Genomic DNA, 115,343 nt, shown 5'->3' with positions numbered 1-115,343 from the left:
TGTTTGTGCCTTACTATTAACCAAAGACGTGACTTTTAAACCGGATTGACCAGCAACTTGGATAAAATCATTATTTTCCAACGTAGTGATAGGCTGCTTCGTTCTTTGATAAATGCGGTTTTTTTGATTATGCTTGAAGAGAGTGGTTAGGTTGAGAAAATAAAGGAGCTGGCATGGGACTCATGATAGAAAAATGGACAGAAGAATATACCATTCAATCCGTTGACGCAGACTTTAAGGGAGACTGCCGATGGTCTTCGCTGCTCAGTATTTTGCAGAGAGCGGCTGACCGGCATATTGAGGCGCTGGGAATCAGCCGCGAGGAAATGATCGAGCGGGGCATGGGCTGGATGCTGATTACGCTGGAGCTTGAGATGCGGCGGATGCCAAGGGATATGGAAACCGTATATGTGGACACCTGGAGCCGCGGGTCCAAAGGGGCGCTGTGGCATCGGGATTATCGGATCAAGAACGGCGATGGGGAATTGCTGGGCGAGGGCCGCTCGGTATGGGCGCTGGTGGACATTCATAAACGGAAAATTCTGCGTCCGTCCATGTTTCCGTACGAGGTGCCGATCGGTCAGGAAACGGTTGGAGAGCTGCCAAGCAAAGCCGTATTGCCTGAAGGGGTACTGCTGGATGATGCGTATACGTATACGGTCCGGTATAGTGGAATCGATACGAACGGCCATTTGAATAACGCCCGGTATGCGGATTTGTGCTTTGACGTGCTGGATGAGCAGGAACTTCGGGAAGGGCGAGTGACCGGCTTCAAAATTACATACCATAACGAGGCCAGACTGAAGGATACGATGGTGATCAAGCGTTCGGCCGAGGAGAATAATCGGGTGTACGTGCAGGGCACAGCGCCGGACGGAACCAACTTTTTTGAAGCGGCTATCGTTAGGGGATCATAAACCATCAGGTTGTTCTTTCGGAGGGGAGAGAGCGGCCTGACGCTTCATGGAGGGTGAACGGATGTACAAAATCATGATCGTTGAGGATGACCCCAAGCTGGCGGGGCTGCTGCAATCGCATATCGAACGGTACGGAAATGAAGGAAACATCGTCGAGGATTTCGATCATGTGCTGGAGCAGTTCCATGAGATGAAGCCGCATCTCGTTCTTCTCGACGTGAACCTGCCAAGCTTTGACGGATATTATTGGTGCCGCCAGATCCGGTCGGTATCGACCTGCCCGATTATATTCATCTCGGCCCGTAACGGGACGCCGGATCAGCTCCGGGCCTTGGAGAACGGCGCGGATGATTATATCACCAAGCCGTTTGCTTACGATATCGTCATCGCCAAAATCCACAGCCAGCTGCGCCGCGTATACGGCGACTATGCGGCAGCATCCGCCGAGCGTACGGTGGAGAAGGACGGGCTTGTCCTCTATCCCGAACGGATGGAGCTGACTCTTCACGATCAGACATCCGTGCTCACGAAAAAAGAAACGGTCCTTCTGGAAACGCTGCTGAGCCGGAGCCCCCGGCTAGTGACGCGCGAGACGATTCTGGAGAAGCTGTGGGACGATACGTTCGTGGACGATAATACGCTCAGCGTGAATATTAACCGGGTGAGGAAACGGCTAGGGGAGTTAGGGATTGAGAATGCGCTGGAAACGATTCGCGGTTCGGGGTACAGGCTGCATACCGTATGGAAGAGGTAGGCAATGAAGAAGCTGTTTTGGCGTGAGCATTTGCCCCTCATTCTGTTTGTAACCGCGGCCTTGTTCGTGGTGCTGCTCGTATTCTGGTATGACGGCTATGATCATCCGGTGACAGCGGCTTATGCCGTTTTCCTCGGTCTGACCATTCTTGGCGGGTACTTGGCATTCCGGTATTTCACGCACCGGGATTTCTATGAGCGGCTGTCGCAGCCCATCAGGTCGTTGGAGGAATCGATCAAGCATAACGAGTCGGCCCCGCTGCCTACGGCCCTTAGCGAGCTTATGGAAGAGCAGTACCGTCAATACCGCACGGTCATGGAAGAGTGGGAGCGCCGGCGGAAAGAGCATATGATCTTCATGAATCAGTGGGTGCATCAGATGAAAACGCCGCTGTCCGTCATTGAGATGATCACGCAGGAGGATGATAACGACGCCTTCAAGAGTTTATCCGAGGAATCCGACCGGATTCGGCGCGGGCTGGAGATGGTGCTCTACATGTCCAGGCTCGAAACCTTCGAGCAGGATTTCAGCGTGGAGCCCGTGAAGCTTCATCAGGCGGCAGTCGAGGCGGTGCACGAGAACAAGCGTTATTTTATTCACAGTCATGTGTATCCGGAGGTCCGGATCGATTCGGATCTCACCGTTCAGACGGATGCCAAATGGCTTCGGTTCATCATGCTGCAGCTGCTGTCCAACGCCATTAAATATTCTGCCGGAACCGGGCTTAAGGTGACGATCCAGGCCCGCCGGACGGAGGACCACCGCCATGTGGTGCTGGAGATCACGGACCGGGGAATGGGCATACCGCCATCCGACTTGAAGCGGGTGTTCGACCCGTTCTATACCGGGGAAAACGGCCGCAAGCTGAAGGAATCCACCGGCATGGGCTTGTATCTCGTCAAAGAAGTGGTCCATAAAATGAACCACCAAATCGAGCTGGAATCCGAGCCGGGAAGAGGAACGACGGTGAGGTTGATTTTCTGAGGGTGAGGCGCGGGCACGGTGTGTTTTTAAGCTGGCGGATGCTCATGATTTCAAGTGGTTGCTGGCCGTTTAAGTTCAAGACACCGGATGGATTTAAGCCGAGTGTGGGCAGTCAGACTATATCTAAGTTATCCCTTACTTATAGAGTGGTAACAGGAAGTCACCTAAATACGTTACCAAAAGCACCTTATCTCGGGTAAATGATGAATGTTGACCCATCATGAAGCCCTGAGGTAAGGTTCTTTCTTTTGTTATAAATCATGAGTAGGTATCGGCATGCACCAGCGAAAGAGGACGAAACGATTCCGAAGAAGCGAAGCGGTCGCCTTTGCACCCGAATTTTCACCTCGGTGTAATCGTTCAGAAAATTTGGGGGCAACAGCGATCGTAGGAACGTTACGTACTTGTAGCGGCCTCTAAGATCGCAACAGTGACATACTCGTAGCGGCCTCTAGAATTGCAACAGTGACGTACACGGAGCACCTCTGGAATCGCAACCGTTACGCACTCGAAGCGCCCTTTAGATTGCGACCGTGACGTACCCTGAGCCGGTCTGCGCATGAATCTTACACCGATGTAAGGTTGGCGAAAGAGTGATCGATAGGAGATGGCCCGCCCGATGCTATACACTAACCTTACAGGAACGAAATAACGAAAGTGAGGTTTACAACAAGATGGAAATACTAAACGTGCGCAATCTGGGCAAAGTCTATAAGGCCGCAGTGTCCCACGAGGCGCTTTCCAATATCAATCTGAGCATCAACCAAGGGGAATTCGTCGGCATCATGGGCCCCTCCGGCAGCGGAAAAACGACGCTGCTCAACATGATCTCCACCATCGACCGACCTACGTCCGGGGAGATCACCATCGGCGGGGAGGATCCGTTCCGATTATCCCAGGATAAACTCGCCATGTTCCGCCGGCGTGAGCTGGGATTTGTCTTTCAGTCCTTCAACCTGCTGAATACGCTGACGGTGAAGGAGAATATCCTGCTCCCCCTGGCGCTGGACGGCGTGGATCTGGATGAGATGAACCGCCGGGTCGGCATTTTGGCCGATAAACTGGGCATCACATCGATACTGGACAAGCGGACTTATGAAATATCGGGGGGACAGGCGCAGCGGACGGCGATAGCGCGGGCCATGATCCACGTACCGAAGCTGGTTCTGGCCGATGAGCCGACAGGCAACTTGGACTCCAAGTCGGCCCGCGACGTCATGGAAATGATGGACCGGAGAAACAAGGAAGACCAAGTGACCATGCTGCTGGTCACCCATGACCCGGTGGCAGCAAGCTACTGCAATCGGGTGGTGTTTATCAAGGACGGGCAGTTGTACAACGAAATCACGTACGGCGACAGCCAATCGGCCTTTTATCAAAAAATCATCAACGTGTTATCGCTGCTGGGAGGTTCGGGACATGAATTTTCGCCAGTTCGCCATTAACAATGTCCTGCGCAGCAAGCGCACATATATTGCCCATTTCCTGAGCAGTGCTTTTTCCGTCATGATTTTCTTTACCTACGGGCTGCTGTCGTTTCACCCACAGCTGAAGGACGGCTTGGTCTCCTCCAGCGGTACCATGTCCATGCTGGGTACGATGGGCATGACGGTATCCCAGTACATCGTGTTCGTTTTTTCATTTTTCTTTCTGCTGTATTCGGTGGGGGCTTTCATCAAGGTTCGGAAAAAGGAGTTCGGCATTCTGCTGATCCTCGGCATGTCCCGCAAGCAATTGAACCGGATGCTGTTCATCGAGAATATCCTGATTGGCGCTGCAGCGATCGTAGTCGGCATCGGAACGGGATTGCTGTTCTCCAAGCTGATCCTGCTAATCAGCGCCAAGCTGCTGGCCGTGGATAAGGGACTTCCGTTTTATTTTCCGCTCGAATCGCTGATCGTTACGGCTGCGGCTTATGCCGTATTGTTCCTGCTGATTGCGTTGTTCTCCTCGTTCATGCTGCGGAAGGGCACGCTGCTCGCCCTGGTGAAAGCAGAGGAAAGCCCCAAGCCGCAGCCGAAAGCATCGCCTTGGCTGGCCGTGCTGGCTGTCCTGCTGATCGGAACCGGTTACGGCATGGTCATGGTTTTTGCCATTCTCCAAATCTTCAATCTGTTCCTGCTGCTTGGCGGCGTTATATTCGTCATTATCGGCACGTATTTTCTCTTCACTCAGTTCAGCGTGTTTTTTATGCGGTATCTGCAGAAGAAAGAGCGGTTCTTCTTTCGCCGAACCAACCTGCTGACGATCTCGGAGCTGCTGTACAGAATCAAAGACAATGCGGTGATGTTCTTCCTCGTATCGGTCATCTCGGCATCCGCCTTTACCGGGATCGGCACCACGCTTGCAATCGGGGATCCCGGCCTGTCGGCCATGGAGAATCCTTATGCCTATACGTACACTATGAATGATGAGAACGCTGATAAAGGGAATCGTCATCTTGATATGATCAGGGAGGAGCTCAAGAAGGGCGGATTTCAGTACAAGGAGGCGGAGGTTACTCCGATATTCTCGGATAACGGGATCAATCTGATTAAGCTCAGCGAATATAACAGTCTTATTCAGTCGATGGGTTACCCGTCAGAAACATTGGGCGACCTGGAAGGCATCCTGACCCCGGGGACCGTCACGGAGAAGAACAGCTACCGAATCGATGGTCCTGGGAATGATCAATTCGAGGTGATTAACGGGAAAACATCGGAAATCGTCAAGGTGCTCAAAGCCGAAACGTTCATTGCGGTGCCCGCGACCTACGGCGATACGCTGGTCGTATCCGACCGCCTGTACAAGGATGTGCTCCAGGCACAAGAGGATCAGGAATTCGGTTATGCGGCATTCCATACGTTTTACGTGCAGGATTGGAAGAATACGGGGGATGTGTCCAGATCGATTCAGGAACGTCTTAAAGAGCCGGAAGACTACAGCTATTATCTCAAGTCATTGTACTTGGATTGGAAAAGCGCCCAGCAGCAGAACGGCATTCTGCTTATGGTTAGCGGCCTGGTCGGCATCGTGTTCTTTACCTTCGCGGCAAGCTTTGTATATTTCCGGCTATACGCGGATCTTGCCCGGGACGAACAGCAGTATCGCATGATTGCCAAGGTGGGACTCAGCAAAAAAGAGCTTGGCACCATCATTACCAAGCAGCTTGTCATTATGTTCTTTTTGCCGATGCTTATTGCACTCATCCATAGCGGCGTTGCCTTTGTTGCGCTTCAGCAGCTGGTAGACTTCTCGATCGTAGGGCATAGTTTGAAGATCTTCATCTTCTTCCTGAGCATCCAGATCATGTATTTCTTTATTACTCGCTGGCGTTATCTGGAGCGTCTCAACAAAATCATTCAGTAAAAACCGCCATTTCTTCGTTGAAAAGGGCCAAAACGGGTATGTTATTACAAGAAGCACTCAACAACGAGAAATGGGGGCGATTCCATAATGAATGATCACAGCATGTTAAAGACGGGTGCCGTAGAGACCGAAGAGGTTACGACCGATATTCTTTCCTTGCGTACCGTCATGGTGAACGTCCAAATGATCGGTACGCCGGGAACCGGTGACTGGGTGCTGATTGACACGGGACTCGGAAATTTCGAGGGCTCCATTGCGGAAGGAGCGGAGAACCGATTCGGCAAGCCCCCGATGGCCATCGTGCTGACGCATGGCCATTTCGACCATGTGGGCAATGTGAAGGAATTGGCCGATCGCTGGAACGTTCCCGTCTACGCACACCCGAGCGAACTGCCGTTTCTTACGGGACAAGAAGACTATCCTCCAGGGGATCCGAGCGTAGGCGGGGGATTGATGGCCCGCGTTGCTCCCATGTATCCGAACAAAGCCATCGATCTGGGATCGAGGATACGACCGCTGCCGGAGGACGGAAGCGTACCCGGTCTTCCCGAATTCAAATGGCTACCGACGCCGGGGCATAGCCCCGGACATGTTTCCCTGTTCCGCGAACGGGATCGGGTCCTCGTAGCGGGAGACGCGGTCATTACGGTGAAGCAGGAGTCGGCGCTTGCCGTCATCGGGCAGGAGAAGGAGCTTCACGGTCCGCCGATGTATTTTACTCCGGATTGGGATCTGGCGCGTGAATCGGTTCGCCGCCTGGCAAGCCTGAATCCCGAAATTCTGGTCACGGGGCACGGCGTCTCCATGCGCGGTGAAGAGCTAACGACTTCGCTTGCGCGGTTGGCCCGGGACTTTGACCGTTTGGCCGTTCCCGAGCAAGGTCGGTATGTGGATAAGGATGCGGATGGAAAGTGAATCGAGGGCAGCATTTAATTTTCATGGCATGAACGATTTATAGGCTAAACGAGACACCGTGAGGTTAACGACCTTGCGGTGTCTTTTCATATGTTGAAGATTCAATATGGAAAGAATGAACGGAACTGTGCGAAAATGTAGGTGATCGCGGCACCCGCTTTTTTCAAAAAAAATAATAAAGTGCGTGAACCTGGGTGCGCTCTCAGGCATCTAACTTATGTAAGGCCCGAGGAAGCGCCACAAAGGAGGTCTCATAACGTGAACAAAAACAAGAAATCCGATATAGAGCGCGATGTTCGGCTTGCCCAGCAGGGGGACCCGGAAGCTTTCAGCAGGCTGATCCTTGCTAACGAGCGTAATTTGTACGGTTTGGCCTTTCTGTATCTGAAGCGGGAAGAGGACTGCGCGGATGCCGTACAGGAAACGATCGTAAAATCCTTCGCAGCTATGCCTTCCTTGAAAGAGCCTGCTTTTTTCAAAACATGGCTGAGCCGCATTCTCATTCATGAATGCCTGCAATTGCTGCGCTCCCAGCAGCGGCAGCGTACCGTTGCGCCTGTCGATGAGGTTGCCGATGCAATGCCGTATGAAGCGATCGAGCTTAAGGAGGCCGTAGCACATCTGGAAGACGATTTACGCAGGGTCATTCAGCTTCATTATTACAGGGACATGCCGATCAGAGCGATCGCCGAAATCGCAGGGATACCGGAAGGAACGGTGAAATCCCGTCTGCACCGGGCGCGCGCCATATTGGCGGAAAGACTGGAATCCTCCACGGAAAGGAACGTGAGCCATCACCCGATAGTTTGTAAGGAGTCGAGTCTGAATGACTTTGCTCCTATATATAATGCGATTCCGGCTGGAAGGCTTGCCGACTTGAACAAGATGCAAGGATCATGGGGGGCAGCCGCTTAATGGGAAAGAATCCGAATGTCAGATGGATGGACAAATCCGATCTTGAGCCATGCTCCGAGCTGATGCTCAAGGTCTTTAACGGCGAACCCTGGTTCGACCAGTGGGACTCTGTGCTGCATGTACAGCAATACCTCAAGGAATTTATGGACAATCCGGTGTTCCTGGGATTCGTTATCGAACAGGAGGGCAGCATCCTGGGAGCCTCCTTCGGCCATACAAAGAGCTGGTACAGCGGCAAGGAGTACCATATCCAGGAATATTTCATCGATACCGGTTTGCAGCGCAGCGGTCTAGGCTCGGCGCTCATGAATGGAATGAAGGCCTACTTACATTCGATGAACATTCGTTGCATGGTACTGCTAACGGGAAAGGGGCTTCCGGCCGAAGATTTTTATCGGAAGCATGGTTTTGAAGTGAAGCAGGACATTATTTTTATGTCCAACAAGTTTTAAGCGGTTTGATATTTCGATTGAAATAGGGGAGTTGTCTTGATGTCGGTGCGTGTTCTTAACTAACCAAATTTTATAGGACTCTGGCAAGCGCTTTGCGAAAAAACCTTACTGATGCGAGGTTTATTTGCGATGGCTCGAAGGCTGGAGTCCACCTGGTTAAGAACACAACAGCCATCCATAATCATATTGACTGTACATAGCCGTACCCTGGGTACGGCTTCCCGCTCAAGGGGCAGAAGGTGGACGATGGTTCATGGACTTCTGTCCCTTTTTCATGTCGGTTTATCAGCACGCAGGGGGTCGTGTGTGTTCTTTTCCAGGGGAAGTGCAACCCATACTCAGGAAGAGAGCGTGATTTCACATGATCCATTATATAGAAGAGGTAAAAAAGAAGGTTTCCCTGCAGGAAGGTACCCAGGTGATCGAACAGCTGCTGACAGCAAGTTATATGCGCCCGGGCATATCCACCAAAGAGCTGGCACGCCATACCTGTCTGCCGCTTCCGGTCGCTGCCGCGATCAAGAAGGAGCTCATCAAAGCCGGAGCACTCGTTCAAGAGCGGGGAGTGCGCTGCACCTCTGCCGGAAAGCTTTATGTCGAACAACAGCTGGGATACGGCGGCATCGATATCGATCTGTATCATACGCTGCTGGCCGGCGAAGCGGATTGGCGGACGGAGCTTTCCGATGTGCTGGCGAGGCTCACGGAGATTCTGGACCAGCGCCCGCAGGTCGATGTTCAAATCGACCAATCCCAATGCACAGTCGAGACGAGTCTCCGGAGGGCGATTCTGTGCCTGAGGGAGCACAGCCTGATCGGGAAAAACATCCTGTGCGTGGGCGACGACGATCTCGTGAGCATTTCGCTCGGCCTGCTGCTGAAACGGCTCTTCCCGAACGCCAAGGGGCAGAGAGCGGGCCTCACCGTGATGGATATCGATGAACGCTTCCTGCGGTTTATCGGTGACGTGGCTGCAAGGGAAGATGTATCGGTTACATGCAGGCATGCCGATCTCAGACGGCCTCTGCCCCAGGAATGGAAAGGGCAATACGATTGCTTTTTCACGGATCCGCCGTATACGCTCCAAGGCTTGACCTTGTTCTTGTCCCGTGGCCTTAGCGCGCTGAAGCCCGAGAAGGGCTGCCCCATCTTTCTCTCGTTTGCGCATAAATCACCCGACTTCACATGGTCCATGCAGCGCGAATTCGTCCGCATGGGGTTGTCGGTCAGACAGGTGCAGCTTCATTTCAATCAATATATCGGAGCGCAGATGATCGGCAATAGCGGCCAAATGATCGTGCTGACAACGACGGAATATACGGAGCCGCCGATTAAGGGCTCTTTTGAGGATGAGCTTTATACCGGCGAGGTTCGGCGAACGGTCCGAACCTACCGATGCACCCAATGCCAGAGCGAGCTGCAGGTGGGCGTGCAGGGCGATTTTACCACGATCGAGGATTTGAAGAAGCAGGGCTGTCCGGCATGTGCCCATCATGCGTTCACCCTGCTGGCGAAGAAAATGATCTGATTCGTTTTTGTGGAATCAATCGCTGGGAGGTTATAATAGGGGAACAGAGGAAGGGGAGGGCTATGAAAGTATTAGTATTGGCTGAGAAGCCGTCCGTTGCGAAGGAAATTGCGAGAGTGATGGGCAGCCGCGAGAAGCAGAAGAATTATTTTGAAGGACCGAAATATATTGTGACCTGGGCGCTTGGACATTTGGTGGGGCTTGCCGAACCCGAGGATTATGATAAGAAGTACCAGACCTGGGCGCTGGAGGATCTGCCGATCCTGCCGGACAACACGAGGCTTAAGGTGTTGAAGGAAACAAGCCACCAGTTCAAGACGGTGCAGCATCTGATGAAGCGTTCGGACGTCGGGGAGATGATTATTGCCACCGATGCCGCCCGCGAAGGGGAACTGCTTGCGCGCTGGATCCTGAAAATGGCGAAGTGGAACAAGCCGTTCAAACGGTTATGGATTTCTTCCCAGACGGATAAGGCAATCAAGGAAGGTTTCGCATCCCTCAAGCCGGGGCAGGAGTTCGACCGGTTGTACGAGTCCGCACGCTGCAGGGCTGAAGCGGATTGGATGGTTGGACTGAACGTGACGCGCGCGCTGACGACCAAATTCAATGCGCAGCTGTCCGCAGGCCGGGTTCAGACGCCGACGCTCGGGATGATCATGGACCGCGAGAAGGAGATCGTGAATTTCCGCTCCCAGGAATACGAGACGCTGCAGGCGGATCTCGGAAGCTTTGAGGTTTCGTGGCGTCCGGCCGGCGGAGACGGCCGTTTATTCGAGAAGGACAAGGCCGCCAAGCTGAAGCAGAAGCTGGAAGGCAGCACGGGAAAAATCGTGAGCGTGAAAAAGAGCGAGAAAACCGAACCGCATCCGCTGGCATACGATTTGACCGAGCTGCAGCGGGATGCCAACCGCCGATTCGGGTTCTCGGCCAAGCAGACCTCGAATGTGCTGCAGCGCCTGTACGAGCAGCATAAGCTGGTCACCTATCCGCGCACGGACAGCCGTTACCTGACATCCGATATGGTCGGGACGTTGAAGGAAAGGCTGTCGAGCATTGCGATCGGACCGTATGCGTCCATTGCGCGCCCGCTGCTTCGCAAGAATTTGTCGCCAGGCAAACGGGTCGTGGACGACAGCAAGGTTACGGATCACCATGCCATCATTCCTACCGAACAGACCGTGCTGCTGAATCAGCTGTCGGTCGATGAACGCAAGCTGTACGATCTCATCGTGCGCCGGTTCATCAGCTTGTTCTATCCTCCTGCCCGTTACGATAACGTATCGGTGACCGTGCAGATTGAAGGCGAACAGCTCTATGCGAAAGGGACAACGATCAAGGACAGCGGATGGCGCGAGGTGTATGGCGGCGACTATGAGGATGACACGGACGACGAGAGTGACGATGGTCAGGGCCCATCTTCTTCGGGCAAGCTCCTGCCGGAGCTGAAAGAAGGAGAATCGGTGAAGGTGGTCCGCTGCGTGCTGAAGCCGGGACGGACCCAGCCGCCGAAGCGGTATAACGAGGCGGCGCTGCTCTCCCAGATGGAGAAGCACGGCCTTGGAACCCCGGCAACCCGGGCCGACATCATCGAGAAGCTGGTCAGCTCCGACACGATCGAACGGCAGGGGCAAACCCTCCATCCGACAGGCAAAGGCAAGCAGCTGATCGAGCTGGTTGCTCCGGAGCTCCGGACGCCGGAGCTTACGGCGCGGTGGGAAGCCGAGCTCGAGCGGATCGCGAAGGGGCAGGGCAAGCCGGAACCGTTCCTGCGCGGCATACGGGATATGACCAAGAAGCTGGTCACGGACGTGAAGGGAAGCGAAGCGGAATACAAGCCGCATAATGTTTCGAACAGCCACTGTCCGGATTGCGGCACACGGCTGCTCGAGAAGAAGACCAAGCGCGGCAAGCTGCTTGTCTGCCCGAGTGACGATTGCGGGTACAAGCGCTCAGGCGAGAAACGCCTGTCCAACCGCCGTTGTCCGCAGTGCCATAAGAAGATGGAGATGAAGGAAGGCAAGGCGGGGCTGTTCGTGCAGTGCCTTGGCTGCGGCATTACGGAAACGCTGAAGAAGGACGCCAAGCACGTGAACAAACGCGAGGAGCGGAAGCTCGTGCAGCAGTACAGCAAGCAGGAGTCGATCGGTTCCAACCTGGGCGATCTGTTGAAGGCAGCGCTCGAGCAGAAAGGGAAGGAATAGTCTCTCGAGCGTTAATCTCATAGGGCTAAGATGGATTGCGTTTTTCTTGCCGTTGTTAGCATAACCTCGGGTGCAATGGCCCATTCTACGGACAGGGGGTGATTTGCATGCCGAACCATAAAGCGAGAAAGACCGAAAACCAGCAGAACAAATCAAGCATTCTGGAGGAGAGCAAAACCCTCAAGCCGAAAAAGGCTGCAGACTATGTTCCGAGCCTGAACGAAATATCCAAGAACGAATCTTGATGGCTCGTGGCGGTTAAGAAATGTTTGGGTTGTCATTATGCCGGGCACGGGCCGGTCGGACCTTACGACCGCCGGCCGGTGTCCTCGTAATGGCATCAGGGACAGCGCTTGGCGTCATGCCCCTAGGGCATGGCCGGGCATTGTCTTCATCGGCCTGCGGTTTTATAATAGCGGTAGAACGTATAGCTAATGGCTGATTGGCAAGATCGATCAGTTGAAATGGGGGTGCGTGAACCAACGTGAGACCTGCACTGATCGTTTGGTTTATTTTTATCAATGCGGTAGCCTATCTGGTCATGTCCGAGGATAAACGGCGTGCCCGGCTGGGACGGGATCGCGTTCCGGAGAGGACGCTTTTTCTGTTGGCCGCCATAGGCGGGGCTTTGGGCGTATGGATCGCGATGTACCGCAAGCGTCATAAGACGAGGCATTTATCATTTAAAGTCGGAGTACCGCTGCTGCTAGTCGTAAACGTTGCATTGTATACGTATTTCTGGGGTTAGCTTGTTTGTTGCCATGATTTACATAGGGGTGTCGCCGACAGTTAGTCGGCAAGCTCGTTTCATACCGGTATGAAGCTGTTTAATAATAAGTAGTAGGTCTTTTAACAACAGAAAGAGGTGGCCTGTATGCTTTTTACTAAAATTCTTCTAGCTTACGACGGCTCCAAAGCAGCGAATAAAGCGCTCGGACGTGCAGTGGAACTTGCCAAGGTAACGCCGGGAGCGACGCTGGATGTCATTCATGCTTACGATTTTCCTCGCTTCTTCGTTGGGGAAGGGCTTGCCCCGATTCCAGCTTCACTCAATAAAGATGTTTACGATCTGGCCGTGCAGACGACGGAGGAAATCCGCGAGCGGATCGAGAATTCGGGCGTTAACGGTCAAGTGGAGATGATCCAGGGTCCTCCGGCCGAGGTCATCCTGGAGTATGCGGATCAGAACGGCAGTGACCTGATTGTCATCGGCAGCCGCGGTCTTGGCGGCATCCGCGAGTTCGTGCTGGGCAGTGTCAGCCATAACGTGGTGCAGCATGCAACGATTCCGGTACTTGTCATAAAATAATGTGGAAGGGACGCGAAGGCGTCCCTTTTTGATAGGAACGTATACACTTCAGTCGACTCACCCTCCTGATCTCGCAAGAAAAAATTCGTCCAATGCGGTCTATCTTCTTATGAGATACGTCGATCGATTTTTTTCTTATAGCGCAGTTCAATGTTGGGTGTTCGTGATTATTTGGTCAAAGGAGGTCCTATGGAAATTATACTTCTTATCATCTTGGTCGTTCTGGTCGGACTTACGGCTTCAAGCCGAATGACGGCCATAGAGAAGCGAATGAAACGGCAGCAGGCCGCGTTGAACCAAATCGCAAGCCATTTAGGAATACCCGAGCCGCCGGTGCCTGCGGAAGTCAAACGGCTGCTGCAGGAAGGGCAGGATATTAAAGCGATTAAAACCGTAAGGGAAGAATTGGGATTGTCTCTGGTTGAAGCCAAACAATATGTAGATGCCATCAAGCATGGGGAGCGGTAGAACAGGCAGGACGTGAATGTACGATGCTCGATTATAAGTGAGGGGTGGCATTCTCGATGGTAAGCTCCCAACGCCCGTCGCGATACTCGATTCGGTGCAGCCCGGTGTTCGCCGCCGGGAAGAACGGATTCTTATTGGTCCAAGCCGTATCTTTAATTAGATGATAAATGATGTTGATCACTCCCCCGTGTGTGACAACCAGTACGTTCTCATGATGATCCGCCGATTCCTGATCCTGGCATAGTTTGGTGAAGGTATCCTTGATCCGCTGGAAATTTTCTAGCGGGCTCTCACCTCCAGGGTATTTCTCGTCCATCCGTAAGCTGGAAAAATACAGCCCGGGGAATTTCTCTTCCGCTAATGCGTGGGGCATTCCAGCGAGCAGACCGTTGTTGGTCTCCCGCCATTCCTCGGAGCCGATCAGCGGCAGGCTAAGTTTATCAGCAATGATTGCGGCTGTCTGACAAGCCCTTTGCAGATCGCTGCAAATGATCCGCCAGATATTAAATTCATGCTTGTGTTCATTCAAGTACTGCCCCAGCTTCTCCGCTTGCCTGATCCCTTCATCGGTGAGCCCGCGCTGGCTCCATCCTCCGCGATATCCTTCTTCGTCCTGACCATGCCTTACGAAATAGATAGCCATGGGTTCCTCCTTAGAAATAGATTCTGCTTAGTGACATCCAAATATAAATGTCTGATTAGATATTTTGTCGTATTTCATATTCACGTCGGATGATAAGATTTCGACACTCACCCCCATCTTCCTTGTAAATAATTACAATTAAAGAGCAGAACACGGTCTTATTTTATTCTGCGATAACACTTTTCCCTTACCCTCTATGCAGCAGCAAAAAAGGTTCTCGCTCCAGCGGAGCGGACGAATCGTGGATGTAGAAGCGCCAGCGTTCGCCTTTAAACACGGGAAACCTCCATTATAGTTCAATCCAGTTTCCCGTGTTTAACAGCGATCGGAATCACGATGCGTCAGCGCAGCGCTGCCATCACTGCCCATACCATTTTTATGTACGGCCGTTGCCCGTGCCTTCAATAAAGCCCGCAATCTCCAAGAAGTTTTTGCTGCAGCATTGCTTACTCCCTAGATACGAACATTATTTTTTCTGTAAATCCGATTGTTCGTGTTTAGGTTGACATTAGGTGTCAGAAATTGATAAACTGAGGATGTTGAGGTTCAAAATAACTTATGAAGCATGATTGATGAAATTGAATATGTCTCGTATAAAGCCGGGGATATGGCCCGGAAGTCTCTACCCGAAAACCGTAAATTTTCGGACTACGAGGGAATACAAACGGTGCGGCAACGACGGGGCTTGGCTTCATGTTTGCTTCTTAGGCGGCGGATGCGCAAGACTCTTCCGCTTGACGCAGGCGGCAGCGTTCGTAATCCTTGTATGTCCGAGACCTGCACAGAACTTTGTGTTTACGGGATCGGACTTTTTTTTCAGCAGTCATATGAATGTCGAATTTCGCAGAAAGCGGGGGTAACTCATGACAGCACAAGTAGGAGTCATTATGGGAAGCCAATCAGATTGGGATACGATGTCCCATGCATGCCAGGTGCTAGACGAGCTTGAAATTCCTTATGAGAAAAAAGTCGTATCCGCTCACCGGACGCCGGACCTGATGTTCCGTTATGCCGAGGAAGCGGAGGGCCGGGGGCTTCGCGTCATTATCGCCGGAGCCGGCGGAGCTGCGCACCTGCCCGGGATGGTCGCTTCGAAAACGGTGCTGCCGGTCATCGGCGTTCCGGTTAAATCGAAAGCGTTGAAGGGTCTGGATTCATTGCTGTCGATCGTACAGATGCCAGGGGGCATTCCGGTGGCAACCGTAGCGATCGGCAAAGCCGGAGCCACGAACGCCGGGTTGCTCGCAGCCCAAATTCTGGGCACCTCGGATGCAGGGATTCGCGAAAGAGTGCAAGCGCGCCGGGACCGGATCCGGGACGAAGTGCTGGAAAGCAGCGATAACCTATGATGGAGAACGGAGCACAGCAGATGCGAGCATCCGGCAGAAAGCTTTTGCCGGGTTCCGTCATTGGCGTACTCGGCGGCGGGCAGCTCGGACGAATGATCGCGCTGGACGGAATCCGGATGGGATATTCGTTCGTCACCCTTGATCCGACGCCGAACTCTCCGCTCGGCCAGATGGCCGAGCAGGTTACGGCCCGTTACGACGACGTCGAGGCTGCCCGGCAGCTCGCGGCGAAGGCCGATGTTATTACCTACGAATTCGAAAATGTCGATGCGGGCGTGGCCCAGCTTCTGGAGGAGCAGTCTTATGTTCCTCAGGGAAGCAAGCTGCTGTACACTACGCAGCACCGCTTGCGCGAGAAGGCCGCGATCGAAGCGGCCGGCGTGCCGGTTGCACCGTATCGTGAAATAACAAGCTTGGAAGATTTGTTGTCCGCCGCCTCCGAACTTGGACTTCCATGCGTGCTAAAGACCGCCACGGGAGGTTATGATGGTAAAGGGCAAGCGGTTCTCCGCAGCGAAGATGAACTCGAATCGGCTTACAAGGAGCTGGCTGCCAGCGGGACTGAGCTGGTATTGGAGAAGTTCGTCAAATTCGCATGCGAGATTTCCGTCATTGCGGCGCGTACGCCCAGCGGCATCGTGAAGAGCTTCCCGCCGGCAGAGAACGTGCACGTCAACAATATTTTGCACTTGTCGATTGTGCCTGCGCGCGTGCCGAGCGAAGTAAAGCGCAAAGCATGTCAGCTCGCGGAACGCGTGGCTGAAGGTTTGGGAGCTGTTGGCCTGCTGGCCGTCGAGATGTTTGTGACCGAGGAGGGGGAGTTGTTCGTGAATGAGCTTGCGCCTCGTCCGCATAACTCGGGGCACTACACGATGGAGGCATGCTCAACCTCTCAATTCGAGCAGCATGTGAGAGCGATTTGCGATCTGCCGCTCGGGGATACGACGCTGCTGAGCCCGGTCGTCATGGTGAACCTCCTGGGGCAGCATCTGGAGGAAGCGGTACGGCGTTTTGGAGAGCACGACGCGCTTGCAGAGTCTCTCGGCGTTGTGCCCAAGCTTCATCTTTACGGCAAAAGCGAGGCGAAGGCTAACCGCAAGATGGGACATATCAACCTCTTGTGCGGGGACGTCGATGACGCGCTCGAATGGGTAGAGAAAACTAATATTTGGAGGCAGGATTAAACGATGATTGAACGTTACAGCAGACCGGAAATGCGGGCGATTTGGACCGAGGAGAACAAGTTCAGAGCATGGCTGGAAGTGGAATTGTGCGCATGCGAGGCATGGGCCGACCTTGGCGTCATTCCGAAGGAGGACACCGTTAAGCTTCGCCAGAATGCGACCTTCAATATAGATCGGATTTATGAAATCGAGCAGGAAACCCGCCATGATGTCATCGCTTTTACCCGTGCGGTGTCGGAAAGCCTTGGCGAGGAGCGCAAATGGGTCCACTACGGCTTGACTTCGACGGATGTGGTGGATACCGCGATGGGATATCTGCTCAAGCAAGCCAACGATATTCTGGAGCAGGACATCCTGCGCTTTATCGGTATTTTGAAAGAGAAAGCACTGGCTTACAAGCATACCCCGATGATGGGCAGAACGCATGGCGTGCATGCAGAGCCGACGACCTTCGGCTTGAAAATGGCGCTGTGGCATGAAGAAATGATCCGCAATCTGGAGCGTTTCCGCCATGCGGCTGACGGCGTGCAGTACGGCAAAATTTCGGGTGCTGTCGGCACGTATGCCAATATCGATCCTTCGGTCGAAGAATTCGTTTGCCGCAAGCTCGGCACGAAGGCGGCGCCGATCTCGACCCAGACGCTGCAGCGTGACCGTCACGCGGAATACATGGCGACGCTTGCCCTTATCGCTACTTCGCTCGAGAAATTCGCTACCGAAGTACGCGCGCTCCAGAAGAGTGAGGTTCGCGAAGTAGAAGAGGCATTCGCCAAAGGACAAAAGGGTTCCTCCGCAATGCCGCATAAACGGAATCCGATCGGTTCGGAGAACATCTCGGGCCTTGCCCGCGTCATTCGCGGCCACATGGTTTCCGCTTACGAGAACGTGTCGCTCTGGCATGAGCGGGATATTTCCCACTCCTCGGTAGAACGTATCATCCTGCCGGACGCTACGATGCTGCTGAACTACATGCTGAACCGCTTCGGCAACATCGTGAAGAACCTGACGGTCTTCCCGGAGAACATGAAGCGCAACATGGCCCGCACATATGGCGTTCCTTTCTCCGGCCGGATCCTGACGAAGCTGATCGACAAGGGCTTCAGCCGCGAGCAAGCGTACGACACCGTTCAGCCACGCGCCATGCAGGCGTGGGAAGAGCAGCGTCAATTCCGCGAGATCGTGGAATCCACGCCTGAGATCACCGAGGTGCTCAGCGCCGAAGAGATCGAAGATGCCTTCAATCCAAGCTGGCATCTGAAGCATGTGGATACGATTTTTGCCAAGCTGGGACTGGAGTAATTAAGATACCAAATTAATCCGCATTCATAAAAGATCTAGAGAAATTCAATTTCTACAACGGAGAAGGCGGAATTGTTTTGGAGAAGCGATAGCGGTCTCCTGAAAGCTTTCCATCGGAAAGCTAGCATCGAAAGCATATGCTGCCCCCGGATTTCAACCATTAAATCTTATGTAATAGAAATCTGGGGGCAACAGAGATCGGAAAAATAATCCGCATTCGTAGTGATGACAGGCAGACAATCTCTAGTCTAAGGGGAGGAACACATGACATTACCGGCATTATCGACCGCCACTCATCTGGTCAATGTACCGCTGCTGTACAAGGGCAAGGTTCGTGAATTGTACGACCTGGGCGAGCACGTACTCATCGTAGTAACCGACCGTATTTCCGCTTTTGACTATGTGCTGGAGCCGCCCGTGCCGGCTAAAGGAACCGTGCTGAACAAGCTGAGCGCCTTCTGGTTCGAACAAACGGAGCAGCTAATCCGCAATCATGTCGTGCATACCGACGTGAACCTGCTGGGCGATGCCGTCAAGGACAAGGACCTGCTGGACGGACGCATCATGGTGTGCCGAAGGGCCGAGCGCATCGATATCGAATGCGTCGTGCGCGGGTACATCACCGGCGGAGGCTGGAGGCAGTATCAGTCGTCGGGTGAGGTCAACGGCATTCAGCTGCCGGAGGGCCTGCGCAAGAACGAGGCCTTTCCGGAGCCGATCTTCACGCCGGCGGCCAAGAACGATGTCGGTCATGACGAGGACATCCCGCTTTCCCGCATGAAGGAGCTTGTCGGCGAGGAACTGGCATTGCAGCTGCAGGACAAAAGCCTGATGCTGTACAAGTTTGCCCGCGATTACTGCCGCAAGCAAGGCATTATTTTGGCCGATTGCAAGTTTGAGTTCGGATTGATCGACGGAGAGATCGTTCTGATCGACGAGATTTTCACGCCGGATTCCTCCCGTTTCTGGGATGAGAAGAATTATGCGCTCGACATTGAGATCGACAGTATGGATAAGGAGCCGGTACGCACGTATCTTGCTTCGTCCGATTGGGATAAGAACAGTGAGCCGGATCCGCTGCCGCAAGCCGTGGTGGAGGAGACGACCCGCCGCTACAGCGATATTTACAGCCGAATCACGGGTGTTAGCCTGTAAGCTTTGATAAACCATTTCATTCATATATACCGAGGAGGAACAGGATACAATGTTGAAAGCAAAGGTCTACGTCACGATTAAGCAGAGCGTATTGGACCCTCAAGGGGTAGCGGTGCAGGGGGCGCTTCATTCGATTGGGTACAAGGAAGTGGAGAGCCTGCGGATCGGTAAATATATGGAGCTTGAGCTGGGTACGGACAACCGTGAGGAAGCCGAGCTGCGAGTGAAAGAAATGTGCGAGAAGCTTCTGGCCAATACGGTGGTAGAGAACTACCGTTATGAATTGGAGGGCTAAACCAATGAGATTTGCAGTGCTGGTCTTTCCTGGCTCCAACTGTGACATTGACTGCTATAAGGCGGTAGAAGAGACGATCGGTCAGCCGGTGGATTATGTATGGCATACGGCAACGGACCTTTCCCCATACGATTGTATTTTGGTGCCCGGCGGATTCTCCTATGGAGATTATCTGCGGTGTGGTGCGATTTCCCGGTTCGCCCCGGTCATGAACGAAGTGGCAAAAGCGGCGGAAGAGGGCAAGTATATTCTGGGCATTTGCAACGGATTTCAGATCTTGACGGAAGCCGGACTCCTTCCGGGAGCCCTGCGGCGCAACGATTCGATGAAATTCCGCTGCCATGACACGGTGCTTAAAGTGAACAATAATACAACGCCGTTTACCCGCGATTACGCGGAGGGACAAGAGATTGTCATTCCGATCGCGCATGGCGAGGGCAACTATTACTGTGATGAAGAAACGCTTCAAAAGCTCCGGGACAACCGGCAAATCGTATTTACGTATCAAGACAATCCGAACGGCTCGATCGAGGATATCGCGGGCATCTGCAACGAGCGCGGCAACGTGATCGGCATGATGCCGCATCCGGAGCGCGCGGTGAGCAGCCTGCTCGGCTCGGATGACGGTAAAGCAATGTTTACATCCATATTACAGGCATGGAGGGATACTCATGGCGCAGCAAACGTCCGTTAAGGAACCGACGGCAGAACAGATCGCAGAGCATCAGATTTACAAGCAGATGGGAGTTTCGGACAGCGAGTATGAGCTGATCTGTTCCTTCATGGGACGCAAGCCGAATTACACGGAAATCGGCGTATTCAGCGTCATGTGGTCCGAACACTGCGCCTACAAAAACTCCAAGCCCTTGCTTCGCCGCTTCCCGACAAGCGGCCCGCGCGTCCTGATGGGCCCGGGCGAAGGCGCAGGGATCGTCGATATCGGCGACAACCAAGCGGTCGTATTCAAAATCGAAAGCCATAACCACCCTTCCGCTGTAGAGCCTTACCAAGGCGCAGCTACGGGCGTAGGCGGCATAATCCGCGATATTTTCTCCATGGGGGCAAGACCGGTAGCGATACTGAACTCGCTTCGTTTCGGCAAGCTGGAGAGCGATCGCGTTAAATATTTGTTCGAACACGTGGTATCCGGCATAGCCGGCTACGGAAACTGCATCGGAATCCCGACGGTAGGCGGCGAGGTGGTATTCGACGAGAGCTACGAAGGCAATCCGCTGGTCAATGCGATGTGCGTAGGCGTTATCGACCATGACAAGATTCAGCGCGGCGTTGCAAAAGGGGTAGGCAATCCGGTCTTCTATGTCGGGCCACCAACTGGCCGCGACGGCATCCATGGCGCGACCTTCGCTTCCGTAGAACTGACGGAGGAATCCGAAGCGAACCGTACGGCCGTTCAGGTCGGCGATCCGTTCATGGAGAAACTCGTGATGGAATCCTGCCTTGAGCTGATCGATTCCGGCATCGTGCTGGGCATTCAGGATATGGGCGCGGCCGGATTGACTTGCTCCAGTGCAGAAATGGCAAGTAAAGCAGGCAACGGTCTTGAGCTGTACCTGGATCAGGTGCCTCAGCGCGAAGAGGGCATGACGCCTTATGAAATGATGCTGTCGGAATCCCAGGAGCGCATGCTGTTCGTCGTTGAGCCGAAACATGAAGCGCAAGCGCGCGAAATCTTCGAGCGCTGGGGCGTAATCTGCGCCAAAGTCGGCAAGGTAACGGACGATGGCCGCCTGAAGCTGATCCACCACGGCGAGGTGGTTGGCGACATGCCGGTTAAAGCGCTCGTCGACGAGTGCCCGATCTATAACAAACCATCCCAAGAACCGGCTTATTATCAAGAGCAGGCTGCGGTGGATACGCTCCGTTATGAAGAAGTGAAGGACTTGGGCGGCGCCCTCAAGAAGGTGCTCGGTTCGCCAAGCCTTGCAAGCAAAGCATGGGTCTACAACCAATACGATTATATGGTTCGCACCAGCACGGCCGTTCGTCCGGGCTCGGATGCTGCCGTCGTAACGGTACATGGAACGCGTAAAGCCCTGGCGATGACAACGGACTGCAACGGTCGTTACGTCTACCTCGACCCTGAGCTCGGCGGCAGAATCGCGGTCAGCGAAGCGGCGCGCAATATCGTGTGCTCCGGTGCCGAACCGCTGGCAATTACGGATAACCTGAACTTCGGAAGCCCGGAGAAGCCGGAAATTTTCTGGCAGATGGAAAAAGCCGTGGACGGCATGGCGGAAGCTTGTCGTGAGCTTGAAACGCCGGTCATCGGCGGAAACGTCAGCCTCTACAACGAGAATGCCAAAGGCGCGATTTATCCGACGCCGGTTGTCGGCATGGTCGGCCTGATCCATGATACGGATCATATTACGACGCAAGCCTTCAAGGCGGAGGGCGATGCCATCTACGTTCTGGGCGATACCCGTGCCGAACTGGGGGGCAGCGAGTTCCAAGCGATCCTGCACGGGGTGTCGGAAGGAAGACCGCCGGAGCTGAACCTGGATACCGAGAAGAAATTGCTCGGCGGCGTACTGAAGGCCATTCAATCGGGTCTGGTCCAATCGGCGCATGACGTGTCGGAGGGCGGACTTGCAGCAGCGCTTGCGGAAAGCTGCATCAGCGGCGGCATCGGCGCGAGCGTGAAATGGGCAACCGATCTGCGCAACGACGTGGCGCTGTTCAGCGAGAGCCAATCCCGGATCGTGCTGTCCGCGTCTCCTGATCACAAGAATGCGCTGGAGAAGCTCCTGCAAGAAGCGGGCGTTCCATTTACCGCGCTTGGCGTAGTCGGCGGAAACAAGCTTAGCATTAACATTAACGGTGCTTCTGCGCTGGAAGAATCCGTGGAGGCTTTGAAATCCGTCTGGGAGGATGCCATTCCATGTCTCATGAACTGATACCCGAAGGACTGTGGACAGGGGATTACTACAATGAGGGAACAGGTCAGAGCGATATTTTCGATACTTTAAAAGAAGAGTGCGGCGTATTCGGGGTGTTTGGGCATCCCGATGCCGCCTCCCTTTCCTATTACGGGCTTCACGCCCTCCAGCACCGCGGCGAGGAGAGCGCGGGAATCTGCGTGGCCGACGGCGAGAATTTCAATTATCACCGCGGTATGGGGCTGGTAAAAGAAGTGTTTGATAAAGACAAGCTGGAATCGCTGCAGGGCAGCATGTCGATCGGGCATGTCCGGTATTCGACCAGCGGGGACAGCAGGCTGACGAATGCGCAGCCGCTCGTCTTTAAATATCGTGAGGGCAATCTGGCGATTGCCACGAACGGCAACATCGTGAACGAGCCGAAGCTTCGGCGCGAACTGGAGATGGAAGGCTCCATTTTCCAAACGACCAGCGATACGGAGGTCATTGCGCATCTGATCGCGCGTTCGCCGAAGGATTTTGTCGAGGCTGCCAAGGATGCCTTGCAGCGCCTGGTGGGCGGCTTTGCGTTTCTGCTCATGACCAATGACAAGCTGCTCGTCGCCTCGGACCCGAACGGACTCCGTCCGCTCACGATGGGTCGTCTGGGCGATGCGTACATCTTCACCTCCGAGACCTGTGCGCTTGAAGTTATCGGAGCTGAGGCGATTCGCGACGTCGCTCCCGGGGAGCTGCTGATCCTCGATCGGAACGGGCTTCGGGAAGAGCGGTACACGGAAGCGGGACGCAAAGCGTTGTGCGCGATGGAATATATTTATTTTTCCCGTCCGGACAGCGATCTGAACGGCTCCAACCTGCATTCGGCCCGCAAACGGATGGGCAGCAAAATGGCCCTGGAATCGTTCGTGGATGCGGATGTGGTCACGGGCGTACCGGATTCCAGCATCTCGGCCGCCATCGGTTATGCCGAACAGACGGGCATTCCTTACGAGCTGGGATTGATCAAGAACAAATACACGGGCCGGACGTTCATTCAGCCGAGCCAGGAGCTGCGCGAGCAAGGCGTGAAGATGAAGCTGAGCGCGGTACGGCGCGTGGTCGAAGGCAAACGGGTGGTCATGATCGATGATTCCATCGTACGGGGAACCACGTCCCGCCGGATCGTCAATCTGCTTCGCGAAGCAGGCGCGACTGAAGTGCATGTGCGAATTACATCGCCGCCGTTCAAGAACCCATGCTTCTACGGCATCGATACGCCGGACCGCAGGGAGCTGATCGCCTCCGAGAAAAGCGTCGAGGAAATCTGCCGTGAGATCAATGCGGATTCCCTGTCGTTCCTGAGTCCGGAGGGACTGATATCCGCCATTGGCGGTTATGATGAGCACAGCCCTAAAGGCGGCTTGTGCATGGCATGCTTTGATAATGAGTACCCGACGCAGATTGATTTCAACGGGGAAGAGAAGATGGGCTGCAGCTGCTGATTCTGCGCAGCGGACAGCCATTTTTTCTCGGATACACCCTTTAAGTGAATATTCAAAAAGGTCGGTTTTCAGCACCGGGAAGGTTGGTTAGAACAACCTCTTTAAGCTGATTACTGATTAAGCCCATAAATGATGTGTGAACTGATACTTTCGTCATAACGAAAAAGGAGTGTTGAGCGCGTGTCTGATACTTACAAACAAGCAGGCGTGGATATCGCTGCAGGCAACGAAGCGGTAGAGCGGATGAAAAAGCATGTCAAAACGACTTTCAGGCCGGAAGTCATGACGGACCTCGGTGGTTTTGGCGCACTGTTCAAGCTGAATAAAGACCAATATGAAGAGCCGGTACTCGTCTCAGGCACGGATGGCGTCGGCACAAAGCTGAAGCTTGCATTCGCGATGGACCAACATGATACCATCGGCATCGATGCGGTAGCGATGTGCGTGAACGATATTGTGGTGCAGGGCGCAGAACCGCTCTTTTTTCTCGACTATTTAGCGTGCGACAAGGTCATTCCGTCCAAAATCGAATCCATTGTCAAAGGGATCGCCGACGGATGCAATCAAGCGGGCTGTTCCCTGATCGGCGGGGAAACGGCGGAGATGCCGGGCATGTACAGCGAAGGCGAGTATGATATCGCGGGCTTTACCGTGGGCATTGTCGACAAGAGCAAAATGATCAACGGGTCGAATATCGCGGCAGGCGACACGGTGATTGGTTTGGCATCCAGCGGCGTGCACAGCAACGGCTTCTCGCTCGTCCGCAAGCTGCTTCTGGAGGATGCCGGCTACTCGCTGCAGCAGGAACTCCCGGAACTGGGCGGACGTCTTGGCGACGTGCTGCTCGCACCAACCAAGATTTACGTGAAGCCGCTGCTCGGACTGCTGAAAGAGATCGAAATAAAGGGCATGGCGCATATCACGGGCGGCGGATTCATCGAGAATATTCCGCGCATGCTGCCGGATGGCGTCAACGTGGACATCGAATACGGCTCTTGGCCGATTCTGCCGATTTTTAAGCTGATGCAGGAAAAAGGCGACATTTCGAACAAGGACATGTTTACGACATTTAATATGGGAATCGGCATGGTGCTTGTCGTCAAGGAGCAGGATGCTGACGGGGCGCTGCAATTCCTCCGCTCCGCAGGCGAAGAGGCTTATGTCATCGGCCGCGTGACCGAAGGCGAGCGCATCGTAACCTTCACGGGAGCTGAGGTGTAATGAGAGCGTTTCGGATGGCGGTGTTCGCTTCCGGGAGAGGCAGCAACTTTCAGGCTTTGGTCGATGCGCAGCAAAGCGGAGCCCTGGGCGGCGAGATCAGCATTCTGGTATGCGACAAGCCTCAGGCTCCCGTAGTGGAGCTGGCTAAAGCAGCGAATGTGGATGTATTCGCCTTTCAGCCGAAGGAATATGCCTCAAAGGAAGATTACGAACGGGAAATTGCGGCAGAGCTTCAGCAGCGCGGTGTCGAATTGATTGTCCTTGCAGGATATATGCGGCTATTGAGTCCTTCCTTTGTCGAGTTCTATAACGGACGGATTATCAATATTCATCCTTCGCTCCTGCCTGCTTTTCCAGGTAAAGACGCGATCGGCCAAGCGCTTGCGTATGGCGTGAAGATGACCGGCGTCACGGTGCATTTCGTGGATGGCGGCATGGATACCGGGCCGGTTATCGCTCAGAAAGCCGTTGAAATCAAGGACGGCGATACGGCGGAAACGCTGGCAGAACGCATTCACGCCGTGGAGCAGAAGTTATACTCTGAAGTCGTTTCCTGGTTTGCCCAGGGGCGGATTTCGCTGAACGGGCGGAATGTGACGATTGCCTAATAGGCATTTGTAATAAAAGCGGACAAGGTCTTACAGTGAATCGACATGTTCGATATTTCTCGGGAAATAATTTGCAATTATGGATCTTCGACAGCATCTACGGTATCAAGACAGGCCTAACTTAGTAGATTTTCATTCAAAATAGGGGGTATGAACGTGGGTATCAAAAGAGCTTTGGTCAGCGTGTCGGACAAAACCGGCGTCGTGGAATTTTGCCGCGAGTTGTCTTCATTGGGTGTAGAGATCATTTCGACAGGAGGGACGAAGAACCTTCTAGCAAAAGAAGGCGTTCCTGTCATCGGCATTTCCGATGTGACCGGATTCCCGGAAATTCTGGACGGACGCGTCAAAACCCTTCATCCAGCGGTGCACAGCGGCTTGCTTGCCATTCGCGACAGCGAGGAGCATCAGCGTCAAATGCAGGAGCTGGGCCTCGATTACATCGATCTGGTCGTGGTGAACCTGTACCCGTTCCAGGAAACGATCGCGAAGCCGGATGTCGAGTATGAAGATGCGATCGAAAATATCGACATCGGCGGGCCGACGATGCTGCGTTCGGCTGCGAAAAACCATGCTTTTGTGAGCGTGGTTGTCGATGCGGCGGATTACGGCAGCGTGATCGAGGAAATCCGCGGCGGCGGCGATACGACGCTGGAAACCCGGAAGCGCCTTGCAGCCAAGGTATTCCGTCATACGGCTGCCTACGATACGCTCATTTCCGATTATTTGTCGAATGTGACAGGGGATCCGCTTCCTGAGCGCTTTAGCGTCACCTACGAGAAGATCCAGGATCTTCGCTATGGCGAAAATCCGCATCAAAAGGCGGCATTTTACCGGAAGCCGCTGGCTCCTGCGGGAACGTTGACGACCGCCGAGCAGCTGCACGGCAAAGAGCTCTCCTACAACAATATCAATGACGCAAACGCGGCCCTCCAGATCGTGAAGGAATTCGACGAGCCGACCGTGGTGGCCGTGAAGCATATGAATCCTTGCGGCGTCGGCATCGGGACGAATGTATTGGAAGCTTATCAAAAAGCTTACAATGCGGATCCGACGTCCATCTTCGGCGGCATCGTGGCCGCAAACCGGACGATTGACGCTCCGACGGCCGATCTGCTGAAGGATATTTTCCTTGAAATTATCCTGGCACCGGACTTCACGCCGGAGGCACTGGAGATTCTGACGAAAAAGAAAAACATCCGTCTGCTGAAGATGGGCGAGTTCGGCTCGGCCAAGGAGCGCCAAAGCACGCTTGCCGTAACAACCATTGAAGGCGGCATGATCGTGCAGGAAAGCGATGTGCATTCCCTCGATGCGGCTGACCTGAAGGTCGTGACGGACCGCGAGCCGACCGAAGCCGAGCTGAAGCAGCTGCTCTTCGGCTGGAAGGTGGTCAAGCACGTCAAGTCGAACGCAATCGTATTGGCGGCTAACGACATGACCGTCGGCGTAGGCGCAGGTCAAATGAACCGTGTCGGTTCCGCGCGCATTGCGGTGGAGCAGGCGGGAGAGAAAGCCAAAGGCGCGGTTCTCGCTTCCGATGCCTTCTTCCCGATGGGCGATACGGTGGAGCTTGCGGCGAAAGCCGGCATTACCGCCATCATTCAGCCGGGCGGCTCCATTAAGGATGAGGAATCCATTAAGGCTGCCAACGAATACGGGATCGCCATGGTCTTTACCGGCGTGAGACATTTCAAGCACTAATTCATGAGCATATAAAGGGAGCTTTGCTACAGCCGTCAGGCTGCTGCTGAAGGATCACCTTTGATTCAGCAACATATAGAGGCGACGCCGCGCTTAGCGCGCGCCGCCTTTACGTTTAAGGGGCGAAAGGTCGACTTATCGCTTTGCCCCGTAAATGATTCATGCAATGAAACGATATCGCGGGCAATAATGAAATGATTCGGGAGGGGTAAACCATGGATATTTTGGTTATCGGAGGCGGCGGAAGAGAGCATGCCATCGTTTGGGCACTGGCAAAGAGCCCGAAAGCAGGCACCATTTACTGTGCGCCGGGCAATGCCGGAATCGGGCAGCTGGCCGAGTGCGTGCCGATTGCGGTATCGGAATTTGATAAGCTGGCGGCTTTCGCCGTAGAGAAGCAGGTGGGTCTCATTGTTGTCGGTCCGGATGATCCGCTGGCGGAAGGCATCGTGGATGCGTTTGACGCTACGGGCATCCCGGTATTCGGTCCGCGTAAAAACGCGGCCGAAATCGAGGGCAGCAAAACCTTCATGAAGGATCTGCTTCATAAATACAACATACCGACTGCGGCTTACGCGAAGTTCGACAATTACGAGGAGGCGCTTGCTTACTTGCGCCAGCAAGGCGCGCCGATCGTCGTCAAAGCGGACGGGCTCGCAGCAGGCAAGGGCGTTACCGTTGCGCGGACCATCGAGGAAGCCGAGCAAGCACTCAGCGACATCATGCAATCGAAGGTGTTTGGCGATGCCGGAAGCCGCGTAGTTATCGAGGAGTTCCTGGAAGGCCAGGAAATGTCGATCCTCGCCTTTGTGGACGGAGAAACCGTGAAGCCGATGTCAGCCGCGCAGGATCACAAGCCGGCCTATGACGGGGACCAGGGGCCAAATACCGGAGGAATGGGAACGTATTCGCCATTGCCTCATATTCAGCCGTCCATCATCGAAGAGGCCATTGAGACGATCATCAAGCCTACGGCAAAAGCGATGGTTGCCGAAGGACGTCCGTTCCGTGGCGTTCTGTTTGCCGGATTGATGATCACGCCGGACGGCAGACCGAAGACCATTGAATTCAATGCCAGATTCGGCGATCCGGAAGCGCAGGTTGTATTGCCGCGCCTGAAGACCGATCTGCTTGACGTTTTCCTTGCTGCCGTGAACGGAACCCTGGCTGATCTTGAGCTGGAGTGGGGCGATGAAGCAGCCGTATGCGTCATACTGGCTTCCGGCGGTTACCCTGCATCGTATCCGAAAGGAATCGCGATCACCGGCCTGGACAACGAGCAGGACGGGACGATCGTATTTCATGCGGGCACTTCTCGCGATGCCGATGGAACCTGGAGAACGAACGGGGGGCGTGTCCTGGGCGTTGTCGGTTTAGGCGCAGATATCGCTGCGGCACGCGCGAAAGCCTATGAACGGGCAGAAGCGATTGCGTTCGAAGGCAAGTTTAACCGGACGGATATTGCGCTGAAAGCACTGCAATAAGCAAGCTCATTCACTAACAACCATGCGTAAAAATAAAGGACTGCCGCAGATCGGTTTCTAAAGATCACAAGCGGTAGTCCTTTCTTGCTGTTATCGGAAATGCATGGGGAAGCCAAGCTTAGAGGCAAGATCCGCTCATGTCAGACCCGGGCAGATCTGTTTCTATTTCCCACTATTGTGCAAACGTTTGTTCAACAAGCAGGCATTTATGATGGCTTCTTGTCTCAAATAACGTGCAGAATGACAGGATTGCACAGGATCTGCACAACTATTTTTATGATAACTTACGAAATACAGTGAATACCGAAGGTAATAGAAGATTATATGACTAAAACGGGGAAAAATGATCTGTGCAAACGTTTTTACATTCGATATTAAATGTTGTATGATGTTTTCAGTGAATGAAGCGCTTTCTCAACGGGATTTTTCCTGAGTATCTCGCCAGATGCTACATAGAAAAAGAGACGCTGAAAATTTTCTGAAATCGTTTGCGCAGATTTCCAACATTTTCTGATCATTTATTGAGAGGGGTAATCATGGAATGAAGATGAAGAAGTTACTTACGCTAGCTGCAACCTTCACGTTGGCGTTCTCCATTACAGCGTGCGGAGGAAATACGGCCGCTCCAGCTACGGAGGCACCTGCTGAGACTCCGCCAGCACAGGAAACGCCGGCCGAAAATACAGAGACACAGGAACTTAAGCCAGAAGAGGGCGCGAAATTGGTCGTATGGGAAAGCCGGGACGAAAGAGCTTACACCGATGCGGTCGCCAAAGAATTTACCGAGAAATACGGCGTTGAAGTGACCATTGAAGAATTGTCCCCAACTGATCAAGTAACCAAGCTTGCGCAAGACGGACCATCCGGCTTGGCTGCCGACGTCGTACTGTTCCCTCACGATAACCTGGGTAAAGCCGTAGCGACAAACCTGGTTCTGCCTAACGATTTTTATGAAGAAAAAACGAAAAGCAACAACACGGAAGCCGCCATCCAAGGCGTAAGCTATGACGGCGTTCTGTACGGATACCCTCGCGCTGCGGAAACTTACCTGATGTACTACAACAAGGACTTGGTAAAAGAAGTTCCGACAACGATGGAAGAGGTTATCGAATTCAGCAAAACCTTCACCGACAAATCCAAGAACAAGTATGGATTCATGTTCGAGACAGGCAACCTGTACTTCGCTTATCCGTTCCTTGCTTCCAACGGTGGATACATCTTCGGTAACGGCGGTGCCGACGTCAACGATATCGGCCTTAACAACGAAGGCGCAGTGAAGAGCATGGAAGTATATGCAAGCCTTAAGGAAATCCTTCCGGTAAAATCCGGCGATATTACGCCTGATATCAAACGCGGATTGTTCACGGCCGGCGATCTGGCGATGGACATTAACGGACCTTGGGAGCTTGGCGGATACAAAGAAGCGCTTGGCGACAAGCTCGGCGTTGCTCCAATCCCGACGATCGGCGGTCAGCCTGCCGTATCGTTCTCCGGTATCAAAGCTTGGTACGTAAGCTCGTTCACGAAGTATCCGCAAGCAGCTCGTCTGTTCGCCGACTTCGCAACGTCCAAAGAAGCACAATTGCAATTGAGCGCATTGGTTGGTTCGGTTCCGACCAACAACGAAGCTCAAGAAGACGATCAAATCAAGAACGACGAGTATGTATCGGCATTCACGGAGCAGTTCAAATCTTCCCAGCCGATGCCTTCCGTACCGGAAATGGCTAACGTATGGTCTCCAGTAGGCGCTGCGCTGGCTGAGATCTGGGACAACAACAAAGACGTGAAAGAAACGTTGGATAAAGCTGTAACTCAAGTGAAAGACCTCAACAGTGGTGGAGCTGGCGAGTAATAGCGTTCTTATATAATACGAGACAGATGAAGAAGTTCACCCGCCGAACAACCGGCGGGTGATTCCTCGATTATACGGAGAGGAGAATGGAGGGAGCATGCGTCAACATCGTATCACAGCGGCCGTATTATCAGCCATCTGCATGGGTCTGGGTCAGCTTTACAATCGGCAATGGATCAAAGGCGTTATTTTACTTATCGTAGGCGTATTCAGTCTGTATTACTTCATTAACAACCTGGGTGATGCCATCTGGGGAATGGTAACATTGGGAGAACAGGGGAGCCATTTAGAAAAAGTCAACGGCTTGACCCAAATGGTAGCGGGTGACCATTCCATCAATCTCCTGATTGAAGGACTTATCACCTTAATTATGTTTGCGCTCTTTCTTATTGGCTACTATGCCAATATCAAAAACGCATATAACGCTGGAAAACTAAGGGAAAAGGGTGTAACGCCCAACAATTTCAGACAGACCCTTTACTATATTTTCGAATGGAAATTTGCGCAATCTTTCCTGACACTGCCGGCGATCGGTATTTTGTTTTTTACGGTCATGCCGATCATCTTCATGGTCCTGCTGGCGTTTACGAACTATTCCGCTCCAAACAATCTGCCGCCTGCAAACCTGGTGGATTGGGTTGGCTTCAAAACCTTTACCAACCTCGTTGCACTAAAATCGTGGAGCCACACCTTTTTCGGGGTTCTGACCTGGACGATCATCTGGGCGGTGCTCGCAACGGTTACCACGTATTTCGGCGGCGTGCTCGTGGCGCTGCTTATCCAACAAAAAGGAATTCGCTTCAAAGGCGTATGGCGCGTCATCCTGATCATTCCATATGCGATCCCGCAGCTGATCTCGCTGCTTGTCATGCGTAATATGTTTAATGGACAGTTTGGCCCGATCAACCAGTATTTAAGGTACTTCGGTTTGGAAGGACTGCCTTGGCTGACCGATCCGGTCTGGGCTAAAGTGACCGTTATCGTTGTTAATATGTGGGTCGGTATCCCTGTATCCATGCTCCTCGTGATGAGCGTTCTGACCACGATTCCGAAGGATCTCTATGAAGCGGCGGACGTGGATGGAGCGACCGGCTTCCAGAAGTTCAAGATCATTACCCTGCCGATGATTTTGTTCTCGACGGCACCGGTGCTGATTACGCAATTTGCCGGTAACATCAACAACTTTAACTTGATTTTCCTCCTGACGAACGGTAACCCGGTGGTGGGCGACTATCAATACGCGGGAGCGACGGACCTGCTCGTCACCTGGCTCTATAAACTGACGCTGGATCAGCAGCGTTACAGCATGGCATCGGCCATCGGTATTATCATCTTCATGATTATTGCGACCTTCTCGATTTACAATTATCGTCGTACCAGATCATTCAAAGAGGAGGATATGATCCAATAATGGGAATTAAAATGAGAAACGCGATCCGCCTGACGGCAAGCTACATCACGCTTGTCATCATCGCGATCGGCTGTATTTACCCGGCGCTCTGGATTGTTCTGGCCTCTTTCCGTCCCGGAAAGTCGTTGTACAGCAAATCCTTGATACCAGAATCCTTCACGCTCAGTCATTATAAAGAGCTGTTCACGTCCCAAAGCTTCCTGTTTGGCACATGGTACATGAACACGCTGAAAATTGCGGTGTTCTCCATGATTATCGGGACCATTCTTGTCCTGCTTACTAGTTATGCGGTATCCCGCTTCCGGTTCAAAGGCCGTCAGAATGCGCTATCGGTCATTCTCGTGCTGGGGATGTTCCCGGGCTTCATGAGCATGATCGCCCTGTATATCCTGTTGAACTCCCTGGACCTGCTGAATACGCATGCCGCGATGATCATCGTGTATGCGGCCGGGGCGCCGCTTGGCGGAACGCTCATCATGAAGGGCTTCCTGGATACGATACCGCGAAGCTTGGATGAAGCGGCGAAGATAGACGGAGCCACCAACTTCCAGATCTTCCGCAAAATCATTCTGCCGTTGTCGAAGCCGATGATCACGTATATGGGCTTGACGCTGTTCGTAGGCCCGTGGGTAGACTTTATCTTTGCCCGGCTCGTGCTCCGGACCAAGGAAAACTGGACGCTCGCCGTCGGTCTGTGGGATCTCGTCAACTCCACCCAGGACAGCAACTTTACGTTATTCGCGGCGGCATCGGTGCTGATCGCACTGCCGATCACCCTGCTGTTCGTGTTCCTGCAGCGTTTGCTGGTCGACGGCATGACGGCCGGCGCAAGCAAAGGGTAAGCCCAAAAACGGATAGACCAACGCACGATATCATCATAAGACATATAGATAGAGAGAACAGCGAAGAGACACAGCCGGTAATTGCCTTGCTGTGTCTTTTTGCATGTATGTTTGCAATCAGGGGGTACATAACATGAACATGACAAAGCGTTTTCAATTCAAGGCGGTCGGCATGAAGCTGTTTGTTATCTTTTTTACAACGATCGTGCTGTTATCTTCGGCGCTGGGGTTATTGTCGTATTCCATCTCCAAGGACACGGTAATGGATCAGGTATCCGAAGCGACCTCGGGGCAGATGATGCAGGCTGCGGACAAGCTGGATTTTCTGCTGGCCCAGTATGAAGCTGCCTCCCGCCAGTGGGCGCTGGACACGGTGCTTCGCGAAGATCTGGTGACGGTCAGCACGGCGGATATCGGCATTCGAGACAAAACCCAGGCCGAGAACCGGATCCGTGAGAAGCTGAACGGGATGGCATCTTCGGATAAACGTCTGCAGGGCATGCGTCTGGTCGCGCCCAATCTTCAGGCTCAAAGCTCCTATAACTCCACGGGCTATTCGGGCATGTCTTCTTCGGACGGGGTGAAGGCGAAGATCGACCGGATTATTCAGGCCGATGGCGAACCGGTATGGTTCCCGACAGAGGTCAAGGGTTTTATGGAGAACGAGAATACCGCCACCATGACGATGGGGAGATTGCTGAAAAACCTGAAAAATCCGAATGCGCAGTACGTACTGCTGATGGATGTCAAGGACGAGGCGGTCGGCGAGGTGCTGGCGAATCTAAAAATAGGGAATAACGGACAGATGCGGATTGTGGCCGAAGATAACCGGATCGTGCACGACATGGACCCGGCTCAGCTGATGCAGCCGTCCGCCATTACGGTTCCTTCAGACGCCGAGGAAGGGGGGATCTACTATACCGCCGACGAGCAGATGGTGGTATATACGCCTTTGAAGACGGCCCCATGGCATATGGTCGGCTTTGCTCCCGTTAGCGATTTCGTGCAGGCCACTGACAAATTGCTTGCCGTTACGCTTGCGGTCATTGTGGCAGCGGTTCTGGTTGCTGTTCTGATCGGCTACTATATGATGCGTACCGTCGGCCGACCGCTGAACCAGATGTGCAGCCTGATGGAAGAGGGAGAGCAGGGGAACTTAAGGGTGCGGACGGAATTCCGCCGTGCCGATGAGATTGGCCGTCTGGGTCAGAGCTTCAACCGGATGATGGGGCAAATCTCGGCTTTGGTCGATCAGACGAATGCGTCAGCGAAGGAAGTGCTGGTTACGGCCGAGGAATTGGCCGAAGCCTCAAGAGGAACGTCGCTTACGGCCGGAGAGATCGCGGCCGCCATGGAACAGATTGCGCAGGGAAGCGGAAGCCTGGCCATGGAGGCCGAACGCGAGAACCAGCTGGCCGAGAACATCGGCGTCCGAATGAGCAAGGTGTCCGATACGAATCAGGTGATTGCGGCCGCGGCGGATCGCGTGCTCCGGGTAACGGGGGAAGGCGCGCAGCATATGGACAGCCTGGTGGAGAAATCGACGCGGATTAACCAGGTGAACCGGGCGATCGTCCAGAATGCGGAGAAGCTGAAGGATAATACCGCATCGATCCACAAAATATTGGAGCTGATGTCGGAGATCACGCATCAGACCAACGTGCTGTCCATTAACGCGACGATTGAGGCTGCCCGCGCCGGGGCGGCAGGCAGCGGCTTCATGGTGGTTGCCAATGAAGTGCGGAGCCTCGCGGATCGTTCCAAAGAGTCGATCCAGACCGTAGGCGCGATGATTCTGGACATTCGGCGCGAGGTGCAGGGCTCCGTGGATGCTTTGACGTCGGCATCGCCGCTCTTTGACGAGCAGCTGCATTCGGTGCAGGAAGCACAGGGCGTCTTTGATAACGTGCGTCACGAGATGGATGCGCTCTTAACCGAGATCAGCGAGTCTACGCATGCGGTGGAGGTTCTGATCGATTCCCAGCTGGCGCTGACCGACTCCATCTCGGAGGCGAGCTCGATCGTCCAGGAAACCAGCGCCGCCACGGAGGAGGTCGCTTCGATGTCGTCCGAGCAGTTCAAGGTGAGCGAGAAGCTGGTCGGCCTGTCGTCGCGATTGGAGGAGCTGTCGGAGGGCTTGCGTAAGTCTTTGGTGATGTTTAGGACGTAAATGGTTTTCTCTATAGTGAGACGCTGCGAGTACGTATCGTTCCTCCAATCGCTGTTGCCCCCAATTTTCTTTGAACGTTGATTTTTCGGTAGAAAATCGGGGGCAAAGGCGACCACTATCGTTTTTCCGGAATCGATTCGTCCTCTCCGCTACTGCGTGCTAAACGCACAACCATTTACGCTAGGGTGTGGGGGAAGAAAGAGGCCGATGAAGGGGAACATCTTCATCGGCCTTTTTTGTTGGTGGGCGTGTTACTCGGGAGCGCAAGTGCAGGATCGTTGAGTTGTCCCCTCTGCTTGTTGAGTTACTACCTGCTGAGACGCTCTCCCTTTGGGAATCGCTCATGTCGTGCAGGGAATGTTGAGGTGCTTCGTGCGTAACGGGCTATTGCCTGCTGGAATTATGAACTGCATGAACAAAACCAGCTCCGGGATCATATCCGGAGCTGGTTTTATTTAGGTGCCGTTCTTCGGCTAAAGCTAGTCGTTCTTGAACTTACGGCTGCCAGTTCACGTTAATGGTGGCCGTTCCGCTCGTTGGAGCGGTAAACGTATGGTTCGAACCGCCTTCCCATGTTACCGTCGAGCCCTGTTTTTTCAGGAATTTGAATTCGATGGTTTTGCCGGCGGGAACGCTGACGTCATAGTACCAGGTTGGGTATTGGTAGATGACCTGGTTGTACAACGGACCGATGGCTTTGGCCGGGTCCCAGTTGCCGAGCTCGCTTACGCTGCCTGCCAGGTACACGTTCTGTCCGAGCGCGGTGGTAGCGTTGTTCACCACAAAGCGCACGCTGACTTGATCCCCGCTCAGCACTTCGAAGTTGTCATGCACATTGCTTGAGGTTCCGGCGCTGTTAGCGATTTTGATGTTATATACGCCTCCGGCAACGGCAGGGATTTTCACCTTGATCTGCGTGTCTTCCCAAGCCGTAACGTTAGCGCCGGTAACTGCCGTCGTGCCAAAGTATACCGTGCCTTTGGTTCCTCCGAAACCGCGGCCGTCAATGGTGACGGTTGCGCCCGGTTTGGCCATCATCGGTCCTACGTGCCCGATGGTCGGCGTAGTCACGGCCGTGGTGTACTGCCATACGGCCGTACCGCCCGCTGCCAGCGTGAAGTTGGAGGCGGACCCGCCGGAGCCGACGGTCAGATTGTTACCGTTCAGGAGGCCGCCCAGCACGTCGGTGTAGCTGCCGGCCGGCAGTGAGGTTACCAATCCCGTAATGTTAGCCGGCGTGTTCACGTTGCGGTTGACGGCGATGACGGCCACGTTGTTGCCGAACTTGCGCTCGTAGATCAACACGTCGTTGTTGATCCAGCGCTCCTGCGTCGTCCCGTAAGCGGCGGCCGGGTTGGATTTGCGCAATGGCGCCAGCTTTTTAATTACCTGATAAGCCGTAGTCGTGGTAGAGAAAGAAGGAATTCGAGCCCGGTTGTCGGGATCGTTCCCGCCGGACATGTATTGCTCGGTTCCATAATAGATGGCTGGCACGCCGCGGGAAGTGAGCGTGAAGGCGAGCGCTTGCTCCAGCTTCCGGCGGTTGGCGCTGTTATTGTGGAATCGTTCCATGTCATGGTTATCGATGAACGTGACCTGATCCTCCACCTGGAGGTAATCGGCCGCAGAGCCCTCCAGCATGGACTTCAGTCCGTACATATTGTCGGTGTTGTCCCTGAATACCTGGCGAACCTTCTGCGCGAAACGGAAATCCAGCAGGCTCATGCCGGATTCGTTGGCGAACTTATGGTTCTCGGCACTCACTTCGTTCACCCCGAGGAACCATTCGCCGAAGGTGAAGACCGGCTTGTAATTGTTGACGGTGGCCATGAAGCTCTTCTGCCAGCCGAACGGCATATGTTTTACCGCATCCATCCGAATGCCGTCAATGCCCAGATCGAGCCACATTTTAATGGCATCCTTCAGGTAGGTATCCACCGTGCTGTTGTTGTGGTTCAGATCGGCAAGATCGTACAGGTTTTTGTAAATCCCGTTCTCTGTCGTCGAGAAATCCGTGCCCCCGTTATGATGGAATAAATTCTGCGTATCGCCGGTGTATCCGCCGAGGAGGGTGCCGTTGTTGTACAGCTTGCCGTTCTCCGCGAACGACGGCTGGTCCGAGGAAGCGGGAGACGTGTGGTTCGGCGCGAAGTCGATGATGACTTTGATGTTCTTGGCATGGGCGGCAGCGATGAGGTTCTGGAAATCGGCGATCGTGCCGTACGCCGGGTTCGTTTTCTTGAAGTCTCTAGCCCAATAGCCGTGGTATGCGGTATTGTTCACGCCGGAATAGTTGATGACGCTGTAGATGTTCTCGACCGGCTGGGAGATCCAGATGGCGGTAACGCCCATGCCGGTCAGGTAGCCGTCGTTGATTTTGTTGATGATCCCTTGCCAGTCGCCGCCGCAGTACAGCCGCAGGTTGGTGCAGGTGCCGTCAAAGGCCGGGCCGGTCGGGTTGTTGGCAGGATTGCCGTCGGAGAAACGGTCCGTAAAGATTTGATAAATGACATCCGTGCTGAAATTTTGCTTGTTGGATACCGAGGTATCCGGAGCTGCATGGGCTGGGCCGAGCAAGCTCAGCGCCAGGGACAAGCTAAGGGCAAGGGCGGTTGTCAGTTTGTAGAATTTTTTCATCGTATTCCTCCTATGTAGCAGTTGTTGAATGGGGGTTGGTTCAATGAGCAAACCGAAGCTGCGGGGAATCACCTCCTGTACCAAAGATAGGGCAACAAAAAACCCCGGCATCTCCTGAAGAGAAACCGGGGTTGTTCCATACCGGGTGTGCGGTGACGGAATGCATGGCCCTTAAATTATGCGAGTGTTTGATTTCAACAATATTGTAAATGAAAGCGTATTCAGGTGTCAATATGTAATATCCAAATAAAAGGAAATTAATATTTCATGTTATGAAATTAAATTTTAAAGTTCTTATTTAATATTGAAACAAAATTTCACAGGCCATATAATAGGTTTAGCAAGCGTTTACAATTTGAATCAGTTCATGTAAAAATGGCGTGTTTGTTGTTTAGTTGATCCAAATCAAGGCCTGGAAGCAAAGGAGGAAAGTTCAATGGAGACTCATGTGAAGGCCGGTGCAGAGCAGCTGGGCTTGGGAATCAAGGGAGTGAAGGCGGCGTGCGCCGCCATTGAACGCGAAATAGCCGCGGGTACGACGCCGGGTGCCGTAGTGGGCGTTCTGCATGAAGGCAGGACATGGGTCTACACAGCAGGCTATGCCAATCCTAATCCGGTGCAGGGGCAGCCTGTGCCTGTTAGCGAGGATACATTATACGATTGTGCATCCTTGACCAAGGTGGCGGTCACGCTCCCGTTGATTCTGCAATTGATCGATGATGGAGTTCTCACCTTGAGCACAAAAGCGAGCGATATGCTGCCTTCATTCGGAACGGCAGGCAAAGAAGAGATAACGGTAGGCCAGCTGCTGACGCATACTTCCGGGCTCCAGGCGGATATGAACCTGCATTCCCATGGCTGGGACAGGGAGCAGATGTGGGATGCCGTTTTTTCAGCGCCGCTTGCGGCGAAGCCGAATACCGAAGTGATTTACAGCGACTTGGGATATATGGTGCTTGGTCGCATCATAGAACGGTCGCTCGAGCTGCCTTTGGACCAAGCGTTTAAGCGATGGGTGGCGGAACCGCTGGGCATGCATCACGCAACGCTGACTCCTTCGCCGGGTCAAGCGCACCGCTATGCCGCAACGGAGCATGAGGAATCCATCCAGGATCACTTGTGCGGGATTGTGCATGATGAGAAGGCGCGGGCTTTGGGCGGCGTGTGCGGCCATGCGGGATTGTTTGCTACGGCAGGAGACCTGCTGCAGTATGCCCGAATGTGGCTTGCACAGGGCGCGGTTCCGGCGGTGGAAGCTGCGAAGGCGAAAGCCGGCGAACCGAGGCTTCTATCTCGAGCTGCGGCGGCTACGGCCACCCGTCCCCATACGAGTCATATTCAGGGCTCGAGCCGTGGTTTGGGATGGGTGCTGAAAGGGGATAAGATGGACGCCTCGGGAGATTGGATGAGCCCATACTGTTACGGGCATACCGGCTTTACCGGAACCAGCCTGTGGATCGATCCCGAGTCTGATCTTGCGGTCGTTCTGCTGACCAACCGCGTATATGGGGGGCGGAGCAGCAGCGTGGCTCAGCTGCGCGCACAGGTCCACAACGCTTTGAAGGGAGCCGTGTCATGGTAAGACTGGAATGCGGCATGTTGTCCAGCCATCCAAGCATGCCCCGACTCACGCACCGTTTGCATAGGGAGCAGTGCGCACGATGTACAAAACATTAGTTCGTTCGATTCCGCAGCGGCAGCAATCCGAAGCCGAGCTAACGCCGGATGGACATTAAGCAATGCCTCCTGATGTCGGTACATTTATGGGAGCTGCTGCATAGATATTCCGTCCAGTACATGGAGGATTGGTGAATGGAGATCAACCGGTCGCATGCCGTTAAGCGGCAATCGCCGCCGATCCAAGGCTTACGATTACAAGGAGGGATAACGCAATGGCGAATTTAACCTACAGGTCTTACCGGCCTGGAGACGAGGAAGGGATCACGGCTCTGTGGAACGCCTGTCTGCCGGGAGATCCCGTCACCCGGCTTCGTTTTCGAAATCTGGTGCTGCTCGATCCGAACTTTGATCCGCAGGGACTGCGGATCGCGGAGCACGAGGGCCGCATAGTGGGCGTCCTGTATGCGGTGCGCCGGAAATTGCCGATGATCGGCACCGAGCTGGACCCGGATCACGGCTGGATCACCTTCTTCTATACCGATCCATCGGTTCGAAGAATTGGGGTCGCGTCGCGGCTGCTGCAGGAAGGCGAAGATTATCTTCGTCATCATGGGCGCAGCAAAGTCTTTTTCTCCTCGTATGCCCCGAATTATATCGTTCCGGGCATTGATGGGGAGCGTTATCCGGAGGGCTTGGCATGGCTTGCGGCCAGCGGTTTTACCCGCAATTACACGGCGGTTGCGATGGATCGCTCCCTGGTTGGTTTCCATATGCTGCCGGAGGTTGCGGAGCTGAAGCGGCAGCGGGAACATGAAGGCTTTACTTTCAAGCCGGCTCAGGACAGCGATCTGGTGGAGCTGATCGAGTTTGCGACGGACGTGTTTAATCCGGATTGGGGCCGGGCGATTCGCGAAGGATTGCTGCAGCGATTAACAACGGATCAGATCCTGATCGCGCGCGATCAAGGGAAGCTGGTAGGCTTCTGCCTGCATGGCGGATATGAGGGCGTAGCTGAACGATTCGGTCCGTTTGGCGTGGATCCGTCGATGCAAGGGAAAGGTCTCGGAAAAATACTTTTGTATGACTGCCTTGCCCTTATGCGTGCTCAAGGACTGCATGGTGCCTGGTTCCTCTGGACGGGCGAGCAGAGTCCCGCAGGCCATCTGTACCGCAAAGCCGGCTTCGACGTGACGCGCCGGTTCGATATTATGAGCAAGCCGCTTCAATAGATAGCTTCGACTACATGGATATACAAAGGAGAGATTACATTGACGGAAGCAAAGCAGCATCACATTTTGGCGATTGGCGGGCATGCGGGCGACATGGATCTTACGGCAGGAGCCGTGATCGCCAAATACACGCAGGCTGGCCACAAAGCGACGTTTCTTCATCTAACGCCGGGAGAGAAGGGACACCCCCGTCTGACGCCGGAGGAGTACGCAAAGCAAAAGATTGACGAAGCTCACCAATTTGCCGATATCGTCGGCGCGGATGTGCGGTTCCTTGCTTACAAGGATGCCGAGCTTCCGCTGGACGAGGAAGTGAAGTATCAGGTCGCCGACGTCATACGGGAAGTGAAGCCGGATATCATCATCACGCATTGGAAGGAGAGCATTCATAAGGATCATTCCAATACGCATTATATCGTGGAGGACGCCCGCTTCTACGCGGGCTTGAAGACGATTGAGCGCGAGCTTCCGTCCCACTATGCCCAGCATTTATACTATGCGGACAATTGGGAGGACCCGTACGATTTCCATCCTGAGGTCTTCATCGACATTCCGGACGAAGCCTATGAAACGTGGGTGAGAGCCATGAACGTATACGCTTATGCGCGCGGGGAAACCTACGGCTTCCCGTTCATCGAATACTACAAGGCGCTCACGATCGTACGGGGAGCGCCGATGAACTTCAAGCGCGCGCAGGCCTTCGCGGTTCCGAGAGGCGCGTTGACCAAACGGTTACAATTTTTCTAAATATATGGTTTTTCATCCAATCAACTGGAATAATCGCTAACATTCTCACAAAAAAATTGTGAGAAATACCAAAACATCCACTGACATTATACCTATCTTTTGATATAATGAGTGATGTTACGGGGGAACACGTACGGAATCATATATAGAGAATACAAACAGGAGAGGAAGTCTTCCATAGTGGAGGCTTCCTCTCTTTTCGTTTCGTTCGTCAAGAATTGCGAAGAATGGGGACATAGCGTTTCCGTTTGCAGCTCTAGCGGGGAGGCGAGGCGGAAGGGCAGCTGTTGCATTTTTCAAAATCCATGGTATGATGTATTTAAAGAATCTTAAATTTAAGATATTTAGGCTTGATTTTAGGGCAGCCTATGATGGGATCGCCGCCTAGTTTATGATGTGATTTTTCAGGGCAGACTTTGGTCCTATTGAGCTATTCCAGGGCATTCTAACGAACATTAATGGTGTCAAACGGATTCGAAATTGAAGCATATCACCAATCGAAGGGAGACTATAAACATATGGAACATACGCATATTTACCGCCAGGGAACCTCTCCGGAGGCACCAACCTTGCTATTGCTGCACGGCACCGGGGGGAACGAGGAGGATTTGCTGCCGCTGGCCGAGATGATCTCGCCAACGTCGAATGTGCTCGGCGTCCGCGGAAACGTGCTGGAGAACGGCATGCCGAGATTTTTCCGGCGTCTGGCCGAAGGGGTGTTTGATCTAGAGGATCTCGTAAAACGCACGCATGATCTGAATGAATTTCTGAACTGGGCAGCTGCCGAGTACGATTTTGACCGCAGCCGCATCGTTGCCGTTGGGTATTCAAACGGAGCCAATATTGCCGCCAGCCTGTTGTTCCACGAAGGAGACGCGCTGCAAGGGGCCATTCTCCACCATCCGATGGTTCCGCTGCGGGATAAAACCTTGCCGGATTTGACCGGCGTTCCGGTCTTCATCGCGGCCGGCCGGCGCGATCCGATGTGCACGCCGCAGGAGAGCGAGGATCTGAACGAACTATTGAGCGGGGCAGGCGCGGACGTGAAGCTCCATTGGGAGAACGGGGGACATCAGCTCAGCCGTGCAGAGGTCGGGATGGCCGCTGCCTGGTTTAAGGAGAAGTTCCTGTAATACCGGGCATGCCAAGATCCATGATGCGTCCCTGTCTAATCAAGTAAAAATGAAAGCGAATATGATCAAAATACCGTCAATACGTTGGCGGTATTTTTTTTATACTTAACCCATCGAATAAGAATCGAGGGGGTCCGACATGGCACAGACAATGGAGACGATGAAGAAGCCTGGCGCCCAGCCGACACGGGAGGACAAGTCCAGGGGATCCTTGCAGCGGGGAGAGAACCTATGGGGGATCGCATTCGTAAGCCCGATGCTGATCGGCGTTATCATTTTGGTGCTGTTTCCGATATTGGCTACGCTCGTGCTGGGTTTTGCCGATTGGAATTTCGTGCAGGGCTGGGACGGCATCCAGTGGGTCGGGTTTCAGAATTTCCGCCAGCTGCTGGAGGATGACATGTTTATCAAGTCGGTACGCAACAACATCTTGTTTCTCCTGACGGTTCCGGTCTACATGATGATCTCGATGACGCTGGCCATTTTGATCGACCGGTTTGTCTATATGAAGGGCTATTTTAAAGTGGCTTACTTCATGCCCTACATATCCAACATCGTGGCGGTGGCCGTCGTATGGCAGGTGCTGTTCCAGCCGTCCTACGGTCCGATCAACGAAATACTCCGGACGCTCGGGATGTCCAATCCGCCCAAGTGGATCGCGGATCCCAATTTCGCGCTGATTTCCATCATGCTGATATCGATCTGGATCTCCATCGGCTTCAATCTGATTATTTATATCGCCGGCCTGCAATCCATTCCGAAGGATCTGTACGAGGCGGCGGACATCGATGGAGCCAACGGCTGGACCAAGTTCAGGCGCATTACGCTGCCCCTGCTGTCGCCGACGTCATTTTTCCTGCTGGTAACGGGGATCATCTCCACGTTCAAGGTCTTTGACATCATTGCCGTCATGACGCAAGGGGGACCGATCGGCTCGACGACCATGATGGTGTGGTATTTGTACGATACGGCATTCGTCAACCTGAAGGTCGGTTACGCATCGTCCATTGCCGCGGTTCTGTTCGGCTTCGTTATGCTGATTACGCTGGGGCAGTGGGCCGCTCAGAAGAAGTGGGTCAACTACTAAGAGGGAGGGTGCTATATGGGGACAAGAGTCGGCGTCGACTGGCGCAAGCTTATCGTCACGATCGCGATGTTCGCGGTGAGCATTCTGTTTCTCCTTCCTTTTATCTGGATGCTGGTGACATCCTTTAAGGTGGAGCGTGACGTATTCGTATATCCGATTCAATGGATTCCGCGGGAGTGGAACGCGATTCAGAATTACAGGGAGGTATGGTTCGGGGATTATCCCTTCTACCTCTATTATTGGAACTCGGTCAAGGTCAGCATACTGACCACGATCATCTCGGCCATGGTATCCGCCCTGGCGGCCTACGGCTTCTCCAAAATCCGGTTTGCCGCCGGCAATTGGCTGTTCATCATCGTGCTGGTGACCTACATGATTCCGGGCCAGGCCATCCTGATCCCGCAGTTTATTCTGTACCGCAACATCGGGCTGTTCGACAACCACTTCGGCCTCATTATGCTGGGAAGCTTCAGCGTGCTCGGAACGTTCATGCTAAGGCAATTCTTCATGGGGGTGCATCAGGAATTCATCGAATCCGCCAAAATCGACGGCGCGAACCATCCGCGGATCTTCTGGTCGATTGCGCTGCCGCTGGTAAAGCCCGCTGTTGCCACGTATGCGATCCTGCGGTTCATCTGGACGTGGAACGATTATCAGAATCCGCTCATCTTCCTGCGGACGGACGGGCTGTTCACGATTCCGCTGGCGATGCAGAAATTCACCTCCTTAAGCGGAGAATTCTATTCCCTGATCATGGCGGCTGCCGTGTCGGCGATATTCCCGCTGCTGATCGTTTTTATCATCGGCCAGAAGAGCGTCATCGAAGGCATTGCGCTGGGCGGGGTCAAGGGCTAGGGACCTCGGGAATGAACGGGGTAAAAATAGTTCCAACATCAGTAAAGATTGTTTTATGGTTAAGATGTAAGCGCTCTATATAATGTGGATAGTCACAGCTAGAATCGTCACGACCTTACATACCGATATCAATGGGGAGGGTTATAGACAATGATGAACAAGAAATGGTGGTCAGGCGTTCTCACGGCCGCGATGGTGATCGGCTTGCTGTCCGGCTGCGGCGGAGCGAAAGAGAATGCGGCGCAAGGTGATTCCGCGCAAGGCGGGGGCAAGACCAATCTGAGGCTGTACACCTATGGCACGGAGGAAGCTTACAATTGGAAGAAAACGATCCAAGCCTATGAAGAGGCAACCCCGGGCGTGACCATTGAGCTGGTCCAGCTCAGCGAGAAGGGGGATACGCAGGAGGCGTTCAAGAAGCTTGACCTGGAGGCGGCATCCTCGGCCCAGATGGACATTCTGATGTTCAGCGATCCGGCGGGTTATGCGCAGCGGGTGGCGCTCGGCATGGCCGAGCCGCTGGACGACTTTATCGCGAAGGACGGCTACAGCGTGGAAACGGATTATAAAGTGGATACCCGCCTCGACGGCAAGGTCTATGCGCTGCCCGGCAAGTTCAACCCCTGGTATGTGCTGCTGAACAAGGATCACCTGGAGGAAGCGGGGCTGCCGGTTCCGACGGACTGGACCTGGGACGAATATGCGGACTATGCCAAAAAATTGACCCAGGGCGAAGGAGCGTCGAAGCGCTACGGGACGTACTTCCATGGTCCGCAAGGGGGCGGATGGCTGGAATTTCTGAAGCTGATGATGGCCAATCAGCCTCAGGATACCGACTATTTGAAGGCCGACGGCTCTTCCAATCTGGATAACCCGACCTTCAGGCAGACGCTGGAGCTGCGCGTGCGGATGGAGAAGGAGGACCAATCCTCGGTGCCTTACACGGACATGATCTCCCAGAAGCTGAACTACCGGACCCAATTCTTCAATCAATCCGCGAGCATGATCACGATCGGCAGCTGGATGAACACGGAGATCGGCGGAACGGATAAAGTGCCGCTGGACTTCAATGTCGCCGTAGCCCCATTCCCGAAAAACGAGGCAGGCGATCCGACGGGACTCACGCCGGTAACCACGGATTACGTGGCGGTGGCAGCCAAGTCGAAGCATAAGGAAGAGGCTTATCAATTCGTCCGCTGGTATACAACGGAAGGGCAGATCGTGCAGGGCAAGAACATTCCGGCCTGGCAGCAGGTGAAGACCGAGCAGGTGGAGGAGATCATCGACACCATTCTGGCGGGCACGAAGAGTCCGGAGAAGGTAGACAAAAAATCGCTCGTGGACACATTGGTTGCCTCGAAGGCTTCGGCCATCGTGCCGCCGGCGCCTTATCAGGCGGAAGTGTACGAGGCGGTGAACGAGGAATACGAGAAGCTGATACTGGGCAATCAGGATATTGACCAGACCATCGCGAATTCGCAGGAGCGAGTGAACAAAATTATAGAATCCAACAAAAAATGATCTGGTATAATAGACAAAAAAATCGGGACGAAACTCTTCGTCCCTTTTTTTGAATTCGCGTACATCATTCCCGTCACGCCATACCCGAGGTGGATCCTATGCCCGCACGATTGAAGAGCCTGATTCCCAGCTCCATCAGGCATAAGCTGATATTGGCTGCCGTCACCTGCATCGTGGTTCCCGCCATCGTCAGTTTGATTCTGTATAATTCGTTAACGAAGGAAGCCTTGAGGCAGCAGGCGGTATCCAACGCAAGCGATGCCCTTCAGCTGGTCCGCGGATCGGTGACGAATCTGCTCTTAAGCAAAATCAATATTGCCAACTATATCCAGATGAACTCGGGTTTGAATTCCTATTTCAAGCAGGTGGTATCCGGCAACGAAGACCCGGATCCTTATCGCAGGTTCATGGAATCCAACCGGGTGCTGGAGCATCTGGACAGCTTGACGGTCGTCGGCGAGAAAAGCTATGTCACCGTCATTCTGGAGAACGGCTCCTATTACATGAATTATTCCGTAAGCGATTACAATCCGCTCGATTACAGGCAGCGCCCCTGGTTTGGCCAAATTTCGGAGCTGCAAGGCTTGGAATCCCTGTGGACGGAGCCGGAGGCCACGATGTTCCGCTCGGACCAGATCGATCATCCGACGCAATTATCGGTGGTGCGCACGCTCCGGCTGCCGGATTCCGAAATTTACGGTTACGTGATCGTGACGTTCATGGAGGATCAGATCAGCGGGATCTTCAACTCCCTTTCGGAAGGCAACGATATGGTGCTGCTGGATGCCAAGGGAACCATCGTTTCCGGCAGTCATCAGAGCCAGATCGGAACGACCTTTGCATATCTCGATGACTTGGATCAAGAAAAGCCGTATTCGATCGTGCCGGTGAAGGGGGAGAAGCAGCTGATGGTACACCAGGACATCCCGTTTGCCGGGTGGCGCCTGGTGCTGATGCAGCCGTACAAGGATGCGATCGTCAATATCAACTCGATTTTCAACCGGGTGTTCTGGTTTCAGATGTGCTTCTTCCTGATCTTTCTGCTGCTGCTCATTGCGCTTGTCCGCGCGTTTACGAAGCCGTTAGTCAAGCTCGGTAAAGTCGCAACCTCCGTACAGCGCGGAAATTTGGATGTGAGGTCGAATGTTCATGGCAATGATGAGGTTGGACGGCTGGGGCATTTATTCGACGACATGCTGGACCGGTTCAAAGCCATGATCTCGGAAATATCCGAGAACCAGGCGAGAAAACGAAAAGCGGAGCTCCGAATGCTCCAAGCCCAGATCCATCCTCATTTTCTGTTCAATGTCCTGAATTCGATCCGGATGAAGGTCATGAAACGGGGCGATCCCGAAAGCGCCAAGATGATCGGCTCCCTGTCCGTGCTGCTCCGCATGACGATCAGCCGCGAAGAGGACGAGATTGCGCTTCACGAAGAAATCGACCTGATCTCGCATTACGTCGCCCTGATGAACCTTCGGCAGAAGGAGGAGGTCCGGCTGGAGCTGGATATCGCGCCGGAGGCTTTTCTCTTCAAAGTACCGCGCTTTTTTCTGCAGCCGATCGTGGAGAATGCATTAATCCATGGGCTCAACCAGCAGGCAGGGACGATTCGGATTGCAGCCGACATGAAGGGCAGGCATCTTGTGTTGGCCGTGAAGGACGACGGCATCGGCATGGATGCTGCGATGAGGGAGTCGATTGCCCGGAGAATCCAGGGCGGATCCGCCGGATCCTCGATGCAGGAGGAGGCAAGCGGAGGCGGCTTCTCCCATATCGGTCTGCAAAATGTGATGGAACGGATGAGCATGGTGTTCGGCGAGGCTTTTCAATGCCACGTCTACAGCGAGCCTGGCCAAGGAACGGTGATCGAGATGTATATACCGGAAAGAGGGAATGCGGATGTATAACGTGATGCTGGTGGATGATGATTATCCGGTCATTGAGCTGTTGTCGGAGGCCATCTCGTGGAATGAGCTGGGTTTGAACCTGATGGGAAGCTATGAGAACGGAATGAGTGCTTGGGAGAAGGCGAGATCTTCGCCCCCGGACATTCTGATTACGGATATCGGCATGCCCAAAATGAACGGGCTTGAGCTGTCCGCACGCATCAAAGAAGTGAAGGCCGATGTGCGGATCGCCATTCTGTCCTGCCACAACGAATTCCAATATGCCCAGCAGGCCATGCGCCTGAACGTGCAGGATTATCTGCTGAAGGATACGCTCGACCCCGAGGAGCTGGCCCAGCTGCTGAGGCGGTTCAAGCAGGCGATGGACGAGGAAGCCCAGAAGGGCTGGGAGCGGTCGCGGATGATCCATCTGGTGGACGAATCCAAGGAGCTGCGGAAGGAGCAGAGCCTCAAGAACTTCATACATCAGCCCCTCCTGTCCCCCGAAACATGGCGGCATGAGCTGTCGGAATACGGCGTGCTGAAGCCGGGTTATCACTGCCTGCCCGTGGTCGGACATCTGGAGGATGTCCGGGAGATCAAGCACCGCTTCGCTTCCAACCAGACGCTGCATTTTGCCCTGGGCAACGTGCTGCGGGAGGTGCTGGATCAGTTGAATCCGGATGCGGTGCATGTCCTATATGATGCAAAGTCTTCGCTGCTCCTGTTCGCGTATCGACCCGGCTTGGGCAGCAACATATACGATGAGGCCGCCGCCTGCCTGAAGGAGGTGCAGCGGACGCTCGAGCGCGTGCTGCGAATCCGCATGTCGTTCCTGATCGGCAGGGGGTGCGCGGAGCCGGAGGGCTTAAAGGCAGGGCTCAATGAACTGCTGGCCTGCCGGCATCAACGATTCTATCTGGAGCCGCAGGAGATATCCAAACTGAACGGAGCGCTTGAACAGAAAAGTCTTAATGGGGATCCTGATCTCTTTGCTTATTATGACCGGGCCAGTTCGGAGCTGCGGGAATCGCTGCTCGGAAAAGAGGGCTTATGCGCGGTGCGCGACGCGGTCGATCGGTGGATCTCATGGATTCAAGAGAAGCGGTACGCACCGGAATCGGTCAAGGACTGGGTATTGAAGCTCCTGCTGGATCTGAAGCTGAGGCTTCATCTACTGCATTCGCTGTCACCCGCCTATACGGCCGATGCGCTTCATAAAGAGATCATGGACATGGATTCCCTGAACGAGCTGAAATCCTGGCTTCACGATTATTTGGAATCCACCATGCAGGCTATGGACCGGGGATTCGGGGGCAGCAGACGATCGGAAGTGGCGGAGGCCTGCAAATACGTGTCCCTTCGGCTTGACCAGAGGATCACGCTGGATGACGTTGCGGGCTGCCTGCACCTGAATCCGAGCTATTTCAGCCGGATGTTCAAAAAAGAAACCGGCGTGACCTTCATCGAATACGTCACCCGCATGAAGATGGAGCGCGCCAAGGAGCTGCTGCGGCAGACGGACCGCACGGTCGGGGAAATCTGCGAAAGTCTGGCTTACGACAATGTAAGTTATTTCAGCAAAACATTCAAAGCGTATGCGGGGGTAACCCCCGTAGAGTTCCGGAACGGTTGAAAGGATGTCTAACCGGCGTCACCAACAGGCGTTGAAATGGGAAGGAGGAGGGTCCTAGTCCGATGAACAGGATACAAGAGCTGACAACGATCGTGAACGGGATGGCTCCCGCCGATCTGCGGCTGTATTACCAAAGCGGGGACCAGAGTTCCTTCTGGGAAGGGATCCGGCAAAGCGAAGATTACGAGCAGGACATATCCGAGATTCGCGAGGAAGGGGAGCGGCTTCTGTCTGTCCCGAACCCGCCGCTGACGTATGACTTATTCACCCGGTTTGCCCGGCAGGGAACGAGGCTGGATTATGAGAAGGTGTATTTCGACCGTCGGCGCCGGCTGAATACCTTTTCCCTGCTGACCCTTCTTGAGCCGGATAAGGAAGCGTACCGGACGGCTCTCCAAGAGATGATCTGGTCCATCTGCGATGAGTATACCTGGTGTTTGCCGGCGCATGTGAACGCGGAATCGCCCGGCTGCATCAAGGAGACGATTGATCTGTTCAGCGCCGAGACCGGGTTTACCCTCAGCGAAATCCGCGTGCTGCTGCGGGACCGTCTGCCTTCGCTGCTGATCTCGAGAATCGGAGAAGAGGTTGAAGCACGGCTCTTCATTCCTTTCCTAAGCCGTGAGCACGGCTGGGAGACGGCGACGCATAATTGGTCTGCCGTCTGTGCCGGTTCCATCGGCTCCGCGGCGCTGCTGCTTATGGAAAGCGGGGAATCTCTTGTGGAGGTTCTGCTGAAGACGGAGCGGTGCATGGACTATTACCTGCAGGGCTTCGGCCCCGATGGAGCCTGTCTGGAAGGGCTGGGATATTGGAATTACGGGTTCGGGTATTTCGTGTATTATGCCGATTTGCTGCGCAAGCGTACCCGGGGCGAGATGGACTGGTTCCGAGCGGAGAAGGTCGGCCGCATCGCCTTGTTTCAGCAGCAGGGCTTTTTGGGAGGAAAGGCCGTCGTCAACTTCTCCGATTCGCAGCCGGAAAGCACGGTACATATCGGCTTGTCTCATTATCTGGCCGGATTGTACGCAGACTTCGAGTCTCCGCCGCAGTCTCTCCGGTCGGGTTACCGCGACGACCATTGCAGCCGCTGGGCTCCGGCTTTGCGCAACCTGATCTGGCGGAACCCCTTGCTGGCGGGGGACGATTGGAGAGAGGCAAGTTATTATTTGCCCGATGCCCAGTGGCTGATCTCCCGCAGCTCCCATGGAGGCGAGGTGTACGCGTTTGCCGCCAAGGGCGGCAGCAACGGCGAACCGCACAACCATAATGATCTTGGGCATTTTATTCTGTACGGCGCCGGGGAAGCCTGGTGCTCGGATCTCGGCTGCGGCGAATACACGGCGGAGTATTTCGGCGAAGGACGGTATGGCTATGATTGCAACGGCTCCCAAGGCCACTCCGTACCGATCATCGACGGCCATGTTCAGCAAGAGGGCCCGGATAGCGCCGCGGTTGTATGGGAAGCGGTGACGGGTGAAGCGGTGGATCGGCTTGCGCTTGAGCTGAGCTCGGCCTACCGGGCTCCTGCTCTACAGTCATTCACGAGGACGCTGGAGTGGAACAAGAAAAGGAACCGGCCGGAACTGACGCTGAGCGACCGGTTTACGTTCGGTTCGCCCCCGGAGAGTCTGGTGGAGCGGATCGTCACCAGGATACGGCCCGAGCTGGTACTGATCGATGGCCGGCTGGCTGTTAGGCTGCGGGCACCGGGTACTTATGAGCAAGCAGAGGCAGGAGGACCGGAAGTCGTTCAGGCCTTAGAAAAGAAGAAGGAGCCGATTGCAGCTGAAGAAGGGACCGGGGAGCAGCCTAAGGTACAGGACACAAAGCCGGATCCTGCCTTTTCCGTGGACGACAGGCCCGGCCTGCTGATCCACTATGATAACGACCTTGTGGAGCCTGAGCTGACACGCCATGTTTTCCGGGACCACTTCGGCAAGGAAGCGGCTTGGTATGCCGTGGATTTTAAAGTGAAGGCCCTTGGCTTGCATGCGGATATCGATCTTAGGTTTCAATTCATATGAACAGAGGAGTGGAGAGGAATGAAAACGGAGGTCGCTTTGGATTGGTTGACGGAGGCATGGGAAAAATCGCTTGCGAAGACGCGGCGGAACGTAGCGCGGATCGGCGCGAGGTTTCCGCATGCCAGCCAGAATGGCGTCTACCAGCTGGAGCCGCCGCATTGGTGGACGGCCGGCTTCTGGCCGGGCATGCTGTGGCTTTTGTACAACGACAGCGGGGTGGCGGAGCTTAGAACAACCGCCGAGCAGTGCGAGCTCATTTTGGATGACGTACTGAACCAATATGTGCGCCTGGACCATGATCTCGGCTTCATGTGGACGCTGACCAGCATGGCTTCCTACAAGCTGATTGGCAGCGAAGAGTCAAAGGTGCGCGCGCTCAAAGCAGCCAACTACCTGGCTGCACGCTTCAACCTGAAGGGACAGTATATCCGAGCCTGGAATCCGTGGTCGGAAGGGGAGGATAACGCGGGCCTCGCGATCATCGATTGCGCCATGAATACGCCCCTGTTGTTCCTGGCGTCGCAGATCAGCGGCGATCCCCGCTACCGGCATATGGCCGAAGCGCATATGGACACGGTGGTCCGGGACTTCGTCCGGCCGGACGGATCCGTCTATCACATCGTACGATACGATCCGGTTACCGGTGAGCGCCTGGAAGGGATCGGCGGGCAGGGCTTCGCGCCGGAATCCGCCTGGTCCAGGGGAACGGCGTGGGCGATTTACGGCTTGACGCTTGCCTACCATCATACGGGCAAGTCGATATACCTCGATGCGGCCAAAACGGTGGCGCATTTCTTTCTGGCGAACCTGCCGGAAGACCATGTGCCGTTCTGGGACTTCCGCGCGCCGGACGAGGCCCGCATCTACCGGGATTCGTCCGCCGGTGCCTGCGCCGCCAGCGGGCTGCTGCTGCTGGCTGACAAGGTGGAGCCGGGGCAGGCAGCCGTATACCGGACATCCGCGGTCCGGATTTTGGAATCGCTGTACCGGAATTACGGCACATGGGACAACGACGGGGAGGAAGGCTTGATACTCCACGGAACCAGCCATTATCCGGAGGGCAAGAATATCGACGTGCCCCTGATTTACGGCGACTTTTTCTTTGTGGAAGGGCTGGCGCGGCTGAGAGGGAAGGGGCCGTTTTACTGGGAATAACGGAGATTGAAGCGGCGCTCGGGAAGGAAATAGTGGAAGTAAGGCAAGGAAGAGGATAAGCGAATTAGAAGAAGCATTCCGGGAATGGAGTGAGAATGTTAGATGAGCATACAGGTTACTGGGAATCCCGAGGTAGGCTTGATCCATCCGGTCGCCCGGAATCCGCTGAGAACAAGACGGGACGTGCAGGAGGCGCTCTCGCAGCTGCTGGAGCCTTTAAGCAAATGCTACAGCGAGGGGCGCGCACGCTTAATCCTTGAGCGTTCGGGCGCCGATGCCTATGCCGATATTGCGGAGATGGAGGGTTTCTCTCGCGTCTTGTGGGGGCTCGTTCCCGCCGTTGCCGGCGGCTCCCATGACGGGCTGTGGGAACTGTGCCTGCAAGGGATTCGCACAGGGACGGATCCGGAGCATGCGGAGTACTGGGGGCAGGTGAACGACTATGATCAACGGCTGGTGGAGATGGCGGTGTTCGGATTGGCCTTTGCCCTGATTCCGGACCGCATCTGGCAGCCGCTGAGCGAGAAGGAGAAGGCCAACCTCTATCAGTGGCTCGATCAAATCAACCATCATCCTTGCTATGATTGCAATTGGCTGTTCTTCCATGTATTGGTCAACGTTGGTTTCCGCAAAGCAGGCTTACCATACGATGCCGGGCAGCTGGAGAACAATCTCCGGCGCATTGAGGAATTTTATCTGGATGCAGGCTGGTATAGCGACGGGATCGGGGGGCACTGTGATTATTACGTGCCGTATGCTTTTCATTTCTATGGCTTGATCTATGCTCAGCTGATGGGAGACGAAGATCCGGAACGCGCCGGGCGCTACAGGGAGCGGGCAGCGTTGTTTGCACGCGATTTCATCCACTGGTTTGCACCCGACGGGTCGGCCGTTCCTTACGGACGCAGCTTGACGTACCGCTTTGCGCAGTCGGCCTTCTGGTCGGCTGCGGCATATGCCGGGCTGGACGGGTTTAGTCCGGGCCAGCTGAAGGGACTGGTCCTTAGAAATCTCAGATGGTGGTTTCAGCAGCCTATATTCGACCGGGACGGCGTGTTGACGGTGGGTTACGCTTACCCGAACCGAATCATGTCGGAGAACTATAACGCGGCCGGCTCGGTGTACTGGTCGCTGAAGACGTTCCTGATCCTGGCTTTGCCGGATAGCCATCCGTTCTGGACGGCCGAGGAGCAGGAGCTGGCGGAGACAGGACGTATTTCGGTGCAGGAGCCTGCACATCTGGTGCTTTGCAGGGAGCCGCAGACCGGCCACGTGGCCGCGTTCAATACGGGCCACCCGTCTACCAACGAGCATACGCATACTTCCGCCAAGTACGAGAAGTTTGTTTACTCAACGGCCTTTGCGTTCAGCGTGCCGAGGGCGGAATGGGGACTGGCCCAAGGGGCTTTTGATTCCATGCTGGCGCTTAGTGAAGGCGATCGGCTGTTCCGGGTCAAACGCTTATGCGAGGAGACGCGGATTCAGGAGCATGTGCTGTATGCACAATGGAAGCCGTGGAGAGACGTCGAGGTAAGGACCTGGATAGCGGCAGGGCTGCCATGGCATATTCGCATCCATCAGATCAGCACGGAACGAATGCTTGATGCTGCAGAAGGCGGGTTTGCTTTAGGCTTGGGAACTCTGAACAGCTCCATGGCGGGAGAAGAGGCCGCATCGGCTTCCGGCACTTTCGGCACGAGTGCTATTTATGGCATGCTCGGTTACGATACGGCAGAGCTCATCTATCCTCATGCTAATACGAACCTTTTGCATCCCCGCACTGTCATTCCTACACTGAGGGCGGCGCTTGAACCCGGGACCCATTGGCTCATCGCGGCCGTGCATGGCACCCCCAGCGCTCCCGGCACTCCCGCCATTGAGGAGCCTTCCATGGAAGACGTGAATGAAAGGCTGGGCGTCGAGATTTTGCAGCATCAAATTACAATCACCACGCAGACGGGAAACGTGATCGTGATTCCGATGGACTAACAGGCAGGTGATCTCACCCTAACAGGTATGTGTTATGAAGCAGTGGTTTGTCAGAGCTAATATAGATCATACAGATAAAGCCGGGGGTCATTAACCCCCCGGCTTTCAATATCATGGCCTTCCGCCCGCGCGAATCATCGCAAGGGCTTATTTTGTCAAATAGGAACTGGTCAGAGGAACAAACAGGGAAGTGCCCGGACCTTCATCAACGATCTCCACAAAAATAAAATCGGCAGCCGATACATCGACGTCTACGCCGACCAGGCCATCTTCAGCACCCAGGGACACCTTTTTGAGCGTTGAGTTGTTGTGGTCCATAATTACGATTTCTTGCGCACCGCCAGTCACGGCCAGCTCAAGATGCAGGTTGGCATATTTTTTACCCGTCATGATCTGGAAGCTGTTGCCTTGTTTGGCCGAATCGGTATGTAAATAAACGTCTTTATAATCTTTGCCTTTGTAGACCGTATCGCTGGAATCTTTGGTGTGCCAGGCTGATGTCCCCAATACGGAGGCTCCGAGCGAGCTTAATGATAACGGACTGGAGGTTTGGGATGGGGATCCCTGATTGCCGCCAATCAGTACGGAAGAAGTTGCGCTGTCATAACGAATGTCGATATTCATCAGATCGCCTACAGCTCGCACAGGCAAGTACGTCGTGCCGTTGTAAGTGATCGGCAGCACGGTTTTGCCGTTTGCGTCTTTCGGCGTTACCACCGTACCGTTTAATTTCAGGGAAATCTTGCTGTTCAAATAGGCTTTGATTGGCTCCAAAGCTGACGACGCCATAGCGCCTGTACCAATCCCCAGCGTGAGTGTACCCGCCAATAACCCATACAATACTTTCTTCTTCATTAAAATCACTCCCAAAATTTAGGTTAATTTTCATGCTTTATAGTATTAAAGTGTCTGAAGGAAGTCAACCCTCTTTAAAGGGAAGGCCCGATCCTTCATAGCCGTATACGGGTAACGGCTTGTGCATCCGGGTTATGCTTGTTGCGAAAAAACTCTTTTACGAAAGCTTGCCAGAAAAGGGCGGGATATTTTCATGAAAAGTGATACAATGATAGAAATACGTAAATAAGGGTAGCGGATGGATCAACGTTTACCTGGCAGCGAAGTGGGAGTGTGATCGAGAGAATGGAAGAGACGTATACGGCAAAACGGGCAGTCAGCATGGAGGACATCGTGCGCGCACACCACGTGCTTCGCGAAGTGATCGTACGCACGCCGCTGCAGCGGGATGCAGTACTGTCAGCCAAGTATGACTGCGAAGTGTATCTGAAGCGCGAGGACCTGCAGGTGGTTCGCTCCTTCAAGATCCGCGGCGCTTACAATATGATTCGCAGCTTGTCGGATGAAGAACGCAGCAACGGCATTGTGTGCGCAAGCGCGGGCAACCACGCGCAAGGGGTGGCTTTCTCCTGCAACGCGTTGAATATCAAAGGCAAGATTTACATGCCGAGCACGACCCCGAACCAGAAGGTGAAGCAGGTGAAGCGTTTTGGCGGGGGCAGCGTCGAGGTCATTCTGACAGGGGATACCTTCGATGATGCATATGCCGAAGCGATTAAGGCATGCGACGAGTACGGCATGACCTTTATCCACCCGTTTGATGAAGCGAAGATCATTGCGGGCAACGGCACGATCGGGATGGAGGTTATGGAGGAGCTGGACGCGCCGGCCGATTATATGTTTGTCACCATCGGCGGCGGCGGTCTTGCGGCCGGCGTGGCAACCTACGTCAAAACCGTCAGCCCAACGACGCAAGTCATTGGCGTCGAACCGCTTGGGGCAGCGTCCATGATCGAGTCCAAGAAGCAGGGCGAGGTCGTCACCATGCATGAGATCGACAAATTCGTGGATGGCGCCGCCGTGAAGCGCGTCGGGCAGCTGACGTATGACATCTGCTGCGAGTTGGTGGACGACATCGTGACGGTACCGGAAGGCAAGGCCTGCACCACCATCCTGGAGCTGTATAACGAGAATGCGATCGTTGTGGAGCCGGCGGGGTCGCTGGCCGTAGCGGCGCTGGATATGAACCGGGACCGGATTCGCGGGAAAACGGTCGTCTGCATCATCAGCGGCGGCAATAACGATATCGACCGGATGCAGGAAATCAAGGAACGCTCCTTGATTTACGAAGGGCTGAAGCATTACTTCATGATCAACTTCCCGCAGCGCGCGGGCGCACTCCGCGAGTTTCTGGAGGAAGTGCTCGGTCCCGACGACGATATCGCGCGCTTCGAGTATACGAAGAAGCATAACAAGGAAGACGGACCTGCCCTGGTGGGCATCGAGCTCTTGAGGCCGGAGGATTACGGCCCGCTGGTGGAGCGGATGCAGCGCAAGGGGCTGGATTACACGGAGCTGAACAAGAACATGAACCTGTTCAATCTGCTGATTTAAGAAGTACACGAAAGCACCATAAAAAGCCGGATTCCCCTAACGGGAACTCCGGCTTTTCCAGTTATTTCATGGTATGGCCTCTAGCGGTCCAGGGCGTCACCCGCCGTTAACGTCAGGATGCCTCAGTCAATCGGAACCGCCTTGGCACGGTACCGCTCCACTTCCTGGTTCAGCTTGTCTTTGTTGCTCTCCAGCACGTCGGACCAGGACTTGAGCTTTTTGAGGAGCGCGCTTTTGGAGACAGCGTCGCTGTCCTTCAGTGCTTTATCGAATGCTTGCCGCACTTCCGGGTCCAGCAGATTGTCCTCGTATTTGAACAGCGGCGTGTTGTTATAACCGTAGTATAGGCTAAGCTCGGTGAATCGAAACTTCAGCTTCACGTCCGCAGTCCGATTGGATTTGGGATACGCGCTGATAAAGGCCTCTTGCGTTAGTCCCCGATCAATGACCTCGCTCCATGGGATCACCAAAGCGGCATCGCTGACGGCAGGCTTCTCCGATTCAACGACCATGATGTCGATATAGGCTTGAATATCCTTGTTGATATAAGGCTTGTATGGCTTGAGCGTGGTATAGTCGATGATCGGGAAGATCACGCCCTCGGTCGTATAGAGCCTGTAGCCGCTGTCGCGCAGGTTGATGAGCACCTTTCGGAGCGTTTCATCCTTGGTTTTGTTAATGGTGGTGTTAATCGGCTCCCCGAATTTGTACAAGTTCATCAGTTTATCCTGAATCCCGATTTCGTACACCTTGTCGGTTTTTGCCGGGAGCGCATCATTCATCGCATTCTCCAGCTTAAGCACCAGCATGGTCGCCTGATACGCGGTCACGCTGCGGATATGCTTGGTGATGTAAGACTTGGCATAAGCCACGTCGGATTCCTTCAGCAATTTATTGGCTTTGTTGTACACGGCATTGCCGAAGGCGGCAGCTTTGCTTGAAACTGCGTTTGAGCCAGTTTGGGATGCGGGTGCTGCGCTAGCGATAACGCCGGTCTGGATCGATAGAATAAGTGCAAGGATGGCAGCAATCGCGGATTTTTTCGACTTTAACATGGTTTTTCCTCCCTTACCACACATTACCCTTATCCTATCATCTTCTATAGAACATTAGTTTACAAAGAACGAAAAAATATTAAAGATTTTGTTAAGCGCCGCCCGCGAATTCATGACGAGTTTGTATTATTTGCTCGAAAAAAGAAGTTTGGTCCCTGCGATTCCGATCAGGAATATGACGAGGCTGATCCATGGCGCAACCGTCAGCACCGGCAGCAGCCGTCCCAGCCACACGCCCGCTACCAATATCAATACCGTGATGGCGACATAAATCCCGATATTGCGAGCATTCACCTTGCGTTTGTCTTCCTCCGGCTTGAAAGCGTCGTTCTTCATCCATCTCAGCAATGCGTGGATCAGCACATAGGAACCGCCTGCGATCAGAATCAGGGTCGATATGCGTACCTGCGTCATGCGCTCGACCGGACCCCCGGCCCACATCGTGATGAACCCGACCAGAGCCTGAACGAAGAAAAACCAGGTTAAGGCCACCCACGGGATCATGAGATGGAATTGGAGGCTGCTGAGGCCTTTCATTTTTGGCAGCTGTTCGACCAGCTCCTTGCAATAGGATTCGGGATCGCTTCCGAATACCTCCTCGGCGCTTTTGCCTTTGGCTTGCGCGTCCAGCAGGTGCTGGGCGATTTCGAGCAGCAGCTCCTCGCCTTTTTGCTCCTGCACGGAGCTGCTGCGGATATAGACAACCATGTCTTGGTAATAGCTTAGGTTGTTCGGCTTCATGGCATCCTGGAGTCGGTTGTTCTCTTTGATCATCTGTTTGGTATTCATCTTTACTGTCCTCCGCGGGTTAAAATGTGGTCCACACTATCTTTAAGCGTTCCCCAATGTTCCTTGAATTGTTGAAGAACCTGCCGGCCTTTATCGGTCAAATTGTAATATTTGCGTGGCGGTCCCCCGGCACCTGGCGCGGGCCTTAGGGTGCCTTCGATGAGCTGCTCTTTCTGCATGCGCAGCAGCAGGGGATAGATGCTGCCTTCGCTCACAAACGTCAGCCCGCTGTCTTCCAGCAGCGTGCTGAGCTCATAACCGTAAACCTCCCGATGCTCCATGAGCGAGAGGATGCAGCCTTCGAGAATGCCTTTTAGCATTTGACTTTGGGTGGTCATGAATGTGGGGATTCCTCCTTCAGGTATATTGCTATGCAAGGTAGTGAGGCGTGAGGGGCTGGACTGCGAGTAGGCACGATAGCAGACTACCTTGTTATGCAATATATCATAGCAGATAACATGCTTGCAATGCAAGGTAGTGCTGCTGAATCTTGTCACCTTCGTGAACAAGGTATAATTCTCCGGCTCCTATTTCACAATAATAAGCATTCTGAATCTATACACGACGCCCTGATCATTCAGGGATAAGAAGGAGGAGTTCTCAGATGTGCGCTAGCTTTTTTGACGATGAATTGCACGGAGGAGACGCTGTGCCGGTACAAGGGCAGGAGGTAATCGCAAACAGCGGTGCTCCGGATGGTTCACCGGCCCAGCCTGAAGGAGAATTCGTCTCCGAGCGTGAGGACCATGATCTCACCGCCGCATCCTTATGGGAGAATGATCCGGTCGGGAAGACCTGGATGAACGATTGGAGCGGGCGCGAAGAAACCCATGCGATGTTTCGCCAGAGTTACGAGTAAGGCTGAAGGTGCGGTGGTGCGTAAGGGATGAACGTTGAAGCGGACAAGAGAAGCGCATGCTTGGATTTACGGAGCCGCGAGTGGGGCGAAGGTGCGGGCGTCAGCGGGATGAACGACTAGGGCAAACGGATGCCACGTTAGTCCGAGATACAGGTAGAGGGCAGAATGGCCGTTTCTTAACCGCCAGCTTTAAATAGGCTGAATCTCGCTGCATACCGCCAATTCACCGTTCATGACACCGTCACACCTTTGCTGAGTTTGCGTTTGACTCCTGCTCAATTGCGTTGACAATCCATAATCACGATGCTAAGATAAGTTTAATTAATTCATATTAATCTTATCGGAATTATAATATTATGATTACGGCGCGTTATCGCAAGGAGGAATCGGCATGGAGCGGCAAATTACTATCCGGCATAATCAAGAGGAACTTACGGCAACCATCCATTACCCATTGAAGGAATCGGCTCACGGAAGCCGGTGCAATCGGGTCCCGCTGGTCATCATCTGCCATGGCTTTGTGGGAAGCCGGATCGGGGTGGATCGGTTGTTTGTCAAAACGGCGCGCGAGTTTGCCGAAGACGGGTACATGGTGATCCGTTTCGACTATATCGGATGCGGGGAAAGCTCGGGCAATTACGGCAGCGAAGGTCTCGACTCGATGATTGCCCAGACGCGTTCCGTTCTTGATTACGGACTCAGCTGCGCGGATGTCGATCCGACGCGCATCACGCTCCTCGGACATAGCCTGGGCGGCGCCGTCGCCCTGCAGACGGCCGTTCGCGATCGCCGGGTAAAGAATTTGATTCTGTGGTCCGCGGTAGGATACCCGTTCAACGATATCGTCAAAATCACCGGTCGCGACGTGTACGACACCTCGGTTAAGATGGGATCCGCCGATTATTTGGGATACTCGTTTACCCCGGTCTTTTTCGATTCGTTGGCTCAGGGGCAACCATTCCAGGAAGCCATCAAGTTTACGGGCAATGTGCTGGTCGTTCATGGTACCTCGGATGAGGTGATTCCGGTGGACTACGCTTTCCTGTTTCAAAAGGTGTTCTGGATGCGTCAGGAAGGCCGCTGCGACAAGGAGATTATCTTTCAGGCCGATCACACGTACTCTGCCGGACCCCAGCGCCAGCTGCTCCTTGAGCGGACGCGGGATTGGTTGAACGGGCAGGAGAACATTCAGCAGGAATGGCAGCACTGGATGATTTAAGGGAGTTATTTGGCATAATGGGCGATTTAACGGTACAATAGAGTTGTCCCTTGATTTTGAAGCTGGAGGTGGCATCGATGACGTTACCTGCTTTATTTATTGCCCATGGTTCGCCGATGATGGCCCTGGAGGACAACGAGTACACCCGCTTCCTTGAGCAGTTGGGGCGGGAGCTGCCTGCACCTAGAGGCATTGCGGTATTTTCAGCCCATTGGGACGATCCGGATCAACGGTTGACCGAGGACGCCGAGCATGGAACCATGCATGATTTTTACGGATTTCCGGAAGAGATGTACAAGATTACGTACCCTGCCCGAGGCAGTGCGGAGCTGGCAACTCAGATCCGTCAGCGTTTTGAGGCAAAGAATCTGCACGCCAAAGCCGTAACCGGCCGCGGACTGGACCATGGGGTATGGGTCATTCTGCGCAAAATGTACCCCGATGCGAATATCCCCGTGGTGGCCTTGTCCGTGGACTCCAAGCGCTCGCCAAGCGAACAATATTCCATCGGTGCGATGCTGTCCGATTTACGTGATGAAGGCATTCTGATTATCGGCAGCGGCGGCTTGGTGCACAATCTGCGGATGGTGCATCAGAGCGATGAGCCGGATGCATGGGCAGCTGAATTCGACGAATGGGTCGCGGAGCAGCTGTCGAATTGGGACCTGCACAATCTGTTTGCGTATGACAAAAAAGCGCCTCATGCCAGCGACGCCGTACCTTCCTACGGACGGGAGCATTTTGTCCCCTTGTTCTATGCGATGGGGGCTGCGGACAACGGCCGCAAGGCAAAGCGATTGTTTCAATCTTACCAATATGGCAGTTTGAGTCTGAACTGCTGGTCATTCGAATAATGAGAAGCCGAGCTTGGATCACAAGCTCGGCTTTTGTTGTGTTTGGGCTGTTTGAGCGCGTGAAACGTGTGAAACAAAAAACACCCGCTGTGCGGGTGCCGGAGAACCAGAACGTAGCGCCATAGGTCTTATACACAAGCCCATGCAGTCTGAAATAAGATTGCATGGGTTTTTTTTGCCATGATCCGCAGGCGCCTCGGCTATTTTTTGTATTCAACCAAACCCAAAAATTTTTCTGCACAAACCGTGTTGACATTATTGAACTACAATTGTAGTATTGATTTGTAACTACAGCTGTAGTTTATTGATAAAGATTATAGGAGAGGAGCATTACCGAATGAAAGCAGCAACGAAAGTAGCAATCGCGACCCTAAGCAGCATTCTATTACTGGGTTCTTCCGCAAACCTTGCGGCGGAGGCACAATCCGTCAAGAAAGCCCAAGCATCCGCTGTTAAAAAAACAGCCGCAACAGCCAAGTCTATATCGGCAGAGGAAAAAAAGTTTATCGAAAAAGAGATCCAGAGAGTAAAGGAGTTAACCCAAGAGTCGGGTGATATGTATGTTTTGTATCATAAATACCCACAGTTAAATAGCGGATTTGATATTAGCTATTGGGGAGGGGTGCATGAATTCACTACGTACGAGGACTACTTGAAAAAAGCTTCAACCCTGAAAGGATCCATTCTGCAGCAGCCTGCGAACCTGCCGAAGGGATATAAGTTCTTAACAGCGGTCATTGAAGCCCCGATCGAAGGAAAGTTCGTTGATGAAGTAAGAGCCGAAGGCAAGAAGAGCGGAAAGCCCATCTACATGAAAAAGATAGATTGGAAAGAAGCGGCAACCATCCGTCTTAAATATACGAACGGAGAAGACACGCTGGGCTTTTCCAAGTATGCGGTAGATTCGGTGGGAAGCAAGAAAAAAGGTTTCTTTAACGATAAGCTGCCGGCGCATGTTTTTCCAAAATACGTTTTTTGGAATGATGGCGGCAAATTTGAATACAGTATTTCACTAACCTCATTGGATCTGTCCAGGAAACAGAAGATCGAGATTCTGAAAGCAGCGGTGAAAAAATAACTTCTGCGTCAGCTATAGGTCTTGCGGACAAGCCCATACAGCTCTAGAAATAGGATGGCATGAGTTCTTTTGCAGATCAACATGCCCACAAGCGGTACAAGTATACTGCATGTAACTAAACCAAGAAAATTTTCTTCACCAAACATGTTGACATTATCAAACTACAATCGTAGCATTAACATAACTACACGTGTAGTTTGATTGAATTAACATTGGAGGTTTCATGCATGAATCATCAAATACCACCGATTACGGATGCAGAACTGGAAATTATGCGCGTATTGTGGGCTAATCCGGACTGCCCTTCCAGCGAGGTCGTAAAGAAAATGACGGATCTGATGGGGTGGAACCCCAACACAACTCGGACGCTCCTCAGTCGTCTGGTGCAGAAGGAAGCAGCGGGTGCGAAACTGGAAAAGGGTTCAAAGCGCACCCAACTATTTTATCCGATCATCAGCGAGCAGGAGTATCTGCAGTCTGAAACCAAATCCTTCATGAAAAAACTTTATGGGGGGGCCTTAAAGCCGATGCTGGCCAACTTTTTGCAGGATAAAAAACTGAATGCGCAAGAAATCGAGGATCTGAAGGCTTTGTTTGACGAGAACAGCAGCGACGGGGAAGCAGAAAAGAGAGAGCCCTGATGAGTCATACATTGCATGAAAATTTATTATTGTTTTTCGGCTGGGTCATTCGCGGATCGTTCATGGCCGGCATCCTGATCGTCCTTGTCCTGATCCTGCAATTTCTACTAAAAAACAAGATTGAAGCCAGATGGAGATACTGGCTTTGGTTTCCTGTGGCCATTCGCTTGCTGCTCCCTTGGGCCCCGGAATCTTCGCTTAGCCTATACAATGTGTTGTCTCTGGAGGCCATCGTGCCCGGCATTCATCAACAAACCCAAGTTCCACCGCATTGGAAGGAAACGGGGAGAATAAGCGAAGCGGTGGTTCGAGCTGAGAGTTCTTTAAATCTGGAAGCAGGCGGAACTTCGGAAGTACCTGCTCCATCCCTTGAATCAAAACCCGTGCAGGAGAGCCGCTTTGGGTGGAATGGGTTCAAGCAAATAGGTTTCACCAATATACTGATGTCGGTTTGGCTTGCGGGCGTGCTGATTCTTGCCGCGAAAACGGTCTACGACCAGCTACGATTGAAACAAGCCCTGCGCGCGGGCCGAAAAATGGATACGCCTTTTTTATCGGCAGTGTTTCATGAGACGAAACAGCAATTAGGCGTGAAGCGAAACGTGCAGTTTGTCGCCAGCGAGCGAATTCCCGGACCTGCCGTCGTCGGTTATAGTAAGCCGGCGATCGTCATTTCGCCAAGCCTGCTCATCACATTGAAACAGGAGCAGCTTCAATATATTCTTGCGCATGAGTTCGCGCATATTCAGCGGCGGGATGTGGCAGTGAACTGGTTGATGCATATCATCCTGATCATCCACTGGTTTAATCCGTTATTATGGCTAGCCGTACATAAGGCAAGGCAAGACCAGGAGATGGCTTGCGATGCATGCGTCTTGGATCGGATGAGCCCGCAGCAAAACATTGCATACGGACAAACGATCATCCATGTGTTGGAGCATTTTTCAGGATACCATCGCCAGCCGGGGCTTGCCGGCCTGTCCGCCACGCATAAACAAATGAAAAGGAGACTTAAAATGATTAAGCATTTTAACAAAAAATCCTACCGCCTGTCCGTTTTGGGGCTGGGAATGATTCTCGCGCTTGGTAGCGTGACGTTGGTTAATGCAAAGGAAAGCAATGCGGGGAACGTACCGCAAAAAGCTCCAGTGCAATCGGAACAGGATTCGAAAGCTGCCGTGATCTATCCGGAGGGGGATATAGACCGCGAGCTTTACAAGAAAGAACGGGAACAGGCCCGGAAAAAAGCAGAAGCCGCAGCCAAGGCTCTAACTCCAGAGGAAAAGAAGTATATCGAGGATGAGACCAATCGAGTGAAGAAACTAAGTAAAGAGACTGGTGATATGTACGTTCTGTATCATAAATATAAGGATCTTAACAGCGGATTCGACCTAAGTTATTGGGGAGGAATAGAAAAATTCTCTGCTTACGAGGACTACCTGAAAAGAGCTTCCACGCTGGAAGGTTCCATCCTGGAGCAGCCTGCCAACCTGCCGGAAGGATATAAGTTTGCCAAAGCGAGAATTGAAGGTCCAACCGAAGGAAAGTTCGTTGATGAAGTAAGGTCCGAAGGCAAGAAGAGCGGAAAACCCGTCTACGCGAAAAAGATAGACTGGAAAGAGGCGGCAACCATCCGTCTTGAATATACGAACGGAAAAGACACGCTGGCCATTTCTAAATATACGTTGGACTCAGAAGGAAGTAAGAAGAACGGTTTCTTTGAGGATGACTTACCGGCGGATATCTATCCAAAATACGTTTTTTGGCATGAAGGCGGCTTCGAATACAGCATTTCAACCACATGGGATATGTCCAAGGAACAGAAGGTCGAAATTCTGAAAGCAGCGGTGCAGAAATAACATTTTGAGCTAGCTATTTTGCGCGATAGGCCCATGCAGTCCTGTAAATAGGATTGCATGGGTTCTTTTGTTGATCATGATTTATCTGCAGTCCGAAAGAAGAGAATCCAAACTGGGAAAGGAATATATAATCAACTTGCTGTTCTGGATTGAAAACGGCAAGTCATTTAGCATCACAACCGATCCGGGACATCCGTCGACGCATGAAGATCTGATCCCATTGGCTTAATTAGAGAAGGCGCGGATGGGAACGGGCGGATGAGGTATGACGGTGAAGCGATTCCGAAATTCGATCTGCCGTCGGCCCGACAAAGACCAGCATATCGCATTAGCCCACTTTTCAATTTTGAGGAATTTAGCGGTTCGTAAATCATGATTCGAATGCCAAAAATGCGATTGCATGAAAAAGCCTGGCTTTCCAGGCGGCGCTCTAAAGAGAGCTCGTAGGCTCCCAAGTTGTATGTCACACGAGTTACGGCCTGGCCGTATCGGACCTCAGATCCGCTATTTTTGCTTTTTGCTCGCAATTGGGGGATCTATCGGACACACGATCCGTTAAATTGCGGATATCACGTAAAATGAAGGCCAAATTCGGTGAATAACGGATCTCTGGTCCGTTAGCATTAAAGAAAAGGTGGTTTTGGTCAAAATAAGGTCCGCTGAGTCCGCTAAAATGGTAAGTAGCTAGTTAGTGCCGTATAAAGTAACGTTCGAACGTAAGCACAACGCCCGAACGTATGTTAAAGCTCAAACTTATGCTAAGGCTCGAATATATGCCAAAGCTTAAAAGTAAGCTAAAGCTCAGCAGTATGCCAAAGCTCAGACGTATGCCAAAGCTCAGACGTATGCCAATGCATGAGCAGCATGCCAAAACACAAGCAGTATGTCAAAACACAAGCAGTATGTCAAAACACAAGCAGTATGTCAAATCCCAAACATATGCGAAAACACGAGGTGATATGCCGTAACTCCAACGTGCCACAACAAAAACAACCCGGCTTGATGGCTCAAGTCGGGTTGTTTAATCAATAGGTTAGTTGTTTAGGTTTCAGTTGCTTACAATGTTATGCGGTTTGTTTTTTGAAAGGTGTGTGGGTGGTGCCGTCGCCTTTCGTTGTTCTGTGCGTCATTTTGTTCCACAGGCCGCGGAGGTAAGGGAGAACCCAATGGTCGAGACCGATTTTACCAGCGTTGGCAGCAGCGACGATGATCAGCACTTCAAGCAGCAGCATTTGGGCGTTGGTGCTCACCGTACCCGAGAAGAGGAACGCGGCGTTCATGACCAGACCCATCAGGGCAGCGAAGGTGGTGAAGGTACCGAGGATCAGGCCGACCCCGACGAGGAACTCACCGAGCGGGATGATGAAGTTGAAGAGCTTCACGCCCGGCAGTGCCGCGTGCTCCAGGAACGCTGCCCACCAGCCTTGAACGGCGGGGTGATCGCCGGCTGCTTTGGCAATCGCGCCTTGCAGGAAGCCGCCTGCTTCGAAACCGCCCGTCAATTTACCCCAACCTGCCGTCATCCATTCATACCCGATGTAGACCCTAATGAATGTCAGTAACCACATTGCCACTTTGTTTGTTCTCAGCCAGTTGTTAAACATATAAACCACTCCTTAAAAGTATGATTTTCTTTTTTATGAAAGCTTCCTTGCCCATTCTCGGATGTTGAAGTTCTGTGATGTTGTTCTTTAGGAAGATGATCATCTCTTTCATGTCTTTATTATAAGTGAAATAAATCACAATATATGTGATTTAAATCACATTAGTGATAAAAATCATAAAAAACTTTAAATTCGTGAGTTGGCAGGGGTAGTGATAGGTGAAAGGGGTAGAGAAATAGGAGCAGTATATGTAGAGGCTTAGGAGAAAATACGGGGCGGTGTGGTGGAGATTACCAATATGATACGTGATAGTTAGCATGGTTGTTTAGGGTGTTGTAGGAGTAGGCAAATAAGTAGTAATTAGTAAGTAATATGCAGTAAGGATTATGCCGTGCAGACGTGCAGAGTGAGTAAGCAAGGCTTGCCAGTAAGGAAGAAATAAAGCAATTGAGCACAAAGCAAGCAAACCCTGAAGTGTAAGTGCAGCCAGTAAACAGTAAACTAGGAGTAAGTAATAAGCAAATAAGCATGCAGTAGCAGTTAGTAGTGGCCGTAACCATTAAGTAATAAGCAAAGCTGCATGTAGTAGACGTAAGCCAGTAAGTAATGAGCAGAACTGTATGTAGTGGCAGTAACCAGTATGTAATAAGTAAGGCAAAGTGCTCAAATGGCAGCCGTAATAGAATAAGCCAAAGAGCTCAAACAGCAAGAAGCACACGCACATCCAAGATCAATTAGCAGAGCATAAGTAAGTTTTACGTATAAAGCCAGCAAGTAATAAGCAGAGCAATTGCAGTAGACATAAACCGGTAAGTGATAAGAAAACGCTGCATGGAGCAGGCACATAACCAGTAAGTGATTAGCAAAAGAGGAACTGGTAAACGCAAAACCAGCAAGCAGAGCAGTAAATAGTCGGCGAAAACTCAGCTAACTGTTAGCAGTATACGCAAAGCAGCACCTAGTACCTGAAGCGAGTAGATAATGCGCAACGCATTGGGAGATGCCATTCCCTGAACCATGGCTCGTCGTGAATTTATTACTAGGCATAACTGCTTATAAAACACGGATGACCGGTACCGGTGGCCGCGGTCACCCGATGACTTATTGAAAAGGCAAGCAGAAAGAGCATGGATAGAGGAGCAACATTCAAATCGTACTGTAGGAAGAAAAAACGAGATGGATTTAGCTATGAGACGGGGGAGCCAGGCACGAATTTTAGCCGAAGAGAAGCGAACGACCGGATACGACCGGATACGATCCAACTTGAGATTACTTTAAATTACTTTTGAACTCTAATTTCCCCCCGCATTCATTTTATATCAGACCGCCTGATTCTGCAGAGGGGAGGAGTCGCTGCTGATTTTCGCTTTGCGCGTGAATTTATTCTGAAGATAAGGCATGAGCCAACGGTCGATGCCGATCTTACCGCTGTTGGCCGCTGAGAGGATGATCAGGAATTCGAGCAGCAGGAGCTGACCGTTGATGCTGATCGAACCGGAGAAGAGGAACGCCGAGTTCATCACCAGTCCCATCAGCGCGGCGAACACGGTGAACGAGCCGAGAATCAGGCCGAGCCCGACAAGGAATTCGCTCAGCGGAATGATGACGTTGAACCATTTGACGCCGGGGAGTGCGGCATGCTTGAGGAATACGGCCCACCAATCTTGAACTGCCGGATTCTCGCCGGTGGATTTGGCGATGGCTCCCTGCATAAATCCGCTCGCATCGAAGCCTCCCGTTAACTTGCCCCAGCCAGCCGACAACCACTTATACCCGACGTACACCCGAATGACCGTCAGCAGCCACATCGCGATTTTGCTGGATTGCAACCATTGAATAAACATCTACACCACTCCTCCAATGAATAATCATTCTCTTTTTTGTTTTCAGATTTTTGCAAATTTGAAATTCATAAGCGCGACGGAAGCTGAAAAAACAGCAACGATCTATATAATGTCGCATCAGCACAAATTATTCATATTTGCAAAAATCTGTATTTAAATACAGTATTCGCATAGGCTGTGATTTGGCATAGGTTCTTGGCATGAAAAAAAGACGATGGAGAACCGGAGTTCTCCATCGTCTTGCATGGATCGTTACGATGTTAAGCTGTGCGTTTTTTCAGACGAGTTGTCGGCGCTTTAGGCTCATGATCGCGGTGCGTCATTTTGTTCCACAGGCCGCGGAGGTAAGGGAGAACCCAACGGTCGAGACCGATTTTACCGGCGTTGGCAGCAGCAACGATGATCAGCACTTCAAGCAGCAGCATTTGGGCGTTGGTGCTCACCGTACCCGAGAAGAGGAACGCGGCGTTCATCACAAGTCCCATCAGAGCAGCGAAGGTGGTGAAGGTACCGAGGATCAGTCCGACACCGACGAGGAACTCACCGAGCGGGATGATGAAGTTGAACAGCTTTACGCCCGGCAGTGCCGCGTGCTCCAGGAACGCTGCCCACCAGCCTTGGACGGCGGGGTGATCGCCGGCTGCTTTGGCAATCGCGCCTTGCAGGAAGCCTCCTGCTTCGAATCCGCCCGTCAATTTGCCCCAACCTGCCGTCATCCATTCATATCCGATGTAGACCCGAATGATGGTCAACAGCCACATTGCCACTTTGTTTGTTCTCAGCCAGTTGTTAAACATATAAACCACTCCTTAAATGAGTTTTAATTTTTTTGGATTAACATGATTGCTTGGTTTCTAGTGTCGATGATGTGTGTTCTTGTTGCCTTGGGAAGTGATCACCTTCTCTATGTCTTTATTATAAGTGAAAATATTCACAATACATGTGATAAATATCACAAAGTTGTGAACATTTCAAAATGAACTCTCGTTTAGGGGATTCTGCACACCGTGGTAAGGCTCTTTGCACGCGCTGATCGTGGTCAGGCAAGGTTCCCAAACGCAAGGCGCATGATTCGGGAAGGGTGCTGCCTGCACGCACGACATGTGGTCCAGCATGAGACACCTGCGGGCGCCACTTAGATCGTGGCAAGGCTCCCCGTACGCAAGGTGCGTGATTCGGCGAAGGCTCTCGGTACGCACAATACGTACTTCTTAATGAGACTCATGCGCGCGGCACATGGATCGTGGACCGAGGTGTGGTTTCAGTCGCAAGTGCATATTCCCTAGCAAAGTTCCCTTACGCAAGATACGTGGTCCGTGGCGAGGTTCTCGGCACGCAAGGCCGTGGCTGGGAAAGCTTCCTGCACGCATGACATGTGGTCCCGAGCATGTCTGGAGGGCTCTTCGATCGTTAAACAGCCGCCTGCTGCTATATCCATAAAGCGCTGCCAACTCAACGGCGTCAAGGGGAACCATGATCCGAATGCATCTCTTCTTAATACAGACAAAGCACGGATTTTGTGATTAAATGTAAATTAAAGTTGAAACGTCTGTTGGAAATTACGGGTAAACGGTCTGGAAATTTAGGGTAATAAGTAATGGGAGCGTTCATAGGGGGAAACAATATGTTTAGCAAAGGGTCTTTGTCTTTTCGTAAATTCGCGTGGAGGACAAGCTTGTTGTCCATGGCGGCAGTATTGCTGCTGTCCGGATGCAGCGGCGGTAAACAGCAGGCGGAGCCAACGCCGGCACCGGTGGTGGAGGCTCCGGTCGAGCAGCCGGTCGAAGTGCCCCAGGAGGAAACCTCTTCTCCATATAAGGCACCTCTGACGGGATTGCCGTTAGAAGCGTCACTGACGCAGCGTCCGCTGGCCGTTATGATCAATAACGCACCGGCTGCTAGGCCGCAGTCGGGTCTCAGTCAAGCGGACATGGTGTATGAAGTGCTGGCGGAGGGAGGAATCACGCGGCTGATCGGCATTTTCCAAAGCCAGAGCGACATTGAGAAGATCGGGCCGATTCGCAGCATTCGACCGTATCTGATAAATCTTGGCGAGAGCTACGGCGGCGTTCTGGTGCATGCGGGAGGAAGTCCGGAAGCCTACAGCATCATTCAAAAGCAAGGCAAGCAGGACATGGATGAGATCGGGAATGCAGGCGCCTACTTCTGGAGGGCCAAGGACCGCAAAGCGCCGCATAATCTGTATTCCAGCGACGAGAAGCTTCGTGAAGGAGCGGCTAAGCTGAATTACGGCAACGACGTGAAGGTGCCAGAGTATTCGTTCTATCCGGAGGCGATCGCTGCAAGCGCCGATGGTGAAGAGGGCACTGAACCGGTTGAGGTTGTTTCCGGGGAGGCTGCAGAGAAGGTAGAAATCAAATTTTTATTGGACAGCTATGTCGTGGATTATCAGTATGACGGTTCCTCCAACACGTACAAACGGTCGATCAACGGATCGCCGCATGTGGATCTCAACGATAACGTTCAGCTGGAGGCCGCGAATGTGATCGTGCTGGGGGCGGACCATAAGGTGCTGGATGACGTGGGCCGGCTTGCCGTGAACGTGGAAGCGGGCGGTGAAGCGATGCTGTTCCAGCGCGGGGAAGTCATCAAGGGACAGTGGGTACGCGCTGCGGGCGATGCGATCCGTTTCGTGAAGGACGGCAAGGAAGTGCCGCTGGTTCCGGGAACGACATATTTCAACATTGTGCCCAACACGCCTTCTTTTGAAAGCCATGTAACGATCTCGAATCCCTAGAATTCGAGGCAGCGAATCAGGCCTGCCGTTTCGGGATAATTTGCACGCAGACGGAGATGTTAATAGGCAAGGGAATCGAAGGGAAATCCAAGCATCTTCTGTTTTGTTAGTTCCTTACATTTTTGAGTGTTACTTTTCTATACACACCCTGCCATGGATGTGATAAGATAGTCAAGGTTGTCTATCTTTTCAAGGCGTTCGCGGCAATTTATCGAAAAAAGGGGTTAAGAGTATGAAAATGAAGAAAAAGGATATATTCTTCCAAACGCTGGAGAATATGGCCGATACGGTGGTACAAGCCGCAGACTATTTTTCGCAGCACGTTTCCAATCTTGAAGATGTGCTTGAATTTGCCAACGAAATGAAGAAGTACGAGTCGCAGTGTGATACCTACACGCATACCATCATTACTGAACTCAACAAAACATTTATTACGCCAATCGAACGCGACGACATCATGGACCTGACAACCAGCATGGACGATGTAATGGACGGATTGGAAGCGACCGCATCCCGTTTCTATATGTATCAGCTGGGCAAGCCTGACGAGTACATGGTGCAGTTTGCAGAGATTCTGCGTCAATCGGCTTATGAAATTCAGAAAGCCATTCATTTGCTCTCCCAGAAAAAGCTATTGGCGATTCGCGAGTACACGATCCGCTTGAACGATCTGGAGAACCAAGGCGACGAGCTGCTTCGTATCTGTATCAAGGATCTGTTCGCCACCGTCTCTGACCCGATTCTGCTGATCAAGAAGAAAGAGATTTACGAACGTCTTGAGACGACCACGGACACCTGCGAAGACGTGGCAAATATGCTGGAATCCATCATTATGCGCAACTCGTAAGGGAGTCCTGAACAATGGATACAACGATGTTAGTATTAGTAATAGTTGTTTTTTTGGCGCTTGCATTTGACTTCATCAACGGGTTCCACGATACGGCGAATGCCATTGCAACGTCGGTATCGACCCGGGCCCTGAAGCCGCGGGTAGCCATACTGCTCGCAGCGAGCATGAACTTCGTCGGCGCGATGATGTTCACAGGCGTTGCCAAAACCATCGGCGGCAGCGTCGCGGATCCGACCAAGCTGGATAACGGGATCGAGGTTGTTATTGCAACATTGCTTGCAGCCATCATCTGGAACCTGGTTACCTGGTGGTTCGGATTGCCTTCGTCCTCTTCCCATGCCCTGATCGGGGCATTGGCCGGCGCAGTATTCGTCGGTGCGGGAAGCGACATGCTGAATTACGGCGGATTCAAGGACATCGTGCTCGCGTTGATCCTGTCGCCGATTATCGCATTCGTGATCGGTTATCTGGTCATGCAGCTGCTCAAGGTCATTTTTGCCAAGCGCAGTCCGCATACGGTGAACAAGGGCTTCCGTACGATGCAGATCTTCACGGCAGCGCTGCAATCCTTCACGCACGGTACCAACGACGCACAGAAGGCAATGGGTATTATTACTTTTGCTCTCGTGACGTCCGGTCAATTGCAGGAGATGGAAGTACCCTTCTGGGTTAAAGTCTCTGCAGCAACAGCGATGGCGCTCGGTACGTCGGTAGGCGGCTGGAAGATCATCAAGACCATGGGTACGAAAATATTCAAAATCGAGCCGATCAACGGGTTCGCCGCGGATTTCTCGGCCGCTTCCGTTATCTTCTCGGCAACATTGCTTCACTTGCCGATCAGTACGACGCATGCCATTACGTCGGCAATTCTCGGCGTAGGCTCGGCAAAACGCTTCTCCGCCGTAAAATGGTCCTTGGCAGGACGCATCGTGGTAACCTGGTTTATTACGATTCCGATTACGGCCATACTGGCAGGAGTCATCTTTAAAATTCTTTTCTAGACATGAATCATTACACATAGAGAAACGGATAGTTGTGGGGCCAATCAGGAATCGATTGGCTTTTTTTGTTTAAAGAATCGATGGTACAGGGGAAGGGGACATCCAATCATGATACGCGTTCTGGCGATTACGCCAAGCTATGAACCGGTGACCGGGCTTACGCTGGAAGAAATCCGAATGGAGGACTATGCCTGGATCTGGGCCGATTTCAGCAATCCCACGCCGGAGGAAGCGCGGAAGCTGGAGAGCTATTTTCACTTTCATCCGCTGGCGGTGGAGGATTGCCTGCACGTCCTGCAGCGGCCGAAGCTGGATTATTACGACAACATGCAGTTTTTTGTCCTGCATGCCCTTCAGCCGGATACGCTGCAGGCGGTCGAGGTGGATGTGTTCCTGGCCCCTTCGTTCGTGGTCTCCTTCCACCAGCAGGCGCTGCCGGAAATGGACGAGGCTTGGGAACGCGTGCTCTCGGCTGCCGGCAAGGGGCCGCTGGGGCAGGACGGCCCGAGCTTCACGGCGTATACGATTATGGATAAGCTGGTGGACCAATATTTTCCCAGCCTGTTCGCCATCGAGGACGAGCTCGCCGAGCTGGAAAGCCAAGGGGAGAAGGATTCGGTCGAGGACCTGATGAATCAGGTCTTTGCGCTGCGTTCAAGATTGCTCCGCCTGCGGCGCACGGTGGTGCCGATGCGGGATCTGCTGTACCGGATCGTGAACTCGCAGCATATGGAGCATCACGCGCACCATGCTTATTTTTCCGACATTTATGACCATCTGCTGAAGCTGGCGGACATGATCGAGGCAGACCGCGAGATGACGGCGGATCTACGGGACAGCTACATATCGGTGAATTCGAACCGGATGAACACGATCATGAAGACGTTGACCGTCATTACGACGATCTTTATGCCACTAACCCTAATCGCCGGGATTTACGGGATGAATTTCGAGAACATGCCGGAGCTGGGGTGGCATTACGGATACTTCTTTGTACTCCTTCTCATGTTCGTGCTGGGCGGCGGCATGGTGTTGTGGTTTGTGCGCAGAGGCTGGTTTAAATAAGGAGGTTCCTTGCGGTAAATACTGTTAAGCTAACCGAAGCAGGGATTCCAGCCGGGACCATCTGCGTTGGCCGAAGTCCTGGGTCAGCGGTAACTTTGAAGAGAGATGAGCGGGGAAGGTTGTCCCATTTCACAGGGCGAATGCTAAATAGCTGTCGTTTCTTGTTCTTCCGTAAGGGGTAAAGGCTTGCTGAGGAGGGACTGCATATGAAACTCGGGCTCAAACGACATCCCAAGAAGCGTTCATCGCGTCAACCAGACGAGCCTTTGCGTTCCCGGCTGCTGCGCCGGATGCTTCGCTTGGCTAGGAAACGAAAACGGAAGCTCGCCGTCACGAACCGTTACGAGGTGGGCATGGTCATCAGCGAGATCGCCACGGGTCTGCTCTTCATTGCAGGCAGCATCATGATGTTCTATCCCCAGATGAAACGAATCCCGACGGTGCTGTACCTGCTCGGCAGTATTACGATGCTGCTGCGTTCCGGTTTGCGCGGTTCCTATTGGTTCCGGTTAAAATCGCTCGAAAGCGTCGAGAATAAAGAAGCCGGCCCCGAAGGGGACTGGACTCGCTGATAAGGATATACAGGCCGTAAAAAAGATAGGGCTCCAGTCTGGGGTACAGACTGGAGCCTGCGTGATGTATGAGGGCTCCGTGCATCCCGCCATGGTCGGCCCTAACGTATCTCATGGACCATCCTGACAGATCTGATCTCATTCGCTGATCAGAGCCTGCACTGTTTGATTAGAATTGCACGGCATATAAAGTGTCTTGTGTGCACCGATTACATAGGTTAACGGCGCCGTCTTTTGCTGGAAGACGATTTCCGCGAGCCGGAGCGTCGTCTGCTTCCCGAGGACCGCCGTCTTCTCGGTCTGTATTCGTAGCCGTCTTCATTCTGATCCGTATAGGCAGTCGAAGACGATCCGCTGCCCTTCTTCTTAAGTGCGCCTGCCAGCACGGAGAACATGGGCGCAAGCTGCTGGAAGCCCTGCATGACCTTTTGTACCTTGCCGATGTTGTTGACGATGCCGTCGATGCCGCCCATCCGGTCGATGAGACCCTTGATGTCGCTCATATTGTTGACCCCGAGCCCGCCGAGTAGCTTGCTTAATCCACCGCCGCTGCCGCCTCCTCCGCCGAGGAGACCTGCCAGCCCGCCGCCGCCGGAATTCGTGGAGGGAGCGAGAGCCGAGGCCGAAGCCTCCAAATCCGTTACGCCGTCGGTATATGGATATAACGCCGTTTCACCGACTTCCGGATAATCGCCGTATGGCGTGATGCCAGGGTACGGTGTTGGATCCTGCGGCAGTGATTCATATGAATTGAGGGAGCGATGGTTATTCGTGGGTCGGCGATGATAATAGTGAGAATGACGCGTCATGATATCACTTTCCTTTTTGAGTTAAGATACTATACTGTATGATACGGGCGGGCGATGGGTTTAGGCGGATGTCCCGATTTTCGGGATAGGAGCGGAATCGGGCGATGGCCCAGGAAGATTTTAGCGCGTCGCTTTCGCCCGTGAAAGAGAGCGTTCATGCGGGATGAGTGCCCCTAAGGGGTGGTCGTCCTGTAGTGCGTGAAATCGTTAATGCTTGAAAATACTATATCCGCTCGGGTACAATGGGAGTGCGAGTGTTATACACACAGTAACAATAGGGGATGATCATCCAGTGCAATTAAAGAAGCTAAATGATAAGAGCATCGATCAATTATTCGAAGCGATATTAACCCTGGACAGCGTGGAGGAATGTTATGTATTCTTCGACGATCTCTGTACCGTGAACGAAATTCAATCCTTGTCGCAGCGGCTGGAAGTGGCGCGCATGCTGGGCAAGGGATGCACATACAACCAGATTGAAGCAGAAACGGGAGCCAGCACCGCCACGATCTCGCGCGTGAAGCGCTGCCTGAACTACGGCAATGACGGTTACAAAATGACGCTGGAGCGTCTGGGACGTTAATTCATGACGAAGCCGGGTGTGCTGGTCATCAGTCATGGCTCACGTGAACGGAAATGGGTGTCGCTTGTGGACGAGGCCGTCCACGAACTGGCATCCCGTATGGATATACCGGTCGTATCTTCGTACCTGGAATTGGTAGAGGGCCGTCTGATTCAGGACGGCATCACGGCCTTGGAAGACCAGGGTGTCACCGACATTGTGGTCATTCCTCTATTTGTCTCGTCCGGCAGCACACATGTCGACGAAATAGCTTATGCTATAGGAGCGAAGGCCGTTCCGGACATGGAGACGGACCTGGCGCCGTTTCGGGTTCGGTCCCGGGTTCATTTCGGTACGCCGATGGACGACGATCCCGAGGTTGCGGCCATGGTATGGGATAAGGTGAAAGAGCTGTCCGCGAACCCGGCGAAGGAGGTCATTCTCCTCGTCGGACACGGCAGCAGGCATGATCTGTTTCGCAGCCGCTGGGAAAAGGGTATTAACTCTTTGGCACAGCGAGTTAGCGAGGTAAGCGGAACCGGCGCGGATTATGCCTTACTCAGTCCCGGCGATGTGCGGGACAAGGTGACAGCATGGATGGAGCGCGGCTGCGATGTGATCGTAGCTCCGCTTTTTTTGAGTGAGGGGTATTTTACGGAGAAGGTAATACCCGATCGGCTTCAGGGGCTGGAATGCCGGTATTCCGGCAGAACCTTGCTTCCGCATCCGCTGCTGCCGCAGTGGATGGAGTCGCAGGCCAAACGTCTTCTTCAATCCTTGAAATCATAAGTAGGTGGCGTATCGTTAATGAGAAATGCAAGGTTAATCTATAACCCAACCTCCGGCCGGGAGGAAATGAAGCGTCGGCTTGCTGATATATTGCACCGTCTGGATAGTGCTGGCATCGAAACCTCCTGTCATGCAACGACCGGAGAGGGGGATGCGACCCGTGAAGCGGCGGATGCCGTGGAGCGCGGGTACGATCTTGTGATCGCGGCCGGCGGAGACGGTACGCTCAATGAGGTCATCAACGGGATGGCCGGCAGGGATAACCTCCCGCCGCTGGGCATTTTCCCGCTGGGGACCACGAACGATTTTGCGCGGGCGCTCGGCATCTCGAAGAACTGGGAGGAGTACTGCGATCTGGTGATTCGGGGCGAGACGCGTCCGATTGACGTGGGCAAAGCGAATGATCGCTACTTCATCAATATCGCGGGCGGCGGTACGCTGACCGAGCTTACGTATGAGGTGCCTAGCAAGCTGAAGACGATGATCGGGCAGCTGGCGTATTATTTGAAGGGGATCGAGAAAATGGTCAGCCTGACGCCGCAGGAGCTCATCATCAACGCCAGCGGTCATCCGGCGATCCATGACGAGTTCATGGTGTTCCTCATTGCGAACAGCAACTCGGTCGGCGGCTTCGACAAAATCGCGCCGGGCGCGAGCATCGACGACGGCTTGTTCGACGTCATTGCGCTGCGCAAGTGCAATCTGGCGGAGTTCGTGCGCGTGGCTACGCTAGCTCTTCGCGGCGAGCATATCAACGACAAGCGAGTCGTGCATTTCCGCACCGACTATATGGAGGTCGTCTCTCCGGGACCGGTTCAGCTGAACCTGGACGGCGAGTTCGGCGGCGTCCTGCCGGGCACGTTCCGCGTCCTGCCGCAGCATTTAAGGATTTTTGGCTGAGATGGACCATTTTAAATGATGGAACAGGCCGAGGATCGCCGCTTAGGCTTCAGGCTCTTGTAAGTAAATGATTGGATTTGCAGGCTGAATGGATTGAATAACATACGAGGCTCCCGTATAATGATGGACGTGAGCTTGTGCGCTAAGCTCCCTTGGGGGAGCTTTTTGTTGTTTAAGCGAGTGAAGGTTAACGGAAGATCATCCGTTTTGATTATGGATGGGGTTCCGATGGGGAATATAGAGTGGTAAGGGACAAGTTGAACGGAAAGAAGTGAACAGCACATCATGAAGAAGAACCGCAAGGGAAGCGACACGCGCCGCAGCGGCAAGCCGGCGGCTTCGGCGGCCCTCCTGGACCTGCCGGTGGCCAAGAACGACGAGGTCGTGATCGATATTATAGGAATGAACCATGACGGGGAAGGGGTCGGCCGTGCCGACGGCTACACCCTGTTCGTTCAGGGCGCCCTGCCGGGCGAGAAGGCCCGGGTGAAGGTGCTCAAAACGAAGAAGCAGTATGGCTACGCCAAGCTGCTGGAGCTGGTTGAACAGAGCCCAAACCGCATCGCGGCCCCATGCCCGATCTACGACCAATGCGGCGGCTGCCAGCTGCAGCATATGAGTTATGCCGGTCAGCTAGAGTGGAAACGCCAGCTGGTGATGGACAACCTGGAGCGGATCGGGAAGCTGCGGGTGGTGCGTGAGGCGGAAGGTGCTGGAGAGACGCGTGTGGGCGATGAGCGGAGTGGCACAGATGGTGGAGGGGACATTCAAAATTCTGAAACCAACGGGGCGAATCCTGCCGTGTCCGGCGTTGATTCAGATCAAGAGGGGATCCTCGTGCGGCCGACACTCGGTATGAGCGAGCCTTGGCGCTACCGCAACAAGTCTCAAGTGCCGATCGGCGTAACGGAAGGCGGCCTGGTCGGCGGCTTCTACGCCCGCGGCAGCCACCGGATCGTGGACATGGAGACATGCCTCATCCAGCATGAGCAGAACGACGAGGTCGTCAGCCGCGTCAAAGCTATCGGGCGGAAGCTAGGCATCACCGCCTACAATGAAGAGACAGGTCAGGGCCTGCTTCGCCATGTGGTGGTGAAGATCGGTTTTGCTACCCGGGAGATGATGATTGTGCTCGTCACGAACGGCGAGCGGATACCGCGCGTGAACGAGTGGATCGCTGCGATCCGTGAAGAGCTCCCTGCAGTGGTAAGCATTTGTCAGAACGTGAACACACGCAAAACGAACGTGATTTTCGGGGATGTAACCCGCGTCCTGTGGGGCCGTGAGGTCATTCATGACTATATCGGCGATGTGAAGTTCGCCATTTCCGCGCGTTCCTTCTATCAGGTGAACCCGGCTCAGACGGAAGTGCTGTACGGCAAGACGGTAGAGTATGCGGGATTAACCGGGGAAGAGACCGTAATAGATGCCTATTGCGGCATCGGGACGATATCTCTGTTCTTGGCACAGCATGCCAAGAAGGTGTATGGGGTCGAAATCGTGAAGGAAGCGATCGAGGATGCGCGTGCGAATGCCGAGCTCAATGGTATGAAGCATGTAGAGTTTGAAGTCGGCGCGTCCGAAGACGTGATTCCGCGCTGGAAAGAGCAGGGCATCGAGGCGGATGTGATCGTGGTCGATCCACCGCGTAAGGGCTGTGATCCGCGCCTCTTGGAGACGATTCTTCAGATGAAGCCGGAGCGCGTGGTTTATGTGAGCTGTAATCCGTCCACGCTGGCAAGGGATTTGCGGGTGCTGGAGGATGGCGGCTATCGGACGGTTGAGGTTACGCCGGTGGATATGTTTCCGCATACGATGCATGTGGAGAGTGTGGTAAAGATATGTCGCGCCAATACCTAGAAGTTTTTAATTATCGGTTATTTCGTAAGATATGCGTCATTTACTACCGCTGGTAAGGACTATAGAAATAAGGTGCAAATGAAAAAATCGACGTTTCAATAGTTCCGGACTTAAAATGGGAAGACATGTCCAGCGATTTTAGAATCTAATCAATATAGTTTTAAATCAGTTTGTTCTGAGAGCGCCTATTTGTTCGGGCGTTCTTTTTTATATGCACTTTAGGTAAAGTCGGCTTCTACATGATTTTACAAATAATTACAAACTATTCCCAAATGTGTTACGATGTACAATGAATGTTCGGGACTTAGAAACTAGAGCTATAGAGCTTTGGATGTATTTGCAAATGCTAATGGGGGGTGGAAATGAAAGCTACAGACGTAAAGCGCTCTATAGCTGGATTTTACTTTCAACTTCTCCTCCGTCCTTGAATACGAAAATTCTTATAACTTTCCTTCTATTGCAACAAATACGGGCTTGAAAGTGAAGAAGAGTCAAAGGCTTTTAGTAGCAAGGGGGTTTATGTAGAACGTAGATTAAAAGGGAAAGAACCCTAATGAGGGTTAATCCCTATTATCTGTCACCGTAATCAAACCACTCCATGGAGTGATCTCTTTGTTTTGCTGCAGGTTTAACATATCAATAAAGCGATGATAATCAATTAAATCATATCGATCGACTAGTTTAAGTTGAAGGGCTTTCTCTGCTGCTGCAACAGCTGGACCTGAGAAGTGGTCAGCTGTAGAAACGAAAATGCAGGATCTTGCTTCGGCAAGTTGAGTTGCACCCAACAGTTCTCGAATCGTCGATACGGGTTCAACTTTGTCTGGCTGAGTTCTTCTTTTGACCTGGACAATAATTGGATCATCAGAATTTACAAGTATCAGGTCTTTACCTCCATCGTGAGATTTGCCGATCAATTCAACCTCGCAGTTATAATGCTGACTAAATACTGACTGGGTTAACTCCTCCATCTTCCCATGATGTATACCATAAATTTTTTCAGGATTCTTTTGGATGTAGTGGTTAAGAATTTGAATTGGTATATGCTTATCCCCTAATTCATATTTTCTTAATACAGCTGTTCGAATCTTGATCTCAGAAAACTTCAGTCCTTCATTTATAGCATCACTTTGATTTTGATAATAGTACTCCCACCAACCGCAGTTAGGGCATTTCCATATCATTTCAGTTTCTCTAAATGTGCCGTCAAGCCATTCTGGACGACCAATAATGTCTACATTATGAATTAGGAGAGCCTGCAGTTTGTTGCAAAATGGGCAGACTCCAAGTGTTGTACCATAGAGATCGTCGTTTTCGTATCTATGAATGTTGTTCATTAATCCTCTATGGCCATCTCTATTAATGTACTGGCTGTAGTCTAGAATCAATTCAATTGCCTCCTACTTATTTGGGATAAATTAAAATTTTAGATGGACTGCATCTGTATGGAGTTTTCTAACCTCAACCGGAGTTTATGTACATAAATGGTCATGGTCGTATTGATAATTGAATGCCCGCAGCCAGATATTATCTTCGGTGCAGATACCATGGTTTATCAGGAGAATCGCTGGTAGTTGCTGCGTATCATGAAACTGAATATCGCAGTACATGTTTCTTGAAGAAAAACCCCTCAAGAATGCATAAGGATTTGGATAGTAAAGCCGGCTGCCTAGGAGTCAGTCGTTGAAGAATAATCTAACTTCTTAGAAACTACTATAATGTCGTTATACGTGTAAGAAAAGAGCTAGGTAAAAAAGAGTTAGTTAAATTTAAAAGTATGGGGAAAATAATTATAGTTTTATAATTGGCTAAAATAATCTACCATTAACTTATTGAGGAACCATTGTTTTATAAGCGAATACTATCACATCTTTAAAGTTGTCTATTTTACGTAACTCACACATATTGAAAACGTTGCTTTGAATGTAAAAAATGAGACGGATTAATACCCTTGTCTTATAAGGAGGATGGTACAGCATTTTCGAAAAATGTGCAGCAGAGATGTGGAGGAAGAATTAAGCTCTACGCCCAAATGAAAACTAACATGAACGAAAGGAAGGATGCTGGGCTGTTACTACCCCAGCGTCTTGTTTTTTATCCGAATTGAATAGACTTTCAAACTTATTTACCGCAATATGATCGGCAGAACCATGTCTATAGATGTTCATGGTGGTAGTGATGCTACCATGTCCAAGTCGCCCTTAAATTAGCGAAGCATGGACACCCTAATTAATGAGCAAGGTTGTCGACGTATGGCCGTGATTTTGAACGATTTTATAGCAATCAGTGACTACTCAAAGAATCCTTGGGTTGGTCGCTCTGATGTTTGCTTTATAACCTAGGATCTCCATTTGAGCATCAGATTGAATAGGCGGTCGCTTGCTTTAAGGCGTTCTCAGAGTTGATAGCCTGTTCAACACGATTTCCAAATCCGTGCCAAAAGGTTTTTCCCTAACATAATACATTCTTTCGACATTTGCTGGTATGATGTCTCTCTCAAATATGGTTGTATAAAACAGTCTTTTGGTCTTTTTTTGGCTTGTTGTTACGGATAAAAAGACCGGGCAAAAGGGGACGCGCTTAGATCTTGCTACATTTCCTAGGATTATCTATCATCATAGTAGATAAGAAATGTAGATTTAAAAATCAGCGAGAATGCGTAACTTTTGTTGGGGATTATGTTTTTCAGAATTTAAAATGTCAGTTGCTACATTATACTTTTCATTTACGAAAAAGGGTTCTGCTAGTTGGGCCAATATGTGGAAACAGAAGTATCTAATTAAGATGCCAAACTGTCCAAGCAGTAGTCGCTTAAAATACACTCTAAAAATTCTGTAGGCATGTCCACTTTTTTGTAGAGAAATGAAAACAGCACTTCACTTATTTTAGTCTTACTTTTCATGTTTTCTGTGCTATGATATTTTTTGAAGTGTTTTAAGAATGTGTGTTCGGTGATACGGTATAGATATCACTTACAACAAAATGTGGAGAGTGTTAGTTGATAAAGATATGAATAAGAAGGATTTACGAACAGCAGCGGAAGTTCTGTTGTTGTTTCAAAATTATGAAGAGATGAAGATATTAGAACTACTATCTTTACCATATTATGTGGTATTGGCGATATTATGGAGGGTCAACGAAAACTAAGCGCAATAGTAGGAATGGTGGAAAATAACATTCTATTTTTAAAATATATTAAAAGATATGCAGAGAGGATACAGACATTATGAATAAGCAACAACTCGCCACGAAAATATGGGAATCCGCTAACAAAATGCGTTCAAAGATTGAGGCCAACGAATACAAAGATTATATTCTAGGCTTCATATTTTACAAGTACCTATCGGACAAAGAGTTAAAGTTTTTGAAAGAAAAGAGCTTTACCCAGGAAGACATTGAGGCTCTTGTTGAAGACGATGCCGAAACCGTAAAGTATGTTCGTGAAAATGTCGGATACTTTATTGCCTATAAGGACTTGTTCTCGACTTGGCTCAAAATGAGCAAAGATTTTGATGTGTCTAATGTCACGGATGCCTTATCAGCATTCAACCGTCTGATTAATCCCTCTCACAAGAAGGTATTCGAGGGTGTTTTTGATACCCTACAGACTGGACTAAGTAAGCTGGGTGATAGCTCCGCCTTACGAACCAAAGCTATCAGCGAACTGATTCATCTGATCAAAGATATTCCTATGGATGGCAAGCAGGATTACGATGTTCTAGGCTTCATCTATGAATATCTGATTAGTATGTTTGCAGCCAATGCCGGGAAAAAAGCGGGCGAGTTTTATACCCCACATGAAGTATCTCTTCTTATGTCCGAAATTGTTGCAGATCATTTGAAGGACAGAACGGAAATCAAGATCTATGATCCGACAAGCGGTTCGGGCTCTCTCTTGATAAACATCGGTCGTTCTGTTGCAAAGCATATCGATGATGAAAACAATATTAAATACTTTGCACAGGAGCTGAAGCAGAATACATACAACCTCACTCGTATGAATTTAGTTATGCGCGGCATCCTACCCGATAATATCTTGACCCGTAATGGGGACACTTTGGAAGATGATTGGCCATACTTTGATGAAGCCAACCCGATTGAAACGTACAACCCACTTTATGTGGATGCAGTTGTTTCCAATCCTCCATACTCTCAGCATTGGGAACCGAGCAATAAGGAAACAGACCCTCGCTACGCACGTTTTGGCCTCGCTCCGAAATCAAAAGCCGATTATGCTTTCCTGCTCCACGACTTGTTCCATCTTAAGCCGGATGGCATCATGACGATCGTTCTCCCGCATGGTGTCCTGTTCCGCGGCGGTGAAGAAGGCGGGATTCGCAGAAATTTGATTGAATGCAATCACATTGATGCTATCATCGGACTCCCCGCCAATATTTTCTTTGGCACGGGTATTCCGACAATTATCATGGTGTTGAAGCAAAAGCGTGAGAATACCGATGTTCTGTTTGCTGATGCATCCAAAGGCTTTATTAAAGCTGGCAAGAACAATAAGCTCAGAGCGTCTGATATTAAGAAGATCGTTGACACCGTAACGGCCAGAGCCGATCTTGACAAATTCGCAAGAAAAGTCAGCCGTGAGGAAATTCGCCGGAATGAATATAATTTGAATATTCCAAGATATGTTGATTCTTCCGAAGGCGCAGAGAAATGGGATCTCTATGCTTCTATGTTCGGCGGCATTCCCATGAGCGAGACAGCTAAACTCGACGTGTACTGGAGTGCTTTCCCGGGATTAAAGGAGGCATTGTTTACACAAGGTACTGGTCCTTACACTGAATTGGCAGTTGGCAATATTGAAAAGACTGTCAACGAGCATCCCGCTGTAGAAGCTTTTATTTCCAATTTCATGGGTGCTTTCGGAGACTTTGAAGATTTCATGAAAAGCGAGCTTATAATCAATATGGCGAGCCTGAATATTTCAAAGGAAGAGGCTGTATTGAGTGCTGAAATTTTTGCCCGACTTGCCTCCATTCCACTTATTAACAAGTATGAAGCCTATCAATTTCTTGCTGATGAGTGGGCAAAAACATCTGTTGATCTTGAAGTTATTCAGACAGAGGGATTCAACGCTGTTAAGAAGGTTGATCCCAACATGGTCATCAAGAAGAAGGACGGCAAAGAGGAAGAAGTACAGGATGGTTGGATGGGTCATGTTATTCCGTTTGAACTTGTGCAGCGGACATTTCTTTCCGATGAATATGAAGCGGTTATGCAAAAAGAATGCAGACTTGCCGAAATCTCCTCTGAATATGATGAAATACTCGACTCACTTTCCGAAGAAGAAAAGGATTCAAGTGTGACAACCGAGTCCAGTGATGCGTTCGTCGCAAAAGAAGTCAGCGAAAAACTTAAAGAAATTTATGCTGATGTCGATACTCAGGAAATTAAGGCTCTTAACGCCTATGCCGCACTTTCCAGGAAAGCCGACAAACTTGCCTTTATCAGTGCACACGACGACGTCGTATGGTCCAATATGGAAGCAAGCCATGATGGCACCTATGCTAAAAAAGCAGTCAATGCTTATTTAGCAGAGCTTCAATCTGTTTTTGAATTCCCGGAAGAATCCTTTGAAGCAAAAATTATAAAAGTAAGTAAGCTGATGGCCGAAGAAAAGGAATTAAAAACACAGGTCAAAGCGGATGCCGCAGCCTTGCATATGAAAACCAAGGAAACCATTGAATCGCTGTCCGACGAGCAGGCGCTTGAACTGCTTGAACAAAAATGGATTGTTCCGCTTACGGAGAGTATTAAGCGGCTTCCCCGTGCAGAAATTCATGTTCTGGTAGACAACGTCAAAGCTCTATCTAAAAAATACGCTGTCACATACTCTGCGGTTGAAACGGAGATACGGGAAACGGAGTCTACTCTCTCGGTACTAATTGATGAACTCGTCGGCAACGAGTATGATTTGAAAGGTCTCAGCGAGCTCCAGAAGCTATTAAAGGGTGAATAATATTATGGCTGGAAAAGATAAAAAACCAGATATTCGTTTCACTGGATTTACCGATGATTGGGAACAGAGGAAGTTGGGAGAAATATACACTGAGCGGAACGAACGAGGAGACGATTCGTTACAGATACTTTCCGTTTCCATTCATCATGGTATTTCAAACGAAGAATTAGACAGCAATACTTTAGGGAAAAAAGTGCGCAGAAGCGAAGATAAGACACTGTATAAACATGTGTATTTCGGTGATCTTGTTCTAAACATGATGCGTGCGTGGCAAGGGGCAATCGGGGTCGTGAAGTCAGAAGGGATGGTAAGTCCTGCATATATTACTGCCATTCCCAGTGCTCAGCTTTACCCTCTGTTTATGGATTATTCTTTGCGCCGAGATGAAACGATTATTCAGATGAATAATCTCTCTTATGGAGTGACCGATTTCAGAAAAAGACTATATTGGGACTCATTTATTAACGTTTTGTGTCGCATACCTTCTGTGCCTGAGCAGGAGAGAATTACGGCCTTTTTCGCCCACATAGATAACCTTATTACCCTTAATCAACGCAAGTCTGACAAGCTGATAATCGTTAAAAAAACCATGCTTGAAAAAATGTTCCCGAAGGATGGAGCCAATGTTCCGGAAATTCGCTTTTCTGGATTTACTGGTGATTGGGAACAGCGTGAGTGGGTAAACACAGTTGATATTTCGACTAATATGGTAGACCCCAAAACTGGGAAGTATGATAATCTGCCACACATCGGGCCGGGCAATATTGAATCATTTAGCGGACGATTATACGACAATGTGAAAACCGTTAAAGAGGATAACTTGATTAGTGGCAAGTTCCATTTCAATAAAGGCGATGTCATTTACGGGAAGATAAATCCACAACTCGGAAAATACGTTTTCGCACCATTTGAAGGGCTTGCAAGTGCAGATGCTTATGTCCTAAACGCAAAAAATGGACTTGACCAAACCTTCTTATTCACTCTACTTCAAACGCGGCAATTCTTCAAATATTCAGTGTCGGTATCAATGCGTTCCGGTATGCCGAAAATTAACCGCGACGAGTTGAACGAGTATGAATTTATTGCTCCAAGCGTGCAGGAGCAGAAGCGTATAGGCGAATTTTTCTTATTGCTCCACCAGCTCATCACCCTTCATCAGCGTAAGTTAGAGAAGCTGAAAAATATCAAGAAAGCTATGCTCGAAAAAATGTTTGTGTAGGAGGTGTGATTGCGCAATGGTCTTTAACAAAGAATCTGATTTTGAGGAAGCTTTGATTGAGGTGCTGTCACATAAAGGCTGGGAACAAAGGGTATTAAAGAATCCCTCTGAAGAAGATTTGATAATAAACTGGGCGGAAATTCTTTTTGAAAACAACAGAGGGATCGACCGTTTGAATAATTCCCCTCTGACAAGAGGTGAGATGCAACAGATTATGGAACAAATCACTACACTGCGTACGCCTTTGAAATTAAACGGATTTATCAATGGGAGAACTGTGGCCGTTATTCGTGATAATCCCGATGACACTCTGCACTTCGGAAAAGAAGTCAGCCTTAAAATATACGACCGCCGTGAAATCGCTGCCGGACAAAGTCGCTATCAGATAGCGCAGCAGCCAAAATATAAGAGCAAGTCCAAAATATTAAATGATCGCCGTGGCGATTTGATGCTCTTGATCAACGGTATGCCGGTTATTCACATCGAACTGAAGCGCAGCGGCGTTTCGGTCAGCCAGGCCTATAACCAGATCGAAAAATACTCCGATGAAGGGATTTTCACAGGAATATTTTCACTCATTCAGATTTTTGTTGCTATGGAACCGGCAGAAACCGTTTATTTCGCCAATCCCGGAATCGACGGAAAGTTCAATAAAGATTTCTATTTTCACTGGGCAGATTTTAATAACGAGCCTATCAATGATTGGAAAACGATTGCTTCTTCACTGCTTTCCATTCCGATGGCACATCGGCTTATCGGCTTTTACACTGTTGCCGACGATACCGATGGCGTATTGAAAGTCATGCGTAGTTATCAATACTATGCAGCAAACGCTATATCTGACCGTGTTGCCAAAACCAACTGGGATGGTCGAGATAGGCTTGGTGGATATGTTTGGCATACCACAGGCTCTGGCAAGACGATGACAAGCTTTAAGTCCGCACAACTGATTTCAAACTCCAAAGATGCCGATAAGGTTATCTTCCTGATGGACAGAATTGAACTCGGAACTCAATCTTTGAAAGAGTATCGCGGTTTTGCGGATGAAAATGAGTCCGTTCAGGCAACGGAAGATACTGTATCTTTAATTTCAAAATTAAAAAGCGACAACCCAGTAAACACGCTTATCGTTACCTCTATACAGAAAATGAGCAATATTAAAGATGAAGAGGGCGGCTTAAATACTCATGATATTGAGATGATGAGTTGCAAGAGAATCGTTTTTATTGTCGATGAAGCGCATCGCACTACCTTCGGGGACATGCTCCAAGGTATAAAGGATTCTTTCCCGTCTGCCGTTTTCTTTGGATTTACAGGAACGCCGATTCAGGATGAAAACCAGAAGAAAATGAACACCACCTCGACCATCTTCGGCAACGAGTTGCATAGGTACAGCATTGCCGATGGTATTCGTGATAAGAATGTTCTTGGATTTGATCCTTACAAAGTGTTGACCTACAGAGATAGGGATGTTCGACAGGTTGTTGCTTTGGAGTTGGCAAAAGCGGCTACCGTTGAAGAAGCCCTTGCTGATCCTAAAAAAAGCGAAGTTTTTTATAAATACATGAATTCTTCTCAAGTAAAAATGGCGGGTTATATCGGTGATGATGGAAAGTATGTCAGAGGTATAGAGGACTATTTGACAACATCCCAGTATCAAACTGAAGTGCATGTGAACACGCTTGTTCAAGACATTGCTGACAACTGGGTGACCTTAAGCCATAATAGCAAGTTCCATGCAATCTTTGCTACAAGCAGCATCCCAGAGGCGATCCGATATTATCGAATGATAAAACAAGCCATGCCCACATTAAAGGTTACCTGCTTGTTTGACCCAAGCATTGATAATAACGGCGGAGTAGCTATTAAAGAAGATGGTCTTGTTGAAATTATCGAGGATTATAATTCCAGATATAGGCAGGAATTTAGTCTGAAGAAATATGACAAGCTGAAAAAGGACATTGCTTCGCGCCTTGCTCACAAAAAGCCATATCAGTTTATTGAAAGAACACCTGAAATGCAACTCGATCTTCTAATTGTAGTTGACCAGATGCTTACAGGCTTCGATTCCAAGTGGATTAACACGCTTTATATGGATAAGGTGCTTCGGTACGAAAATATCATTCAGGCATTCTCTCGTACCAATCGTTTGTTTGGCCCGGAAAAGCCTTTTGGAACTATACGGTACTACAGGTATCCACATACAATGGGGCAAAACATAGAAAAAGCTGTGAAGCTCTATTCTGGCGATAAGCCCATTGGATTATTTGTAGAAAAGCTTGAGTACAATTTAAACAAGCTGAATGCAATTTTTGATGACATCAGCGAGTTGTTCGCTCGATCTGGTATTCCGAACTTTGAAAAGCTTCCGGATGATCGCTCGGAGCGCGGGAAATTTGCCTCCCTCTTCAAATCATTCAACGACTATCTGGAAGCTGCAAAAATTCAAGGCTTTAAATGGAATCAGCCACCGTACAAGTTCAGCCATGGCAGTGGTAAGCCAAAGACTCAAGTCGAAATGAGACTTGATGAAAATACTTATTTGGTTCTGGCTATGCGGTATAAAGAGTTGTTCGGCAGCGGAGGCGGGGGTAGCGGCGACGATGTTCCTTTCGAGATCGTTGGTTACCTGACGGAGATTGATACCGGGAGAATCGATTCAGATTATATGAACTCGCGTTTTGAAAAGTTTCAGAGAATTCTTACTCAAGATAATGTTGACGAAGCTGAAATGCGGAAGACGCTTGATGATCTGCATAAGTCATTCGCTACATTGACGCAGGAAGAACAAAAGTATGCAAATATCTTTCTTCACGACGTAGAAAGCGGAAATGCCAAGATGGAAAGTGGGAAAACTTTCAGGGAATACGTCACTGAATATCAATTCAGAGCAAAGAATGACCAAATCAGGCGTATTTCACGATTTTTAGGGGTAGATGAAAGGAAACTCCGTAATCTGATGGCTGCCAATGTAACTGAAGCAAGCATCAATGAATTCGGTCGTTTTGATGATTTGAAGGCCTCCGTAGACAAAGCTAAGGCAAAGGAGTATTTTGATAAGCTGGAAAACACAGAGATACCACTGTTCAAGATCAACATAAAAGTACACAATTTGCTTAAGGAGTTTATACATAGAGGTGGGTTCGATATAGAGGAGCCGAAAGAATAAGCGGCTGGATCGGTTGTTAGGTAATTTTAGTGATAGGCGGTTTCGTGATTTCCCAAAAAATTATAAAAGGAGCAAGCCAGTGGTATTTACCAAGGGCTTGCTTTTTTTCGTCAATATTAGAGGAATATGTCGAAAAAAAGGGGAATGTAGTTAGCGTGTAGAATTCTCCCATAAAAGAAATTTGTGGAAAAAGGAAAGTTATAGGTTCAACCTGGAACTGTTACCTTTGGTAGATTAAACATATACGAGTGTGGAAAAAGGGAGTGTCTTGAATGGCTCGAAATACTGACGTGCCGGCCAGCCTAGCAGGTTATTTTTACCAACTACTAGTTGCAACAAGAGAACTACTACGGTTAAATGCAGACCAAGGCTCCAATCCTACCGATGGCGTTGGGGTTGAGCGAGGCTCTGACATTCGCGTATTTCAACAAGCAGGGCTATGTATTGAAACGAAATTTTATAAGAATAAGCAATTTACAAAACAACATCAAACAATTCGTCATACAATATATAACTTTTACCACCACTATAAAAATACAGATGTAGCGAGCCGCAATAATCAATATGTATACCTTACTAATGTCCCCATATCGCAAGTCGATTCAGACTTTTTTAGGAAATGGCCTCTGGGAGATCAACAACCAGACGAGACATATAAACGCTTTATCCTAGATTGTATAGTGGAGGAGTCAATTACCAGTGAAGAACCCTATAAAACAAATTATGCACAACATAAGGCAACTCTAGGAACCAATCTTAAGGAATCATTTTACAAAGAGAAGTTATTTGAGGCAATCCGTCAAGATCAAATGCTTTACCATCAATACTGTGAGATTATTGACGATGACCATTTTGAACAGTTTATACAATCGTTGAGATTTCAGTTTGCTACACAGCATGTAAGTAAATTGGAGACTATTAATACTATAAAAGCTGAAGCAAGGTCATTGTTACAATCCAGTACCATTGGAAATACTTTAAGTGAGGACGAATGTGACAAGGTTATTCTTCATATTATTGATTGCTTATTTGAAACAGTAATTCGCGGAGATTTTTCTTATGTTAAAGTTTCGGACTTGCATACAATTATTACAAGTCATCAATCATACCAAAGAAAGTACCTTGTGTCGGTTAAACTTCAAGAAGCAATCAACGCTGTGGAAGAAGAGGTCCGAATACTTACGGATTTCCTAAATAACGATTATGCAGGATCAAAAGCGGATGAAATTGTGTTTACCTTTCTTGAACTAACAGAAAAATTATTTTCAACTATGGAAGACGAACAAAGGGATTTCGATGAACTGCTACAAAGCTTTTCCATTCGTAATTATGGACATTCTGTAACAAAAATAACCGCTCTTTTAAGACCAATGAGTATTTTGGCTGTGTTTTTGCATCGCGATCCATCGTTAATTCAAGTGTCTGATAAACCAGGGATTGTCAATTTTCGATTAAGTGAAAATGAGCCTTATATTCTCAAAGATGCGAGCATATTTATGAATAATCGCCAAATCATCACGGAGTTTGTTAGACAGACACTGGACCATGCTAAGGATCTGGATTTTGGATTGCAGGTAGTTTTCGGCACCCATTTGCAACCATGCAAAGAAAGTAGAGAAGCAATTAGATACATGGTGATGAATATTGCAGAAGTTGCAAGAAACGATGAATATCACGAACTTTACAGTAACCTGTTGTACAAATGTACGAAGTGTCTTATTCCCCAAGAAGACGATAGCTGTATGTATGCGGATGTATGTAAATTTATTGATGGGGTGTGCACATGAAAGAAATAATCGAGCAACTGAATTTTCCATATCTAGAATCAAGGGTTAGTGAGTTTCATTACTCAGTATTAAATATTCGAGATGATAAACTTGTCTTTTTTGTTGAGATTTTGGATATACCGAAACTTCACCATTTTATATCCCTGTTACCTGAAGCAAAGGAAATCTTATTAACTATAGTAAGAAATCAGAGGCCAAATGCTTTTACGAATGTTACATTGCCCGCCTTTCTTTGGGACTTATATGTAGTAGCCTTACATGATATCAATAACAGTGAGAGATTTGATGAGACAGATATTACTATGCTTGAGAGAGACAAGTTCGTCGCAAGAAAAATAATTGTGGAATATACATCCCAGGAAGAAGCTGTAATAAAAATAAACCAACAACTATGCCCTGAAAAGGAATTAGATATTTTATTGGCAGAATACCAAGAAAATCAAACATGGCAAGAATCATTGATTTCTCAGGTTTATGAATCTATAGAGCCGGACCAAGAGTTCAAAGTTCAACGCAATGTTGAACAAATCATTGGATATCTAAATAAAATCGACAGTGTCAGAAATGCTATTGAGTAATCAAAGGGGAGAGTTCGGTGAATCTAAAAAAAGTAAAAATTAAAAATTTTCGGGGATATGGGCAGAATCAAGAGTCAGATGACAACAGTTATATCTTCGAAAACTTAGATCAGGGACTTGTTGTACTAAACGGTTTTAACGGTTTTGGTAAAACCAGTTTCTATGAGGCAATCGAATGGTGTTTAACCGATAACATCTCTAGACTCCATGCACTTAGGGAGAGAGGGTTATACGACGCAAATACATTAAAACGGAGCTCTTATTTAAAATTTATATCACCAGTGGATACCGTAAGGGATAGAGAGCAAAGGACAGCAGAAGTGGAACTTGAATTCGATAATGGGGTGCGTGTTCGTAGGACTACATCCAGTAACTTTTTGTCTGTTACCGAAAGAGATCGATATGAATCTAGCCTACACGTCCACCAAGATGGTGATTGGCAAAGCTTCGTATGCAAATCTGAGGATAGACTACTTCCGGCAGAACCGACCTGGGAGGTGCAACTCACACGTATATTCTTAGGAAGCTACGATTCCGGTTGGAAGGAGCAGCTATTTAAAGCTCATTTCCTGAGTCAAGAAGGAATGAACGATTTCCTCCGATCTTCAACTGCCGGGGATCGACGCAGCATCCTTATACGTTTATTAAATTTGATCCCGCTTGAACAGATCTTTGATAAGAGTAAGGTAATCAAGGATTCGACTCGTTTGAGCAACAAGATTAATCAATTAACAACAAGTATTGAAACTGCGGTTACGCAGCGCTATCAGATCGACGATATTTTCCGTGCAAGAAACTGGGGGACTTTTGAAGAATACCTAAGTAATATTAAAGAAAGCTATTCATTACTTATTGAATTAATCAAACAGTCGTCTGCTTATGCAGAGGAGTTAAACCTGCAAGAGTGGGAACTTCCTGATGCTATAACTCTCAACAATAGTTCAGCAGTTCTTCAAAAACTTTCAATGAAGAAGGAGTTAATTCTTGCCAAACAACAACGAACTAATCAACAATCCATTCAAATAGGGAAATCAATGCAGCCACTTGAACGGTTGATAAGGTTCGAAGAAAGGTTAATCATACATAAGAGGTGGGAGCGATTAAATGACTTAGCCAACCTAAATCTTAGTGCTGACTTAGTCAGGAGTAAGGACCTACAGGAAACTAAGTCTAGCCTTGAAACACAGAAATCTACAATCCAGGTCAAGAAAAGTCAATTGAATCAATGGTCGCACGTAAATTCTTTAGTTTGGCGTCACACCATCGATGAACAATCTGCAAGTATTGTTGATGATTATTGGGTCATCTACTCGGATCTTCGAAGAGATTATAGCGCTTTCCTTAAAACTTTTAGTAGCGAGATAGCAGACCTCGGTTTCGAAAGGGCACTACCCGCGGATATTACAGAAAAACGAACAAGCTATAACGACCAGATTAAGACAAGGAGTTTTCTCCAATCTCAGGTACAAACTAAAAACGGTGTATTAAATGTCTTGTCGGGTATGAATACAGAGTATAGCCGCGTATTAGATGAAGTAAAATCCTACATATTAAAAAATCAGGATTCTATTGATAAATGTCCGGTTTGTTTGACAGAGTCTTTTCCAGAAATACACGTCGGTGGTATTGCAACCGCGGATTCACCGATTCCCGATCAACTGATAGCTATTATCGGGCATACCTTATCTTTAGGTGATCAGAAACTGAAAGATGTCTCAGATGAAATCACAGGCTTGCATACGGATTTAGCTGCATTGTCGAAAGTAATTAGGGAACAGTTTGTAACTCCCTTAATTGATATGATGCATCATTTACAAAGTGATTTCCGCGAGCTTCATCAAAGAGTAACCCAGTTCATTGATGAAAGAGTGCTGGCAATTACCCAAGAGCAACAGGCAATACAAACACAACTGAAGGTTCTAACTGATCGTTTAGATAAAGATAAATTACAGTATGAGATTTTGACTGGCAAAGATGACTTTGGTTTAGGAAATGAGAAAAAGCAAGTGCTTGCGGTGCTAGAAGAAGTGAGTAAAGAAATTAAGTTTTGGGAAGAGGAAATGATAACATCAGGGCTTGTTGACTTTGAACCCTCAATTGAAAGAGTAATTGAAGAAATGGACTCCTTGAAAACGCAAATCGAAGGCATAGGGAGTTTTCAGGATCAATTAAATAAGTTGGAACAGGACTCTTCTGCAAAGAAAGAAGAAATACAGAAGATAGTGCCTGTTATAGACTTAATCGACCGTTTGTTGGGTTACATGCCGGGTGAACACGAACAAAAACTATTAGAGGATTATGTTTCATTAACGGGATCTATGGAAAATTACCAGGAAAATCTGGATCAATTGATCAGATATAAAAACGACACCAATACAATCAACGGAATTGCACTAGATACCCTGCAAAGAGTTGTTACAGAACAATTGGAAAATAATAAAATGGTGAATTGGATATATAAACTTGTGTACCCTCACCCACATTATAAAGAAATTCGAATGAATGGAGACAGAAATGGTATAAATGTAAAGGATATTACCGGCAATGTAATTCTTGATCATCTCTTTAGTTCGGCCCAATTAAATATTCTCGCTTTGAGCATATTTCTTGGTCTGGGACTAACTCAGAAATTCTCGAATTGGGATCAGTTATTCCTTGATGACCCAATCCAAAGTATGGACGACATAAAAATCCTATCTTTCATTGATGTCCTACGTGCAATCAGCGACTCTAATTTCAGAAAGAGAAGCCTAATTATTTCAACACACGATGATAATTTTGCAAAACTGCTGGCAATTAAGTACCGCAATAAGTCGCTCACACAATACAATTTTATCGGCTATGGGTCACAAGGGCCGTTAATCCAAAGGGTGTGAGGCACTTACTTGACCACAAAATTGACCACAATTTCATCGGAAGTATTAAACTATTGGTTGATATAGCACTTGCTATAAGAATTTGTGTTAGTGGTGAATTAAAAGATTACTAAGTGAACTGTATGCAGTGATACTGATTTCAAGAGTAATAAGTGATAATAGTAGTGGGGTAGCTTCCGGGCATACTGGGGACGTCTGAATACTTTGATGCCGCAACGTGCTCACATACTCTACTCACACATCATACTCATACGGATTCATGGGACTGAATTCTATAGAAAATCGGATTGAAAACATTAGAAAAGACTGGAAAAATCTATAAAAACGCTTTTGTCTCATGGGCGGCATGATGTAACTGTACTATTAGTACAGATCGTTGTTGGGGACGAATTGGGGACTAAAATCATCATTTCCGAACAAACTGCAACCAAATAGAACCATCCCAAAACGGAGAAAACTCTTATAAATCAAGGCTTGAGCGTGCCGAAACGGATGGGAACCAATTAGCCTATGTTCCCGCATACAGTGCATGTTCATCCTATGCTCTAACCTCTAAAAAAGCTGATCGGACTCCGATCAGCTTTTTTAACTATTTCCATCAATCCGCCGAAAAATTTCAATTAGTATATTTCGGACCATCTCAATATCTTTCGGGTCTCGTTCTCTTAGTAAAGAAATAATATCATTCATACCCGATTCCTCTGGCAGTTCTTCTTGTTCTTTCAAATATGTAAAAAGCTCATACACTCCAACATCTAATGCACTAGCAATCTTCGCCAGATTCTTCATAGAAACATTACGTTCGGCACGTTCAATAAATCCTATATAACTAATATTGAAGCCAGCCTTTTCTGCTAATGCTTCTTGAGATAATCCTCTTAATTTACGAAGATCCTTTATGCGTGCTCCGACTAACTTTAGGACATCAGGCATCGTTACACCTCTCTTTAATAGAAGTGTAGGAAATATTTCGATTTGTAATAATATATAATTAATAAGTTATTTGAATAAATTACTACTATGCGGTAATATTGTATGTAGTTTGTATTTATTTATTCATCCTAAGTAAGTATTTATTTCTATATGTTTACTCTTTTTGAAGAACTGAGCTAGAACTACTTCTTATGCATCTGCAAATTTGGAAAAACCATTACAGAAATCAGTCGCAGCTGGGGTATCTTCAATAACCTGATCGGAGCTGACGTATGTGAATCATTTAACCTCCATCGACGAATGCAGAGATAGCAAAGATAGGCAGTTAAAAATTCAGGAATCCTCTATTCATTCCAAATCAATGATTAAGATGCAGCATTACGTACAGATCTATATGAACTCAGCAGCCCAGTTGATGCATCCGATCTCTGCTCATGTATGTATCTTGTTTAGTGATCGCGCTTTAGGATGCATGCTCAGGGCATTGTATATGAAGGAGAATAATTGCATGTTTTCTCCACCTTACTTTTCGCTTCAGGATGTCATCCAGCTAACGGGACAGAATTCTATCCCGGATTTGGATAAGGTCATGTTTATTCATACTCTTAATTTTGTGGTCGGCTGTAATGATGCTTCAATTTTTCAACACATGGATGCCGCGCAGCTTGAGAAGCTTCTGAACCGCGTAGATGATGTGCTGATTCACCTATCGGGTAGAGTAGCATCCAATCCTTCCGAGTTGTATCGCTCTATTTTTTAAAGATATGTCTTTAAATAATGAGCATGTTGAAACAAGATGTCATTATGCGTAGATACTGGAGGTATCTTCATGATCATCCAACTAGGCAATTTGAAGTGATTCCGGACAATTGGTTTGAGTCTTTTTTGTTTCTACACTAACTTCGAATGATAGGGAGAGAGTTTAATGAAGTTCCTTTTATCTATCGTGATGCTATATATGACGGCTCTATTAACGTGTTGCCAGAAGGAACCCGGATTACGGCATTCGAGACATGGGACGAGACGAATGGATGCGAAGGCTGTAAGTGCATTTGAAGAAGCTATAATGCTCGCAAGCCGAAAGAATGGGACCGGATTACGAAAATGATGTTCATCTTACAGACCAATTCCCCGTTCAACGTGTTTATTTAATAAAGGTTGAGAGACTATTGTCGTTGTATTTTGTGAAATTGGGTCACCATTTTTAATTTAAATGAATTAGGTTAACATGGAAGCAGGATCCTGTTGGAGACGAAAGATTGAACCGATTCCAGTGGGACCTGTAAGGAAATGAGCATCTACTCTACACTTCCTTCGGTATGATACAATGGTCGAAATTAACCATGTAAAGGATGAGATACTATGCCGGTTTACAATAAGCTAGTTCGAGATCTTATTCCCCAAGTAATTGAATCTACAGGTAAAGAATTTCGCACACGTATCTTGGATGAAGAAGAGTATACGAAAGAATTGGTCGTAAAGCTCAAGGAAGAGTCTGAGGAATACTTTGCCGCTCAAAGTTCAAAAGAATCGTTGGAAGAGCTTGCAGATATGCTTGAGGTTATTCGGGCGTTGGTCGTCGTACATGGTGCAACATGGGAAGAATTAGAGATCTTGAGAGAGAAGAAGGTGGAAGCTCGAGGTGGTTTCCAGGAACGGGTGTTTTTAATCGATGTCTACGACAACGCTTAATATCAATCTGATTACAGAATTAAGCAGATATTTTAATCATCAGAATATAAAATACTTCTGTCTCTTTATCAAATACCCATTACATTATTTACATAGTTGGCTGCTTCGTATAATAATTAAAATTTTGATTTATAGGGGCATTGGTATCGATTTGTATTAAGTAGCAATCAATTCAGCTTAATTTCTTAAGGTTTAGCTTGTTATATTAAACCAAGCTTTTTCATGACCGATATTAACTATAAGATATTAGTTCCCTTGATAATTGTACTAATGATGTCAATAGCAGCTCTTAGTCTATGCCACTGTTTGGAATAATTTCTTTTAAAATAGTTTTAACCTAGCTAAGTTCTTGGAGGTCCTAATGCTACCAGAACAACTCTCATCCATATTTCGCACCAAACAAAAATCCTACAAAATGGTTTTGGTTCTATCACTTATCGAACATTACCAACAGACCCATTCGCTTTATTTCCCGCTCAGCACGATTGCTGAGCGGTTTTTGGCATACTTTCAAGAGAATAGTAGGTTAGGTAAGAGAGTAGATTTACCTCCCCTTGGCAAGGCAAGCCACTGGGATGATTTTACCTTATCTCAAACTATAACCTTGCTTAAAACACCATTTGAGGCGCTATCGGCCATCCTAGAAGTTAATCAAGATCGCCAAACGGTAACGTTTCGTCCTGATATAGCCGACACACTAGATGACCACGTCTTGCGAGAGTTAAAGGAGTATGCTCTGACGGAGCTACAGAACTATAACGATAAGTTAGGGAAGTCCGTTTTCTCCCTTCAAAATGCTCTGTCTGAAATCATGAACAGTTACATAACAGCTAGAAACCAAACATTTGCAGGTCACCCATTAGGTACTCTGTTCAGACAGACAATTCCAGAGCAAATAAGATCATTCTCTTTTATAGATCCTAAATACAAAATTCAAGGTTCTGTTGGTATGGGGAACTGGGCCAACATTCCTTGGATCGCGGTGATGGATAAGCGGATAACGGATACAACACAGCACGGCGAATATATCGTTTATTTATTTTCAGAGGACATGGAGTCTGTCTATCTTACATTAAACCAAGGGGTTACTGTACCCAAAGATGAGTTCGGAAAGAAAGAAGGGTACCACTACCTAGAACAGAAGGTCAACGAGCTCCGTGGACTCCTTCCACTGGAAGGTATGCAGAAGGATGATGGCATTAACCTTACCTCGAGAAGTGGTCTCGGCCGCGACTACCAAGTCTCTACGGTGGCGTATATCCGCTATGATCGAAATGCGATTCCAGATGACGATCAATTACTGGCGGATCTAGAGAATGTGGTCTCTAACTATAAAATGTATGTGGACCATGTTATTAAGAACAAAGGTGTAAACGAAGAGGTACCATTGAAAGAAGAGAAGGAGAGTCCATCCTTGAGTTCATTAACTGTGCTAGAACAAATCGAGCAAATCCAATCATACATCTCCCACCGAGGTTTCCATTATCCTCACGGCCTTATCGAGAATCTGTACCTCTCCCTAAAAACCAAGCCTTTCGTTATTCTGGCGGGGGTATCCGGTACCGGCAAAACCAAGCTCGTTAAGCTTTTTGCTGAGGCACTAGGTGCTACCGGAGACAATGGACAATTTACGCTGATTCCGGTTCGACCTGACTGGAGCGATCCTTCTGATTTGCTAGGATATAAAGACTTGTCGGGAGTGTTCCGACCAGGACGTTTAGCAGAAGTGCTTGTTGAAGCTTCACAGCCTGAGAACCAGCACAAGCCTTATTTTGTCTGCCTGGATGAAATGAACTTGGCCCGAGTGGAGTACTATTTCAGCGATGTGCTCAGCGTGATTGAGACACAGGAATGGAAACAAGATCGGATCGTTACTTCCAAGCTAATTAACCGGGAGTCCTTGCTACAGGAGGATCGATCGGTATATGGGGACTTGTCCATTCCAGATAATGTGTATCTGATTGGCACAGTCAATATGGATGAGACAACACATCCTTTTAGCAAAAAGGTATTGGATCGCGCGAATACGATCGAGTTTAATTATATTGATTTGCAGCAATATCCGAGCCTAGGGGTGCAAGAGGAGGAGAGCATTCTTCCGGTGCATAACTTGTTCTTACGAAGCGAGTATCTGCAACTGGTTGACGTGTATTCTGAGTATACGGAGTTAGTTCATACTACGACAGAGAAGCTAGTGAAGATCAACCACATCCTAGAAGATATCCATTCTCATGTTGGATTTCGGATCCGGGATTCGATCTGTTTTTATGTGGTATACAATCAGCGTCATGAGCTGCTTTCGAGTGATGAGGCATTTGATCTTCAGCTCCTACAGAAAATCTTACCGCGCGTCCAAGGTAGTAGCCTATCTGTGAAGCGGGTACTCCTCAAGCTTCTGCAAGGGGCACTAGGGAGAACTTTGCCAGTGTCAGAACTTATGGATGATGCATCGGTGATCTATCTAAAATGGAATGACAACGAAGAGGAAAGCAAGGCTAAACATCCTCTAAGCGCTCGGAAAATCGCCTTTATGTTGCGGAGGTTAGAAGAAGATGGATTCACCTCTTACTGGCTCTCTTAACCAGAGTGTGGAACTGCTGCGAATCGAGACTAACCTCTTCAATCTCTATATTCAGGGCAAACCGTGTCATCCTACGGTGGAGTCTATGCAGCTTCATCGCAGCAAAGATGGGAAGTGGATTAATACAAGCCTGCAGGTTCATTCCTTTTCGAGTGAATTAAAAATAGAGCAGATTTCGGTGTTCTCACCGGAAACAGGAGCGCTCACCCCATGGGAGGTGGGGGAGAAGAGTTGGCCGCTATTTTTCGAAACGCAGTCGTATGAGCTCGTTGTGGAGAAGAAGCAGCCACTGGCTCTAACCTTCCATCACGATAATGCCAGCGTAAGACAAGCGATTAAGCCACTTGGCCAATCTATCCTGTCGGGGATCCTGAACTTTCAGAACGAGGTTGGTCTATCCGATCTGGGGCTACGGCTAAACGGGCAGGTTGTTTTTCAGCTACAACTGGAGATTTTTCCTTCCAAAATGGATTACAAAGAAGATTATCAAATGATACTAAACGATGTGAATCGGCAGATTTATAATTTGTCTTTTGACTTTCTTCGCAAGACGTATCATTTAACCGGATTAAAAGAAACGAAACATCAAAGTCTTACGGAATTTTTTGCAATTCTCCAGCATGTGTTTGAACAGCTTGTTCAAGCGGTGGAGCGAATACAGACTTCTCCTAACTACAAGCTAGAGAAAGAGATGAGAAAGGTCGAGGCAGCTAGAGTCAAGAAGACAGGTAAAGAAAACATTGCGTACCTGACCAAACACCCTCATTTACTTAGACAAGACGATAAGATCGGTTTTATTCCAGTCAACGGTCAAACCTTATACCCTACCCAAGCCTTGGAAATGAAACGCCGAATCCAATATGACACGATGGAGAATCGGTTTGTTTGGTGGGTGCTGGAGCGCATATCGAAAAAATTAAAGGAATTGAAATCAAGATTATCCGGTAGTGCTCGAATGCAGGATCCCCTCCTAATGAAGCGGATGAGCTCTATGCAGAATCAACTGCAGCGATTATTAAGGCTGGATTTTCTAAACGTTGGTGGGATGAAGCAGCTTTCCGTATCTTTAGTGTTGCAGATGGCACCCGGATATCGGGAAGTATATCGCAATTATTTGATGCTCATGAAAGGTTTATCGATCCAAAGCGACTTGTTCCGTCTCTCGATGAAAGACTTGGCGCAGCTGTACGAATACTGGTGCTTCTTGAAAATCCATGATCTTCTCAGTCAGAAGTATGAACTTCTCAAACAGGATATCATCAAGGTTCAGCGTTCCGGAATTTTTGTGACATTGGATAAGTCGGCCAGCGCAAGGATGGTGTACAGGAATCCGAGTAACGGGGAAGTATTTACGCTCTATTACAACGCGCTTCCTAAAGGCGACCGAAGCGCTACACTCGGCCAGAAGCCGGATAATGTGCTGACGCTGAAGAAGAATGATGCTACGGTGGAGTATAAGTATATTTTTGACGCGAAATATCGGATAAATCCTGCATACCAGGGAACTCCTTATTATGATAAATACAAGCAGCCAGGTCCGGAGGAAGACGATATCAATACAATGCATCGTTACCGGGACGCAATTGTGTATTCAGACAAGCAAGAGCAAGAGTATGAACGGAGTATGTTTGGAGCGTATGTGCTCTTTCCGTATCATGATGAGGAGAAATTCAGGGAGCATCGTTTTTATAAGAGTATCGAGCTCGTCAATGTAGGAGCCTTTCCGTTTCTACCTAACTCAACGGAGCTGATGGAAGAATTCCTCGATGAGCTCATTAAGGACAGCCCGGAAAAAGCATACGAACGCTCGACGAGACCTCGAGGTACGAAGAGTTACTACCAGGATAAAATGGCTGGCAAAAATGTATTGGTAGGTTCACTAAAAGAACCTTCCCAGCTGGAACAGGCACTGGAGTTAAACTTTTACCATATCCCTCTTGAAAATGTGACGGATCACAAGATTCTAACCCAGATCGAATATATTGCCCTCTATCAATCGAAGGGAAAGTTCGCTTCTACCGGAGAAACAGGCATTCACTGGTACGGACGAGTTGCCGACTGGAAGGTACTTCGTCGCAAGGAAATTACTGAGCGTCCCGCGAGGCGAGGATCTGAGGAAAAGCTATATGTAAAATTTACAATCGATAGGTGGATGAAGCGGGATAAACCGATTGTTTCAGGTGGACGAGGAATCTACACGGCTTTGTATACATCGAAGTATATTTTCGACCGGGCTGCAGAGATAGCGGAACTGAAATTAGAGACGGAAGAAGATCTGATAAAGTGGCGTGAACATAGACGAGCTGGATCGGTAAGGGTGGAATTGGATCATGATCAGGTGGATCTAGCTGAGCGGGTGCTAGGAATTCATAGGAATCAAGCAATAGACTAGAAGTAGATACTATTGGAATTTATTGATAATGATTAATAAGAAGTTGCAGGAATCTCCGAAGATTAAAGAAATAATCGGAATTTAATGGTGAAGGAGCAATTTCGAATGCCAATTGAACTAGGGATATGGAAAATCAACGGAGCAGTGGAGAGAGTTCATTTTTCAAGTATCGAGACTGAGCGTAAGCTTGAGGATGTCATCACCCATGATATTAGTATTATCGACCCCTCTTTGATGCTCATCGGAAGGCAGATCAGCACGGCCTTTGGTAAATTTATTGATATTTTGGCTATGAATGCTGAAGGAAACCTGGTTGTTATCGAGCTAAAGCGTAACAAGACTCCACGGGAAGTCGTTGCACAGACACTCGATTATGCTTCTTGGGTTCAACAGCTGACTTACACGGATATCATAGGAATCTATAGTGAGAAGAATCCAGGAAAGCAGCTGGAACAAGAGTTTGTAGACCATTTCAAAACTGATTTTCCTGAAAGCTTGAATGAGCTACATCAATTAATTATCGTCTCGTCTGAGCTGGATCCAGCTACCGAGCGGATTATCAACTATTTGACGAGCTTCGGGGTTCCGGTGAATGCACTTTTCTTCCATTATTTCAAAGATGGTGATAGTGAGTATTTAGCCAGGAACTGGCTCATTGATCCGAACCAAGTGGAGGCTAAGACTTCACGCGCGACGTCCAAAAAGACAGGGAAAGCTCCGTGGAACGGAAAAGACTATTATGTCTCGTTGGGAGACGGTATTCATCGGAACTGGGAGGACTGCAGACGATATGGCTTCATTTCGGCGGGGCAAGGAAGGTGGTACAGTAACACGCTGAATCTTCTCAAGCCAGGTGCTCGAATCTTTGCATGCATTCCAAAAGTAGGGTATGTCGGCGTGGGCATCGTTGAAGACGAGGCCGTGCCTATCAAGGATTTTCAAGTGGTGGTCGATGATGAGAATATACCGCTTCTCAAGGCCGACTTGCAAGTCAGCATGGATACAGATGTCGATGATCCCGATCTGTGCGAGTACGTGGTACGCGTGACTTGGCTTAAGACGGTTCCGAAGCATGAAGCGATTTGGGAAAAAGGGATGTTCGCGAACCAGAACTCAGCATGTAAATTGAGAAACCAGTTCACGATCGAAACTCTGACGGAGCATTTTCAGCTAATAGAAGATTGATAAAAAAGAATTATAAAAAAATCGATAATATCATATATTGGATAAAGAAGGGGTTATTAGATGTTTGATGAATTAATTCTTTATTTCTCCAAGAGTCTAAACTCTAAAGCATTAGTATTTAAATACATGAAGTTGGTGGAATGTTTTTTTTGGATTTCTTTGCTTGTTGCTATAGCTGGAGGAATTTATACAATATTATTTAATAAGGGATCATTTCTTGCGATTGGAATTGTAATTTTTATATTTGCTGCTTACATATTAAATCGAAAGGCTAAGCAAATAATTAAGGAGAAATATGGAATTGTGGTGCAAACAAAGTTATGGAGCGCTGACAATCAATATCATAGATATATTCAAAATCAAATAGAGAATTATTTATCCGATAGACATTTAGATACTGAAAAGAAATTGGGTAAACTTACAGAACAACTTAACAAAAGAGCGGAAAGGGCTAAACCAACTATATTTTTCTTACCTGGTTTTTTTATAGTGCTTTTCATTCCTGTTTGGTCCCAGTTTCAGATAGTTCTCTTCAAGGGAATCAGTTTAAATGATGCGATGTATCTTTTAGTAATTCATTTTATTATCCTTGCTCTATTAACCTTTCTTCTAGCAGCATTTAAATATATAACTGATGATTTAGTAACATTAAGGAGACAAAGTATTCTACATTTAATTGACTATATAGAAGATATTATTCTCAATAAGATGGATGAGAAAAAAAAGGATGAGAAAAAAGAAGAAATTAACTTAAGATTCGTTAGAAGACGAAAAAAGTAGTAATTTCAGGAACAAAGATTGTACTTTATTTCTACCAATGAACATAAAGACTCGAGTTTACCTGAAATTTTACTTTTAAGTTTATTAATTATTTCTCTCTTCCAACTCCCTCTCATACCCCTCAATCAAAACCGAAGCCTTAACATGAAGCGCCCTTGCTAATGCAGTAATTGTTAGCAGAGTAGGCGCTTTTTCTCCGTTCTCTAGCTCACTAATATAAGATCGGTCGACACGGGAATAGAGGCTCAACTCATCTTGGGTGAGCTTTTTTTCTTTGCGAATATTCCGAAGAGCTCTGCCGAAGGCTAGTAACTCTATGGATTTATCATTATGATTAGCCACGTTATAACCCCTTATATAGATAGTTAAATTCATCTTATGCGGTTCTATAAGGGAATTTCCGTAGGCTATTGCCTACAAAATGGTCAAGATGGTATAATACATATACTGGAAAATACTAATTTGGATAACTAGAGTATGTTCTTAGTGAAAAACGGGAGTGAAGCTTATTATGAAATCGACGGTAACAAGAGATACTGACCTGAATGTGAATACATCCTCCCAACATGAGGAAACAGGCGGCTTTTACCAGGATATGATTGTTCTTCATGCCAGCTGCTCTCAAGAATATATGAATTTATCTGTGCATTTCTTTGACAAAAACATGCATCACGTCAGTTTATTACTATGCAACAGGGCATTAGAATCCATGCTAACTGCTTTATATATAAAGAAGGAGAGAAGGCAGCCTATTTCAAATATGTTGCTAGAAGAAATACTGCGGATGTTCCCCAAAGACTCGGAGATGAATGTGGAGCCGTTGATATTTATACAATCCTTATCCTTTTTATCACAGGAGAACTCCCTTATTAGCAAAATGGGGCACATACATCTAATGAACCTGATTAAGAAAGCGGATGAGTTCCTTCTTCAGATATCTAGCCAACTAGAATTACCCTATGAACCATACCACTCTCTTTTTGAGAAATAAAGCTAGCCGTCATCTTCATACGACTTAAAATGCCTTTTGGTCTTATTAAAAACAGTGGAATTAATTTAGAAAATGGAAATAAAGTAAGATAATAGTACATTTAAAACCTGTGGCATGTCCCATGGGAGCGCTACAGATAAATAAAAAAACAAGGAGGTTTGAAAAATGACTAATAAAAGGTTTTCTTTTAAGCCCTTATCACTTTTGGTGGTTTTAGCAGTATTTCTATCCACATTTTGCGCAGCCTTACCGTCAGTAAACGCAGCCGCTAGAGGGGCATGGGCTCCAAATACGGCATATGCAGTAAATGACACAGTAACCTATAATGGAAGCACTTATACCTGTCTTCAGGCACATACTTCTCAAGTAGGTTGGGAACCGTCCAATGTCCCTGCTTTATGGCAGAAAGGCGGTAGCGGCGGAACTACGCCACCAACCACACCACCGACAACGAACGGAGCAACATTCTATGCAGATATAAACTATGGAGGAAAAGCAGTGACACTCGGGGTAGGCAATTATACACTGTCTCAGTTGAACGCAAACGGAATTCCGAACGACTGGATGTCGTCTCTTAAGGTTCCAAGCGGTTGGACGGTTGAAGTATATGAGAATGATAATTTTGGAGGAACCAAGTGGACCTTTACTTCAGATTCTTCCTGGGTTGGCAGCACAATCAATGACAAAATGTCATCGGTCAAGATTTATACGGGTTCACCACCTCCTACAGTAACTAAGCCTGCCGAGGTTCCAAGCCATATATGGACATATGTCATGAATGCGGACAATGCCTATGGGAAAGGCGGAGATTTTGCATTATTGCTAAGTGCTGTTATCAAAAAGGAAAGCAGCTTTGGAGCAGGTTTACCAGGTAGTCCATCGGCCGGCGACGGATTGATGCAGGTAGAACCAAACACTCGCAATGCGTATTTATCTCAATTCAGCTCAAAATTTGGCCGTGCGTATAATCATAGCAGTGAACAAGATCAGGTATATCTGGGCGCGTTGATTTTAAATGAGAAGATTACGAAGTTTGGAAATATCTACAACGGATTATTGCACTACAACGGTGGAGATAATTGGTATCCGGGAGCTACGGATTCTTATGGTCGTCCGATTCTGGCAGACCAATATGCAGATGCAGTTTACGCTACTTATAAGGGCTATGGCGGCAAGAATTAAGGTGTTACATTGATGATGTAAATTGAAAAATAGCGAGACGTGAAAGGATTTGCTTGTTGAGTGGAGGCGGCTTATTTAATCAGAAAGGGCATGAGTTGCCAAGCAGATCATTGTTTGCATAACCCATGCCCTTTTTTATTTATCAGGTTTTTTTCGAAGTAAGATCGAGGAAAGATCGAGGGAAAACCTTCTATCAATAGTAAGTATTCGTCCCATGTGGAGTGCCTAATATTAAAGGTTCGCAAAGGAATAGATGAGATGCGGCAGGTAGTATTCTTTTGTCAAAACTGAGCCCATTTAGTGCCGGAGCATCACATGAATCCATGAATCAAGAGAACGCCCCTTCAACTTCAGGGGCGTTCTCCTTTTAATGTAGATACTTTTCGAAAAAAAACGATTTTCTGAACTTGATATGTCGGTCGCCGTAAGAATTATACAAGAGCAACCTCCATGTATATCAAAAAGATTCATCCCTTATATGTTTTTTATATTTTTAATATAGAAGGCCACATGCTAACATATACAAATGCAGATTGAGGGGGGACTGTTATTCAGTTTCCGATTCATGGTTTTTATCCATTCGATATAGGTGGTCCTAAATGTTAAAGAAGTCAGCGTTTCCATTATTACTGCTCAACATGTTTCTCGCTAATCTAAGTATGGGCCTTGTCATACCGATCATACCGGAACTTCTTGAGCAGTTTAGAGCAAACGGACAGGCCGCGGGATATTTGGTCTCCTGCTTCGGCTTGACCCAGTTTCTGTTCTCACCTCTTGCAGGTAATTTGTCAGATCGATATGGGCGTAAACCCATGATTATCATAGGTTTGATCTTGTTTGCCATCTCCAACTTGCTCGCAGCGTTCGCGGGCGATCTAACTTTATTATTCGTATCACGGTTGATTGGCGGAGTAGGCTCAGCAGCCTTAATCCCGTCCATCATTGCTTATATTGCCGACATTACAGCAGATGAGCAGCGCAGCAAGGCCATGTCATGGTTAGGTGCGTCGATGACATCCGGGTTTATTATTGGTCCGGGTGTCGGCGGATTGCTTGCGGAATGGGGCATTAAGATGCCCTTCTATGTGTCCGCATGCGTAGGGCTGCTGGCCATGGTTTGCAGTCTATGGGGATTGCCTGAATCGCTGTCGGCGGACCTTCGCCGGATGCGTCGCCAAGTGAAGGAGAAGAGGGAAAATGTATTCTGGCAAATCGTGCTTTCGGTTCGATCTCGGTATTTTGTCCTGTTGCTCATTGTGTTCGCCATGACCTTCGGTTTAACGCATTTTGAAGCGATTTTCCCGCTTTTTGTCGTACAAGTCTACGGATTCACGACGCGTCAAATCGCTATATTGCTTACCGTATGTTCGCTTATCGGCACGTTGAATCAATTGTTGTTCACCGACCGGATCACACGACGATTCGGAGAAAAACGGATCATCGTTGCCATGCTGTTGTTATCGGCAGTATCCCTTGTATTCTTATTATTCTCCGGCCATTTCTACTATGTCATGGTAGTCACGATGTTGTTCTTTACGTTTAATAATATATTGCGTCCCACGATCAATACGCTGCTGTCCAGAGTGGCCGGGGACGAACAGGGATTTGTTGCAGGGATGAATAACGCTTATACGAGTCTCGGTACGATATTTGGACCGATGCTGGCAGGTATTTTGTTTGAAGTCCACTTTAACTTGCCCTATCTGTTTGGCGGATTCGTACTGCTAGTGAGCAGCATTTTCACGGGAAGTCGATTGAAAAGTATACTATCTGTTCAGCGCGGCTGATGGCACTCATCCTCCACAATAACAAGAACAGTTGTCTTTGGTGGACAGACGCATTGGCAAAAAGCGAATGTTAAACATGGCCGAGAAATAGAAGTTAAAGCATCCCATTATGCAGTTATTTTATGAACTACGGCGCAAACGCTATGAAAATTACTGAATTATAAGAAAAAGAATGCCCCGGCGAGGGCATTCTTTTTTTAGGCACCAAGAAACATTTTCATGTCATCTTCCACATTGGTAATGCCGCCGATCCCGAAGTTTTCCACGAGGACTTTGGCAACGTTAGGCGACAGGAATGCAGGGAGCGTAGGGCCCAGATGAATATTTTTAACGCCAAGATATAGCAGGGCAAGCAGCACGATCACCGCTTTTTGCTCATACCAGGCAATGTTATAGGAAATCGGCAAATCATTAATATCCTCAAGGCCGAATACTTCCTTCAGCTTCAATGCAATCACGACGAGGGAGTAAGAATCATTGCATTGACCAGCGTCCAGGACCCGCGGAATACCGCCGATTTCACCTAGATCCAGTTTATTGTATTTGTATTTGGCACAGCCTGCCGTTAGAATGACGGTGTCTTTTGGAAGTTCAGCCGCAAAATCGGTGTAATAGGTGCGGGATTTCATCCGTCCATCGCAGCCGGCCATGACGAAGAAGCGGCGGATCGCCCCGGATTTCACGGCATCGACGACTTGATCGGCCACGTTCATCACAGCGGCATGAGCGAAACCGCCGATGATCTCACCCGTTTCAAGCTCTGTTGGAGCGGGGCATCCTTTCGCTTGCTCGATTAGTAGGGAGAAGTCTTTCGGAGCACCGTCTTTTCCTTCTGGAATATGGCGGACACCCGGAAACCCCGTATTGCCTGTTGTATAGATACGGTCCTTATAACTGTCTTTCGGCGGGACGATACAGTTGGTCGTCATTAATATCGGTCCGTTAAAGGCTGCGAATTCGCTATTCTGCTTCCACCAGGCATTCCCGTAATTGCCTACAAAATGTTCATATTTCTTGAATGCCGGATAATAGTGGGCAGGCAGCATTTCACTGTGCGTGTACACGTCCACGCCGGTTCCTTCCGTCTGCTTCAGCAGCTCCTCCAAATCCTTCAGGTCATGGCCGCTGATGAGAATGCCGGGCCGGTTGCTTACCCCGATATTGACCTTCGTAATTTCCGGATTTCCGTAAACCGAGGTGTTCGCTTCATCCAGCATCGCCATGGCGTTGACGCCGTATTTACCGGTTTCCATCGTCAAAGCGACCAGATCCTGCACTTCAAGGCTGTCGTCAAGCGTGGCGGCAAGCGCGCGGCGCATAAAACGGTTTAATTCGTGATCATCCTTCTCCAGATGCAGCGCGTGGTACGTATAAGCAGCCATCCCCTTCAAGCCGTACGTAATCAATTCGCGCAGCGAGCGGATGTCTTCATTGCGGGTCGAGAGGACACCCACCGTACGTGCTTTTTCATCAAAAGCAGCTTCGTTATCCGCTTGCCAGACGGCAGCATCAGGGAGATTGGCGGTTCCTTCCGGATATTGTTCGTTATAATAGGTGCGCACCTCACCGCGGAGCTCGATCGCTTCCCGGATTCTTCCCACAAACACCTCGCGGTCAAAGTTGGCGTTCGTAATCGTTGCAAACAAGGAGTCCATCATAAACAGCGATACGCGTTGTTCAAGCCCCTCCGGCAGCCGGACATCCAGACTGAGAAAAGAGATGCCTTTCAGCAGATAAATCAGCAAATCCTGCAGGTTTGCCACATCATGCGGTTTGCCGCATACGCCGACGATGGTGCAGCCTGTTCCTTTGGATGCTTCCTGACATTGAAAGCAGAACATGGACGGCTGATGCTCTAAGGTCTCTTGGACGTTGTTATTCATAATTTCTCCTCCAATTTCGTGATTTTTTGCCTTAAGGTCAGTATAAGATTGCCTCGCAATTGGACTGTTGAAGACAGTATACTTCGCTCTCACAACCGACATAGTGATTGGAATCACAATTTTTTGAGTAGTGAGTTTAATCACAAACCCGGTCCGTTTCTTCTTTTAAACTGGAATTAATGACCTAAGAAGAAATGAGGAGAGAACATGTCGATTTTGCCTCAAAAGAATGAACTGGGATTTTTCGAGATTCGTCTCGAATCCATCGGCGGGCTTGGCGCCAACCTGGCCGGAAAAATGCTGGCCGAAGCCGGGGTGACCGGCTCCGGACTTAACGGTTCGAATTTTTCCAGCTATGGTTCGGAGAAAAAAGGGTCGCCGGTGAAGAGCTTCGTAAGGTTCTGCGATTCCGAGGTGGAAATTCGAGATCACAGTCCCATTGAGCAGCCGCATGTCGTCGGCGTATTTCATGAAGCCTTGTATAAGACGATCGATGTCATAAGCGGAGTACAGCCTGATGGAACGGTGCTTGTGAATACGGCGCGAGCCCTGTCCGAAGTGGCCGTTGATCTGAACATGACGCAGGGAACGCTGGCTGTCGTTGATGCGCTGAACATTTCCGTTGAGGAAAAAACGAAAGTGAATACGGCCATGCTGGGGGCATTGTTCCGGATTTGCAGCTTTCTAGACCCGGACGATATGCGGCAGGTGATCCGTACAACATTTGAGAAAAAGCTGCCCCACCTCGTGGAAGCGAATGTGCGGACCTTTGACAGAGGATATAACGAAGTCCGGTTCCTTTCCTTGGGAAACGGCTCAGATCTTATAGACAAAATTGCCTTCGCAAGACCGCAGCCGATGCTTGGATATGAAACGCAGGAGCTGGGCGGGATTCTGCACGTTACGGCGAACAGTGTCCTGAAGGATCTTAGCGGCTCCCGGCAGGGATATTTGCCAGAGTACAAGATCGAGGACTGCATTCACTGTGCCGCCTGCGATACGGTATGTCCGGATTTCTGCATCGTGTGGGAGACGAAGCCGGATAAGCGCGGGAATATGCAGATGTTTATGAAAGGTATCGATTATCAGTATTGCAAAGGCTGCCTGAAGTGTATCGAAGCTTGTCCGACCACCGCTTTGGCTGCCATGTTAGAAGAGCCGCATTATGCGGAGCAGCACCGTGTGCGGCAATCATTTCCCTATTTAACTGCGGAGGGAGTCCGATCATGAATATGCAAATTCAAGAAACAACGGAGAATAAGCTGGCGGCCGCTCAAACGGCAGTCTTCGAATCGGGCAACGAAATGGCTGCCATGGCGGCTGCCCAGATTAACTATCACATGATGGGTTATTTTCCGATTACGCCTTCTACGGAAATTGCCCAATATCTTGACATGATGCGTACACGCGGCGAACATGACATCAAGCTGATTCCAGCTGACGGCGAACATGGATCGGCGGGGATCTGCTACGGTGCGGCCGCAGCCGGAGCACGGGTATTCAATGCTACCAGCGCGAATGGTTTCCTGTATATGATCGAACAGCTTCCTGTGCAGGCGGGCACGCGTTTCCCGATGGTCATGAATTTGGTGACGCGTGCAGTCAGCGGACCGCTGGATATTCGCGGTGACCATTCGGATCTTTACTACGGCCTGAACACCGGCTGGGTGATTTTGACCGCCCGTTCACCGCAGGCCGTTTATGACATGAATATTATGGCGCTGCGAATCGCTGAACATGAAGACGTGCGCCTGCCGGTCATTGTAGCTTATGACGGATTTTTTACATCGCACCAGAAACGCCGGGTACAAATATTCACGAACCGCGAAACCGTTCAGGGGTTCGTAGGGGAACAGGCGCCTGAATATCCACATGTGCTGGACGAGAACAACCCGATCGTTGTTGGGGCTTATATGAACGGCGACGATTTGATGAACAACCACTTCCAACAGTCCAACGCCATGTACCGTGCGGGGGAAGTATTCAAGGAAGTGGCAGAGGAATATGCGGCTTTGTCCGGAAGATCCTATTCGCCGCTTGATCTGTACCGGATGGAAGACGCAGAGGTGGCTTTATTCCTCCTCAATTCGGCGGCCGAATCCTCCAAAGACGTCGTGGACCGACTGCGGGCGAAAGGAATGAAAGCGGGCATAATCAGCCCGAATATTCTCCGGCCGTTCCCGGCAAGAGAAATCCGCGAGGCATTGACAGGTGTCAAAGCACTGCTGGTTGGCGAACGTGCCGATTCTTACGGTGCGCATGGGGCCAATCTGACCCATGAGGTCAAAGCGGCCCTGCAGGAAATCCGTGGTCCGCAGCCTATTGTGCTGTCCCGCATATTCGGACTTGGCGGGAAAGACTATTACGCAGATGACGCGGAAGCTTTTTTTGCTTTGACGATCGAGGCCATGGAGCTCGGTTATGCCAAAGTGCCGTTTGATTATTACGGCCAAACACCAGGAGCTGAGGAGCAAAGACTGCAGCCGGTCATTGCCCCGATGAATGGAGACAGCTTTAAATCTGGCCTGATCACCGTAAAGGTGGATGAAGAGACAAGTAAACTATCCGTTAAAGTGCCGCCGATGCGAGCGCTTGCCGCGAAACCGAAACGGTTTGCTTCCGGTCACGGAGCTTGCCCGGGCTGCGGTATTTTCCCGGCGCTGGAGCTCTTTTTCAAAGGGATTGAAGGCCATGTCGTTACTTTATTCCATACCGGCTGCGCATATATCACAACAACGGGGTATCCGTATAACTCGCATAAGCAGAACTTCATTCATAATTTGTTCCAGAACGGACCGGCTACTTTATCCGGCACGGTAGAAGCGTTCCTTGAGAAGAAACGCCGCGGGGAAATCGAAGTTCCCGAGGATTTCATTTTTGTCATGGTGACCGGCGACGGCGGCATGGACATCGGGATGGGTTCGGCCATCGGAACGGCGCTGCGGGGCCATAACCTGATCATTCTGGAATATGATAATGAAGGCTATATGAACACCGGTGCACAGCTTTCGTACTCTACGCCATTAGGGCATATGACCAGTACGTCCGGTGTCGGCAAACAGCAGCAGGGCAAAGCGTTCCATCATAAAGATACGGTGCAAATGATGGCGGCGGCGCACATTCCGTACGTATTTACGGGGACGGAAGCATTTCCGCAGGATCTTGTGAAAAAGGCGGCGAAAGCGCAGTGGTACGCCCAGAATGTAGGTACCGTCTACGGCAAGCTGTTGATCACATGCCCGCTGAACTGGAAATCGAGCGACAAGGATGGGGAGAACATCGTCCGCGCGGCCGTGAATTCAAACTTCTTCCCACTGTATGAAGTGGAGCAGGGAGAAACGAATATTACGTACGATCCTGAAGCGAAGAAGAAACAGGTGCCGCTCAGCGAATGGCTGAAATACATGGGCAAATCAAGACATTTGCTCAAGGAAGAAAACAAAGAAATGCTTGGCGAATTTGAAAAAGAAGTGGAGCGGCGCTGGTCGATTCTGAAAGCGAAACACGAGAACCCGCTGCTATAAAATATTCAATTCAGCATACTAGGTTTACAACAAGGAGCGGGCATTGTCCCGCTTCTTTTTTTGTTTAGATATGGGCGTATCGTTATGACTATGGAGAACTATAACCCAAAAGGTGCTTTTTAAGTTATAATAATTAAAAATTTGTGAAAAAACGGTGGGAGGGTTAGATCATGCAGAGATCCTGGTACAAGCGTCTATTGCTCTCCTATATGCCTATTTTTGTCATTGTGATTACCTTTATATTTTTTGTTTTCTTTCAGCTGTTCAGCGAGCAGAGCCGGCGGGAGGCGCTTAATGCCAATAAGTCGCTCTCCTTGCAAGCGATGCGCATGGTGGACACGTCCCTGAAGGTGATCGACAATATGATCGTTCTCGAGAGCATCAACAGCAAGGCTTTGAATGATTTTTTCAAATCATCTGCCGTTGGCGATCCATATATTAATATTCAAGCTGTTCAGAAGCTCAAGGAGATTATTAATTATTATCCCTTGATCGATTCGATTTATCTGGTGAGGAATTCGG

General features: G+C 50.0%; 90 protein-coding genes and 1 riboswitch (1 of these 91 only partly in view). Of the genes, 76 read left to right on the top strand and 14 right to left on the bottom strand.

All coding sequences use genetic code 11. The features are described from left to right. The first annotated feature begins 182 nt into the window (after window positions 1-182). The 14 genes from RB297_RS15490 (at window position 183) to RB297_RS15425 (ending at window position 13,791) form a co-directional block, all read left to right on the top strand. Entirely contained in the window at window positions 183-917 is a 735-nt protein-coding gene (locus RB297_RS15490; RefSeq protein ID WP_249732860.1) for an acyl-[acyl-carrier-protein] thioesterase, read from the top strand. 61 nt (window positions 918-978) lie between these two features. Next, window positions 979-1,671 carry a response regulator transcription factor gene (locus RB297_RS15485; protein ID WP_096774954.1) on the top strand — a complete coding sequence of 231 codons (693 nt, stop codon included), beginning with the start codon at window positions 979-981 and terminating at the stop codon, window positions 1,669-1,671. Window positions 1,672-1,674: 3 nt separating this feature from the next. Then, on the top strand, window positions 1,675-2,655 hold the full coding sequence (locus RB297_RS15480) for a sensor histidine kinase (protein ID WP_096774955.1): 981 nt from the start codon (window positions 1,675-1,677) through the stop codon (window positions 2,653-2,655). Window positions 2,656-3,329: 674 nt separating this feature from the next. Continuing rightward, window positions 3,330-4,100: an ABC transporter ATP-binding protein gene (locus RB297_RS15475; protein WP_012819079.1), complete on the top strand. Its 771-nt coding sequence runs from the start codon at window positions 3,330-3,332 to the stop codon at window positions 4,098-4,100. After that, window positions 4,075-6,003 (top strand): FtsX-like permease family protein, encoded by a 1,929-nt coding sequence (locus RB297_RS15470; RefSeq protein WP_375120904.1) that lies wholly within the window; start codon window positions 4,075-4,077, stop codon window positions 6,001-6,003. The genes RB297_RS15475 and RB297_RS15470 overlap by 26 nt, the downstream gene beginning before the upstream one ends. Window positions 6,004-6,090: 87 nt before the next feature. Continuing rightward, window positions 6,091-6,918: an MBL fold metallo-hydrolase gene (locus tag RB297_RS15465; RefSeq protein ID WP_375120903.1), complete on the top strand. Its 828-nt coding sequence runs from the start codon at window positions 6,091-6,093 to the stop codon at window positions 6,916-6,918. 258 nt (window positions 6,919-7,176) lie between these two features. Then, a complete protein-coding gene (locus RB297_RS15460) occupies window positions 7,177-7,833 on the top strand; it encodes a sigma-70 family RNA polymerase sigma factor (protein WP_375120902.1) in 657 nt (218 codons plus the stop codon). Further along, window positions 7,833-8,285 carry a GNAT family N-acetyltransferase gene (locus RB297_RS15455; RefSeq protein ID WP_375120901.1) on the top strand — a complete coding sequence of 151 codons (453 nt, stop codon included), beginning with the start codon at window positions 7,833-7,835 and terminating at the stop codon, window positions 8,283-8,285. Before RB297_RS15460 ends, RB297_RS15455 begins: the two co-directional genes overlap by 1 nt. Before the next feature lie 361 nt (window positions 8,286-8,646). After that, on the top strand, window positions 8,647-9,813 hold the full coding sequence (locus RB297_RS15450; protein WP_375120900.1) for a bis-aminopropyl spermidine synthase family protein: 1,167 nt from the start codon (window positions 8,647-8,649) through the stop codon (window positions 9,811-9,813). Between the two features lie 62 nt (window positions 9,814-9,875). Beyond that, a complete protein-coding gene (locus RB297_RS15445) occupies window positions 9,876-12,014 on the top strand; it encodes a DNA topoisomerase III (protein ID WP_375120899.1) in 2,139 nt (712 codons plus the stop codon). Between the two features lie 107 nt (window positions 12,015-12,121). Further along, complete coding sequence (locus RB297_RS15440; RefSeq protein WP_012819087.1) at window positions 12,122-12,259, top strand: hypothetical protein; 138 nt, start codon at window positions 12,122-12,124, stop codon at window positions 12,257-12,259. A gap of 239 nt (window positions 12,260-12,498) precedes the next feature. Then, the gene (locus tag RB297_RS15435) at window positions 12,499-12,762 is read left to right on the top strand and encodes a DUF1294 domain-containing protein (RefSeq protein ID WP_012819088.1); all 264 of its coding nucleotides are present in this window, start codon (window positions 12,499-12,501) and stop codon (window positions 12,760-12,762) included. A 126-nt stretch (window positions 12,763-12,888) separates the two neighbouring features. Continuing rightward, window positions 12,889-13,323 (top strand): universal stress protein, encoded by a 435-nt coding sequence (locus RB297_RS15430; protein WP_375120898.1) that lies wholly within the window; start codon window positions 12,889-12,891, stop codon window positions 13,321-13,323. Between the two features lie 189 nt (window positions 13,324-13,512). Then, window positions 13,513-13,791, top strand: a complete 279-nt coding sequence (locus tag RB297_RS15425; protein WP_375120897.1) for a hypothetical protein — start codon at window positions 13,513-13,515, stop codon at window positions 13,789-13,791. A gap of 31 nt (window positions 13,792-13,822) precedes the next feature. Here the strand turns inward: RB297_RS15425 and RB297_RS15420 are convergent, their stop codons facing one another. After that, on the bottom strand, window positions 13,823-14,434 hold the full coding sequence (locus tag RB297_RS15420; RefSeq protein WP_375120896.1) for a histidine phosphatase family protein: 612 nt from the start codon (window positions 14,432-14,434) through the stop codon (window positions 13,823-13,825). Between the two features lie 569 nt (window positions 14,435-15,003). Then, a riboswitch (purine riboswitch) is annotated at window positions 15,004-15,105 on the top strand. A 192-nt stretch (window positions 15,106-15,297) separates the two neighbouring features. On the opposite strand from RB297_RS15420, the gene purE reads away from it, so the two are divergent. From purE to RB297_RS15340, 16 genes are all read left to right on the top strand, one after another. After that, on the top strand, window positions 15,298-15,783 hold the full coding sequence (gene purE / locus RB297_RS15415; RefSeq protein ID WP_009592351.1) for a 5-(carboxyamino)imidazole ribonucleotide mutase: 486 nt from the start codon (window positions 15,298-15,300) through the stop codon (window positions 15,781-15,783). Continuing rightward, a complete protein-coding gene (purK, locus tag RB297_RS15410; RefSeq protein ID WP_192569696.1) occupies window positions 15,780-16,967 on the top strand; it encodes a 5-(carboxyamino)imidazole ribonucleotide synthase in 1,188 nt (395 codons plus the stop codon). The genes purE and purK overlap by 4 nt, the downstream gene beginning before the upstream one ends. Window positions 16,968-16,970: 3 nt before the next feature. Beyond that, complete coding sequence (gene purB, locus RB297_RS15405; protein WP_009592336.1) at window positions 16,971-18,266, top strand: adenylosuccinate lyase; 1,296 nt, start codon at window positions 16,971-16,973, stop codon at window positions 18,264-18,266. A 264-nt stretch (window positions 18,267-18,530) separates the two neighbouring features. Next, entirely contained in the window at window positions 18,531-19,421 is an 891-nt protein-coding gene (locus RB297_RS15400; protein ID WP_036661950.1) for a phosphoribosylaminoimidazolesuccinocarboxamide synthase, read from the top strand. Window positions 19,422-19,470: 49 nt separating this feature from the next. After that, window positions 19,471-19,716: a phosphoribosylformylglycinamidine synthase subunit PurS gene (purS, locus tag RB297_RS15395; RefSeq protein WP_012819094.1), complete on the top strand. Its 246-nt coding sequence runs from the start codon at window positions 19,471-19,473 to the stop codon at window positions 19,714-19,716. 4 nt (window positions 19,717-19,720) lie between these two features. Then, entirely contained in the window at window positions 19,721-20,410 is a 690-nt protein-coding gene (gene purQ, locus RB297_RS15390; protein ID WP_012819095.1) for a phosphoribosylformylglycinamidine synthase subunit PurQ, read from the top strand. Next, window positions 20,388-22,631, top strand: coding sequence for a phosphoribosylformylglycinamidine synthase subunit PurL (gene purL, locus RB297_RS15385; RefSeq protein WP_375120895.1), 2,244 nt, complete (start codon window positions 20,388-20,390; stop codon window positions 22,629-22,631). Before purQ ends, purL begins: the two co-directional genes overlap by 23 nt. Then, the gene (purF, locus tag RB297_RS15380) at window positions 22,616-24,094 is read left to right on the top strand and encodes an amidophosphoribosyltransferase (RefSeq protein WP_009592356.1); all 1,479 of its coding nucleotides are present in this window, start codon (window positions 22,616-22,618) and stop codon (window positions 24,092-24,094) included. The genes purL and purF overlap by 16 nt, the downstream gene beginning before the upstream one ends. Before the next feature lie 180 nt (window positions 24,095-24,274). Further along, window positions 24,275-25,315, top strand: coding sequence for a phosphoribosylformylglycinamidine cyclo-ligase (gene purM, locus RB297_RS15375; protein ID WP_375120894.1), 1,041 nt, complete (start codon window positions 24,275-24,277; stop codon window positions 25,313-25,315). Then, the gene (gene purN / locus RB297_RS15370) at window positions 25,315-25,923 is read left to right on the top strand and encodes a phosphoribosylglycinamide formyltransferase (protein WP_096774969.1); all 609 of its coding nucleotides are present in this window, start codon (window positions 25,315-25,317) and stop codon (window positions 25,921-25,923) included. The genes purM and purN overlap by 1 nt, the downstream gene beginning before the upstream one ends. A 156-nt stretch (window positions 25,924-26,079) precedes the next feature. Further along, window positions 26,080-27,627, top strand: a complete 1,548-nt coding sequence (gene purH / locus RB297_RS15365) for a bifunctional phosphoribosylaminoimidazolecarboxamide formyltransferase/IMP cyclohydrolase (protein ID WP_375120893.1) — start codon at window positions 26,080-26,082, stop codon at window positions 27,625-27,627. Window positions 27,628-27,842: 215 nt separating this feature from the next. Further along, complete coding sequence (purD, locus tag RB297_RS15360; protein WP_096774970.1) at window positions 27,843-29,111, top strand: phosphoribosylamine--glycine ligase; 1,269 nt, start codon at window positions 27,843-27,845, stop codon at window positions 29,109-29,111. A 541-nt stretch (window positions 29,112-29,652) separates the two neighbouring features. Next, the gene (locus RB297_RS15355; protein WP_009592303.1) at window positions 29,653-30,963 is read left to right on the top strand and encodes a sugar ABC transporter substrate-binding protein; all 1,311 of its coding nucleotides are present in this window, start codon (window positions 29,653-29,655) and stop codon (window positions 30,961-30,963) included. Window positions 30,964-31,060: 97 nt separating this feature from the next. Beyond that, on the top strand, window positions 31,061-32,374 hold the full coding sequence (locus RB297_RS15350; RefSeq protein WP_096774971.1) for a sugar ABC transporter permease: 1,314 nt from the start codon (window positions 31,061-31,063) through the stop codon (window positions 32,372-32,374). Beyond that, window positions 32,374-33,216 (top strand): sugar ABC transporter permease, encoded by an 843-nt coding sequence (locus RB297_RS15345; RefSeq protein ID WP_009592355.1) that lies wholly within the window; start codon window positions 32,374-32,376, stop codon window positions 33,214-33,216. Before RB297_RS15350 ends, RB297_RS15345 begins: the two co-directional genes overlap by 1 nt. Window positions 33,217-33,349: 133 nt before the next feature. Then, a complete protein-coding gene (locus RB297_RS15340; protein WP_192569694.1) occupies window positions 33,350-35,386 on the top strand; it encodes a methyl-accepting chemotaxis protein in 2,037 nt (678 codons plus the stop codon). Between the two features lie 495 nt (window positions 35,387-35,881). Here RB297_RS15340 and RB297_RS15335 read toward each other — a convergent pair whose 3' ends face one another. Next, a complete protein-coding gene (locus tag RB297_RS15335) occupies window positions 35,882-38,023 on the bottom strand; it encodes an alpha-amylase family glycosyl hydrolase (RefSeq protein ID WP_375120892.1) in 2,142 nt (713 codons plus the stop codon). Between the two features lie 436 nt (window positions 38,024-38,459). Here RB297_RS15335 and RB297_RS15330 point away from each other — a divergent pair, with 436 nt between their 5' ends. From RB297_RS15330 to RB297_RS15275, 12 genes are all read left to right on the top strand, one after another. Then, the gene (locus tag RB297_RS15330) at window positions 38,460-39,605 is read left to right on the top strand and encodes a serine hydrolase domain-containing protein (RefSeq protein WP_375120891.1); all 1,146 of its coding nucleotides are present in this window, start codon (window positions 38,460-38,462) and stop codon (window positions 39,603-39,605) included. A 310-nt stretch (window positions 39,606-39,915) separates the two neighbouring features. Continuing rightward, window positions 39,916-40,872, top strand: coding sequence for a GNAT family N-acetyltransferase (locus RB297_RS15325; protein ID WP_375120890.1), 957 nt, complete (start codon window positions 39,916-39,918; stop codon window positions 40,870-40,872). Between the two features lie 39 nt (window positions 40,873-40,911). Beyond that, window positions 40,912-41,619, top strand: a complete 708-nt coding sequence (locus RB297_RS15320) for a PIG-L deacetylase family protein (RefSeq protein WP_009592358.1) — start codon at window positions 40,912-40,914, stop codon at window positions 41,617-41,619. Window positions 41,620-42,137: 518 nt separating this feature from the next. Further along, window positions 42,138-42,752 (top strand): alpha/beta hydrolase, encoded by a 615-nt coding sequence (locus tag RB297_RS15315; protein WP_076325589.1) that lies wholly within the window; start codon window positions 42,138-42,140, stop codon window positions 42,750-42,752. 139 nt (window positions 42,753-42,891) lie between these two features. Continuing rightward, window positions 42,892-43,839: a carbohydrate ABC transporter permease gene (locus tag RB297_RS15310; RefSeq protein WP_012819106.1), complete on the top strand. Its 948-nt coding sequence runs from the start codon at window positions 42,892-42,894 to the stop codon at window positions 43,837-43,839. 15 nt (window positions 43,840-43,854) lie between these two features. Beyond that, window positions 43,855-44,694, top strand: coding sequence for a carbohydrate ABC transporter permease (locus tag RB297_RS15305; protein ID WP_277747887.1), 840 nt, complete (start codon window positions 43,855-43,857; stop codon window positions 44,692-44,694). Window positions 44,695-44,844: 150 nt separating this feature from the next. Beyond that, the gene (locus RB297_RS15300; RefSeq protein WP_213580272.1) at window positions 44,845-46,215 is read left to right on the top strand and encodes an ABC transporter substrate-binding protein; all 1,371 of its coding nucleotides are present in this window, start codon (window positions 44,845-44,847) and stop codon (window positions 46,213-46,215) included. A gap of 98 nt (window positions 46,216-46,313) precedes the next feature. Further along, window positions 46,314-48,125, top strand: a complete 1,812-nt coding sequence (locus RB297_RS15295; RefSeq protein ID WP_375120889.1) for a cache domain-containing sensor histidine kinase — start codon at window positions 46,314-46,316, stop codon at window positions 48,123-48,125. Next, window positions 48,118-49,740, top strand: a complete 1,623-nt coding sequence (locus RB297_RS15290) for a response regulator transcription factor (protein WP_096774981.1) — start codon at window positions 48,118-48,120, stop codon at window positions 49,738-49,740. The genes RB297_RS15295 and RB297_RS15290 overlap by 8 nt, the downstream gene beginning before the upstream one ends. Before the next feature lie 62 nt (window positions 49,741-49,802). Then, the gene (locus tag RB297_RS15285) at window positions 49,803-51,767 is read left to right on the top strand and encodes a heparinase II/III family protein (RefSeq protein WP_375120888.1); all 1,965 of its coding nucleotides are present in this window, start codon (window positions 49,803-49,805) and stop codon (window positions 51,765-51,767) included. Between the two features lie 18 nt (window positions 51,768-51,785). Then, window positions 51,786-52,922 (top strand): glycosyl hydrolase, encoded by a 1,137-nt coding sequence (locus RB297_RS15280; RefSeq protein WP_375120887.1) that lies wholly within the window; start codon window positions 51,786-51,788, stop codon window positions 52,920-52,922. A gap of 102 nt (window positions 52,923-53,024) precedes the next feature. Continuing rightward, a complete protein-coding gene (locus tag RB297_RS15275; RefSeq protein ID WP_375120886.1) occupies window positions 53,025-54,911 on the top strand; it encodes a DUF2264 domain-containing protein in 1,887 nt (628 codons plus the stop codon). 147 nt (window positions 54,912-55,058) lie between these two features. Here RB297_RS15275 and RB297_RS15270 read toward each other — a convergent pair whose 3' ends face one another. Continuing rightward, window positions 55,059-55,766, bottom strand: a complete 708-nt coding sequence (locus RB297_RS15270) for a stalk domain-containing protein (protein WP_192569680.1) — start codon at window positions 55,764-55,766, stop codon at window positions 55,059-55,061. Between the two features lie 285 nt (window positions 55,767-56,051). Between RB297_RS15270 and ilvA the strand changes: the two genes are divergently transcribed. Beyond that, on the top strand, window positions 56,052-57,320 hold the full coding sequence (gene ilvA, locus RB297_RS15265) for a threonine ammonia-lyase IlvA (RefSeq protein WP_096774986.1): 1,269 nt from the start codon (window positions 56,052-56,054) through the stop codon (window positions 57,318-57,320). Between the two features lie 122 nt (window positions 57,321-57,442). Here ilvA and RB297_RS15260 read toward each other — a convergent pair whose 3' ends face one another. From RB297_RS15260 to RB297_RS15250, 3 genes are all read right to left on the bottom strand, one after another. Next, complete coding sequence (locus RB297_RS15260) at window positions 57,443-58,375, bottom strand: hypothetical protein (RefSeq protein WP_375120885.1); 933 nt, start codon at window positions 58,373-58,375, stop codon at window positions 57,443-57,445. 126 nt (window positions 58,376-58,501) lie between these two features. After that, the gene (locus RB297_RS15255; protein WP_096774988.1) at window positions 58,502-59,164 is read right to left on the bottom strand and encodes a DUF1129 family protein; all 663 of its coding nucleotides are present in this window, start codon (window positions 59,162-59,164) and stop codon (window positions 58,502-58,504) included. Between the two features lie 2 nt (window positions 59,165-59,166). Next, window positions 59,167-59,502 (bottom strand): PadR family transcriptional regulator, encoded by a 336-nt coding sequence (locus RB297_RS15250; protein WP_009592352.1) that lies wholly within the window; start codon window positions 59,500-59,502, stop codon window positions 59,167-59,169. Between the two features lie 266 nt (window positions 59,503-59,768). On the opposite strand from RB297_RS15250, the gene RB297_RS15245 reads away from it, so the two are divergent. From RB297_RS15245 to RB297_RS15220, 6 genes are all read left to right on the top strand, one after another. Beyond that, the gene (locus RB297_RS15245) at window positions 59,769-60,023 is read left to right on the top strand and encodes a hypothetical protein (RefSeq protein WP_375120884.1); all 255 of its coding nucleotides are present in this window, start codon (window positions 59,769-59,771) and stop codon (window positions 60,021-60,023) included. Window positions 60,024-60,414: 391 nt separating this feature from the next. After that, on the top strand, window positions 60,415-61,242 hold the full coding sequence (locus tag RB297_RS15240) for an alpha/beta hydrolase (RefSeq protein ID WP_213580279.1): 828 nt from the start codon (window positions 60,415-60,417) through the stop codon (window positions 61,240-61,242). Between the two features lie 77 nt (window positions 61,243-61,319). Beyond that, on the top strand, window positions 61,320-62,096 hold the full coding sequence (locus RB297_RS15235; RefSeq protein ID WP_375120883.1) for a DODA-type extradiol aromatic ring-opening family dioxygenase: 777 nt from the start codon (window positions 61,320-61,322) through the stop codon (window positions 62,094-62,096). Between the two features lie 337 nt (window positions 62,097-62,433). After that, window positions 62,434-63,174, top strand: coding sequence for a hypothetical protein (locus tag RB297_RS15230; RefSeq protein ID WP_375120882.1), 741 nt, complete (start codon window positions 62,434-62,436; stop codon window positions 63,172-63,174). Between the two features lie 227 nt (window positions 63,175-63,401). Further along, window positions 63,402-63,815: a BlaI/MecI/CopY family transcriptional regulator gene (locus RB297_RS15225; RefSeq protein ID WP_012819123.1), complete on the top strand. Its 414-nt coding sequence runs from the start codon at window positions 63,402-63,404 to the stop codon at window positions 63,813-63,815. Continuing rightward, a complete protein-coding gene (locus RB297_RS15220) occupies window positions 63,815-65,674 on the top strand; it encodes a M56 family metallopeptidase (protein WP_375120881.1) in 1,860 nt (619 codons plus the stop codon). Before RB297_RS15225 ends, RB297_RS15220 begins: the two co-directional genes overlap by 1 nt. Window positions 65,675-66,738: 1,064 nt before the next feature. Here RB297_RS15220 and RB297_RS15215 read toward each other — a convergent pair. The 3 genes from RB297_RS15215 to RB297_RS15205 all read right to left on the bottom strand — a co-directional run bounded on the left by RB297_RS15215 (window position 66,739) and on the right by RB297_RS15205 (window position 69,919). Further along, window positions 66,739-67,278, bottom strand: coding sequence for a DoxX family protein (locus tag RB297_RS15215; protein ID WP_009592282.1), 540 nt, complete (start codon window positions 67,276-67,278; stop codon window positions 66,739-66,741). Window positions 67,279-68,597: 1,319 nt separating this feature from the next. After that, window positions 68,598-69,122, bottom strand: a complete 525-nt coding sequence (locus tag RB297_RS15210) for a DoxX family protein (RefSeq protein ID WP_375120880.1) — start codon at window positions 69,120-69,122, stop codon at window positions 68,598-68,600. Window positions 69,123-69,382: 260 nt separating this feature from the next. Next, on the bottom strand, window positions 69,383-69,919 hold the full coding sequence (locus RB297_RS15205; protein ID WP_119849908.1) for a DoxX family protein: 537 nt from the start codon (window positions 69,917-69,919) through the stop codon (window positions 69,383-69,385). 827 nt (window positions 69,920-70,746) lie between these two features. On the opposite strand from RB297_RS15205, the gene RB297_RS15200 reads away from it, so the two are divergent. The 5 genes from RB297_RS15200 to RB297_RS15180 all read left to right on the top strand — a co-directional run bounded on the left by RB297_RS15200 (window position 70,747) and on the right by RB297_RS15180 (window position 75,368). Continuing rightward, on the top strand, window positions 70,747-71,880 hold the full coding sequence (locus tag RB297_RS15200; protein WP_375120879.1) for a DUF3048 domain-containing protein: 1,134 nt from the start codon (window positions 70,747-70,749) through the stop codon (window positions 71,878-71,880). 232 nt (window positions 71,881-72,112) lie between these two features. After that, a complete protein-coding gene (locus RB297_RS15195) occupies window positions 72,113-72,727 on the top strand; it encodes a DUF47 domain-containing protein (protein WP_012819132.1) in 615 nt (204 codons plus the stop codon). Between the two features lie 14 nt (window positions 72,728-72,741). Further along, on the top strand, window positions 72,742-73,731 hold the full coding sequence (locus RB297_RS15190) for an inorganic phosphate transporter (protein WP_090912270.1): 990 nt from the start codon (window positions 72,742-72,744) through the stop codon (window positions 73,729-73,731). Between the two features lie 108 nt (window positions 73,732-73,839). Continuing rightward, window positions 73,840-74,796 carry a magnesium/cobalt transporter CorA gene (corA, locus tag RB297_RS15185; RefSeq protein WP_375120878.1) on the top strand — a complete coding sequence of 319 codons (957 nt, stop codon included), beginning with the start codon at window positions 73,840-73,842 and terminating at the stop codon, window positions 74,794-74,796. A gap of 206 nt (window positions 74,797-75,002) precedes the next feature. Beyond that, window positions 75,003-75,368 (top strand): YrhK family protein, encoded by a 366-nt coding sequence (locus RB297_RS15180; protein WP_375120877.1) that lies wholly within the window; start codon window positions 75,003-75,005, stop codon window positions 75,366-75,368. A 218-nt stretch (window positions 75,369-75,586) separates the two neighbouring features. Here RB297_RS15180 and RB297_RS15175 read toward each other — a convergent pair whose 3' ends face one another. Next, a complete protein-coding gene (locus tag RB297_RS15175) occupies window positions 75,587-76,177 on the bottom strand; it encodes a hypothetical protein (RefSeq protein WP_096774996.1) in 591 nt (196 codons plus the stop codon). 292 nt (window positions 76,178-76,469) lie between these two features. On the opposite strand from RB297_RS15175, the gene RB297_RS15170 reads away from it, so the two are divergent. The 4 genes from RB297_RS15170 to rlmD all read left to right on the top strand — a co-directional run bounded on the left by RB297_RS15170 (window position 76,470) and on the right by rlmD (window position 80,288). Then, entirely contained in the window at window positions 76,470-76,760 is a 291-nt protein-coding gene (locus RB297_RS15170; RefSeq protein ID WP_009592310.1) for a YerC/YecD family TrpR-related protein, read from the top strand. 3 nt (window positions 76,761-76,763) lie between these two features. After that, window positions 76,764-77,528 carry a sirohydrochlorin chelatase gene (locus RB297_RS15165; protein WP_375120876.1) on the top strand — a complete coding sequence of 255 codons (765 nt, stop codon included), beginning with the start codon at window positions 76,764-76,766 and terminating at the stop codon, window positions 77,526-77,528. 18 nt (window positions 77,529-77,546) lie between these two features. Then, window positions 77,547-78,428 (top strand): diacylglycerol kinase, encoded by an 882-nt coding sequence (locus RB297_RS15160; RefSeq protein ID WP_096774998.1) that lies wholly within the window; start codon window positions 77,547-77,549, stop codon window positions 78,426-78,428. 285 nt (window positions 78,429-78,713) lie between these two features. Next, a complete protein-coding gene (gene rlmD, locus RB297_RS15155; RefSeq protein ID WP_375120875.1) occupies window positions 78,714-80,288 on the top strand; it encodes a 23S rRNA (uracil(1939)-C(5))-methyltransferase RlmD in 1,575 nt (524 codons plus the stop codon). Between the two features lie 560 nt (window positions 80,289-80,848). On the opposite strand, the gene RB297_RS15150 is transcribed toward rlmD, so the two are convergent. Next, window positions 80,849-81,676, bottom strand: coding sequence for a restriction endonuclease (locus RB297_RS15150; RefSeq protein ID WP_375120874.1), 828 nt, complete (start codon window positions 81,674-81,676; stop codon window positions 80,849-80,851). Between the two features lie 1,838 nt (window positions 81,677-83,514). Here RB297_RS15150 and RB297_RS15145 point away from each other — a divergent pair. The 6 genes from RB297_RS15145 (at window position 83,515) to RB297_RS15120 (ending at window position 95,891) form a co-directional block, all read left to right on the top strand. Next, window positions 83,515-86,262, top strand: coding sequence for a type I restriction-modification system subunit M (locus tag RB297_RS15145; RefSeq protein ID WP_375120873.1), 2,748 nt, complete (start codon window positions 83,515-83,517; stop codon window positions 86,260-86,262). A gap of 4 nt (window positions 86,263-86,266) precedes the next feature. After that, window positions 86,267-87,481, top strand: a complete 1,215-nt coding sequence (locus RB297_RS15140) for a restriction endonuclease subunit S (protein WP_375120872.1) — start codon at window positions 86,267-86,269, stop codon at window positions 87,479-87,481. Window positions 87,482-87,497: 16 nt separating this feature from the next. Further along, window positions 87,498-90,650 carry a type I restriction endonuclease subunit R, EcoR124 family gene (locus tag RB297_RS15135; protein WP_375120871.1) on the top strand — a complete coding sequence of 1,051 codons (3,153 nt, stop codon included), beginning with the start codon at window positions 87,498-87,500 and terminating at the stop codon, window positions 90,648-90,650. A gap of 272 nt (window positions 90,651-90,922) precedes the next feature. Continuing rightward, window positions 90,923-92,437 (top strand): hypothetical protein, encoded by a 1,515-nt coding sequence (locus tag RB297_RS15130; protein WP_375120870.1) that lies wholly within the window; start codon window positions 90,923-90,925, stop codon window positions 92,435-92,437. After that, window positions 92,434-93,015, top strand: a complete 582-nt coding sequence (locus tag RB297_RS15125) for an ABC-three component system middle component 1 (protein WP_375120869.1) — start codon at window positions 92,434-92,436, stop codon at window positions 93,013-93,015. Before RB297_RS15130 ends, RB297_RS15125 begins: the two co-directional genes overlap by 4 nt. A 17-nt stretch (window positions 93,016-93,032) precedes the next feature. Beyond that, a complete protein-coding gene (locus RB297_RS15120; protein WP_375120868.1) occupies window positions 93,033-95,891 on the top strand; it encodes a hypothetical protein in 2,859 nt (952 codons plus the stop codon). 585 nt (window positions 95,892-96,476) lie between these two features. Here the strand turns inward: RB297_RS15120 and RB297_RS15115 are convergent. After that, window positions 96,477-96,824, bottom strand: a complete 348-nt coding sequence (locus RB297_RS15115) for a helix-turn-helix domain-containing protein (protein WP_375120867.1) — start codon at window positions 96,822-96,824, stop codon at window positions 96,477-96,479. Between the two features lie 274 nt (window positions 96,825-97,098). Here RB297_RS15115 and RB297_RS15110 point away from each other — a divergent pair, with 274 nt between their 5' ends. From RB297_RS15110 to RB297_RS15085, 6 genes are all read left to right on the top strand, one after another. Next, window positions 97,099-97,584 carry a hypothetical protein gene (locus RB297_RS15110; protein WP_375120866.1) on the top strand — a complete coding sequence of 162 codons (486 nt, stop codon included), beginning with the start codon at window positions 97,099-97,101 and terminating at the stop codon, window positions 97,582-97,584. Between the two features lie 602 nt (window positions 97,585-98,186). Then, window positions 98,187-98,516 carry a hypothetical protein gene (locus RB297_RS15105; protein ID WP_375120865.1) on the top strand — a complete coding sequence of 110 codons (330 nt, stop codon included), beginning with the start codon at window positions 98,187-98,189 and terminating at the stop codon, window positions 98,514-98,516. 361 nt (window positions 98,517-98,877) lie between these two features. Further along, entirely contained in the window at window positions 98,878-101,097 is a 2,220-nt protein-coding gene (locus tag RB297_RS15100; protein WP_375120864.1) for an MrcB family domain-containing protein, read from the top strand. Beyond that, window positions 101,069-103,489, top strand: a complete 2,421-nt coding sequence (locus RB297_RS15095) for a DUF2357 domain-containing protein (RefSeq protein WP_375120863.1) — start codon at window positions 101,069-101,071, stop codon at window positions 103,487-103,489. Before RB297_RS15100 ends, RB297_RS15095 begins: the two co-directional genes overlap by 29 nt. 105 nt (window positions 103,490-103,594) lie before the next feature. Next, on the top strand, window positions 103,595-104,674 hold the full coding sequence (locus RB297_RS15090; protein WP_375120862.1) for an endonuclease NucS domain-containing protein: 1,080 nt from the start codon (window positions 103,595-103,597) through the stop codon (window positions 104,672-104,674). A gap of 60 nt (window positions 104,675-104,734) precedes the next feature. After that, entirely contained in the window at window positions 104,735-105,454 is a 720-nt protein-coding gene (locus tag RB297_RS15085) for a hypothetical protein (RefSeq protein WP_375120861.1), read from the top strand. Window positions 105,455-105,538: 84 nt separating this feature from the next. Here the strand turns inward: RB297_RS15085 and RB297_RS15080 are convergent, their stop codons facing one another. After that, window positions 105,539-105,796 carry a helix-turn-helix domain-containing protein gene (locus RB297_RS15080; protein ID WP_375120860.1) on the bottom strand — a complete coding sequence of 86 codons (258 nt, stop codon included), beginning with the start codon at window positions 105,794-105,796 and terminating at the stop codon, window positions 105,539-105,541. A 169-nt stretch (window positions 105,797-105,965) separates the two neighbouring features. Here RB297_RS15080 and RB297_RS15075 point away from each other — a divergent pair, with 169 nt between their 5' ends. From RB297_RS15075 to RB297_RS15065, 3 genes are all read left to right on the top strand, one after another. Continuing rightward, window positions 105,966-106,445, top strand: a complete 480-nt coding sequence (locus tag RB297_RS15075) for a hypothetical protein (protein WP_375120859.1) — start codon at window positions 105,966-105,968, stop codon at window positions 106,443-106,445. A gap of 165 nt (window positions 106,446-106,610) precedes the next feature. Beyond that, entirely contained in the window at window positions 106,611-107,627 is a 1,017-nt protein-coding gene (locus RB297_RS15070; RefSeq protein WP_375120858.1) for a carbohydrate-binding protein, read from the top strand. A gap of 599 nt (window positions 107,628-108,226) precedes the next feature. Next, complete coding sequence (locus RB297_RS15065; protein ID WP_375120857.1) at window positions 108,227-109,414, top strand: MFS transporter; 1,188 nt, start codon at window positions 108,227-108,229, stop codon at window positions 109,412-109,414. A 197-nt stretch (window positions 109,415-109,611) separates the two neighbouring features. On the opposite strand, the gene hcp is transcribed toward RB297_RS15065, so the two are convergent. Continuing rightward, the gene (gene hcp / locus RB297_RS15060) at window positions 109,612-111,297 is read right to left on the bottom strand and encodes a hydroxylamine reductase (RefSeq protein WP_375120856.1); all 1,686 of its coding nucleotides are present in this window, start codon (window positions 111,295-111,297) and stop codon (window positions 109,612-109,614) included. 207 nt (window positions 111,298-111,504) lie between these two features. On the opposite strand from hcp, the gene RB297_RS15055 reads away from it, so the two are divergent. The 3 genes from RB297_RS15055 to RB297_RS15045 form a co-directional block, all read left to right on the top strand. Further along, complete coding sequence (locus RB297_RS15055; RefSeq protein ID WP_375120855.1) at window positions 111,505-112,527, top strand: 2-oxoacid:acceptor oxidoreductase family protein; 1,023 nt, start codon at window positions 111,505-111,507, stop codon at window positions 112,525-112,527. Then, window positions 112,524-114,821, top strand: a complete 2,298-nt coding sequence (locus RB297_RS15050) for a thiamine pyrophosphate-dependent enzyme (RefSeq protein WP_375120854.1) — start codon at window positions 112,524-112,526, stop codon at window positions 114,819-114,821. The genes RB297_RS15055 and RB297_RS15050 overlap by 4 nt, the downstream gene beginning before the upstream one ends. A 170-nt stretch (window positions 114,822-114,991) precedes the next feature. After that, on the top strand, window positions 114,992-115,343 hold the 5' end (the start) of the coding sequence (locus RB297_RS15045) for a helix-turn-helix domain-containing protein (RefSeq protein WP_375120853.1). 1,913 nt of this gene lie beyond the right edge of the window; only the first 352 of its 2,265 coding nucleotides appear in the window; its start codon is at window positions 114,992-114,994; the stop codon falls past the right edge of the window.

The sequence above is a fragment of the Paenibacillus sp. CR_12 genome, from assembly GCF_041953985.1.
GTDB lineage: Bacteria > Bacillota > Bacilli > Paenibacillales > Paenibacillaceae > Paenibacillus_AQ > Paenibacillus_AQ lautus_A.
Note: the sequence above shows the minus strand (reverse complement) of the source record. Positions and strands in the feature narration are given on the sequence as shown.

What these genes read in the sequence shown, in the direction of transcription:
- RB297_RS15055 (WP_375120855.1), top strand. Translation starts at nt 111,505, where the DNA reads ATGTCGATTTTGCCTCAAAAGAATGAACTGGGATTTTTCGAGATTCGT.
- RB297_RS15160 (WP_096774998.1), top strand. Translation starts at nt 77,547, where the DNA reads ATGAGAAATGCAAGGTTAATCTATAACCCAACCTCCGGCCGGGAGGAA.
- RB297_RS15270 (WP_192569680.1), bottom strand. Translation starts at nt 55,766, where the DNA reads ATGAAGAAGAAAGTATTGTATGGGTTATTGGCGGGTACACTCACGCTG.
- RB297_RS15400 (WP_036661950.1), top strand. Translation starts at nt 18,531, where the DNA reads ATGACATTACCGGCATTATCGACCGCCACTCATCTGGTCAATGTACCG.
- RB297_RS15125 (WP_375120869.1), top strand. Translation starts at nt 92,434, where the DNA reads ATGAAAGAAATAATCGAGCAACTGAATTTTCCATATCTAGAATCAAGG.
- RB297_RS15165 (WP_375120876.1), top strand. Translation starts at nt 76,764, where the DNA reads ATGACGAAGCCGGGTGTGCTGGTCATCAGTCATGGCTCACGTGAACGG.
- purF (WP_009592356.1), top strand. Translation starts at nt 22,616, where the DNA reads ATGTCTCATGAACTGATACCCGAAGGACTGTGGACAGGGGATTACTAC.
- RB297_RS15485 (WP_096774954.1), top strand. Translation starts at nt 979, where the DNA reads ATGTACAAAATCATGATCGTTGAGGATGACCCCAAGCTGGCGGGGCTG.
- RB297_RS15300 (WP_213580272.1), top strand. Translation starts at nt 44,845, where the DNA reads ATGATGAACAAGAAATGGTGGTCAGGCGTTCTCACGGCCGCGATGGTG.
- RB297_RS15275 (WP_375120886.1), top strand. Translation starts at nt 53,025, where the DNA reads ATGAGCATACAGGTTACTGGGAATCCCGAGGTAGGCTTGATCCATCCG.
- RB297_RS15465 (WP_375120903.1), top strand. Translation starts at nt 6,091, where the DNA reads ATGAATGATCACAGCATGTTAAAGACGGGTGCCGTAGAGACCGAAGAG.
- RB297_RS15100 (WP_375120864.1), top strand. Translation starts at nt 98,878, where the DNA reads ATGCTACCAGAACAACTCTCATCCATATTTCGCACCAAACAAAAATCC.
- purQ (WP_012819095.1), top strand. Translation starts at nt 19,721, where the DNA reads ATGAGATTTGCAGTGCTGGTCTTTCCTGGCTCCAACTGTGACATTGAC.
- RB297_RS15445 (WP_375120899.1), top strand. Translation starts at nt 9,876, where the DNA reads ATGAAAGTATTAGTATTGGCTGAGAAGCCGTCCGTTGCGAAGGAAATT.
- RB297_RS15440 (WP_012819087.1), top strand. Translation starts at nt 12,122, where the DNA reads ATGCCGAACCATAAAGCGAGAAAGACCGAAAACCAGCAGAACAAATCA.
- RB297_RS15425 (WP_375120897.1), top strand. Translation starts at nt 13,513, where the DNA reads ATGGAAATTATACTTCTTATCATCTTGGTCGTTCTGGTCGGACTTACG.
- purS (WP_012819094.1), top strand. Translation starts at nt 19,471, where the DNA reads ATGTTGAAAGCAAAGGTCTACGTCACGATTAAGCAGAGCGTATTGGAC.
- RB297_RS15065 (WP_375120857.1), top strand. Translation starts at nt 108,227, where the DNA reads ATGTTAAAGAAGTCAGCGTTTCCATTATTACTGCTCAACATGTTTCTC.
- RB297_RS15420 (WP_375120896.1), bottom strand. Translation starts at nt 14,434, where the DNA reads ATGGCTATCTATTTCGTAAGGCATGGTCAGGACGAAGAAGGATATCGC.
- RB297_RS15325 (WP_375120890.1), top strand. Translation starts at nt 39,916, where the DNA reads ATGGCGAATTTAACCTACAGGTCTTACCGGCCTGGAGACGAGGAAGGG.
- RB297_RS15245 (WP_375120884.1), top strand. Translation starts at nt 59,769, where the DNA reads ATGTGCGCTAGCTTTTTTGACGATGAATTGCACGGAGGAGACGCTGTG.
- RB297_RS15310 (WP_012819106.1), top strand. Translation starts at nt 42,892, where the DNA reads ATGGCACAGACAATGGAGACGATGAAGAAGCCTGGCGCCCAGCCGACA.
- RB297_RS15195 (WP_012819132.1), top strand. Translation starts at nt 72,113, where the DNA reads ATGAAAATGAAGAAAAAGGATATATTCTTCCAAACGCTGGAGAATATG.
- RB297_RS15250 (WP_009592352.1), bottom strand. Translation starts at nt 59,502, where the DNA reads ATGACCACCCAAAGTCAAATGCTAAAAGGCATTCTCGAAGGCTGCATC.
- RB297_RS15490 (WP_249732860.1), top strand. Translation starts at nt 183, where the DNA reads ATGATAGAAAAATGGACAGAAGAATATACCATTCAATCCGTTGACGCA.
- RB297_RS15355 (WP_009592303.1), top strand. Translation starts at nt 29,653, where the DNA reads ATGAAGATGAAGAAGTTACTTACGCTAGCTGCAACCTTCACGTTGGCG.
- RB297_RS15095 (WP_375120863.1), top strand. Translation starts at nt 101,069, where the DNA reads ATGGATTCACCTCTTACTGGCTCTCTTAACCAGAGTGTGGAACTGCTG.
- RB297_RS15140 (WP_375120872.1), top strand. Translation starts at nt 86,267, where the DNA reads ATGGCTGGAAAAGATAAAAAACCAGATATTCGTTTCACTGGATTTACC.
- RB297_RS15235 (WP_375120883.1), top strand. Translation starts at nt 61,320, where the DNA reads ATGACGTTACCTGCTTTATTTATTGCCCATGGTTCGCCGATGATGGCC.
- hcp (WP_375120856.1), bottom strand. Translation starts at nt 111,297, where the DNA reads ATGAATAACAACGTCCAAGAGACCTTAGAGCATCAGCCGTCCATGTTC.
- RB297_RS15255 (WP_096774988.1), bottom strand. Translation starts at nt 59,164, where the DNA reads ATGAATACCAAACAGATGATCAAAGAGAACAACCGACTCCAGGATGCC.
- RB297_RS15470 (WP_375120904.1), top strand. Translation starts at nt 4,075, where the DNA reads ATGAATTTTCGCCAGTTCGCCATTAACAATGTCCTGCGCAGCAAGCGC.
- RB297_RS15335 (WP_375120892.1), bottom strand. Translation starts at nt 38,023, where the DNA reads ATGAAAAAATTCTACAAACTGACAACCGCCCTTGCCCTTAGCTTGTCC.
- ilvA (WP_096774986.1), top strand. Translation starts at nt 56,052, where the DNA reads ATGGAAGAGACGTATACGGCAAAACGGGCAGTCAGCATGGAGGACATC.
- RB297_RS15330 (WP_375120891.1), top strand. Translation starts at nt 38,460, where the DNA reads ATGGAGACTCATGTGAAGGCCGGTGCAGAGCAGCTGGGCTTGGGAATC.
- RB297_RS15345 (WP_009592355.1), top strand. Translation starts at nt 32,374, where the DNA reads ATGGGAATTAAAATGAGAAACGCGATCCGCCTGACGGCAAGCTACATC.
- RB297_RS15050 (WP_375120854.1), top strand. Translation starts at nt 112,524, where the DNA reads ATGAATATGCAAATTCAAGAAACAACGGAGAATAAGCTGGCGGCCGCT.
- RB297_RS15145 (WP_375120873.1), top strand. Translation starts at nt 83,515, where the DNA reads ATGAATAAGCAACAACTCGCCACGAAAATATGGGAATCCGCTAACAAA.
- RB297_RS15240 (WP_213580279.1), top strand. Translation starts at nt 60,415, where the DNA reads ATGGAGCGGCAAATTACTATCCGGCATAATCAAGAGGAACTTACGGCA.
- rlmD (WP_375120875.1), top strand. Translation starts at nt 78,714, where the DNA reads ATGAAGAAGAACCGCAAGGGAAGCGACACGCGCCGCAGCGGCAAGCCG.
- purE (WP_009592351.1), top strand. Translation starts at nt 15,298, where the DNA reads ATGACAGCACAAGTAGGAGTCATTATGGGAAGCCAATCAGATTGGGAT.
- RB297_RS15220 (WP_375120881.1), top strand. Translation starts at nt 63,815, where the DNA reads ATGAGTCATACATTGCATGAAAATTTATTATTGTTTTTCGGCTGGGTC.
- RB297_RS15105 (WP_375120865.1), top strand. Translation starts at nt 98,187, where the DNA reads ATGCCGGTTTACAATAAGCTAGTTCGAGATCTTATTCCCCAAGTAATT.
- RB297_RS15450 (WP_375120900.1), top strand. Translation starts at nt 8,647, where the DNA reads ATGATCCATTATATAGAAGAGGTAAAAAAGAAGGTTTCCCTGCAGGAA.
- RB297_RS15180 (WP_375120877.1), top strand. Translation starts at nt 75,003, where the DNA reads ATGAAACTCGGGCTCAAACGACATCCCAAGAAGCGTTCATCGCGTCAA.
- RB297_RS15135 (WP_375120871.1), top strand. Translation starts at nt 87,498, where the DNA reads ATGGTCTTTAACAAAGAATCTGATTTTGAGGAAGCTTTGATTGAGGTG.
- RB297_RS15225 (WP_012819123.1), top strand. Translation starts at nt 63,402, where the DNA reads ATGAATCATCAAATACCACCGATTACGGATGCAGAACTGGAAATTATG.
- RB297_RS15295 (WP_375120889.1), top strand. Translation starts at nt 46,314, where the DNA reads ATGCCCGCACGATTGAAGAGCCTGATTCCCAGCTCCATCAGGCATAAG.
- RB297_RS15350 (WP_096774971.1), top strand. Translation starts at nt 31,061, where the DNA reads ATGCGTCAACATCGTATCACAGCGGCCGTATTATCAGCCATCTGCATG.
- RB297_RS15175 (WP_096774996.1), bottom strand. Translation starts at nt 76,177, where the DNA reads ATGACGCGTCATTCTCACTATTATCATCGCCGACCCACGAATAACCAT.
- purB (WP_009592336.1), top strand. Translation starts at nt 16,971, where the DNA reads ATGATTGAACGTTACAGCAGACCGGAAATGCGGGCGATTTGGACCGAG.
- RB297_RS15205 (WP_119849908.1), bottom strand. Translation starts at nt 69,919, where the DNA reads ATGTTTAACAACTGGCTGAGAACAAACAAAGTGGCAATGTGGCTGTTG.
- RB297_RS15340 (WP_192569694.1), top strand. Translation starts at nt 33,350, where the DNA reads ATGAACATGACAAAGCGTTTTCAATTCAAGGCGGTCGGCATGAAGCTG.
- RB297_RS15475 (WP_012819079.1), top strand. Translation starts at nt 3,330, where the DNA reads ATGGAAATACTAAACGTGCGCAATCTGGGCAAAGTCTATAAGGCCGCA.
- RB297_RS15200 (WP_375120879.1), top strand. Translation starts at nt 70,747, where the DNA reads ATGTTTAGCAAAGGGTCTTTGTCTTTTCGTAAATTCGCGTGGAGGACA.
- RB297_RS15455 (WP_375120901.1), top strand. Translation starts at nt 7,833, where the DNA reads ATGGGAAAGAATCCGAATGTCAGATGGATGGACAAATCCGATCTTGAG.
- RB297_RS15215 (WP_009592282.1), bottom strand. Translation starts at nt 67,278, where the DNA reads ATGTTTAACAACTGGCTGAGAACAAACAAAGTGGCAATGTGGTTACTG.
- RB297_RS15085 (WP_375120861.1), top strand. Translation starts at nt 104,735, where the DNA reads ATGTTTGATGAATTAATTCTTTATTTCTCCAAGAGTCTAAACTCTAAA.
- RB297_RS15280 (WP_375120887.1), top strand. Translation starts at nt 51,786, where the DNA reads ATGAAAACGGAGGTCGCTTTGGATTGGTTGACGGAGGCATGGGAAAAA.
- purK (WP_192569696.1), top strand. Translation starts at nt 15,780, where the DNA reads ATGATGGAGAACGGAGCACAGCAGATGCGAGCATCCGGCAGAAAGCTT.
- RB297_RS15210 (WP_375120880.1), bottom strand. Translation starts at nt 69,122, where the DNA reads ATGTTTATTCAATGGTTGCAATCCAGCAAAATCGCGATGTGGCTGCTG.
- RB297_RS15230 (WP_375120882.1), top strand. Translation starts at nt 62,434, where the DNA reads ATGAAAGCAGCAACGAAAGTAGCAATCGCGACCCTAAGCAGCATTCTA.
- RB297_RS15315 (WP_076325589.1), top strand. Translation starts at nt 42,138, where the DNA reads ATGGAACATACGCATATTTACCGCCAGGGAACCTCTCCGGAGGCACCA.
- RB297_RS15480 (WP_096774955.1), top strand. Translation starts at nt 1,675, where the DNA reads ATGAAGAAGCTGTTTTGGCGTGAGCATTTGCCCCTCATTCTGTTTGTA.
- RB297_RS15260 (WP_375120885.1), bottom strand. Translation starts at nt 58,375, where the DNA reads ATGTTAAAGTCGAAAAAATCCGCGATTGCTGCCATCCTTGCACTTATT.
- RB297_RS15305 (WP_277747887.1), top strand. Translation starts at nt 43,855, where the DNA reads ATGGGGACAAGAGTCGGCGTCGACTGGCGCAAGCTTATCGTCACGATC.
- RB297_RS15290 (WP_096774981.1), top strand. Translation starts at nt 48,118, where the DNA reads ATGTATAACGTGATGCTGGTGGATGATGATTATCCGGTCATTGAGCTG.
- RB297_RS15430 (WP_375120898.1), top strand. Translation starts at nt 12,889, where the DNA reads ATGCTTTTTACTAAAATTCTTCTAGCTTACGACGGCTCCAAAGCAGCG.
- corA (WP_375120878.1), top strand. Translation starts at nt 73,840, where the DNA reads ATGATACGCGTTCTGGCGATTACGCCAAGCTATGAACCGGTGACCGGG.
- purL (WP_375120895.1), top strand. Translation starts at nt 20,388, where the DNA reads ATGGCGCAGCAAACGTCCGTTAAGGAACCGACGGCAGAACAGATCGCA.
- RB297_RS15075 (WP_375120859.1), top strand. Translation starts at nt 105,966, where the DNA reads ATGAAATCGACGGTAACAAGAGATACTGACCTGAATGTGAATACATCC.
- purD (WP_096774970.1), top strand. Translation starts at nt 27,843, where the DNA reads ATGGATATTTTGGTTATCGGAGGCGGCGGAAGAGAGCATGCCATCGTT.
- RB297_RS15070 (WP_375120858.1), top strand. Translation starts at nt 106,611, where the DNA reads ATGACTAATAAAAGGTTTTCTTTTAAGCCCTTATCACTTTTGGTGGTT.
- purN (WP_096774969.1), top strand. Translation starts at nt 25,315, where the DNA reads ATGAGAGCGTTTCGGATGGCGGTGTTCGCTTCCGGGAGAGGCAGCAAC.
- RB297_RS15285 (WP_375120888.1), top strand. Translation starts at nt 49,803, where the DNA reads ATGAACAGGATACAAGAGCTGACAACGATCGTGAACGGGATGGCTCCC.
- RB297_RS15130 (WP_375120870.1), top strand. Translation starts at nt 90,923, where the DNA reads ATGGCTCGAAATACTGACGTGCCGGCCAGCCTAGCAGGTTATTTTTAC.
- RB297_RS15090 (WP_375120862.1), top strand. Translation starts at nt 103,595, where the DNA reads ATGCCAATTGAACTAGGGATATGGAAAATCAACGGAGCAGTGGAGAGA.
- RB297_RS15190 (WP_090912270.1), top strand. Translation starts at nt 72,742, where the DNA reads ATGGATACAACGATGTTAGTATTAGTAATAGTTGTTTTTTTGGCGCTT.
- RB297_RS15115 (WP_375120867.1), bottom strand. Translation starts at nt 96,824, where the DNA reads ATGCCTGATGTCCTAAAGTTAGTCGGAGCACGCATAAAGGATCTTCGT.